The sequence below is a fragment of the Psychrobacter sp. NG254 genome (assembly GCF_015277735.1).
GTDB lineage: Bacteria > Pseudomonadota > Gammaproteobacteria > Pseudomonadales > Moraxellaceae > Psychrobacter.
The window spans coordinates 1-83,226 of the sequence record NZ_JADHDA010000009.1 but is presented as its reverse complement, the minus strand read 5'-3'; the positions used below and the strand labels follow the sequence as shown (position 1 = coordinate 83,226).

Annotated in this window: 71 protein-coding genes and 1 pseudogene; 45 read left to right on the top strand and 27 right to left on the bottom strand. The window is 44.1% G+C overall.

The window, feature by feature from the left end; all coding sequences use genetic code 11:
- On the top strand, positions 1-3,399 hold a 3,399-nt coding region (locus IP510_RS13540), incomplete at its 5' end, for an Ig-like domain-containing protein (protein ID WP_265087605.1).
- Between the two features lie 271 nt (positions 3,400-3,670).
- The gene (locus IP510_RS13535) at positions 3,671-4,318 is read left to right on the top strand and encodes a glutathione S-transferase (protein WP_194365349.1); all 648 of its coding nucleotides are present in this window, start codon (positions 3,671-3,673) and stop codon (positions 4,316-4,318) included.
- Positions 4,319-4,518: 200 nt separating this feature from the next.
- Here the strand turns inward: IP510_RS13535 and IP510_RS13530 are convergent, their stop codons facing one another.
- The 3 genes from IP510_RS13530 to IP510_RS13520 all read right to left on the bottom strand — a co-directional run bounded on the left by IP510_RS13530 (position 4,519) and on the right by IP510_RS13520 (position 8,169).
- A complete protein-coding gene (locus IP510_RS13530) occupies positions 4,519-5,364 on the bottom strand; it encodes an IclR family transcriptional regulator (protein WP_194365348.1) in 846 nt (281 codons plus the stop codon).
- 275 nt (positions 5,365-5,639) lie between these two features.
- On the bottom strand, positions 5,640-6,905 hold the full coding sequence (locus tag IP510_RS13525; RefSeq protein ID WP_194365347.1) for an MFS transporter: 1,266 nt from the start codon (positions 6,903-6,905) through the stop codon (positions 5,640-5,642).
- A gap of 109 nt (positions 6,906-7,014) precedes the next feature.
- A complete protein-coding gene (locus IP510_RS13520; RefSeq protein WP_194365346.1) occupies positions 7,015-8,169 on the bottom strand; it encodes an acyl-CoA dehydrogenase family protein in 1,155 nt (384 codons plus the stop codon).
- A 442-nt stretch (positions 8,170-8,611) separates the two neighbouring features.
- Between IP510_RS13520 and IP510_RS13515 the strand changes: the two genes are divergently transcribed.
- The 6 genes from IP510_RS13515 (at position 8,612) to IP510_RS13490 (ending at position 16,150) form a co-directional block, all read left to right on the top strand.
- A complete protein-coding gene (locus IP510_RS13515) occupies positions 8,612-9,388 on the top strand; it encodes an enoyl-CoA hydratase (RefSeq protein ID WP_194365345.1) in 777 nt (258 codons plus the stop codon).
- Between the two features lie 87 nt (positions 9,389-9,475).
- On the top strand, positions 9,476-11,083 hold the full coding sequence (locus IP510_RS13510; protein WP_194365344.1) for a 3-hydroxyacyl-CoA dehydrogenase: 1,608 nt from the start codon (positions 9,476-9,478) through the stop codon (positions 11,081-11,083).
- A gap of 81 nt (positions 11,084-11,164) precedes the next feature.
- Entirely contained in the window at positions 11,165-12,367 is a 1,203-nt protein-coding gene (locus IP510_RS13505; RefSeq protein ID WP_194365343.1) for a 3-oxoadipyl-CoA thiolase, read from the top strand.
- Between the two features lie 65 nt (positions 12,368-12,432).
- Positions 12,433-14,106 carry a fatty acid--CoA ligase gene (locus IP510_RS13500; protein WP_194365342.1) on the top strand — a complete coding sequence of 558 codons (1,674 nt, stop codon included), beginning with the start codon at positions 12,433-12,435 and terminating at the stop codon, positions 14,104-14,106.
- A gap of 108 nt (positions 14,107-14,214) precedes the next feature.
- Positions 14,215-14,691, top strand: a complete 477-nt coding sequence (locus IP510_RS13495) for an acyl-CoA thioesterase (RefSeq protein WP_194365341.1) — start codon at positions 14,215-14,217, stop codon at positions 14,689-14,691.
- A gap of 427 nt (positions 14,692-15,118) precedes the next feature.
- Positions 15,119-16,150: a porin gene (locus IP510_RS13490; RefSeq protein ID WP_194365340.1), complete on the top strand. Its 1,032-nt coding sequence runs from the start codon at positions 15,119-15,121 to the stop codon at positions 16,148-16,150.
- Positions 16,151-16,249: 99 nt separating this feature from the next.
- Here the strand turns inward: IP510_RS13490 and IP510_RS13485 are convergent, their stop codons facing one another.
- On the bottom strand, positions 16,250-17,146 hold the full coding sequence (locus IP510_RS13485; protein WP_194365339.1) for a LysR family transcriptional regulator: 897 nt from the start codon (positions 17,144-17,146) through the stop codon (positions 16,250-16,252).
- Positions 17,147-17,296: 150 nt separating this feature from the next.
- Between IP510_RS13485 and IP510_RS13480 the strand changes: the two genes are divergently transcribed.
- From IP510_RS13480 to IP510_RS13415, 14 genes are all read left to right on the top strand, one after another.
- Positions 17,297-17,686, top strand: coding sequence for a RidA family protein (locus IP510_RS13480; RefSeq protein ID WP_045445827.1), 390 nt, complete (start codon positions 17,297-17,299; stop codon positions 17,684-17,686).
- A 59-nt stretch (positions 17,687-17,745) separates the two neighbouring features.
- Entirely contained in the window at positions 17,746-19,221 is a 1,476-nt protein-coding gene (locus IP510_RS13475) for an aldehyde dehydrogenase family protein (RefSeq protein WP_194365338.1), read from the top strand.
- A gap of 106 nt (positions 19,222-19,327) precedes the next feature.
- A complete protein-coding gene (locus IP510_RS13470) occupies positions 19,328-20,317 on the top strand; it encodes a membrane dipeptidase (RefSeq protein WP_194365337.1) in 990 nt (329 codons plus the stop codon).
- 202 nt (positions 20,318-20,519) lie between these two features.
- Positions 20,520-22,208, top strand: a complete 1,689-nt coding sequence (locus tag IP510_RS13465) for a BCCT family transporter (RefSeq protein ID WP_194365336.1) — start codon at positions 20,520-20,522, stop codon at positions 22,206-22,208.
- 134 nt (positions 22,209-22,342) lie between these two features.
- Positions 22,343-24,070, top strand: coding sequence for a hypothetical protein (locus IP510_RS13460; RefSeq protein ID WP_194365335.1), 1,728 nt, complete (start codon positions 22,343-22,345; stop codon positions 24,068-24,070).
- Positions 24,067-24,792: a DUF3726 domain-containing protein gene (locus IP510_RS13455; protein ID WP_194365334.1), complete on the top strand. Its 726-nt coding sequence runs from the start codon at positions 24,067-24,069 to the stop codon at positions 24,790-24,792. The genes IP510_RS13460 and IP510_RS13455 overlap by 4 nt, the downstream gene beginning before the upstream one ends.
- A gap of 473 nt (positions 24,793-25,265) precedes the next feature.
- Positions 25,266-26,057 carry a putative hydro-lyase gene (locus IP510_RS13450; RefSeq protein ID WP_194365333.1) on the top strand — a complete coding sequence of 264 codons (792 nt, stop codon included), beginning with the start codon at positions 25,266-25,268 and terminating at the stop codon, positions 26,055-26,057.
- A 158-nt stretch (positions 26,058-26,215) separates the two neighbouring features.
- The gene (accB, locus tag IP510_RS13445) at positions 26,216-26,746 is read left to right on the top strand and encodes an acetyl-CoA carboxylase biotin carboxyl carrier protein (protein WP_194365332.1); all 531 of its coding nucleotides are present in this window, start codon (positions 26,216-26,218) and stop codon (positions 26,744-26,746) included.
- Positions 26,747-26,825: 79 nt separating this feature from the next.
- Entirely contained in the window at positions 26,826-28,172 is a 1,347-nt protein-coding gene (gene accC, locus IP510_RS13440; protein WP_194365331.1) for an acetyl-CoA carboxylase biotin carboxylase subunit, read from the top strand.
- 204 nt (positions 28,173-28,376) lie between these two features.
- The gene (pxpB, locus tag IP510_RS13435) at positions 28,377-29,030 is read left to right on the top strand and encodes a 5-oxoprolinase subunit PxpB (protein ID WP_194365330.1); all 654 of its coding nucleotides are present in this window, start codon (positions 28,377-28,379) and stop codon (positions 29,028-29,030) included.
- Between the two features lie 52 nt (positions 29,031-29,082).
- On the top strand, positions 29,083-30,006 hold the full coding sequence (locus tag IP510_RS13430) for a biotin-dependent carboxyltransferase family protein (protein ID WP_194365329.1): 924 nt from the start codon (positions 29,083-29,085) through the stop codon (positions 30,004-30,006).
- On the top strand, positions 29,996-30,733 hold the full coding sequence (gene pxpA, locus IP510_RS13425) for a 5-oxoprolinase subunit PxpA (RefSeq protein ID WP_194365328.1): 738 nt from the start codon (positions 29,996-29,998) through the stop codon (positions 30,731-30,733). Before IP510_RS13430 ends, pxpA begins: the two co-directional genes overlap by 11 nt.
- A 39-nt stretch (positions 30,734-30,772) precedes the next feature.
- Positions 30,773-31,960 (top strand): NRAMP family divalent metal transporter, encoded by a 1,188-nt coding sequence (locus tag IP510_RS13420; RefSeq protein WP_110923445.1) that lies wholly within the window; start codon positions 30,773-30,775, stop codon positions 31,958-31,960.
- Between the two features lie 23 nt (positions 31,961-31,983).
- On the top strand, positions 31,984-32,409 hold the full coding sequence (locus IP510_RS13415; RefSeq protein ID WP_194365327.1) for an acetyl-CoA carboxylase biotin carboxyl carrier protein: 426 nt from the start codon (positions 31,984-31,986) through the stop codon (positions 32,407-32,409).
- Positions 32,410-32,584: 175 nt separating this feature from the next.
- On the opposite strand, the gene IP510_RS13410 is transcribed toward IP510_RS13415, so the two are convergent.
- Positions 32,585-33,601: a bile acid:sodium symporter family protein gene (locus IP510_RS13410; protein ID WP_194365326.1), complete on the bottom strand. Its 1,017-nt coding sequence runs from the start codon at positions 33,599-33,601 to the stop codon at positions 32,585-32,587.
- A 368-nt stretch (positions 33,602-33,969) separates the two neighbouring features.
- Here IP510_RS13410 and IP510_RS13405 point away from each other — a divergent pair, with 368 nt between their 5' ends.
- The 8 genes from IP510_RS13405 to IP510_RS13370 all read left to right on the top strand — a co-directional run bounded on the left by IP510_RS13405 (position 33,970) and on the right by IP510_RS13370 (position 42,142).
- Positions 33,970-34,440, top strand: coding sequence for a MarR family winged helix-turn-helix transcriptional regulator (locus IP510_RS13405; protein ID WP_194365325.1), 471 nt, complete (start codon positions 33,970-33,972; stop codon positions 34,438-34,440).
- Between the two features lie 77 nt (positions 34,441-34,517).
- Positions 34,518-35,051 carry a hypothetical protein gene (locus IP510_RS13400; RefSeq protein WP_194365324.1) on the top strand — a complete coding sequence of 178 codons (534 nt, stop codon included), beginning with the start codon at positions 34,518-34,520 and terminating at the stop codon, positions 35,049-35,051.
- A 207-nt stretch (positions 35,052-35,258) separates the two neighbouring features.
- On the top strand, positions 35,259-36,482 hold the full coding sequence (locus IP510_RS13395) for a YHYH protein (protein ID WP_227669787.1): 1,224 nt from the start codon (positions 35,259-35,261) through the stop codon (positions 36,480-36,482).
- 210 nt (positions 36,483-36,692) lie between these two features.
- On the top strand, positions 36,693-37,709 hold the full coding sequence (locus tag IP510_RS13390; RefSeq protein ID WP_194365322.1) for a YHYH protein: 1,017 nt from the start codon (positions 36,693-36,695) through the stop codon (positions 37,707-37,709).
- Positions 37,696-38,550: a hypothetical protein gene (locus tag IP510_RS13385; RefSeq protein WP_194365321.1), complete on the top strand. Its 855-nt coding sequence runs from the start codon at positions 37,696-37,698 to the stop codon at positions 38,548-38,550. The genes IP510_RS13390 and IP510_RS13385 overlap by 14 nt, the downstream gene beginning before the upstream one ends.
- A 173-nt stretch (positions 38,551-38,723) precedes the next feature.
- The gene (locus IP510_RS13380; protein ID WP_265087604.1) at positions 38,724-38,873 is read left to right on the top strand and encodes a hypothetical protein; all 150 of its coding nucleotides are present in this window, start codon (positions 38,724-38,726) and stop codon (positions 38,871-38,873) included.
- 297 nt (positions 38,874-39,170) lie between these two features.
- A complete protein-coding gene (locus IP510_RS13375; protein WP_227669786.1) occupies positions 39,171-40,208 on the top strand; it encodes a hypothetical protein in 1,038 nt (345 codons plus the stop codon).
- Positions 40,209-40,603: 395 nt separating this feature from the next.
- Positions 40,604-42,142, top strand: coding sequence for a phosphatase PAP2/dual specificity phosphatase family protein (locus IP510_RS13370; protein ID WP_194365320.1), 1,539 nt, complete (start codon positions 40,604-40,606; stop codon positions 42,140-42,142).
- Between the two features lie 97 nt (positions 42,143-42,239).
- Here IP510_RS13370 and IP510_RS13365 read toward each other — a convergent pair whose 3' ends face one another.
- Positions 42,240-42,545 carry a hypothetical protein gene (locus IP510_RS13365; protein WP_194365319.1) on the bottom strand — a complete coding sequence of 102 codons (306 nt, stop codon included), beginning with the start codon at positions 42,543-42,545 and terminating at the stop codon, positions 42,240-42,242.
- Between the two features lie 511 nt (positions 42,546-43,056).
- Positions 43,057-44,052 (bottom strand): phosphatase PAP2 family protein, encoded by a 996-nt coding sequence (locus IP510_RS13360; protein WP_194365318.1) that lies wholly within the window; start codon positions 44,050-44,052, stop codon positions 43,057-43,059.
- A gap of 465 nt (positions 44,053-44,517) precedes the next feature.
- On the opposite strand from IP510_RS13360, the gene ampC reads away from it, so the two are divergent.
- Positions 44,518-45,738, top strand: coding sequence for a class C beta-lactamase (gene ampC / locus IP510_RS13355; RefSeq protein ID WP_194365317.1), 1,221 nt, complete (start codon positions 44,518-44,520; stop codon positions 45,736-45,738).
- Positions 45,739-45,933: 195 nt separating this feature from the next.
- The gene (locus IP510_RS13350; RefSeq protein ID WP_194365316.1) at positions 45,934-47,070 is read left to right on the top strand and encodes a M14-type cytosolic carboxypeptidase; all 1,137 of its coding nucleotides are present in this window, start codon (positions 45,934-45,936) and stop codon (positions 47,068-47,070) included.
- 174 nt (positions 47,071-47,244) lie between these two features.
- On the opposite strand, the gene IP510_RS13345 is transcribed toward IP510_RS13350, so the two are convergent.
- From IP510_RS13345 to IP510_RS13335, 3 genes are all read right to left on the bottom strand, one after another.
- Positions 47,245-47,406, bottom strand: coding sequence for an oxygen-insensitive NAD(P)H nitroreductase (locus IP510_RS13345; RefSeq protein WP_227669785.1), 162 nt, complete (start codon positions 47,404-47,406; stop codon positions 47,245-47,247).
- Positions 47,407-47,504: 98 nt separating this feature from the next.
- Positions 47,505-48,575 carry a zinc-binding alcohol dehydrogenase family protein gene (locus tag IP510_RS13340; protein WP_194365315.1) on the bottom strand — a complete coding sequence of 357 codons (1,071 nt, stop codon included), beginning with the start codon at positions 48,573-48,575 and terminating at the stop codon, positions 47,505-47,507.
- A 42-nt stretch (positions 48,576-48,617) separates the two neighbouring features.
- Positions 48,618-49,517: an SDR family NAD(P)-dependent oxidoreductase gene (locus tag IP510_RS13335; RefSeq protein WP_194365314.1), complete on the bottom strand. Its 900-nt coding sequence runs from the start codon at positions 49,515-49,517 to the stop codon at positions 48,618-48,620.
- A gap of 324 nt (positions 49,518-49,841) precedes the next feature.
- Here IP510_RS13335 and IP510_RS13330 point away from each other — a divergent pair, with 324 nt between their 5' ends.
- On the top strand, positions 49,842-50,756 hold the full coding sequence (locus IP510_RS13330; protein ID WP_194365313.1) for a LysR family transcriptional regulator: 915 nt from the start codon (positions 49,842-49,844) through the stop codon (positions 50,754-50,756).
- 618 nt (positions 50,757-51,374) lie between these two features.
- Here IP510_RS13330 and IP510_RS13325 read toward each other — a convergent pair.
- The gene (locus IP510_RS13325; protein ID WP_194365312.1) at positions 51,375-53,540 is read right to left on the bottom strand and encodes a heavy metal translocating P-type ATPase; all 2,166 of its coding nucleotides are present in this window, start codon (positions 53,538-53,540) and stop codon (positions 51,375-51,377) included.
- A gap of 199 nt (positions 53,541-53,739) precedes the next feature.
- Here IP510_RS13325 and cadR point away from each other — a divergent pair, with 199 nt between their 5' ends.
- Both cadR and IP510_RS13315 read left to right on the top strand, forming a co-directional pair.
- Entirely contained in the window at positions 53,740-54,153 is a 414-nt protein-coding gene (cadR, locus tag IP510_RS13320) for a Cd(II)/Pb(II)-responsive transcriptional regulator (protein WP_227669783.1), read from the top strand.
- Between the two features lie 495 nt (positions 54,154-54,648).
- Entirely contained in the window at positions 54,649-54,951 is a 303-nt protein-coding gene (locus tag IP510_RS13315; protein WP_194365311.1) for a putative quinol monooxygenase, read from the top strand.
- Positions 54,952-55,150: 199 nt separating this feature from the next.
- On the opposite strand, the gene IP510_RS13310 is transcribed toward IP510_RS13315, so the two are convergent.
- On the bottom strand, positions 55,151-56,053 hold the full coding sequence (locus tag IP510_RS13310; RefSeq protein WP_227669788.1) for a LysR family transcriptional regulator: 903 nt from the start codon (positions 56,051-56,053) through the stop codon (positions 55,151-55,153).
- A gap of 191 nt (positions 56,054-56,244) precedes the next feature.
- On the opposite strand from IP510_RS13310, the gene IP510_RS13305 reads away from it, so the two are divergent.
- The 3 genes from IP510_RS13305 to IP510_RS13295 all read left to right on the top strand — a co-directional run bounded on the left by IP510_RS13305 (position 56,245) and on the right by IP510_RS13295 (position 58,572).
- Positions 56,245-56,994, top strand: a complete 750-nt coding sequence (locus tag IP510_RS13305) for an outer membrane protein (protein ID WP_194365309.1) — start codon at positions 56,245-56,247, stop codon at positions 56,992-56,994.
- A gap of 110 nt (positions 56,995-57,104) precedes the next feature.
- Entirely contained in the window at positions 57,105-57,542 is a 438-nt protein-coding gene (locus tag IP510_RS13300; RefSeq protein ID WP_227669780.1) for an antibiotic biosynthesis monooxygenase family protein, read from the top strand.
- Between the two features lie 154 nt (positions 57,543-57,696).
- Positions 57,697-58,572 carry an NAD(P)H-binding protein gene (locus tag IP510_RS13295; RefSeq protein WP_265087603.1) on the top strand — a complete coding sequence of 292 codons (876 nt, stop codon included), beginning with the start codon at positions 57,697-57,699 and terminating at the stop codon, positions 58,570-58,572.
- 90 nt (positions 58,573-58,662) lie between these two features.
- On the opposite strand, the gene IP510_RS13290 is transcribed toward IP510_RS13295, so the two are convergent.
- A complete protein-coding gene (locus tag IP510_RS13290) occupies positions 58,663-59,583 on the bottom strand; it encodes a LysR family transcriptional regulator (protein WP_194365307.1) in 921 nt (306 codons plus the stop codon).
- Between the two features lie 196 nt (positions 59,584-59,779).
- Between IP510_RS13290 and IP510_RS13285 the strand changes: the two genes are divergently transcribed.
- Positions 59,780-60,232, top strand: a complete 453-nt coding sequence (locus IP510_RS13285) for a DoxX family protein (RefSeq protein WP_194365306.1) — start codon at positions 59,780-59,782, stop codon at positions 60,230-60,232.
- Between the two features lie 26 nt (positions 60,233-60,258).
- Positions 60,259-60,918, top strand: coding sequence for a DODA-type extradiol aromatic ring-opening family dioxygenase (locus IP510_RS13280; RefSeq protein ID WP_265087602.1), 660 nt, complete (start codon positions 60,259-60,261; stop codon positions 60,916-60,918).
- A gap of 325 nt (positions 60,919-61,243) precedes the next feature.
- Here the strand turns inward: IP510_RS13280 and IP510_RS13275 are convergent, their stop codons facing one another.
- Positions 61,244-62,149: a LysR family transcriptional regulator gene (locus tag IP510_RS13275; RefSeq protein ID WP_194365305.1), complete on the bottom strand. Its 906-nt coding sequence runs from the start codon at positions 62,147-62,149 to the stop codon at positions 61,244-61,246.
- A 252-nt stretch (positions 62,150-62,401) separates the two neighbouring features.
- Between IP510_RS13275 and IP510_RS13270 the strand changes: the two genes are divergently transcribed.
- Together IP510_RS13270 and dld are read left to right on the top strand one after the other, a co-directional pair.
- A complete protein-coding gene (locus tag IP510_RS13270; RefSeq protein WP_194365304.1) occupies positions 62,402-64,105 on the top strand; it encodes an L-lactate permease in 1,704 nt (567 codons plus the stop codon).
- Positions 64,106-64,140: 35 nt separating this feature from the next.
- Positions 64,141-65,892: a D-lactate dehydrogenase gene (gene dld, locus IP510_RS13265; RefSeq protein WP_194365303.1), complete on the top strand. Its 1,752-nt coding sequence runs from the start codon at positions 64,141-64,143 to the stop codon at positions 65,890-65,892.
- Positions 65,893-66,147: 255 nt separating this feature from the next.
- Here dld and IP510_RS13260 read toward each other — a convergent pair whose 3' ends face one another.
- The 4 genes from IP510_RS13260 to IP510_RS13245 form a co-directional block, all read right to left on the bottom strand.
- On the bottom strand, positions 66,148-67,794 hold the full coding sequence (locus tag IP510_RS13260) for a BCCT family transporter (RefSeq protein ID WP_194365302.1): 1,647 nt from the start codon (positions 67,792-67,794) through the stop codon (positions 66,148-66,150).
- A gap of 160 nt (positions 67,795-67,954) precedes the next feature.
- Positions 67,955-70,462, bottom strand: a complete 2,508-nt coding sequence (locus IP510_RS13255) for a CoA transferase (RefSeq protein ID WP_194365301.1) — start codon at positions 70,460-70,462, stop codon at positions 67,955-67,957.
- A gap of 234 nt (positions 70,463-70,696) precedes the next feature.
- A complete protein-coding gene (locus IP510_RS13250; protein WP_194365300.1) occupies positions 70,697-72,187 on the bottom strand; it encodes a CoA-acylating methylmalonate-semialdehyde dehydrogenase in 1,491 nt (496 codons plus the stop codon).
- 68 nt (positions 72,188-72,255) lie between these two features.
- Entirely contained in the window at positions 72,256-73,437 is a 1,182-nt protein-coding gene (locus IP510_RS13245) for an iron-containing alcohol dehydrogenase (protein ID WP_194365299.1), read from the bottom strand.
- A 241-nt stretch (positions 73,438-73,678) separates the two neighbouring features.
- Here IP510_RS13245 and IP510_RS13240 point away from each other — a divergent pair, with 241 nt between their 5' ends.
- The gene (locus IP510_RS13240; RefSeq protein ID WP_194365298.1) at positions 73,679-74,449 is read left to right on the top strand and encodes an IclR family transcriptional regulator; all 771 of its coding nucleotides are present in this window, start codon (positions 73,679-73,681) and stop codon (positions 74,447-74,449) included.
- A gap of 389 nt (positions 74,450-74,838) precedes the next feature.
- Here the strand turns inward: IP510_RS13240 and nfsB are convergent, their stop codons facing one another.
- Together nfsB and IP510_RS13230 are read right to left on the bottom strand one after the other, a co-directional pair.
- Positions 74,839-75,495, bottom strand: coding sequence for an oxygen-insensitive NAD(P)H nitroreductase (gene nfsB / locus IP510_RS13235; RefSeq protein ID WP_194365297.1), 657 nt, complete (start codon positions 75,493-75,495; stop codon positions 74,839-74,841).
- 268 nt (positions 75,496-75,763) lie between these two features.
- Positions 75,764-76,738, bottom strand: a complete 975-nt coding sequence (locus tag IP510_RS13230) for a hypothetical protein (RefSeq protein WP_265087601.1) — start codon at positions 76,736-76,738, stop codon at positions 75,764-75,766.
- Positions 76,739-76,952: 214 nt separating this feature from the next.
- Between IP510_RS13230 and IP510_RS13225 the strand changes: the two genes are divergently transcribed.
- Complete coding sequence (locus IP510_RS13225) at positions 76,953-77,867, top strand: LysR family transcriptional regulator (RefSeq protein ID WP_194365296.1); 915 nt, start codon at positions 76,953-76,955, stop codon at positions 77,865-77,867.
- An 82-nt stretch (positions 77,868-77,949) separates the two neighbouring features.
- Here the strand turns inward: IP510_RS13225 and IP510_RS13220 are convergent, their stop codons facing one another.
- The 7 genes from IP510_RS13220 to IP510_RS13190 all read right to left on the bottom strand — a co-directional run bounded on the left by IP510_RS13220 (position 77,950) and on the right by IP510_RS13190 (position 83,067).
- The gene (locus tag IP510_RS13220) at positions 77,950-78,999 is read right to left on the bottom strand and encodes a dipeptidase (RefSeq protein ID WP_194365295.1); all 1,050 of its coding nucleotides are present in this window, start codon (positions 78,997-78,999) and stop codon (positions 77,950-77,952) included.
- Positions 78,996-80,168 carry a pyrroloquinoline quinone biosynthesis protein PqqE gene (gene pqqE / locus IP510_RS13215; protein WP_194365294.1) on the bottom strand — a complete coding sequence of 391 codons (1,173 nt, stop codon included), beginning with the start codon at positions 80,166-80,168 and terminating at the stop codon, positions 78,996-78,998. The genes IP510_RS13220 and pqqE overlap by 4 nt, the downstream gene beginning before the upstream one ends.
- Entirely contained in the window at positions 80,165-80,461 is a 297-nt protein-coding gene (gene pqqD, locus IP510_RS13210) for a pyrroloquinoline quinone biosynthesis peptide chaperone PqqD (RefSeq protein WP_057760106.1), read from the bottom strand. Before pqqD ends, pqqE begins: the two co-directional genes overlap by 4 nt.
- The gene (pqqC, locus tag IP510_RS13205) at positions 80,458-81,216 is read right to left on the bottom strand and encodes a pyrroloquinoline-quinone synthase PqqC (RefSeq protein WP_102078380.1); all 759 of its coding nucleotides are present in this window, start codon (positions 81,214-81,216) and stop codon (positions 80,458-80,460) included. Before pqqC ends, pqqD begins: the two co-directional genes overlap by 4 nt.
- A 42-nt stretch (positions 81,217-81,258) precedes the next feature.
- A complete protein-coding gene (pqqB, locus tag IP510_RS13200; RefSeq protein WP_194365293.1) occupies positions 81,259-82,170 on the bottom strand; it encodes a pyrroloquinoline quinone biosynthesis protein PqqB in 912 nt (303 codons plus the stop codon).
- A 71-nt stretch (positions 82,171-82,241) separates the two neighbouring features.
- Positions 82,242-82,316: a pyrroloquinoline quinone precursor peptide PqqA gene (gene pqqA / locus IP510_RS13195; RefSeq protein ID WP_075107140.1), complete on the bottom strand. Its 75-nt coding sequence runs from the start codon at positions 82,314-82,316 to the stop codon at positions 82,242-82,244.
- Between the two features lie 268 nt (positions 82,317-82,584).
- Positions 82,585-83,067, bottom strand: a complete 483-nt coding sequence (locus IP510_RS13190) for a nitrilase-related carbon-nitrogen hydrolase (protein ID WP_320154201.1) — start codon at positions 83,065-83,067, stop codon at positions 82,585-82,587.
- Between the two features lie 94 nt (positions 83,068-83,161).
- On the opposite strand from IP510_RS13190, the pseudogene IP510_RS13935 reads away from it, so the two are divergent.
- Positions 83,162-83,226: pseudogene (locus tag IP510_RS13935) on the top strand (transposase); the annotation flags it as partial.

Sequence of the window (83,226 nt, the reverse complement as noted above, 5' to 3'; positions counted from 1 at the left end):
GCGCCAGTGGCCGTGAATGATGCAAAATCAGGTGCTTCCGGCGCCACGGTTGACGTTGCCGTAGTGGGTAACGACACCGACCCTGAAAATGACATCGACCCAACCAGCGTCCTCATCACCCAAGCGCCAGTCGGCAGCACCATTGCCGCTGACGGCAAATCGGTCGTGGTCGATGGCGAAGGCACGTGGACGGTCAATCCAGCGACTGGCAACATCAGCTTTGCCCCAGAAGCCGGTTTTACCGCAGACCCAACCCCGATCAGCTACACCGTAAAAGACATCAATGGTTTGGTATCAAATGCCGCCACCGTCACCATCGATTATCCACAAACCGCGCCAGTGGCCGTGAATGACGAAAAGTTAGACCAAGTGTTTGGTTCTAATGTGACTCTTGAGGTATTAAGTAACGACACCGACCCTGAAAATGACATCGACCCAACCAGCGTCCTCATCACCGTGTCACCAGCAGGCGGCACCATTGCCGCTGACGGCAAATCGGTTGTGGTATCAGGCGAAGGCACATGGAGCATCAATGAGAACACAGGTGCCATTACGTTTGATCCAGAAAACGGATTTGTAGGTAACCCAACACCAATCAGCTACACCGTAAAAGACATCAATGGTTTGGTATCAAATGCCGCCACCGTCACCATTGACTACGAACAGCCGACTAGAATTGAAGTGACGCCACCAGGCCGAGTTTCTGAAGAAGGGTTGGTTGGAGGAAACCTAGACGATAATCCAGATTCATTTGATACTACTGATTCAGCAACGGATACAGAAGGTAACTGGGTTCGAGTAACTGATACGGATACGAATCTTGACAATGCAATAGTGAAGTTTGTATTGCCAGCTACTGATAACGGTATTACCAGTCAGGGTAATGATGTTGTTTTCCGGATTGATTCGGCTACAGGTAATATCGTTGGTGAGTATGAATATACAGACAGCAATAACATTACCCAAACTCAAACCGTACTGACTATAGGTTTTAATGGCAGTAAAGAAACAATCACTGATGGTTATCAGTTTGGCTACGATGTCACATTGAGTGCGCCAGTGGATCATACGGCAGGTGATAATGTTGAGGGTATACTGTCGGTCGACTTTGGTATTGAGGTGTTTGAAAATGCCACTGCTACTGAGTCATTAGTTAAGTCTGATGAGTTGCTGGCCATTATCGAAGATGACTCTCCTGTACCTCAGGCGTTGGTTTGGAACATCGATGTTCAACAAGAAACCATTACCGTTACTAACTTACAAACAGGCTTTACTAATTCATTGTTTACCGATCCGTCACGTGCTGTCACAGTTGCAGATCCTTCGTATTTAATTGCTGGCAGTCTTAATACCGCAGCTGGAAGTAGTGGCGATACCATTCCATTGCGTAACTATGGTGGTACGGTTGGTATATTATCCGCTGAATTAGATGCCACCTATACAGCAGCAGATGGCCTCCCTTACGTAGATACGCTAGACGAAGCCATTTATTGGGGTAGACCGGCTGATGCAACGACATCTCCTGCAGGATATACCACTTACGAAAATACTATCTACCAAGGTACGACGGGTCAACAGATTAAGTTTGGGAACGATATTGACTTAGGTGATTTCTCTCATATTAACTTTGGTGTGTTTGGAGATGGTGGTACGTTACTGGAGACCGAGCTAGATATTAATTTCAACGTTACTGTCAATGGTAACCCTCAGACAGTCGCTGTTGAGTACGAGATGCAGCATAATGAAACACCTAACAACTTAACGGCTGCTTCTTATGGACTAGACTCTGCAACTTATAGTGATGAATTTGTCCAAAGTGACTTTATTGTTATACCTAATGCATCTCGAATCATAGACATTGCAGGTCAGCAGTATCGCCTTGACATAACATTAGTCAATAAAGATCCTGACTTTACTATTGATTCTGATAAAAACAAAGCGTTTTTGAAAGTGTATCAGGATAATGATGGCTTCGATAATAATGGTGACGGGCTAGTTGATCAGTCAATGTATTCGGTTGTTGGTAAAGCAATTAATGGGTTCGCCAATCGAAACTCAAATAGTATAAATTATTATGATTTAAATAATAATAATATTTTAGGTGATGAAGGAGATGCACAACTCGTACTAAATTTAGATTCAGGCTATAGATATACCGTTATTGGTAACACTGGTGTTGCTTACATTGATGCTGATAAAAATGGTAGATCAGATGGTATTGACTTTGACGGCGATAACATCAATGACGCTGTTCTAGATGCTGCTGGTAATCTCGACTATGTTGTCTTTAGTACAAATGGTAGACGCGCTGAAGATACCGATAGTGACGGTATTATTGATAAATATGACAGCAATGGTGATAACATCGTTGATACTGGCTTTTCTTTAACTGAGTACGATTCAACTTTGGATGAAGACACTACCTTTGTGGTCAACAGTGTAGAAGGTGGAGAGAATACCTATGATGTGATAGGTAAGCTGACTCCTTTAAACGCAGTGCCTGTACTAGATAACAACGTCGTTATCGAAGGAAAGGTATCCGTTGGTGGGGATGCTATTGATTATCTCACCTCAACCAGCGCAGGTATTGTTTGGTCGGGTGTTTCCACGACAGACAGTGATGCAACCATAACGATAGTTGATACAGATGGCGATTCCACGAATTATGAGTTCCAGACCGATTATGGGTCGTTTATTGGCTATGCTGATGGCAGTTATAAGTTCAAGACAGTAGACAACATTGCTGATATCGTAAGAGCTGGTGTAGATGATGTTGATGTATTTAAATTTGAATTTACAGATTCTGACGGTGATACAGCAAACTCAACTGTTACTCTCAATTACAATGAATACGCAACACCGCAAAGCCCAGACTCAATAAATGATATTCCATCACGCACTACTGATGATAATGATTACTTAGTAGGTACGAACCAAGTTGAGACATTGAGTGGCGGCAAAGGCGATGATACGTTAATCGGCTTGAGCGGCGCAGATACTTTGTTAGGCGGCGATGGTAGTGACATTATCATATTTGATAGAAATGATGCTCGAATCGATGGTGGCGAAAACTCAGATGGTAGTCGAGATAATGATACCCTAGCGATTACTGATACGACTGCCGTGTCTAGTATCGATTTGAGTAACGTTACTAATTTTGAAACGATCAATATGGTTAATGACACTGCGCAAACGCTTAACTTAGGGCTGAGTGATGTTATTAGTATGACGGATAGTAGTAATCAGCTGTTCATTAAAGGTGATAGCCTCGATACCGTCAACATATCTGGTATGACCAAGTCAGCTACTTCTGATCAGGCCGGTTATGATCTGTATCAAGACAGCGGTAATACGGCGAGTCTATACATTCAAACTGTTATAGATGACAATATTATCTAATATTATGGAATAGACAGTAAAAAAGCGCTCCCAAAAGGGGGCGCTTTTTGATATAGGTAGGAAGGGGTATGGCAGTTACACAGAATCTGGGATGGTCTCGGTCATACTGACGCAGCTGAAAGTCCCAAGGGCTCAGAATGAAGGAGCGTAATCATGCGTATTCACAAATCGTTCTACCTTTACTATAAAATAAACCAACATATATAAACCCATCAAATATGAAATTAGCAAAACGAACGTTGTTGATTCCAACCAACTATGGAGCATGATGATGTCCTCTGTACCTCATTGCTTATATTCTTTTCGCCGCTGTCCCTATGCCATGCGCGCTCGTCTGGGACTCGTGTTTGCCAAGATGCCAGTGGCGCTGAGAGAGATTACATTAAAGAACAAACCAGAGCAGATGCTAGTGATTAGCCCGAAAGGGACAGTGCCGGTCCTACAAACCTCAGATGGCACAGTGATTGAAGAGAGTTTCGATATTATGATGTGGGCACTTGAGCACAACGATCCGCACACACTACTTGATGCCGATGTTTTGCATCAGGCCAACGCTTTGATAAAAAAGAATGACAATGAGTTTAAACAGTGGCTCGATCGCTATAAGTACGCTGATCGTCATTTAGACATGACTCAGACAGAGTATCGACAGCGAGGCGAAGTGTTTTTGCAGGAGTTAGAAACGTTATTGACGCAGAATACATATCTATTAGGGAATAGTATCACCATTGCTGATATTGGTATCATGCCATTTGTTCGCCAATTTGCACACGTGGATCGTGATGTTTTTTATGATTTGCCTTATCCAAAGCTGCAGCTATGGCTACAAAACTGGCTAGAGCATCCCTCGTTTGTGCAAGTGATGACTAAGTTCCAACCATGGCAGGAAGGCAATGAGGTGGTGATTTTTCCTTCTTAATATGCTGGTTACTCTATCAGCATTTGAGAGCAGAGATGCCTCTATGCTGATAAGCTTCTATAGTCGGTTTAATACAATGTAGAGACAAGCAAGGCAAGTGAAAATACTATAAATAGCAGGCTGAGCGAATCTGACGATGTATCTGATTTATGTGGAATTGACCATAAACAATAGGCGACCGCTATAATTGATATTACCTGCTAGCTGATATACAGCTTGCTCTCTAGCATATTTTTCATATGCAATAGGCGCGGGGCAATGTCTTCTTCAAGTTTGGTACGGCTAAGCACAAAGCTGGGCGCACCGCAGTTAAAGGTGAGCAAGCCTTCGGTAGGGTGCATCAGAGCAATGGCAACCGCATTGACGTCCTTTTGCCACTCACTTATCGAAAAACAGTAGCCATAATCCTCATAGTCTTGGAACGCTTTATCCAATCCCCGTCTAATCTTTATCCAGTCATCTTTGTATTTGGTACGAATGGCATTGAGGATAAATTCTTGCTCAGCAGGGGGCATGCTTGCCAAACAGGCTCTGCCCATCGAGCTTAGATGAATTGGTAAATAGGAGCCGATATTGCGCTGCATGGTGGTGGTGCCAGCGCCCTGTACGACATTCAGATAGACCATCATCAGCCGATCACGAGTCGCCATTGCAACCGCACTATTGGCATAATCTGCCAATTCTTCCATATAGGGCGTTGCGAGATTGTTTATCGAGATATTGGTCATCATGGTATAGCCAAAACCCAGCACACCAGTAGACAACTGATACTTACTGCTATTGGTTGATTGTTTTAGATAGCCCAACTTCACCAACGTATAGGTCAGACGCGTAATCGTGCCTTTAGGCAGACCTGTCAGCTGACTCAAGTCTTGGTTGCCCAAATAGGGCCGCTGCGGTGTAAAACAACGAAGCAGCTCAAGCCCGCGAGCCAATGCAGTGACAAATTGTCTGTCGTTTTTGTCTTTCATCTCTGCAATTGGCTCTAACAGTTCGATATGCATCTCACTGCTAGCGTCTTCGTCAGTCAGGGTATCATTAGTCATAGGTCGTCTATTATCCCCAATTAAGTTGGTACGAGTATCATAAAGTGTCGTTGCTGAGTTTTTCTACTCAGTATGGTTGCTAATTATCGCGACTCAATGCTGCCATCAAGAATGCTCTATAAGACGGTAGCAGTGTGCCATCACGCACTGTTAGGCGCTTATTACTTTTGCCTTATTATATCAATTTACCTCTAAACTTTCAGTATTGCCATGATGTGTTCAGCATTGAATATAACTCGATATCTCTTATATGATGAATATCAAGCAGGACAAGGCTAAGCCTCTTGCGGATCATACTGTTTTTCTTTGATAAACAGCGTTGGAATCAGACCGCATAAGAAATAAGCACCTGCCATAAGTAGCAAGCCTGCACCGATAGAATTGTGCATGGCCATGTAGCCAATGGCGACAGGCGCAATCACAGAGCCCAGTCGTCCAATATTGAAGGCACCGCCAATCGCAGTGCCTCTAATGGCAGTCGGGAAGCTTTCGGTTAAGTAGGTGGCGTTGATGGCATAAGGGATGCCATATAAGAAACCGAAGGTAATCATCAACCAACCGATGTTTTCTGGCGTGTGCATATATACCAAGATGGGAATGAATAGTGCTGTACCCATCGTACCAAAGGCAAATACTATTTTGCGTCCAATTCTATCAGCGACAAGCCCCGCCACGACCTTAGCGAACATCATGGTCAGGTAAGTACCCGCCATATATAGCGCCATCTCTTTAAACTTAATACCCAGTTCAGTCTCTAAATAAGACGGCAGCCAGTTACTCACACCAAAATACCCAAACAATAAAAGCCCTGAGCTCATCGACCATAAGATAAACATGATGCGATGCTTTGGGTTTTCAAAGATGGCTTTATAAGCATTTTCTGCTTTTTGATTCGGATCTTTTGCGCCGCTGAGTTTAAGCGCACGTGATTCTTTCCAAGACTGGGGTTCGGGCACCAAAAAATACATTGAGGCGGCTAGAATGAGGGGTAAAAATGTCAACAGATAAAGAGTGCGCCAGCCATAACTGGGAATAATCCAAGCCGAAATGCTGGTGATAACTAAAGACCCTAGCGTAAACCCAGTCATCAGTGCAGCCAGTACGGTGGTTCGGTGCTGGGTCGGCACCATCTCAGACATCAGCGTGTTGGTGGCAATGTACAAACTGCCAAGACCCAAACAAGCGACCACTCGAAGGGCTATAAACTGCTCATAACTCTGTACAAACCCACTAAATCCAGACAACACCGAAAACATAGCCGTCGCAATCACAATCACCCGTACGCGACCAAATCGATCACAGGCCCAGCCACCAAAAAATCCACCAATGGCCATACCAAATAATGACCAGCTACCCAAGGCACCCGCTTGTACGTTGGTCAAACCAAACTCTAACTTGAGACTTGACAGCGTAAAGGCAAGAATACCGATGTCAGCCCCATCACACAATAGAACCAGAAAACAGCACACGAAGGCCAATTTCCAAGGTTGATTGCGTACCAAGATGGCCTCTGGGTTTGACGTTATAGTGACACTTTTCACAATGTATATCCTTATCGTTGTGAATATGAGAAATTAATCTAATAAGAGGGGAGAGACGGCATCTGCATCCTAGCAAATACCGTGATACACGTTGACGGTTAAGAGATGTTTACTCGCTGACTTCTTTAATCATATTGCGGGCGATAATGACTTGCTGGATTTGGGTCGTGCCTTCATACAAACGATATAAGCGGACATCACGGTAGAAACGCTCAATACCGTAGTCTGCGATATAACCGGCACCGCCATGAATTTGCACGGCTCTGTCAGCCACACGGCCACACATCTCAGTGGCAAACATTTTGGCGCATGAGGATTCTGTGACCACATCTTTGCCTTCATCACGCAGACGTGAGGCATCGAGTACCATCGATTTGGCGGCATAGATTTCCGCTTTTGAGTCTGCAAGCATGCCTTGAATGAGCTGAAAACTGGCAATCGGTTGACCGAACTGCTTACGCTCGACGGCATACTTTAGAGCATCATCCAGCATGCGAGTGGCAGCCCCTGTACTTGCTGCCGCAATATGTAATCGACCTTTATCAAGGACTTTCATCGCGGTTTTAAAGCCCACCCCTTCGACGCCGCCAATCAATGCATCTGCAGGTACGACACAATTATCAAAGATGACATCACAGGTATGCGCGCCTTTTTGCCCCATTTTTTTATCGATTTTACCCAAGGTGATACCTGGGGTGTCGCTCTCCACGATAAACGCTGAAATACCACCAGAACGTTTGTTTTGTGGGTCGGTGCGCGCCATGACAGTAAAAATTCCTGCTTGCGGTGCATTGGTAATATAGCGTTTGGTGCCATTGATAATATAAGTGTCACCGTCTTTGATCGCTGTGGTTCTTAGAGAGGCCGCATCTGAGCCAGATTCAGGTTCTGTCAAACAAAACGAGCCAATAATTTCACCACTGGCAAGCCTTGGGAGGTATTTTTGTTTTTGTGCCTCGGTGCCATCAATGACCAGACCTGATGAGCCAATACCGTTATTGGTACCGATTAAGGAACGAAAAGCGGGAGAGGTACGCCCCAACTCAAATGCCAATGTGACTTCTTCTTCCATGGTCACACCAAGCCCACCATAGGCTTCAGGAATGGTTAATCCAAATAGCCCCAAGTCACGCATCTGCTGAATGATATCTTCTGGTAGGCGATCGTTCTCTGCTACCCAGTGCTCCATAGGCACTAGCTGATCGTTTACAAACTGACGGATGGTCTGAGTGATGTGGTCGAGGGTCTCTTTATCTCTAATCATGTGAATCTTCCTTGTTTGATGAATATCCAATATGGATCGTAGCGTTATGACGCTTATAACTTGCAAATAGGACTGTTTTATATTTGGCTGTTCCAAATTCGACTGTTTGAAGTAGTCGTTCAAAGCAACTGTCTAAAGGAGCCGTTTAAAATAACTTTTTAAAGAAAGCAAATGCCCTTGGAGAAACAGCATAATCGATGAATTGTAAAATTACAATACTTTTGGTTTAAAAAACCGCATTGCGGTATTTTTATAAGTTAATAGGCTTTTATTATCGATAATAATTTTAATTTAAGGGTTTTTTATACTTCACAAATGAAAATAAACAGTATATATTGGTTTTTGATATCGCTATGCGGTATTTAATTCATAAATTCACATACATAAAATGTTTTCAAAAGATTTCCATACTTATCGAAAAGAGATGTCTAAGGGAGTGATCATGGAAGAGCAACTCGTTATTTGTGAGCAACAAGGAGCTGGCGTCAGTGTTATCACACTCAATCGGCCTAACGTTCGTAACGCTTTGAATGCTGAGCTACGCCAGCAGCTGGCAGACCTATTCATTCAACTTAATGATGACCCAGACACTAGAGCCATTGTGCTGACAGGCGGTGATAAGGTATTTGCTGCTGGTGCCGATATCAATGCGTTCTTGACTGCCAAAACAGCCGATATGTATCTGCGCCATAGTGAGCGTTATTGGGACGCTATCAGCAACTGCCAAAAACCTATTATCGCCGCAGTCAATGGTTATGCGCTGGGCGGTGGCTGTGAGCTGGCTATGCATGCAGACATCATTATCGCGGGTAAATCAGCCAAGTTTGGACAACCAGAGATCAAAATAGGATTGATGCCAGGAGCCGGGGGCACACAGCGACTGTTTCGCGCGATTGGTAAGCACAAGGCCATGAAGATGGTGCTGACTGGCGACATGATCAGTGCTGATGAGGCCGATCAAATGGGCCTAGTGTCTGAAGTGGTTGAGGACACGGTGACTATCACGCGCGCTATCGAGATTGCCGCGCAATTGGCAGCTTACTCTCCCATTGCATTGGCACAAATCAAAGAGGTATCAATGCTGGGTGCGGATATGCCTTTGCAGGGTGCATTGGCGTTGGAGCGTAAGGCATTTCAGATGTTGTTTGATACCGATGACCAAAAAGAGGGTGCTCGCGCCTTTTTGGAAAAACGTAGCCCTGTCTATAAAGGCTGCTAAATGATTGGCATGTGTTTGATCATGCTCTATCTAATCAATCACTATCTAACCAATCAATACTTCCTTAATACAGAATAGAGAATCATTATGACCGTGAACACAATCGCCATTATTGGCACCGGGATTATGGGTATGGGTATTGCCCAAATCGCCGCGCAAGCAGGTATTACCGTGCTTTTATTTGATGCAAAAGCAGGCGCTGCTGAGCAAGGCCGTCAATCTTTACAAGTCATGCTTGAAAAGCTAACCGCCAAAGGCAAGTTTACCGATACGCAGCTTGCTAGTACGCTACAAAATCTGGTCGTCGTCTCTGAACTGTCCGAAATTAAACAAGCAGATGTGGTCATCGAAGCCATCATTGAAGATTTGGCCATTAAAAAGCAGCTGTTTAAACAGTTAGAGAAGATCGTCACTACCGAGACAATTTTGGCAACGAATACTTCTTCTTTATCAGTGACGGCAATCGCTGCTGACTGTAATTACCCAGAGCGAATCGCAGGGTTTCACTTTTTTAACCCAGTGCCGTTGATGAAAATTGTAGAGGTGATCCCTGGTATCTCAACTCACTCTGCAACCACACAAGTACTTAACGATTTGGCTATACGCATGGGGCACTTGGGTGTGGTGGCAAAAGACACACCGGGCTTTATCGTCAATCATGCAGGACGCGCGTATGGGACAGAGTCATTAAAAATAGTGGGTGAAGGGGTTGCCAATTTTGAGGAGATTGACCGTATCTTGCGTGACGGGGCAGGTTTTCGTATGGGGCCATTTGAGCTAATGGATCTCACAGGAATTGATGTGTCACATCCAGTCATGGAGTCTATTTATCACCAGTACTATCAAGAACCGCGCTATCGTCCGCATCCATTGACCCATCAAATGCTTACTGGCAAAAAACTGGGTCGTAAAGTTGGTGAAGGCTTTTATCACTATACAGAAAATAAAAAACAAGACGGCCAAAAATCTATCACCAATACCGTGCCACCACATGTCAAATCAGTATCTGAAACTGCCATCACCTCAGTGTGGGTAGGTGCAGATATGGCGGATGACAAAACCCAGCTGGTCGATTATCTAAATGCACATGGCGTCACTATCGATAACAATGAGCAGCCCGCAGCGGACAGTTTAGTATTGTTAGCGACTTATGGCGAGGACACGACGAATGCGGCTATCCGGTATCAGGTTGACCCCGCTCAAACCGTAGCCATCGATATGTTAACTGATTTATCAAAACACCGTACCTTAATGCCAAGCATGGTGACGCAGGCTAAATTTGTGGCGCAGGCTTATGCGTTGTTTGCTAAAGCTTCAGAGCATCAGGCGACTGAAAATCACGCTACTAAAAACGAAGTAGAAAAGCAGACAGGCACGATGGCCACATTGATTGGTGAAAGCACAGGGTTTGTGGCGCAGCGTGTGGTTGCTATGGTGATCAATTTGGGCTGTGATATTGCCATGCAAGGCATTGCGACGCCTGAAGATATTGATAATGCTGTCAAGCTTGGGTTAGGTTACCCATCTGGCCCCATCTCTTGGGGCGATAAGTTAAGCGCTAAGCGTATTCTGCTTATTCTGACACGCATTTATAAGTTGACAGGTGACCCGCGTTATCGCCCAAGCCCATGGCTACAGCGCCGTGCGACACTTGATATCTCACTTCTTACGCAGCAAACCAATTGCTCGCTTTAATACTTGAGTCATTTGAGCAGACTGTCATACAGACTTCAAAAACAATTTAAAAAGTAATAAATTTAAATACAAGGAATCGTTATGTTAAACGCCTATATTTATGATGGATTAAGAAGCCCATTCGGTCGATACGTTGGGGCACTTGCCACCGTACGTCCTGATGATTTAATCGCCACGGTGATCAAGGCATTAGTCGACAAACACCAGTTGCCAATCGATATTTTTGATGAAGTACTGCTAGGCAGCGCAAACCAAGCAGGCGAAGATTCTCGCAACATCGCCCGTAATGCGGCGTTGCTGGCAGGGTTAGACGTTACAACGCCTGGTCAAACTATCAACCGTCTATGTGCATCAGGGCTATCGACTGTGGTCGATGCTGCTCGCAGTATTACCTGTAACGAAGGAGACATCATACTAGCAGGCGGTGTCGAATCAATGACGCGCGCACCATTTGTCTTTGCCAAGACTGCACAGCCTTTTAGCCGTGATTTCAAAGTGTTTGATACGACCATCGGTAGTCGATTCCCCAATCCGCTCATTGCAGAGCAGTTTGGTAGTGATAGCATGCCGCAAACTGGTGATAATGTCGCGCACAAATACGGTATCACTCGTGAAGAGGCGGATCAGTTTGCCGCAGCATCGCAAGCGAAGTACCAAGCAGCCAAACAAGCAGGGTTTTTTGACGATGAAATAACACCTATCATTGTCCCACAAGGTAAAAAACAACCAGATAAAACCGTCACAGAGGACGAGCATCCTCGTGCCAGCTCAACGGTTGACGCATTGAAAAACCTCAAGCCCTTAAATAAAGACGGTGTGGTCACGGCAGGCAATGCATCTGGCATTAACGATGGTGCAGCAGCGTTAATCATCGGCTCAAAACAAGCAGAAGAAAAGCTAGGGTTTAAGCCAATTGCCAAGATCTTATCATCGGGTGCGATGGGTGTTGAGCCAAATATCATGGGTATGGGACCTGTCGAAGCCATTAAACTGGCGCTAAAAAGGGCTGATTTAACCCTAGATGATATGTCCGTCATTGAGATTAATGAAGCGTTTGCCTCACAAGTGCTCGGCTGTTTAAAAGGACTGAATATCGAGTTTGATGATAAGCGTGTCAATCCCAATGGTGGTGCCATCGCTGTCGGGCATCCGCTTGGCGCATCAGGTGCCAGAATTGCCTTGAGCACGGCGCGCGAACTACAACGTACCGGCGGTAAATATGCTGTGGTCAGTCTATGTATTGGCATTGGGCAAGGGCTTGCCATGGTGATAGAGCGAGTCTGATTCTTATTAGTATTCCTCGCCACATCACTGACTACCAAGGACGATTTATTATCAAGGACGACAACATGACGACCATACTCAACCAACACGAAAACTATCAACAGGCAGAAGGCGCTTATGACTTTCCTTTGATCATCAAGCAGCTACTCAACCGTGCCAAGATTGCCTCTACCAACCAAACCATCAGTTATGCCGATAAAGTCACTTATACCTACGCTGAGTTTTTTAAGCGCATCAATCGCCTAGCCAATGTGCTAAAAAACATGGGTCTACAAGCAGGTGATGTAGTGGCTGTGATGGATTGGGACAGTCATCGTTACCTTGAGGCGTACTTTGCAGTGCCGATGTCTGGCATGATTTTGCAAACGGTCAATGTGCGCCTATCTGAAGATAAAGTGCTTTATACCGTCAACCATGCTGCGCCAAAAGCACTGATATTAAATGCCGAATTTGCGCCAATGGTCAAAGACTACCGTGATGATGCGCCTTCTATTGAGCATGTGATGTGGGCTGATGATGCAGAAGGTGATAAAGCCGAGCTGCCAGACTATGTCGATGGCGAATATGAGTCACTGTTGGCAGCCGCTAGTGACGAGTTTGACTTTCCAGATTTTGATGAAAACACTATTGCTACGACATTCTATACCAGTGGTACGACAGGCGACCCGAAAGGGGTTTTCTTTACCCATCGACAGATCGTACTACAGACGATGGCAAGCACTTTGGCATCTGCACTCAACGCAGAAGGTCAAGGCGCGCGCTATAACGATGTCTATATGCCAATGACGCCACTATTTCATGTTCATGCATGGTGCTGGCCATATGGTGCAACCATGATAGGTCTCAAGCAGGTCTATCCGGGACGATATCTCGCGCCAAAATTGGTTGATTTGATTGAGGAGCACAAGGTCACACTGTCGCATGGTGTCCCTGCAATATTACAAATGCTACTCAAAGAAATGGACGAACGCGGACGCAAATTTGATGGTCTTAAACTTCTTCTAGGTGGCTCAAAGCTAAACGAAGGCTTGGCCAAAGCAGCTATAGAATGTGGCATAGAGTTTATGTCAGGGTTTGGAATGTCAGAGTCCTGCCCTGTGCTGTCCCGCGCGGTATTCGATGACAAAACAGCATCTATGGCGCTGGAGGATAATCTCAATTATCGTTGTCTGTCAGGTTCGCCCATTATGTTGGTGTCGATGGAAATCTGGGATGAAAACGGCAAGCCACAACCAATGGATGGCAAATCAACGGGTGAGCTTGTGATACGAGCGCCGTGGCTAACACAGAGCTATTTTAAAAACCCAGAGGCAGGTAATACGCTGTGGAAAGGTGGCTGGATGCACACCCAAGACATCGCTTGCATGACTGCTGATGGTACGCTAAGCATCACAGACAGGCTCAAAGATGTTATCAAGTCTGGCGGCGAATGGGTCTCGTCGCTCGAAGTAGAAACGATTTTGTCCTTTCACCCGAGTGTCGCTGATATTGCCGTGATTGGTGTGCCAGATGAGCAATGGGGCGAGCGTCCTTTGGCATTGATTGTGCTAAAACCAGACTATATCGACACAAAAATGGAAGATATCTTGGCGTTGGGTCATCAAGCAGTAGAGAGAGGCCATCTGCCAAAGTATGGCGTACCAAGTGAGATTAGGTTTTTGTCAGATATGCCAAAGACCAGCGTTGGCAAACTCGACAAAAAAAGAATGCGTTTGATGTATGCAGAGCAATCACTTTAATCAGGACATAGTGATTTGAGTCAGTGTAACAATTACTATTGCCGCTGATTGCTGTCGAAGCTAGTTGCTTTTGCTATAACCAATGGATTATCAATAAAAGAGAACACTATGGAAGCGGTCGCTATATTCCCAGAAATAAAAGAAGCGCTCAGCACAGATGAGAGCCATCCATTACATGACTTTGCAGTGGTTTACTCTCAGCAAGTTGAGTGGGGTGACATGGATACCTTTGGTCATGTCAATAACGTTGTCTATTATGAGTATGCCCAAAATGCTCGTATCTATTACAACCGAAAATTGAACTTATTCAATGAACAGACTTCTTCGGTGATGGCAGCCTCATCATGCCAATATCTCAAGTCAGTAACGTATCCTGACCAGCTGTGGATTGGGGTGAAAGTCAAAAAGATCGGTAACTCAAGCTTAGTTCATGAGTATACCTACTATAGCACTGTACAAAAGCAAATCGTTGCCATCGGTGAGTCAGTTTTGGTCTATCTGGATAAACTGAGTGGACAGAAAAAGCCTATCGGTGAGTTGCAAAAATCGGCCATTGCCGCGCTAGAGAATATTAGCCAAGACTGATAACACTCAAGCATTCAGTTAATCAATTTTAGAGTATCAAAGAGGTGGCCTTTATAGGACAAAGACCACGGAGTAAGTACGAGCAAAAAACAGAGGGTCGAATGCTTAAAGGACCGTTTGTTTAAAAGACAATTTTTTAAAGTAATTATTAGGGCGTGTCCTCAATTCAATCGATAGTTACCTAAATGGGTTAAAAATGGCTAAATCTTGCCAAATGGCGTCAAATAGCTGACTAATATCTCGATATTATCTGCGCTATTTTCCTTATTTGACTGCGATTTATCTCATTTTTATCACCATTTTTAAAATGAGGACACGCCCTAGGAGAGAAGCTTACTAATAGGGAGCAAAAAGGTACTGAGATTTATAAAAATATAGCCATTGTGATTGATACGGATATCAAAACAAAACACGGAGTGTATGGATAATGCTTTATATAAAAAGACTGTCGTTAGGTGTGGCGATTTTGGCAAGTGCTGCCTCCGCGCAAGCGATAGAGATTGTGACCAAGGGCGATACTAAGTTGAGTATAGGTGGTTATATCAAGGCAGAAGGGCTGTTTAACAGTCCAGACGATGGTGAGTCGGAGTTCAAAGGCAATCTGCTTCAGTCTCGTATCAATGTTAAAACTACCAAAACTGTTGAAGATAAAAAGCTGACTGGGTTTATTGAAGGCGATTTTTATGGTGACTATGCCACAGGCGGCTCAAACCTGCGCTTACGTCATGCTTATATTCAGCTGGATGATTTGACGGTCGGTAAGACTTGGAATGGGCAGTTCTTAGCAGTCGCGCCGCTATTAACGGAGCAAATAGATTTTTGGGGTACGGGTGTGGGGACGATATCCGGCGGCGGCTCTTATATTCGGCCAGATTTGACCTTGCATTATACTCATAAAGGATTTCGATTCAGCGCCCAGGAGCCTGCCTATGATAACGCTAACCTGCCTGATCTGGTCGTGAGTTATAAAGACAGTCTGTCTAACTTTGACTACAATGTAGCGATCACTGCTCGTGACGTCAAAAACGGAGAGGACTCAGATATGGGTGTGGGTGTCTCGTTGGCGGGCAAGCTCAAGGTAGGCGATGATTCCTTACATGCAAACGTATACAGCGGTGAAGGGATGGGTGCTTATTCAGCGATATGTGTGGGTGGGCCTTTGGGCAGGACGGGCGGGGTAGATTGCGATGCGGAAGATGGAAAGCTGATATCGCAAACTGGTTATAGCGTAGGATATAAGCATCAATTTACCCAGAAGCTGCGAGGTAACTTGCGTTATGGTGAGGTAAATGTAGACGATGCGGCAGACACTTCTGCCACTGTAAAAAGCGCGAACCTTATCTATGAGTATCTACCAGATCTAGATGTTGGTATTGAATGGCGAGAACAAAATAAAACCACACTCCCATGGATGCCAGCAGGTCAACAAATCGAAGTCATGGCCAAATATACTTTTTAGAGCATATTGAATTTCTGCCATAAAATAAGAAAACGGCTGGTGAATATCAAAATATTCACCAGCCGTTTTCTTATTTGGAAGTCCTCTTATTTTGATCACTTATAGCCAGTAATGCTCTTGCACATACGTCACACACAGATCATAAAACGCTTGAGCGGGCGGGGAGATCGACTTGTCAGCGAGTTTAAAGATACCGATCTGTCGGTTCAAAGACGGGTCAACTAAATTTATCCAAACTAGTTCCGGCTCATTCGCAGGGAAGGCAAGCTTGGGTAAAGTAGTGATACCTAGATCATTACGCAATAAAGAAAACAGCGATGTAATGTTTTCTACCGTGTACCTTGCCCTACGATTGAGCGCCTCAGCTGGCGTGTTTTCGAGCAATCTGCAAGTGCCATTATAGATAAAAGGCTGGGTCATGAGTTGTTGCCAGCTTAGCCCTTGCGACTGATTTAACTCGTTGTTCAGCGCATTGGCTTTAAGACAAACCACGCCAATGGGATCTGATATGAGTAGCGTAAAATCTATATTCGTTTGATCAATACTGGTGCAATTGCCCAATGCTAAATCAATTTCTCCGGCTAACAATCGATTGGCCACACCGACAGAGTTATCATCTATCAGTACAATCTCAATATCAGGATATTTTTTTGAGTATTCGACCAATACACTGGGCAGTAACTTGGTCACTAATGATGGCACGCTTGCAATTCTTATTTTACCTTTGTCGCCAGCTGCGGATGCTTTTAAATCGTCTTCAAATGCTTGATATATATTTATAAATTGCTTGATTTTTGGTAAACAGGTTTCACCAAATGGCGTCAATATGGCCTTATTTCCTGCTTCAAACAAACGTTGACCGAGTATTTTTTCCAACTCCTTTATCGAGGCAGACAATGCCGCTTGCGAGCGATTGGCGCGATCCGCCGCCGCCCGAAATCCGCCTTCCTCTACCACAAATAAAAAATGACGCAGTTGCTGTAGCTTCATATCCATACCATCCAAGGCTATTTTTCAATGATTTATCTAAACGATAGATTAAATCTATCATATTTCAAATTTAATTAGTTAGATTTATCGTCTCTATGTGGGTAGGATACGTCTATAGCAATTGCTGCCCAATCATTGATCAAAGGATATGACGACATGACGACTCATTCAACCAAACAAGCCATCAAAACCTCACTTTATGCGTCTAAAGCCCCTTTAGAGTGGGCAATCACCAGCAATGGTACGTTGTACACTGCGCAGATTCCTATCGATGAAAATGGCGATGTGGTTGCAGGTGGTATCGAAGCGCAAACTCGCCAAACGTTAGACAATCTCAAGCACACACTAGAATGTGCCAATGTTGGCATGGATTCGGTATTACAGGTCATGATTTATGTGACCGATCGCGACTATTTAAAAACGGTCAACCAAGTCTATGCTGAATACTTTGAAGCACCCTACCCAAATCGGGCAGCGCTCGTGATAGCCGGATTGGCTCGTGAAGAGATGCTAGTTGAGTTGGTCGTATATGCCGCTGTGCCCTAAATTTTGAATGTACTCTAGTCAATAAATCAAATAGTTAATACTTTATCAAGGAAGCTCTTATGTCAGCTCACACCGCCCAACAGATATTACAGCAAGACCCAACCAAATCACTTTATATCAATGGTGAATGGCAGGCAGGCGTAAATACCGTTGCCAATATTAACCCATCTGATATCACTGACACTATCGGTGAGTTCGCCCAAGCCAGTAGCGATCAAGTCAAAGATGCCATCGCGGCGGCGCGTCAAGCCCAGCCAAAGTGGGAAGCGACTCCTTTAGAAAAAAAGCAGTCTATCCTACAAGCGATTGGCGATGAAATGATTGCTCGCTGTGATGAGCTAGGTACGCTGTTGTCTCTTGAAGAAGGTAAGCCGTTTGCGGAAGGTCGCGGTGAGATTTATCGTGCAGGCCAGTTCTTCCATTACTATGCCGCTGAAGTGCTGCGTCAAATGGGTGATAGCGCTGATTCAGTGCGTCCTGGTGTTAAGGTCGAAGTTACCCGCGAAGCAGTCGGTGTGGTTGCCATTATCTCACCTTGGAATTTTCCAACTGCCACTGCTGTATGGAAAATCGCGCCAGCATTAGCATTTGGTAACACTGTCATTTGGAAGCCTGCAAATTTAACGCCAGCCAGCGCAGTGGCATTGGCTGAAATTATTCACCGTCAAGGCATGCCAGAAGGTACATTTAACTTATTGTTGGGTGGCGGCTCGTCAGTCGGTGATACGCTCATCAATTCTACAGACATCGACGCCGTTAGCTTTACAGGTTCTGTACCAACAGGTCGAAAAGTTGCGGCTGCTACTGCACCAAACTTTATCCGTTGTCAGCTTGAGATGGGCAGCAAAAACGCCTTGGTTATCGCTGACGATGCCGATTTGCAAGTCGCTATCGATGCGGCAGTGGCTGGTGCGTTTGGCGGTTCGGGTCAGAAATGTACGGCTTCTTCACGTCTTATTGTGATGGACGGTATTCATGATGCGTTTGTAGACGGTGTGATTGCCAAAATGAAAACCCTAAAAGTTGGCCATGCGCTTGAAAACGGCATATTTATGGGGCCTGTCGTCGATGATAAGCAACTGGCATCAAATATGGACTGGATCGAAAAAGCCAAGCAATCTGGTGCCAATTTAGCGTTTGGCGGTGAGCGTTTAGAGATGCCGCATGACGGCTACTATATGTCGCCCACGTTGTTTACGGAGACGGATAACAGCTGGGATATCAACCAAGAGGAAGTGTTTGCCCCGCTGGCGTGTGTCTTGCGTGTCAAAAACCTAGAAGAAGCGATTGCCATGACCAATGATACGCGCTTTGGTCTGACGGGCGGCATCATCACCCAAAGCTTGCGCAGCAGTGCGATGTTCAAAGAGCAAGTACAAGCAGGCTGTGTCATGGTCAATCTAGCGACTGCAGGTACGGATTATCACGTGCCATTTGGTGGCCGTAAACAGTCAAGCTTTGGTCCGCGTGAGCAAGGTCAATATGCTAAAGAGTTCTATACCATCGTCAAGACCGCTTATCAAAAAGCGTACTAGAACTATCTTAACAAGAATGCTCGCCGCTATCGAAGCGACACGGTGTGAAAAAGCACTTAATAGCCAATGATAGCGGCTACTGATAAAAGTATTAAAAGGAATTGATATGTACCAAGACCATATCGTCATTGACGGATTACAGTATAGCCATTGGGATCGTGACTACTTTAAGATGCTGCAAGCCAGTGGTATCAATGCGGTACATGCCACCTTGGTCTATCACGAAGACGCTCGCCAGACCATGACCCGTTTTAGCGAGTGGCACACACGCTTTGAGCAAAACTCAGATCTTATCTTGCCCGTGTACTCAGTGGCTGATATTAAAACGGCAAAAGAGCAGGGCAAAGTGGGCATCTTCTTTGGCGCACAAAACTGCTCACCAATCGATGACGAAATTGGTCTGATTAGCGTGATGCGGCGTTTAGGTCTATTGATTATGCAGCTGACTTACAACAACCAGAGCTTACTAGCGACAGGTTGTTATGAGCAGAATGACAGTGGCATCACCCGTTTTGGCCAGCAAGTCATCGCTGAAATGAACCGTGTCGGTATGATTATTGACATGTCACACAGTGCTGAGCGCTCAACGCTTGAGGCGATAGAAGTGTCATCGCGTCCGATATGTATCAGCCATGCCAATCCGACCACGGCTCATGAGGCCTTGCGTAATAAATCGGATACGGTCATCAGTGCCTTGACTCAAGCAGGCGGGTTGTTAGGGTTTAGTTTATATCCGTTCCATTTGCCAAATGGCAGCGCATGTACGCTTGATGACTTTTGCACCATGATTGCCAATTGCGCTGATAAATATGGCGTCGAGCATTTAGCGATTGGTAGTGATCTATGTCTCAATCAACCGCAAGCAGTGCTTGAATGGATGCGTAATGGACGTTGGTCAAAAGCCATGGACTATGGTGAAGGCAATGCCAATAATTCAGGCTGGCCAGACACCTTGCCATGGTTCGCTGGCAAGGACGGTATGGAAAACATCTATAACGGTTTGCTCAAGCATGGTTTTAATGAGATTGACGCTGGAAAAGTCATCGGTCAAAACTGGTTTGATTTTTTAGAGCAAGGCTTAGAGCCTTTGGCTTAACCAGCTATTTAAAAAAGTCATTTCATTTCATTCAACGGTTGCTCGAAATCGCTATAAAGCGACAGACATTTTATAGCGCATATCCATTTGAAGTAGGTAATTTTAAATTAGATCGTATGTATATTGAGGTCGTTTGATCACACCCTTATTACTACCACTCTGATCTAAAATGCAACGTTAGCATAGTATATGGAGCCACATTATGGCCGATTTAAAGGGATTTAATCAAGATGAGCAAGGACGCTCGGCTCCTGTTAATCAAGGAGCAAATGACACCAAGGCCGTCGCTATTTCTACCGACACATTAGGCCTTAAAAATCCTGCGTTTTGGTACAGTGGCGGATTCATTGTAGCCTTTGTTTTGATGGCTATTTTTGCAGAAGCACGCTTAGCAAAGATAGTCGAAGTGGGCTTTTCGTGGTCCGTCAAAATATTTGGGCCTTTTTGGCAAATATTGCTACTAGCGACCTTTGTCATTGCTTTGGCTGTCGGTGCTGGTCGTACGGGGCGTGTGATACTGGGCAATTTACCTGTTCCTGAGATAGACAGTTTCAAATGGATGGCTATTCTTTTCTGCACACTACTGGCCGGTGGCGGGGTTTTTTGGGCTGCCGCCGAGCCAATCGCGCATTTCGCTTCAGCACCTCCTTTATACGGTGAGTCAGCCGATCTACAGCAACGCGCTTTTAATGCTTTGTCTCAATCATTTATGCATTGGGGGTTTTTGGCGTGGGCGATTGTAGGTAGTTTGACCGCAATTGTGATTATGCATTTGCATTATGACAAAGGCTTACCGTTGAAGCCTCGTACGCTTCTTTATCCTATGTTTGGTGAGCGTGTACTCACCGGCCAAACGGGTGCAATCATCGATGCTTGCTGTATCGTGGCAGTGGCTGCCGGTACTATCGGTCCTATTGGTTTCTTGGGCTTGCAGACCAGCTATGCGCTGAATGAATTGTTCGGTATTCCCGATACGTTCACGACTCAGCTAATCATCATTGTCTTTGCCATCGTACTCTATACGTTGTCTGCGATCAGTGGTCTGACTCGTGGTATGCAGCTACTCAGCCGCTTTAACGTCATTTTGGCTTTTGCGCTGATGGTCTTTATTTTGATATTTGGACCGACCAATTTTATTGTCAACGGCTACATTCAGGGTGTGGGTACGATGATTGACAACTTCGTTCCAATGGCGACCTTTCGCGGTGATGAAGGTTGGCTGAGCTGGTGGACGGTATTCTTTTGGGGTTGGTTCTTGGGCTATGGTCCGATGATGGCGATATTTATCGCTCGCATCTCACGTGGTCGCACTATTCGTCAGCTGATTACGACAGTCTGTATTATTGCACCGCTTGTCACCTGCTTTTGGTTCACCGTCGTCGGGGGCTCTGGCTTAGCGTTTGAGATTGCCAATCCAGGAAGTGTCAGTAGCGCCTTTGAAGGCTTTAACTTACCCGGTGCATTATTAGCTGTTACGCAGCAATTACCCTTTCCTTTAATTACCTCGATATTGTTTCTGATTCTGACCACCGTCTTCATCGTTACGACGGGCGATTCGATGACCTATACCATCAGTGTCGTCATCAGTGGCGAACGCGAGCCAAACGCCATGATTCGTACCTTTTGGGGCATCATGATGGGGGTGACAGCGATTGTTTTAATATCTCTTGGTTCTGGCGGCGTGACAGCATTGCAGTCCTTTATCGTCATTACGGCAGTGCCAGTCTCTTTTGTATTATTGCCTTCATTATGGAATGGACCACAGATTGCTCAGAAAATGGCACGAGAGCAAGATTTGTATCGCCCTAATCAGGTAGAGGTGAGACATAAAATCAGTGAAGCCGAAAACGCTCAAACGTCTAAAGAAAGCATGACGCAAAAAACTGATTAAGGTTCTAGATCACTAAACGGTAAATATGAGACAGCCATTACATGCGCCGCTAATTTCATATTTACCAATAGACACCCTCATTGAGATTATTAACGAAGCTGCTGGCTCAGTATATTAGGTAAGGTAGTGACATTATGAATATGGTTTATGCAAATGATAAAAGTATCGACGTCAAATCGCCTTTACTTAGTACAGGTTTCCGTACTCGTGATGTGATTATGGATGCCCAAAGACTGGGCGCCATGCATCAAACCCGCGTTAGCTTTGTGCGTACGTTATTGCGTAAGATTGATAGAGAAAAATGGACGCTCAGCACTCATTTGTGGGATTTGGATGAGCAAGGCTATGGCAAGGTTATCTATCGTCTACATACCCCAGAGCATCTGTATCATTTGGTGGTGTTCTGCAACGAGCTGGCTGATGACGAGCGTAATGATAGAGTGATTGCCCAAAAATGGGATGTGACCTTTGGGCTGGTATTTGGTGAGATAAGCGAAGAGTTACTGAGTAATCTACAAGCCAACGTACCGCTACAAGAAGCTGGTCGCAACTCCAACATGATGATGGTGCTGGCACGAGCAAACAAGAGCGTCCGAGTCTTTGATCATATCGTCAGCTCCCTTGCGGCTGGCAAGCAGCCTGAGATTGATGTACTCGCACAAGTGGGCTACATCCTGCGTACCACGGCGGTCTATGGCAATGGTAAGTTCGGTATTTATGATTTTAAACCGTTAGATCATAGCGAGGACTTTAATCAGTCGTTCCGAGCGCAGATGTGTGCTGTCTATCTGCTGCGCGAGTTTAGCTTAGATTGGGTCGATTATTTGGCAAAGCAAAAAGGTGGCAGCAACGCAGTCAAACTGCATCCAGAGATTAAGCGTTATTTGGGTATTGGTAATGCTACCGGTCTGGGTATGGCGCCGTATTTAATCAATCATCCATGCGTCGTTGACCAATGGCTGACCACCCGTGAGGAAGCGTTGCAAGCAACATCGGTTTGCCAGATTGAGCCCAAAGAAACCGCATATTTTGCCAGTCTAATCAAGCGTGCTATCCAACATTTTAACGAGATTGTCACCATCAATGAGCAGCAAATCAAACGTAATGAAACGGTTGTTAGGGAGTTAATTGTTTTACAAAACAACTTGATGACAACCATTAATAATCATGCGACATGGGCGGATTTTTTACAGGCACATGACCATTTGAGCTTTGAGAGCCAAGAAGTCATCATTTCTTGCTTAATAGAGCTGTATCCTGAACGTGTCGATGCACTGCTCGACAGCGTCAATGCTGATGAAGCCTTATCGTTACCAAAAGGCAAAGTCATTCAGGATATAATTGACGTCTTAGAGCAGCATTATCGCTGGGCCATTGATATTGATTTTACTCAGCCTGAGAATAGCCATTGGTTTTGGTATCGTTCTATCGATAAGGAAGAGCCACGTATGGGTATACGTGGTCAGGAGCTGGGTGCTGATCGTGAGCTGTCCTTGGATATCGCTCGCCAAACCAATCATTTATATTTGGCTTTAAAACAAGCCAATTCGCAGCAGCTAATATCCGAGTTTATCTTGAATAAGCCCAAATATCGCTCAATTGCGCGCCGCGTCTGGACAATGGGCCATAAGCAGCTAGGTGATATTCAGATGAATGTCTTACACAAAGACGCATTACCCATGCATCTATTACGGTGTAAATTATCGATGTTTGGGGCAACCAAGTTTGATCCCAGATCCGATCGCTGGGTCAGGATTACCTTGTTTCAAGGCGCGCCATTATTTGCAGAAGTAGGTAGTGATGAATGGTTGTTTCCTTTATTGCCTGATGTATCAATAGAGCAAGGAGGCTCTGACTTATGATGGTATCGCACAATGAAATCGTCACGATGGTATACAAAGCTTTTACTGGGCTGCACCGAGAGGTGGGGGAAGCTGATGTGATAGCCACTATGGTCGCGGAGTTACAGATGGCAGGATTGGATGGTATCAAACATTTTAATAATGCCACTCCATATATCTTGAACGAGATTGATACGCCAATCGATATCGTTCATCAAGAAGAAGGCGCTATCCGTTTAGATCTGCATGGTAGTAGCTTAGCCTGTCATTTGCCGACTATCATTGACTATGCGCTTGAAAAAATGGGCGACTCAGCGCATTTTTATATTTATTTGCAGAACTGTCATAATCGCTGGTTGGCCTATAGCGAGCTGGTAGGGCTGGCAAGTAAAGGTTTTGCTTGTTTGGCTAAATGGGACAATGGCTCTGTGCCCAAACATACATTATTTACGTTAAATAAAGACTTTGTCTATCCTGACCTTTACTTTTTTGACAAGCCGCAAGCCAACTATAATACCAATGATATGGTCATTGAAATTGCCACGCAAAACTTTGATATCGAATCAGACATCCAGCATTTCGATCGTAAAATATCGACAGATGCATTGTTTGAAACGCATCAGCGCGCATGGAAAGAAGGCATCTATGTCGATGATACGCAGTGGAACACACTCAAAAAAACAGCCGCTGCTATATTGGTAGAAAACAGCGAAGAATCGAGTCGCGGTGCGGGCGGGGTATAGAGTATAAAGCCCAACCATCTTGAAAGGTTTAAAAATTTTATTCATACTTTCAATTAAACAAAGCGGCTAGCTCATTAGCTGCTTTTCGCATTACAGGTATACAACTCAACAGCTGCTCTAAAAATTTTCTTGCTATGGGGAAATAATTTAACAGTAATCTCTTATTGTTACTTGCCCAAATAAGTAGCGTCAATAAATGCCAATAAAAGACACTTGTTGGTCAATACTTATAAAAATAAATGAACATATGCCTACATTTTCAACCAACCCTTCCTTGTCTATTCTCACTTATGTATCGCATGCGTTTATTTACAACACTTATGTCTTGTCATTTTAAAAATGTTCTGCTAGGTTACATAACGATAATATAGTTATCTATATATAAAATACTGTTACAAAGCGCCAACTTCATACAGGTTTTATTAGATGATTTTTTATCTGCCAGAAATGTCAAAACGTAAGAGGTTGTAATCATGTTAGATTTAGCAAATATGACGCCACAAGAGGTTAGAGCACTAATTGGTAAGAACGAAATCAACAAGCCGACTTCTGGCATGTGCAAAGGTCACATACAAGCAAACCTAGTCATAGTACCCAAGAAATTGGCCTATGATTTTTTATTGTTTGCACAAAGAAACCCAAAATCCTGCCCTATTTTAGACGTAACAGATGTTGGTAGTTCGGAACCACGGCTGATGGCGAAGGGCGCAGACTTAAAGTCTGATGTGCCAAAGTATCGAATATACGAGTTCGGCGAGCTAGTAGCTGAGGTGTCAGACCTAACAGACTATTGGAGAGAGGACTTGGTCTGCTTTCTTTTAGGATGTAGCTTTTCCTTTGAGTCTGCCATGCTCAATGCGTCTATTCCTGTCAGACACATCGAAGACAATCACAATGTGCCGATGTATATCACGAATATAGAAACTGAGCCTGCAGGACAGTTTTATGGAAAAATGGTGGTCAGCATGCGACCAATACCTTATCCATTAATCACCAGAGCCGTACAAGCCACCTCTCGGTTTCCGCAAGTACATGGCGCGCCTATCCATATTGGAGACCCTAGTGTCATCGGTATCACAGACATCCATTCTCCCGATTTTGGTGATGCATCACTCATAAAGGAAGGTGAAGTGCCTGTGTTTTGGGCTTGTGGCGTGACGCCTCAAAGCATCGCAATGACCAGCAAACCTGAACTGATGATAACGCACGCGCCGGGGCATATGTTTATCTGCGACCCAAAAGATGAAGACTTGGCAGTTCTATAATGTTGGATGACAACGCTATTTTGAAACGCCATTTTAAAATGTAATGGCATCCAATCTTGTTTGTCCACAAAGCTCTCGGTAAATAAAAACGTATCGCATCGCACAGATTTTTATAAAAAATAATTATTCACTTTTACTCTAATGGAATAGCTAATAATATGAATATTAACTTTACAGATCTAGAAAAGCTGATCAAAATCGCAGAAAGCGCTGACATACAATCATTAGAAGTAACCGATGGTGATGCACGTATCTCTATCATTTGTCAGGCTAATGGCAATGAAAGCAGCAATCATATTGGTAATACTCGTCACTCAAAAACTGCTCATTCAGAATCACGTACAGTAACCTCCCACAATAACATTCCTAATAATACCAGTGCAGACAACAGCTCTATGGATGAAACGGTGACTACTGAGGTCGCCAATTCATCTGTTTCTTCATCTTCATCCCAAGTATTGGCGCCTATGCTCGGCACTTTCTATCTTCGCTCTGAGCCGACAGCTGAGGCGTTCTTTAAGGTGGGTGATCAGGTAGTAGCAGGGCAGACCCTATGTATCATTGAAGCCATGAAAATGATGCATGAAGTAAAAGCAGAAGCTGACGGTACGATTCAAGAGATTCTGATCGAGGAAGGTGATGTCGTAGAATATGCACAGCCTTTATTTATTATAGCGCCAGACAGTTAAAGTCACTCAATAGCCACTCAATATTGTATAGACGCTGCACAAACACTGTATTTGACACTATATTTTTAAGGGAATAAACATGTTCACAAAAATCTTAATTGCCAATCGTGGCGAGATTGCGCTACGTATTATTCGAGCTTGTAAGCAGCTGGGTATTAAATCCGTCATTGCCCATTCTGAATCAGACAAAGACTCGTTACCCGTACGCCTAGCCGATGAAAAAATCTGTATCGGGCCTGCCAATGCCACACACAGCTACCTCAATCAAAGAGCGCTGGTTTCTGCTGCAAAAATCACCAACGCGCAAGCCATCCATCCAGGCTATGGCTTTTTGTCTGAAAACGCAGACTTTGCGGCCTTGATTGAAGACTCAGGTCTCACGTTTATTGGCCCAACGGCTGACAATATCAGAAACATGGGCGACAAGGTTGAAGCCAAAAAACAAATGACAATGGCTGGCGTGCCCTGTGTACCTGGATCGAATGGCGCATTGCCTGCTGATTCAGAGCAAGTTATCAAGATTGCCAGTGAGGTCGGTTATCCAGTCATTATCAAAGCAGCAAGCGGCGGCGGCGGGCGTGGGATGCGTGTGGTCGAAAAAGAAGCTGATTTACTCTCTGCTATCTCTATGACGCAAACAGAAGCCAAAGCCAACTTTGGTAGCGCCATTGTTTATCTTGAAAAATACCTACAAGCACCTCGTCATATCGAAGTGCAAGTCATGTCTGACACTCACGGCAATGCTATTTATTTAGGTGAGCGTGATTGCTCTATGCAGCGTCGTCATCAAAAAGTCATTGAAGAAGCGCCAGCACCCGGTATCACCGAAGAGCAGCGTCAGAAAATAGGCCAAGCCTGTGTCACAGCTTGTGAGCAAATGCAGTATAGAGGCGCAGGCACGTTTGAGTTTTTATATGAAAACGGCGAGTTCTTCTTTATCGAGATGAACACCCGTGTGCAAGTCGAGCACACCATCACTGAGATGGTGACGGGCGTGGATATTGTACAGGAGCAAATAAGAGTGGCTGCAGGGCTTCCATTGGCATACAAACAAAGTGATATCGCCATTACCGGACACGCTTTTGAGTGCCGTATCAATGCTGAAAACGCGCGGACATTTTTGCCAAATGCTGGGCGCATAGACTACTGCCACATGCCAGCAGGGTTTGGTATCAGAGTGGATAGCCATGCTGAGTCGAACTACACTGTGCCGCCATCTTATGACAGCTTAATTGCCAAGATATGTGTACAAGATCGTTCAAGAGAAAAAGCGATAGAAAAAATGCGTGCGGCCTTATCGGAGGCGCAAATTACGGGCATTGATACCAATATTGGTCTGCATCAGCGACTTTTTGAAGATGAGGTGTTTTGTGACGGTCAAATGAGCATTCATTATCTGGAACAGTGGATACAAGACAATATATAAATCAGTTCTTGCCCGCAAAAGCGAAAAACAAATCTGACATTAGCGTCAGAAGCGTCAGAATCAAGATGTAGTCGGTTCACTATAATTTGGATACCAGGAAGGCGAGTGAAAGTACTACAAGTCGTAGACTAAGCAAGCCTGACACCGTATCCAATTTATAGAAGATTTGACTATAGTAGATAAAAAATAATGGAGTACGTGCTAATGGAACTACAATGGCAACTATGCAGTGAAACCAATCTCGCGTTGTTTTTCCCTAAACCAACCACCTTAGAAAAACAACAAAAATGCTGGGCTTTATCAGACAGTATCCAGAAAATGCCAGAAGTCATCGAAGTGGTAATTGGCATGAATACGCTCAGTGTGTTCATCGTGCCATTAACGTGGGCTGAGCTGAATACTGTTAAAGATAAGCTATCAGACCTGCTCAATGATATCCCTTCAAAAACCATCCATGGCAAGCACGTCGAGATACCAGTGCATTACGGCGGTAAGTATGGCCCCGATCTAGCGGCCATGGCGAATGACCTAAACCTCTCAGTTGAAGCCGTTGTTGAGCTACATACCAAAGCCACTTATACCGTTTACTTTATCGGTTTTCAACCGGGATTTCCTTATCTTGGCGGCTTGTCTGAGTCGCTGTATTTCCCAAGGCATGCCATCCCTAGAACTCAAGTGCCGGCAGGCTCAGTGGGTATCGGCGGCGAGCAGACAGGGGTGTACCCTTTTGAGTCTCCAGGCGGTTGGCAGTTACTCGGCCAGACGGATACTGCTTTATTTGATTTAACCAAGACCTCTCCGACGTTGCTTAACGCAGGTGATACTTTGACATTTAAAGCGATTGATATTCATCAATAAGCGATAAATAAAAGATGCATGAATCAAAAAGACAAATAAACAGGTGGTATCAATGAAAGTTTTAACCGCAAGTGCCCTTGCCAGTATTCAAGATTCGGGACGACTGGGTTACCGCAGTATGGGCGTGGGTAGAAATGGTGTAATGGACAGCTGGGCGCTACAAGCTGGCAATGCTTTGATGAAAAACGAAGACAACGAACCCGCTATTGAAATAGCGCTCGGTGAGCTAACTATACAGTTTGAAGAAAGCGTCAGCTTTTGCTTAACAGGCGCTTTATACGAGGCTTATCTAGACGACAAGCGTGTTCCTTGCTATTGGCGTATCAATGCAACAGCTGGGCAGACGCTCAAACTTTTGCGCCCGCTACAAGGTATGTATACCTATCTATGTGTGCATGGCGGCTTTGATATCGAGCCAGTATTACAGTCGGTCAGCACCAATCTCAAAGCAGGATTTGGCGGCTTTGAAGGCAGATACTTAAAAGCCGATGACAGCTTAACGGTAAAAACCGAATCAAGTCTGCCTGTCATTGGGGTGGCTCGACTTGCCCCAACCGAGGTTATTCGAGTGATAAAAAGCAGTGAGTATGATTGCTTCACTGAGTCGTCTAAACAGGCGTTTGAAAATCAGCCTTGGAAACTACAAAGCAGTAGCAACCGTATGGGTTACCGCTTAGAAGGATCTACAGCGCTTGAATTTAGCAAGCCAGTAGAAATGAGCTCACATGGCGTTGATATTGGTATGATTCAGGTGCCACCACAAGGGCAACCGATTATTTTGATGGCGGATGGGCAAACAACGGGTGGCTACCCTAAAATTGCAACTGTGATTCAAGCAGACATAGGTCTGATGGCACAGATTAGATTTGGCAAAACCTGTCAGTTCGTCGTTGTGTCGTTAGAGCAGGCGCTGCATGAACAACAGAAAAGACAACATTACATCGATCAAATAAAGGAGTATGCCAATGAAAATTGATTTAAATGCTGATGTGGCTGAAGGCTGCGGGCAAGACGATAAGTTATTGACGATAGTCAGCTCAGCCAATGTCTGCTGCGGCTTGCACGCTGGTTCTTACAGCGAGATGCTAGCCACGTTGCAATTGGCAAAAGCAAACAACGTGAGCGTAGGCGCACATCCTGGTCTAAACGATAGAGAAAACTTTGGCCGTATTCATCAGCCATTAAGTGAAGCCGATTATCGTGCTTTATTGGTGTATCAGCTGGGCGCAACCAAAGCACTTTGTGACTTAGTCGGTGTGACTTTGGACTATGTCAAACCGCATGGTGCGTTGTACAACCAAGCCGCCATTGATGAAGATTTATCAGATATTTTGGTGAGCGAAATCAAACGCTTTGATCCAAGTCTAAAGGTCATGGGTTTGTCCGGCGGCTATTTGGTCAAGTCAGCTAAGAAACAGGGTCTAGAGGCGATATCAGAAGTGTTCGCCGATAGAAACTATGAAAAAGACGGCTCATTGGTCTCTCGTAGCAAAGACAACGCCCTGATAACCGACACAGACGATGCGGTTAAGCATGTGTTGCAGATGATTACTGAAGGGACAGTCACCAGTGTTTGTGGTCAGACCGTACCAGTAGAAGCGCAAAGCATCTGCCTACATGGGGATGGTGAGCACGCTATTTTGTTTGCGCAAGAGATAAAGAAACAACTAGAGCTCAAAGGTATCACTATATCTGCCCACTAATCATTTGATTAAATAATCCCATATAGCACAAGGATGTTTATGAGCACTATAAAAAAACACAATACCGCCATTTTAGGCGCGGCCTTCCTGATGGCTACATCAGCAGTAGGGCCAGGGTTTTTGACCCAAACGGCCACATTCACCGAAAGCCTAATGGCAAGTTTCGGCTTTGTTATCTTAATATCTATTGTTATGGACATCGGCGTCCAGCTTAACGTTTGGCGAGTAGTCGCAGTCTCCAAAAAACGTGCACAGGAAATCGCCAACTTGGTGTTTCCTGGTGTCGGTTACTTGCTCGCGTTCTTAATCATTGCGGGTGGTCTGGCTTTTAATATTGGTAATATTGGCGGTGCCGGACTTGGCATGCAGTCCATGTTTAATATGTCGCCCATCACAGGCGCCCTGATCAGTGGTGTAATTGCCGTAGCGATATTTTTAGGCCGAGAAACGGGGCCTATGATGGATAAGTTCGCTCAGTTAATGGGCTTCATCCTGATTGTATTGGTCATTTATGTGGTCTTTAAATCTGATCCGCCATTAGCAGAAGCCGTCAGCAAAACCATCATGCCTGACAAAATTGATGCAGTCGCTATCGTGACGCTAGTCGGCGGTACGGTTGGCGGTTATATTACTTTCTCAGGTGCGCATCGCTTATTAGAAGCAGGCGTCAGCGGAGAAGAGAATTTAAAATCAGTGACCAGAAGCTCGGTCTCTGGTATTTTGATTGCCTCTGTTATTCGCGTATTTTTATTCCTTGCAGTATTAGGTGTGGTGTCTCAAGGCTTTGCTTTAGACCCTGCCAACCCAGCCATGTCGCCGTTTCAGTACATTTTAGGAAATGCGGGTAAAGTTATTTTTGGTATGGTGATTTGGGCGGCTTCTGTGACCTCGGTGATTGGTGCTGCTTATACCTCTGTGTCTTTTATGACCAACTTCCATCCATTCATTGAAAAGCACAAACGCTACTTCATTATTGGTTTCATCGTGATCTCGACAATGGTGTTTGCCACTATCGGTAAACCGGCCCAAGTACTGGTATTGGTCGGTACGTTAAATGGTTTGGTATTGCCTATTGCTATGGTCATTATCCTGATTGCCGCCTACAGAAAAAATATCGTTGGCAATTATAAGCATCCAATTTGGATTGCGGTATTTGGTTGGTTAATCGCCATCGTGATGAGCATCCTAAGTGTCATGACCATTGCTAAATATCTGGGCATGAGTTAAAAAATTAAGATAAGGAATATATTATGGATATAGAGCAAATAGAACGTGTGGTCAAACTGGTTGAAAGCAGTCAGCTGCACGAAGTCACGATTGCAGACAATGGGCAGTCTATTACGGTGGTTAATAATCTAGGTGCGCAGAATAATGTGAGCGCTAATCCTATAGAGGCCACGCCTACTAATGAGACCGAGCAGACTGGTAGTGATGTCTTGCAAGTAGGTGCCACTTACGTAGGGCAGGTCTACTTAAGTGAAGACGATGCAACAGACAATTTGGTCAAAGAAGGCGACCACATTCAAAAAGGTCAAACCATTTGCTTCATTGATGAATTGACCCGTTTGCAGCCAGTAATTAGTAATAAAGAAGGTGTTGTCACGGCTGTCTTGGTTGAAAGTGGCCAAAACATTGAGTACGGACAGCCGATTTTCGAGATAAGAGCCACGTCTTAGTATTGGATAAACAACCCGTTTTTATAACATTATCCAAAATCAATATTGAATACAGCAAGAGGGCTAGCGTTATATGACGCCAGCCCTCTTTTTTACTGCTGTTATTATTAAGCTGTTTCTAATAATATCATCGCAAATAACACATATAGTGCAATGGTCGAATACCAAATACAGCTTAATTATTTTTGATTGGTTTACCAAGGTCTAGGATTTCTTCCGCATCGATAGTAGTGGGAGATTCTGCTTGTTTGCGCTTATCCCACCAAGCAAAGAGGTTTGCCAATACAGAGCCAGATACAGAATGCCAGATACAAGCCACGGCTGCCGCAATGGCAGACTCTGCATTACCAGGGAAAAACTTGGTACTTAAACCTGTTGCCAAGCCTGCATTTTGCACACCAACCTCAATAGATATGGTACGTTTTTTGGCTTTATTCATACCAAATAATGCACCTGAGTAGTAGCCCAATACGTAACCGACGATATTGTGTACCGCAATAGCTAACACGACGACCAATCCTGATTGTAAAAACTGACTGCCAAATACGGCTGCAACGCCGCCTACAATCGCGGCAAAAGCCAATACAGCAACGCCTGGCATAATGGCACGCACATCATTAAACCAATGCTTATTTTGAAATAGGATGTTTAACATAGAACCGATAGCGACTGGTAACAACGTCACTAGAAGCATAAAGCGAAACATGCCCCAACCATCCATTTCGACTGATTGACCCACCAAATAATTCAACCACAGCGGCGTCATCAAAGGTGCAATGACGGTTGAGACAGTGGTCATACCTACTGAAAATGCCACATCACCTTTAGCCAGATAGCTCATGATATTAGAAGACACGCCGCCCGGACAAGTGCCGACTAAAACCAAACCTAGTGTTAAGCCAGGTGAGAGATCAAAAAGACGGGCCACGCCAATTGCCAATAGCGGCATGACGGTATATTGAATGATAGAACCAATAAAAATATCTAGTGGGCGCTTGGCCAATACTTTGTAATCTTCTTTACCTAATGTCATGCCCATAGCAAGCATGATAATCCCTAATACAATGACCTGAGTGTCACCTGTCACCCAAGAAAAAGTTGCGGGTTCTATAAAAGTTACCGCCGCCGCCAAAACAATAACCAATGCAGTAAACCGACTTAACTGCTGACTTATCATCCCTAAAAACTGCATTTCTCAAATCCTTCTAAGGCTAAAAATAGTCAAGTATAAGTTCAAAATCATTATATTTCCAACAGGTTCGGGGTATTTTTAGCCAACAATAAGTTGCTATTATGACAACTTTAGATGTTTTTCCCTTTTTGATACAGAGGGGGTTATTTGGTAAAAATTACGGATAGCTGACCATATCGTTACCTTTCTTTAAATTCCACAATTTTAGATACCGTTATAATTCCTTATGATTTAGTTTATGTAATCTACATAACACTTTATTTATGAAGCATATGTATAAAGTGCTATGCAGATTAACGTCATTCTTTGCAATAGTGTTATTTAGTTAGTATACTAACAATTAATATACTAACTAAATACTATCTAATATGCCTAATCAACCTTATCAGTTTCACTTTTTTTTGCATTGTGGTCATCTCATCGAAGAGCGTCTGCGTACCAAACTGACCCCTTTGGAGGTCATGCCGCGTCAAGCACGCGTGTTAGATGCGCTCGGAAGAATGGGGCAAGCATCACAAGTGCAGTTGGCTGACGAGTTTGGATTGTCTGCCGCAAGCATGAGTACGATGACCGCACGCTTATTGACAGCGGGTTTAATCGAAAGACGCGTCGATGAGCATGAGCTGCGCAGTAACGTCCTCAAGCTCTCCAAGCACGGGAAAGGTTTATTAACGCAGATTTATGAGGTTTGGCGCGAAGTAGATCAAGAAATATATGAGGCGATAGGGTCTGAAAATGCGACGCAACTTGCAAGGATTACTCATGAGCTACGCAATGCGTTTGGTGGTTTTACACCAGGTGAGAATAGCTCGAATTCAGAAGAACAAACGCATAGTTAGTTAAGTTCAACACGCCCTAGTATTTTTATAAGAGATTTTTCACCCATTCAGTCTAACCAGCTATCAGGAACTTTACGATGTCGACTTCTATTCAATCACTTGTTTGGTCAAAAAGTATTATCAAACACCTATCTTTACTGACGTTATTAACCACGTCTTCTTACGCCTTTGCGCTCGATGTAAATTTTGTGGACAGTAAATGGGATGGTAAGACCATTCCTGAAGGACAACAGTGCCAAAAATTTGATGGGGTCAATCCAGGTACGCCCAAGCTGAGCGTATCTGATATTCCAGCAGGGTCAGACAGTGTAGTGTTGGTATACAGTGACCGCGATTCAAAAAAGATGAACAATGGCGGGCATGGCATTATGAATTACACTCTACCAAAAGGCGCAACTGCGGTTAAGTTACCGATTGTGGCTGGACACAGTTATGAGATGCCAAAAGGGTTTGAAATAATTGCAGAACATCGCGGTGCTGGCTGGGACAAAGAGGGAGCCTATATGCCACCTTGTTCTGGTGGTAGTGGCCATGAATATTACGTCACGGTTCAAACCTATAAAGGCAATACGGTCACTGCTGAAACCGTGTTAGAGCTTGGCAAGTTTTAATCGGTAGCGTGGTATTCGTTATCAAAAACATGACTATTTTCACCTGCGAATCGACTAAAAAATAGTCAATGTTAGGGTTGTAAGTGTCAATGTCATTAGAGCCAGTGTCGTTAGCAACAATGTCATCAGTGCCACGGTCGAATACCAATGACAAGATTAAATTTTTCTTAATAATTTATGATAATTACTACTCGCAATAGAGGGTTTATGAAAACAAAGATACTTTACAATAGCATACTGATCAGTATGGCAGTAACGCTAACCGCTTGTAGTCAACTTGCTGAGCAGTATTCGACAGAAGCTGCTAACGAGACTAGTCAAACGCTATCAGTTTCAGAAGCTGATCGTATTGCTAATGGTGGTGTTGATATGTCACGCATCAGCCAAGATGCCCTTGTAAAGGCCCCTGAAACTGTAGACTGTACATTAGAAAACGGCGACGCTGCCAAGTGTGCAAAGATAGTGGTCAAGCATCAACCCGATAACTTAAAAATTGGGCCATTTTGCCCAGAGACGCTAGATGACAAAGGTGGTGTTTGGAACTGGGATGGCGAAAAATCAGAGCTCTATCGTATCGATGAAAAGTTTTTGACGATGTTGGAGACGCAGGGTTATCAATTCTATGACGCTGACGGCAAGGTGAATATCGTCGACGTGCGTACGACCCAGCCAACGGTCAGTAATGCCTGCTTGTCTGCCTCAGCTGACGAATCGGTCGAGATGACCATTTTATTGCCATTATCACCAGTCAAGTCTGACCAAGAAACCAGTCTAGGCACTGTGGCCAAAGTTGGATTGGCCCTTGATGGCGTGCCTATTTTTGCGGATGCGCCTTCAGTGCTACAAACAGGACACATGCCTGCGCTCGACACGTGCGGCGGCCATATTGATCCGGGTGGCTGGTACCACTGGCATGCCACCTCAACAGACATCAACTCAGTGTTCGAGCATGACCATGTCGATGCTAGTTGTGCCTTAGAGCAAAAGGCTGATGCCCTGTTCGCCTATGCTTTTGACGGTTATGCTATCTACGGTAGCGTGGACAGTAATGGCAAGATACCGACCGATCTGGATGCCTGCAACGGACACACCAGCGCCACACTTGAAAACCCTAAAGGTGGTTACCACTACCACGCATCGACGACGTTTCCGAATTTGCCAAGTTGCTTGAGCGGTGTAGTCGCTCAGGATAACTTTACGACCACTGCCAAACAAGGCATCGGTGCTGAAAATGGCACAGGAGCAGGAGGTCCAGGTCAGGCTGCGCCCCCAGGTTTTGATACGGCAGCGACAACACTTGGTGTTTCAGAAGCTGACTTGTTAAGCGCGATTATGAAAAATGGCGGCAGACAGCTCGACACTGCCGCTGCTGCCAAAGACCTCGGTGTGACCGAAGCGGCGTTGAAAGCTGCCTTACCCAACCAAGATTGATATCGACAATTTTTTCAGACTTGCTAAGCTTTTGCATGCGGGTCTCGTCTTATAAAACCTACAAGCTATACCAATAATTTGTGTGGCTTGTAAGTTGGGTGGAATTATAGTCATCTCCATTCTTTATCAGACTCATTAAAAATTCCTAATTGTTAACAATCAATTTATATATGGAATTAATCAATTATTCATATAAAGAGGACACTATTCATGCAACTTTCTACTGCCAAGTTTGGCTTAAGCTGCTTAGCATTGACACTAGCATCGGGCGCACTGTTCGCTTGTAGTAGCGAGGTGTCGAATACAAATGCAAGCGCCACGACCAGTGTGTCTAGCAAAAATGCAGATACCGTCATGCCTTCGGTACAACCGTCTTATTTTTTGAGTGATGGCTTGGTTGAGCCTATTAGTAAGGTGTCATGCTCATTGTCAGATGGCAGCACTAGTGAATGCTATAAAATCGTTACCGAAAATAAGCCAAGTGACGTTGGTATGGGGCCGTGGTGTCCGAGCAATATTTCAGACGATGCCTCAAAAGGTGGGATTTGGCTAGAAGGCGGCGAAGTCCATGATGTTGATGGCGAATTCGTTAAAAACTTAGCAGAGTTCTATGGCGACAGTAATTGGAATATGTATAACAAAACTACTGGAAAAATCATGAAAACCTCAACGCTTGAGGAGTGTGTGGCCGCAGCAGATCCTAGAGTTGGCCCAGAATTCCGTAATTATTGCGTTGAGTGCTTGCCAGAGTACGTAGAAGACTTGACCGATACTTTCTTTATTCCGGTCACACCAAAAGCCGCAGCCAGTATTACTGAGTTCGGTGGTCCAGGCCCTCAGGCTAGAGGCCCATCGGTGCGCGGTATTGCTTTTAATGGCGTACGTTTTGATGCGCCAGCACCTGTCAGTAATATCTTAGGCGCTTATACGCTTGCGCCATTTGACGACGCTGGTGGGCATATCAACTCTCATGAAGGTTACCACTATCATGCTGCTACTGGTCTAACGACTAAGATTGAACAAGACGACGGTCATGCACCAATGATTGGCTATGCACTTGATGGTTATGGTATATACGCCAATACCGATGCAGAGGGTAATGAATATACCGATCTGGATGAAGCTCGCGGGCATTATGATGACGTGAGAGGGTATCATTACCATGTGGACAAAGCAGGCAATAATAACTTCATCGACGGACTGCGTGGTGTGTATGCGGAAGACTAGTTTGTCATCAACGACGTTTGCGTGCTTGGCTGCATTTGGACTGAGTATCGCGAGCGTCAATGCGACTGCCCACAATCCCAATACCTCGACTTTTATACTGTCGAAAGCGGCTGATGGTAACTACTCTGTGCGCCTAGATGGTGCTTTAACTGGAGTAGAGGCGCAAATTAACGAAACGTACTCGCCGGATGCGTACAAAACGGCGGAGGAGTTTCAGCAGTTAGCCAATGAGCACTTTATTAAATCATTGACCTTATCTATCAATGACCAGCCCATTAAGGTAGTAAACCCTAATGTACAGCTGGGTCACGGCACGCAGTTCTCTGCCGAGGCGCAAGGTATTGGCGATACGGTTGAATCTATTGATTTGACCAATACGTTCTTTAAAGACTTGCATGGCAACCGAATGACGGTCGTATTGCTGTCTGACCAATTTCCAAAGACGCAATATACGCTTAGTGATAGCAATCAGCATCAGCTAAGTCTAAAGTTGGTTGATGGTAAATGGCAACAAAATAACAGCGATGCACTGCCGATGACAAATGATGCTCAGCCGCACACTCATCATGAAAGTGGTCAAGAGGGACACTCTCATGATGAAGGCAGCCATGACGAAGATGGCCATGATGCAGATTCCCATGACGTAGATAATCATTCGCATGAATCTGCTGATGATCTAGCACTAGATAGTGTTTTAGATGATGATAAAATAAAATTAGCAAGCACGCCGACATTGGCTGCAGCAGACAAGAGCTTGTTTGGTTCTGTTTATGTGTTAGGCATTGGTGCTGTGATAGCATTGCTAATAGGTGCAAGGTGGTTTTTTAAGAAAAAACAGTAAGAGCATGAATCGTTATATAGTCAGCGAACTACTAAACCGCTACGGTGTTACCCTCCCTAGAGGTACGATATGTACAATCTGCGGTCGGCTGCCTTGTAGCTGTTTTAAACTTCTTTGACTATAGCTGATAAGCTCTGTTGACTGATTACAGGTCTATCATTTGTCTTTGAGTAATGATATCACCCAGCGCTGCAACGCATCTTCATGATAACGTGGGTATGATGCCAGGTTTTGAGCCAGTACCAAGGGCGCTAGTGGGCAAAGCGTTCGAGCGTTCAGTAGATGGTTTTATTACTGGTGAAGTGATTGTTGTTGACGCTTAATTGCCGTTGATCAAACAGGCTTTAAATAAGATCTCATGTTGAGGGCTTATCAGATAATTACTTTACCCAAAAGTCAGCTTACTAATAAGCTGACTTTTTTGTTTTCTGCTACCGCCTTTGTTCAGATCGAGGATGCGCCCTAGCCATGTTAAACAAACCCACTGTATGTATAGATATTTAAAATATTTCGCTTAAGTTCATACTTATTAGCTTTTATATAATATAATATTAGAAAATATTTAAACTTAATAGTGTTTATCACATTCAATGCAGGCATCATATGAATAGGATGGAAAAATGAAACTTACTTCGTTAAAAATAGGCCTGACTATCGCTACGATGGCAGCGATGGCTTATACGCTGAGCGCTTGTAGTAATGACAAAACGGCTACCGTAAGCAATAACTCTGAACTGCCATCAACGAGTACCTACAAGGGAACGGCTTCTGTCTCACAGGGCAAGGCGAGTATCGATGTACCCTCACTGTACGACTGTAAAAAGGGTAGAAACGCACCCGTTGGTCATATCGAGAGTGCCGATGGTAAGACTTGGACCGTGCCAGCAGAGGTTAGTTTTACGGATAGCAAATTTCCATTTGCTGGTGACCTAAACAATCCTTGCACTGGCGTGAGTTATTCGTCAGCCCAAGAAGCACGTGAGGCCTTGGATACTTCTGACATTATCGAGATTGACGCGGATGGTGAAGTAGTGACTGCATATGTTTTTGCAGATAACTATTTTGAGATGTATATTAATGGCGTTCCAGTAGGCAAAGACACTGTTCCTTTCACTCAGTTCAACTCAAACATTCTGCAATTTAAGGTGAAGCAGCCCTTTACCGTGGCGATGAAACTGGTCGATTGGGAAGAAAATAGCGGCATCGGCTCAGAAGACAATCAAGGTCATGCCTATCATCCGGGTGATGGCGGCATGGTTGCAGTATTTAAAGATGCTAATGATAAAATCATCGCCAAAACGGATGACAGCTGGAAAGCACAAACTTTCTATAGTGCACCAATTCGTGACCTTAGCTGTGCGACAGAGCAGGGCGCATTACGTCTAACCTCAGAATGCTCAACTGAGGGACTTGAGGAAGGCTCGCTGGACTACGCCCTACATTGGGAGCTGCCTAAAAATTGGTACGCTCAAGATTTTGACGATAGTGCTTGGCCGAAGGCAACACTATTTACCAATGATGAAATTGGAGTAAATAATAAGTCGGCCTATACTGACTTTTCAGATATATTCGATGACGTAGATGATGATGCACGTTTTATCTGGTCAACCAATGTTATTTTGGATAATGAAGTGCTTGTGCGCCATACTGTCAATTAATCTTAACCGATCTGTATAGCCGTTCCACTATAAAAGTATGACAGCGTTAACCTTGCTTGAAGCATCACATATACATCTATAATCGGTTGCCTTGTACTACTTTTAAATTGAATCGACTATATGTAGCAGTAGTAGCAATAAAAAACCAGCCTATAGAGGTTGGTTTTTTTGTCTTCGTTATATCTTATAAAAAGTGATTTGTTATACTTTATATAATTTAATCCATCAATTACGCCTCAGCGACTATTAACCTTTTAGCATATTTCAAGGCTATTTAATTGAACACTGTGTCTACACATCTTTTGTCTACGACTCGTGTGCCATCGAAATCAACACGTTTTAGACATCTATGTCTTGCGTTATCCATATTTTATCTGCTTTATAATGTGACGACTTTGTACAGTGTTTCATTATATGAGGTAGCGCCTTCGAGCATTCATAATTTGGCCACGCCGTTCGATAGCGCAATACCTTTCATTCCAGCTATGATTGTTCCTTATAGCTGGTCGTTGATTTTATTTGTTGTCAGCTTTTTTTTAGTACGGACATCCACGCAATTATCCTTATTGAGCTATCGCCTAATCTTAGCGACCATCTTTGCCTGTTTGATCTTCTATTTTTATCCTGCTCGTTTCTCATTCAATCGGCTGCCACCTAATGATTGGACGCAGTTCGGCTATCAGTTTTTACAGTTGGTGGACAAGCCATTTAATCAATTGCCATCTTTGCATGTCAGTTATGCCATTTTGCTTGGGGTGTCGTTGTGGGATGTAGTAGCGTCTAAAAAACAGTGGATTTCAGTCACTTATCGACTGTTGCTTACTGGTATATGTACATTGATAGCACTTTCAACGGTGTTGACGTATCAACATCATTTGCTAGACATGCTAGGCGGGGCAGTATTGGCCGTTTTGGTGCTTATGCTCTCGAACAGAATCCGTAACGCACTGGTCATCAAGTATCTGGCAGTGGGTAGTATCGGGTTTTTGTTGATAGCGATAGGAGGGTTTTACTTTGCCAATATGAGTATGAGAGTGTCTGAAGTTGTAGAAAACTTAGCCATTATTATTGCTGCATACTGGCTGATCAGTTTTACAATGTTGGCCTGTGCTTATCAACAGGCCAAACCATTACGGGATATGCATTGGTTTCAAAAGTCCAATAGTGGACGACTCACCTTATATACTTGGATGAGGTTTGCGCCCATCATTATTATTTATAATGGTATGTCACTTTTTGGCCAGTGGTATTTTAAAGTTACCTCGCGAGGACAAATACATCTGCTCATACCATATGCGATTAATAACAGGGTCAAAGTTGTGGCTTCCCCTCGATTGAGGCAGGCTGATTTGCATAGCCACTTAGCATATTGGCTGTTTGGCTGCACTTCATTAGAGCGGTCAAGTTTGGCAGAAAAGTTGCCGCCCTCAGTTCATTATCAGATTATCGTCATTGATTTAGCCGCTGAGATATCTAGCCACGTTGATCATCTCGAAGTAGCTGCTAAAAATATGACGAGTACGCCTGTCCATTATTTGTATCTACCTTTATTAGACTTACAGCCATTAAGTGATGTATTGCTCAAAGATTATATTGACCTATTTAAGCGAATTGATGCTTTGACACAATCAGCTGAAACGCGAGCGATAACCGCTAATAATGAGAGTCGGGTAAAGGGTAGGCAGTTAAAAGATGGTCAGGCAAAGGATAGCCTCACCACGCTTATCAATTTCCATTGCGTGATGGGACTATCGCGTAGCATCGGTGTGCAGGTTTTATATTTATTATATTGTGGTACGCTAACCATTCATAGCTATCAATCGTGGATCGAGCAGCACTATCCACATGCGCACCTGACAGATACTTATCTGCCACAGTCATTGGTAGAAGCGGTGGCCAATTATAAATCTATCGAATATCTAACAACTCTTTAATGCATGTTGATATCAGTAGGTCTGCGCCTGCTAGCCTTAGTTTATCTACTATAGTGAAATCCATATAAACTATTTGCGAGTATCAGGCTCGCTTAGCCTACTTTGCTTTAACTAGGACCACTTTTTGTGCTGGATGTTTGTCTTTTGCGATTACCACTTGCTTGGCCTTAGGTTTCGCTTTAGCAACGACGACTTGCTTGGCTTTGGGTTTCGCTTTAACGACCACAACTTGCTTAGTTTGCTGTTTTGCTTTTTGCTTAGCCTCTATAGCATTTTTTTGTTTTTGCGTTAAATGATGCGTGTCTGGTTGAGGAGCCGCATTTGCTGTACCAATCGCGGCAAAACAAGTAGATACAGCAATTAGTGAGCTGATGGCGATATTTTTCAAGTTAAAGTTTTTCATAGTAAAGTCCTTTAGTGTCATTATAAGTAAGAGTATTTGGTGATTGAAGATAGATTAATAGAACGTCGCTCTATTGAATAAGTAAATAATAATAGATTGCGGTGTTACGTACTTTTATGAAAGTTAAAGAAAGGTGACTTTTTCTAGCAGATACTTAACCATCACCGCCATCGTGAGGGTTTTGTGCTAACGGCTGGCAAGCTAGCAATACTCTAGAGAAGATACTTACTCAAAATCATCAATTCATCTATCCGATAGAGGCTTAATACATTCTGGGAAGCTTATTAGTTGCGATATTAATCGACTGTATTATCCATGGATTGTGATACGAATAACGTATGCTGTGATGGTAATAGGCAATAAGGTAACTGACTGACCGTACGCTATCTAATACGTATTCGGATTATCATCTAGAGGTGACTCAGACAGAGTCCCGATAACGAGGCAAGTTTTAGAAGAGTACTAACTGATGGTACTTAATATACAGCTTTCATTATCCCAGCCTACATTGCTACCCAAGCAGCGGAAACTGATAAATAGTGGCGTATACAAAGGTCGTGATCAGTACCGCAACGATGCTGCACCACACCATATACCGCTGAGGCGCTGACCATGCGATGCGCCAATTTATTTTGCCCTGTGCAGTCAGCCATTCCATCATACTAATGGCAATCGTCAGCCATAATGTCCCCACCAAAAACCCACCCATCACATCGCTCAGATAATGCTCATTTAGCACAATTCTGCTCAGGCCAATCAGTAGGCACAATAAAATAGTGAGCGATAATATCCGCACTTGGCGGACAAAGTGCGTGCTAAAACGAATCGCTATATAAGCGAAGAACCCATACAGCGCAATGCTGACGGTGGCATGACCGCTGGGAAAAGAGTAAGTGTGCTCCATCAGCAAAATGTCTATCGGTCGTGCCCGATGAAAGGCCATTTTGCTCAAAAACGTAAAGGCGGTACTGCCGATGGTTGAGATCAGCAGACCGACCAAAACATATGGCTGACGCACGACCGCGCAGAGGATAGCCGTCAGTAGAATGATTAAGCAGGTAATCGGCGTAGAGCCTAAGCTGGTGATAAAAATAAATGCAGGTACGATGCTTGAGTCTTGTAGCACGCTCATATGCTGCGACACAAATAGATCGGTGGTGACGATAGAATCAGCGTTCACCACATCCTCGACCAAGCCTGCAAACAACGCCAAAATATATATATTCAAGAGTGTCAAAACGCTGAGTATCAAGCCAGAAAAGTGACCACGGGAAAAGCGCTGTGCTATAAAGCCAAATAGCGCTGGGTATTTATGCTGTAGGCGTACCATCAGTGGCAGGCGTGCAATATGTCCGCGCAGCCAAAGCTCACCACGAGAAATCAAACCCAATAGGCGCTTGCCATAGCGAATCAGCAAATGCTGTATCAGCCATAATAACGACATCATTAAAATAAGCACCATGCCCAAACTGATTAGCTGAGGGTATTGTTCAATGAGAGCAATCATGGATAGCTTATTCCTTTTATCGTGTCTAATACTGCACTGAATAGTATGCTTATCACCGCGCTTAGTACAGTGATTGAAGAGATACAGCGATCGAAGATATAGGTGATTTATTCGACAGCGCCTAGTACAGCCAATTGGCTGATACTGTTAGTCAAGTCTATATAAATCCGCTACATCGTCATCCTCGCTAAGCATAATAATGTATAACTTGCACTCGGTTTTCTTGTATCGAAATTATATTGAACTGACTATATCAAACCTTGCTGTGACTACTGTCTTAATTTTTACAGTATGTCGTTATTTGAGAGTTTTGCGCCATTTATTACTGTTTTTGCGGAAGCTTTTATAAGACATTAGGTCTAAAAACATAAAGTATAAAAAACAGCATGATAAATGACTATCAAAGCTGTTACCTTTAGCAATCATCTCTTCTGTAATCAAATAGACGGCATCAATAAATAACTCATGAACCTATTTACATTAAAACTGACGGCTCAAAAACCCTCTACTCAAAAATCCCTCATTAGCCTAGCGTTTAGCGTACTGATGACGACATTACTGATATCTGAAACTGCACAAGCGGCAAGCGCTAATGATCGCTTAGAACAGGAAGTTGATAAACAAGCCAAGCAGTTAATGGCGCAATATCAGATCCCCGGTATGGCCTTTGGGATTATCGTAGATGGCCAGTCACACTTTTATAATTATGGCTTATCTAACAAGCAGCGCAACCAGCCTGTGTCAGAGAACACAATCTTTGAGCTGGGTTCTGTGAGTAAGACCTTTGCTGCCACGTTGGCCAGTTATTCGGAATTAAATGGCACCTTATCACTCGATGATACGGCGGACAAATACATTCCCTATCTAAAAAATAGTACCATCGGCAGTACAAAACTCATCAGCTTGGGTACTTATAGCGCAGGTGGGTTACCGTTACAGGTGCCTGAAGAAATTGAAAATAATAAAGAGCTGTTGCGATATTATAAATCTTGGCAACCCAAATTTTCTGTCGACTCAACCCGCTTATATTCCAATACCAGTATCGGACTGTTTGGTTATATCTCTGCCTTAAGTATGCACGGTGACTATACCAAGCTCATAGAAAACACAGTGCTGCCATCACTCAAGATGACAAATACCTTTGTCGATGTCCCTGCGGACAAAATGGAGAATTATGCTTTTGGTTATAACTCGGCAGGCGAGCCAATCAGGGTCAATCCTGGAATACTTGATGCAGAAGCTTACGGCATCAAATCAACCAGTGCCGATATGACACGCTTCATGGCGGCGAATATGGGGCTGGTAACGGTAGACAGTCAGATGCAGCAAGCACTTGAGAACAATAGAAAGGGCTACTATCGAACCAAGCATTTTACGCAAGGGCTGGCTTGGGAGATGTATCCATTACCGACGACATTAGAACGGCTTGTTGAGGGTAATTCCACAGAAACTATCTTACAACCTCAGCAGATACAAGTGAATGAACCGCCCACCCCTGTGTTAGATGATGTGTGGGTCAACAAAACAGGGGCAACCAATGGCTTTGGCGCTTACATCGCTTATATCCCTACTAAAAGAACAGGCATTGTTATTTTGGCAAATAAAAACTATCCCAATACAGAACGGGTTAAGGTTGCATATACGATTTTAGACCGTGCGCTAAATGGTAGGGCGTTAAGCAAGTGATGTATAGCTATTAAGCCATTGCTCATGTGTCCTAAAGCAATGCTAATAGGCGGTTAAGTATCGTTATAGCAGACAAAGAATCAGATAGGTATGAATGCTTGGACGGTTTTTAAGGTTATTTGTTACCGTCTCTATCCTGTGTATTGGGAATCATTTATGCTCAGCATGGCTTATCAACAATAATAAGGAACAACAATGCGTATCACTGCCAACTTCGACGCAGGCAATATTGACGTCATTAATGTAGAAGATAAAAATAATATCCAATTGGCCATTCGTCCAGACGTCGGCGGCGAGTTTTTTCAATGGTTTAACTTTCGCCTATCAGGTCAGATTGGAGAGCAGTATATTCTCAATATCATGAATGCAGGGGAGGCATCCTACCTTGAAGGGTGGGAGAATTACCAAGCAGTTGCGTCTTATGACCGTCAGGAATGGTTCCGTGTGCCAACCTCTTATACAGATGGAACGTTAACCATAGCGGTTGAATTAGAATGTGACACCATCCAAATTGCGTATTTTGCTCCGTACAGTTATGAGCGTCACCAAGATCTGCTTGCGGCTGTACAGACCCATCCGCTCGTTACTTTAGAGCATTTAGGCGAAACGCTTGATAAGCGTGATTTAACCTTGGTTAAAATCGGTGATGATAGCAATAGTGATGTGAGTAAACGCAATATTTGGATCACGGCGCGTCAGCACCCAGGTGAGACGATGGCTGAATGGTTGGTCGAGGGTTTGTTATATGCCTTATTGGACAGCGATAATGCCACGGCTAAATCTTTACTGGACAAAGCGAATATTTATATCGTGCCCAATATGAATCCTGACGGTAGCGTGCGCGGGCATTTGCGTACTAATGCAGTAGGGACTAATCTAAACCGTGAATGGGAAAGCCCAAGCTTAGAGAAAAGCCCTGAAGTATTTCATGTGATTCGTAAAATGAAAGAAACCGGCGTTGATCTCTTTTATGATGTGCATGGTGACGAGGCATTGCCGTATGTGTTTTTGGCGGGATCACAAGGCACCCCAAGCTATAACGACAAATTGGCCACACTGCGAGATAGGTTTTCCGAGGTGTTAAAGCTGGCCAGTGCCGACTTTCAGTCTGAGGTAGGTTATGAGATAGATGCACCAAACACGGCCAATATGACAGTCGCAACGAACTGGGTGGCGGAGTATTTTGACTGCCTTGCCAATACCTTGGAGATGCCGTTCAAAGACAATGACAATCTGCCCGATGACGAGATGGGTTGGTCGCCAGAGCGTTCTATTAAATTAGGTGAGGCATCATTAGTGGCAATGCTTGCCGTTGTAGATGATTTGCGTTAATAAAAGCGTTAGCGGAAAGTCAGCTTATTTTAAGTCTTAAAAACCAAATGATGATGCAGCTATGATGTTTTAGCTAAAGCCACTAAAAAAGGGTTGTTCTGTCAAAATGTTGGCAGAACAACCCTTTAATCATTATGCATAAGCGGCAGTAATGATTTGCATGAGCAACAGCTCCTAAGCTTTAGCAAAAATAACCTCTTCGCTCAAGCGTGACTTGGATATTTTTGAATTAAAGTCATCCTCATGACGGTAGTCAAATGAGATGACGGCCATCGTAGAATAGCCTTTGCTACGCAGGTCAAACTCGTCATCAATTGCTTTTAAAACTATAGTCAAAGAAGTCTAAAACAGCTACAAGGCAGCCGACCGCAGATTGTACATATAGTACCTCTAGGGAGGGTAACACCGTAGCGGTTTAGTAGTTCGCTATGGTATCAATATTTAACAGACCAGCCTTCGAGTACGATTTTACCGTGAGCTTCTCTGTTCTCTAGCATTTGATGAGCGCGGCGTAAGTTACTAGCAGTAATAGCACCCAGCTCATGAGCCACCGTGGTTTTTAGCTTGCCGGCATCAATCATGGTGGCCACTTGATTTAACAAGCGATGCTGCTCAATCATATCAGGTGTAGTAAACATCGAGCGGGCAAACATAAATTCCCAATGTAGGCTCAAGCTTTTTAGTTTCAATGCGTTGGCATCTAGGGTTTTAGGGTCATCAATGAGCCCCAATTTGCCTTGAGGCTTTAGGCATTTGATGATTTCAGCGTAATGCTCTTCGGTGTTGTTAAGGCTCACCACGTAATCCACTTCAGTAATGCCTGTATTTTTTAGCTCGTCTGACAATGGATTGTGATGATTAATCACGTAATCTGCGCCTAGCGTTTTTAACCACTTGACGCTCTCATCTCGTGAGGCAGTACCAATAATGACGGCCTGCGTTCTGGTTTTTAGCAACTGAGTCATGATTGAACCTACGCCACCTGCTGCACCAACCACTAAAATAGTCGGACGGCTTTCAGTCGTTTTTGTATCATCAGAATTTTCGCTAGAGGCAACAGGCACTTGCAAACGATCAAACAACATCTCCCATGCTGTTATCGTCGTCAAGGGTAGGGCAGCAGCTTCAGAGAATGACAGTGATTCTGGCATACGTCCTACAATACGCTCATCAACCAATTGGTACTCGGCATTGCTGCCTGAGCGGGTCAAATCACCAGCGTAATAGACGCGGTCGCCTATTGAAAACAAGCTAACATCCTCGCCAACGGCAGTGACCACACCCGCAGCAGTGACCACACCCGCAGCATCCCAACCAATAACGGCAAACTCACCCTCTGCTGCAGGTCTTGCTTCACGGATTTTGTAATCGACAGGGTTGACCGAAATGGCTTTTACTTCGACCAAGACGTCACGGCCTGATGCCACTGGTGTGTCTATCGTGATGTCTTGTAGCGCCATCTCATTATCGATGGATAAGTTGTCTTGATAGCCGATTGCTTTCATAGTCGTAGTCCTAAATGTTTGTTTGTGGGTATGGAATAAAAATTATAGTGTGGGCGTCAATATCTGTTGGGTGTGTTGCATGAGCTTGGCAATGGCTGTTTTATTCAGGGCATCGCTATGAGGTGTGCCAAACTCGCCTCTCTCATCACCATGCTCACCGTCTTTAATATCATTATCGAAATACTGGCCAGTTTGATGGGCAAACTTATCGTCCACTGCCAAGGCGACCAAAATATTGGCCCCTTTATCTGCTGGAGACCAGTGCTGTCCGTAAGCATCATTTGCCATGCGGGTGTTGAGTAATGAGCCGGGGTTGACGGCGATCACGTTGATGTTATCGCTTGCTACCTGATCAGCCAGTGCCATACTCCACATGGTCAATGCCAGTTTACTTTGCGCATAGGCATCTTGATCAGGCAGTTTTTTGTGCCCAGTCATGGCTTGTGGTGATACGACTTGCTGCGCTGCCGAGCTTAAATTGATAATACGGGCAGGCATGCCATCGCTAAGTGTGTCGTTAGATTCTTTGACCGCTGATGCACTCATTAACGGTAGTAACGCTTGGGTTAATAGGTAAGGGGCAAAGTAATTCACCACAAAGCGCACGTCGAACCCTGTCTCGGTTTGGGTGTTTGCTACTTTGAACACGCCCGCATTATTAATTAGTACATCTAAATGTATTCCTGCAGCTGTAAACTTACTTATCACCGCGTTGGCCATCTCTTTAACATCAGCCAATAGAGCAAAGTCAGCCACAAAACCTTCAATAGTTACTTGCTGATTGGCTTGGGTTGCAGCGATTTTGACTTCTGCAATCACATCGGCAAGCTTATTGGTATCTCTACCATGCAGATAGATATTGTGACCCAGTTGTGCGAGTTTTATAGCGGCTAATTTACCAATACCATCGGTACTGCCTGTGATTAAAATAGTCTTTTGCATTTGTTGTCCTTATATATTTTAAGAATTCTTATTCATCTGCTGTTCTTAATGATGATTCATAGTAATGCGTTTGATTAACATTAAACAGTAGCCATCAGCGAAAACACTTTCAATATATTTTTGAAAGTCTGTATATAGTATGCTTAGCTGCTTGTTTTGTTGGGCAATCACAAATAGTCTTTGTTAGGGCTATGATCGAATACCAAACACGGACTAATATAAAAAAACAGTTTCAATAATTTTTATATAATGATAAATGCATTAGTGTCAGCAACTCGTTGTTATCGCTAATTCAATTACAGCTAAGCTAACTAAGGCGACACGATGAAAAATTTGCAGGATTTACGTATTTTTATTGAAACTGCTCGTTTAGGTAGCTTGTCTGCCTGTGCGCGCCACTTAGATCTATCGCCAGCGGTGGTGAGTGCAGCCGTAAAAAGATTGGAAGCTGAAATCGAAACGGTATTGTTTGTTCGTTCAACTCGCCGGCTACGTTTGACCACTAAAGGTGAGCAATATTTAAAGCATTGCCGAGATGCCGTGGCTATTTTAGACAACGCTTATGCAGGATTGCATGACAATGATGCTGAGTTGACCGGTACGATTCGGTTATCTGCATCGTCAGATTTGGGGCGAAATTTGGTGTTGCCATGGTTGGATGATTTTATGCAGATTCACCCCAAAGTGACGGTACAGCTGCATATGTCAGACAGCTATGTGGATTTATACGGTCAGCAGATTGATTTGGCGTTACGCTATGGCGCGCCCAAAGATTCATCGCTCGTGGCACTGCCCATTGTGTTGAATAATCGTCCGATACTATGTGCTTCAAAGGCGTATTTGGACAAAGTTGATAATGATATTGGCTTGCCAAAAATCCCTGAAGACTTAACTCAGCATAATTGCCTGTGTTTGGGACATGATGAAAAATATTTAAGTGAGTGGACTTTTGAAAAAGAGGGCAAGACCAAACGTGTGGCAGTGGCTGGCAACCGGCGAAGTAAAGATGGCGATGTGGTACGGCGCTGGGCCGTGGCAGGTCAGGGTATTGCCCTGAAGTCACAGTTAGATATAGCTGCAGATTTAAAAGCAGGGCGATTGGTTGAAGTAGCGTTGGACGGCTGGCAAGTGGCCAACTATCCGCTATATTTGATTTGCCCAGAACGGCGCTTGATAGATCCGCTGTTTAATGCGGTTAAAGAATATTTGATTGAGCGGGTAGAGGGAGTGTTGGCGTAGGTTTTAGTCAACGCAACCAATGACCAAAGACCAAAGACCAATGGAGATTAATTGCTTTCTTCGAAAACAATCAATTGTATTCCCAAATATTAACATTCAATATGAATACTCTTTAGTTTAGAGCTTAATAGAATTAGGCAGTTCATAAAGGCATACTCTATTAGATCGCTTTAGTCATCTAAAGATCGACATTATAAGCTGTACTGCAATGTTGGCAGAGTTAAATCATTTGGGTAAAATTGATGAAGTATACATAGTCAAGATAAGTGGCATTTACCCTGAAGGTGCTTTATTTTGAACTGATGAACCACTTGTACTTATTGCAAGTGTAGAGCCACAGTATTTGGCGGAAGAATACATTTCCAAGGTATATCGGATATAGCCAAGCTCGACCATACCCGATATATTCTTAGGACTATTTAGGGCGTGTCCTCATTTTAAAAATGGTAATAAAAATGAGATAAATTACAGTCAAACAAGGAAAATAGCGCAGATAATATCGAGATATTAGTCAGCTATTTGACACCGTTTGGCAAGATTTAGCCATTTTTAACCCATTTAGATAACTATCGATTGAATTGAGGACACGCCCTAGTTATTTTTAGAGCAAGTTACCAATTAACTAGCTCCTTTAAAGCGCAGTAAGCGTAATGCATTCAACGTGACCAATACGGTCGCACCAGTATCAGCCAATACAGCGATCCATAGCCCAGTGATACCCAGTACAGTAGTGATCAAAAATACGGACTTTAGACCAAGCGCAAACATCACATTTTGATGAATGTTGGACATGGTGGCACGTGATAGGGCAATGAGATGAGCAACGTCCGTGACGCGACTTTTTAATAGGGCGATATCGGCTGTCTCGATGGCGACATCCGTACCGCCGCCCATGGCGATGCCCACATCTGCGGTTGCTAGTGCTGGCGCATCGTTGATACCATCACCAATCATCGCTACTTTGCTATTACCTTTCATCTCATTCAACAAGCGTAGCTTATCTTCGGGCAACAGCTCAGCTTCCCATTCTATCTCTAAATGACTAGCAAGTGCCTGAGCGGTCAGACGGTTGTCACCTGTAAGCATCACAGAGCGCACACCCATCGCTTTGAGCTGTGCCACTCCTGCCTGAGCATCATCTCGTAACTCGTCTCGTAGCGCTACCAACCCAAGCACTTCACGGCTCTGCTCATCGAACAGAACGGAGACCGTCTTACCCTCGTTTTGTAGTGCTTCAATTTGTGCATTTTGTTCTAGTGATATCGATGTTTCAGTGGCAGCATAAACCGGTGATCCGATGGCTAGAGGACGATCAGCTACCGTCGCATGTACTGCTTTTCCAGCAGTGGTATAAGCCTTGGAAGCTACTGGTATAGAAATATTAGTAGCTTTGGCATGATCAATGATCGCTTTTGCCAGTGGATGACTAGAGGCAGACTCGACACTGGCAAACAGCGCCAACACCTCACTTTGACTTTCAGATTCTATATGCTCTTGTACTATGTGCCCCTGTGCAAAGGCAATAACGTCGGTGACGCGAGGCTTGCCTTCAGTTAACGTACCCGTCTTGTCAAAAGCCACGACATTCACGCGACCAATAGTTTCTAAAGCACTACCGCCTTTGATGAGTAAACCGCGACGGGTACCGACAGCCAACCCTGACGCGATGGCGGCCGGAGTAGATAGGACAAGTGCACAAGGACAGGCAATTAACAATAGTGCAAAACCTCGATATAACCAAGTTGCCCATTCCCCTCCCATTACTAGCGGCGGTATGATAATAACCAGAGTGGCTATCGCCATCACTGCTGGGGTGTAGTAGCGACTAAATTTTTCAATAAAGCGGGCAGTAGGGGCTTTAGAGGCTTGCGCTTGCTCTACCAGAGTAATAATGCGCGCAATGGTGTTGTCGGCCGCGGTCTTTTCTACGCGGACTTGCAGCGCTCCTTCCATATTGATGGATCCTGCGAATACTGCATCGCCTATCGCTTTGGCAACGGGTATGGATTCGCCAGTGATGGGTGAATCATCAAGACTAGAGCTACCTTGAACAATGACACCATCAGCAGACACCTTATCACCAGGTCGTACCAAGACCAAATCATTGACCTGCAATGAGACTGCAAGAACGTCACGCTGTCCACCTTGTGCATCAAGTAAAATCGCAGTCTTTGGAACCAATGACGCCAATGCTCTGATACCAGCACGGGCACGATCAGCCGCCACGCTCTCTAGTAACTCGCCAACTGAAAACAAGAAGACAACTGCCGCAGCTTCTTCAGCTTCACCAATGATAAGCGCACCAATTGCCGCGATAGACATCAGCATTTCAATTGAAAACGGGGTGCCTGTCATTGCCAAGGTCATAGATTTTCGGGCAAAGGGAAAAACGCCCACAATAACGGCAATAGCGAATGCCCACATTCCATAATCAGGAAAAATTAGTGCTAACGCGTAGGCGACGCTCATCAGGATACCGAGACCAACCACTTGCTTGCCTTTTCGGGTTTGCCACCAACGCTGTTGCTGCGTATCTAATGGATTGTCACCAATGCCGTCTGCTGCGATTGCTTGATCAGTAGTGGCAGATATACCAAAACCAAGGCGCTTGATGGTCTTTTCGACATCACTGAACTGAGTCTCTGAATCAGAGGCCAATGTTAGCTCTAACTTTTCAGTCGCAAAATTAAGCTGTATGTCAGAGACACCGGGCATACGTGCTAATGCAGTTTCAATCTTTCTGACGCAACTGGCACAGTCCATACCTTCAATACGATATTGCATAATAATTCGTCCTACTATAAGCGTTCTTTTGATAACGCTATTGTGAACCCTCTAGTGGCTTCAGAGTCAAGGCCGTTTTTAGGTAACTGTACAAACTTGATTTTCTCAGTGCTAAACCTTATAGTTACTTTAATGTTTCGGGTTTTGAAATGACTTTGAGATAACTTCAAGAAAACTGTGAGATAACTTTGGAATAACGATGCTAATAAAAATTGGAGAGCTCGCTAAGTGCACTGGTGCCACCGTGGAGACCATTCGCTATTACGAAAAAGAAAAACTATTACCAGAGCCTTCTCGTAGTGAGGGGAATTATCGCTTATATCGTGAAAGCCATATTGAACGTCTACAGTTTATCCTGCACTGTCGCACACTCGATATGACGTTGGATGAAGTACGAACCTTACTGCAGTATTGGGAGGAACCTAACAGAGACTGCGGCGATGTCGATACCTTATTAGATGAACATATTCGCGCGGTGGAAGTGCGTATAGAGGAATTAAAGCAGTTAAAGCAGCATCTAAATGTTTTGCGGCAGAAATGCGTCAGTAGGGCGCCCGCGAAGTCATGCGGCATATTAAATGCGCTTGCCGACAACTCCTGCCATAGTCAGTAGTACGGATAACAGTTGTTAATGCTACAGCCATTCCACTATAAAAGTATTACAGCGTTAACCTCGCTTGAAGTATTACATATACATCTACACTCGGTTGCCTTGTACTACTTTTAAATTGAATCGACTATAGTGATATCGCCAAATAGCTATGTGGATTTATATAGGAAATATATTGATTGATCCGCTGTTTAATGCTGTTAGAGAATACTTGATTGAACGGGCAGAGGCAGTATTGACGTACAGCGTTTGTTGCTACGACTTATCAAAACTGAGTTATCAATACTTAGTCATGAATACTTAGATATTTTCAAAAAAATGTTTAAGGTGTTTCGGGCTTTAACCACTGTTTGAATCACAACATTTTTATTACAATGGATTGAATGACGAGGTATATAGTCAACCATACGTAGCGTGATGACAGACAATCAATACGCTATGAAAGGGCTAAATGAGTGTATTTTAAATAAGTATAATATTCAAACATAGGATGCAATTATGAACACGCAAGCAAACAAACCATTGACCGTTGTTGCCACTATTAAAGCCAAACCTGAGCATGCCGAGCAGATAAAATCTGAGCTGCTTAAGCTCACAGCCGCATCGCAAACTGATCAAGGCTGTATTCAGTATACCTTGCATCAAGACAATGCCAACCCTAATGGCTTTATATTTTATGAGATTTGGGAAAATAACGAAGCTTTGCAGCAGCATGTACAAAGCTCGCATTTTCAACACTATGCCAAAGTGTCAGAAGGCATGGTTGATGAGTTTGTCATCACTGAGATGACTTCGCTCTAGACAGCATTAGATCGAAGTTTGTAGAGACTCACGGAGATAAAGGTAGATAATTGAAAAAACCTCTCAAGCGAAATATATCATCGTTTGAGAGGTTTTTTTGTATTTAAGCGCTATTGATGCGCCATTAAGCATCTGGTTAAGTACTGAGCTAAAGATGCCTATCACTGACCCATGCACTCTAGTTGGCCTTCTCTAACAATCACTGTCTAAAAGCATTGGTGCAAGCCATCACTTGCTCTCTGAACCATTTGTGCTTTGGATCATTTTGATATTTTTTATGCCATAGCATACGCATGGTCATAGGCGTAGGTTGATGCGGCAAAGCCACACTGTCTAAGTGCGCAAACCATAGCGCATTCAATTTGCTTGGCGCAATCGCCATCAATTTCGATCCTTCAACGAACATGGCAACAGTCGCAAAGCTATGGGTGCGTATGACTGTTTTATCATCTATCGCATGAATAATACTTTTGTGTGTTTGGCTAGCGGATTCACCTTTGGTAAAACTCAGCCCTACATAGCGGGCATCATCAAAATCTTGCTGGGTCAATGGAGGTGAGCGATATGCAGGGTCGTAATAGCACCTTGCCACATCATCAAACAAACGCACGCTCATGATGTCATTGTGGTCGGGTGCAAATGGTGAAAACACCACATCGATATCGTTTTGACGAAGTTGCTGAATCTCAGGCTTGCTAGAGGGTAATATGTTTAAGCGAAACGACGCCACTTGCGCTGCAATCAGTTGCGACAACTGCGGCAAAAACACGCCGACTTGGTAGTCATTTGCCAATACCGTGTAATCAAAATGCGCCAGTGCTGGTTCAAACGCTTGCTGTTCAGTCAATTCATTAAGCCGTAATAGTAGCGGTTTAATTTCTTTGTACAGATACTCACTACGCTGGGTCGGCTTAACGCTTCTACCGGAGCGCACAAACAGTTCATCATCAAATATTTGCCTCAGCTTTTGTAAGCTATGACTGATGGTGGATTGTGTCAGCTCAAGCTGCTCGGCCGTTTTTGTCACTGTGCCGACCTCATGTAAAGTAGTAAATATTAGCAAATGCTGACCACTTAGTGACAAATAATCGAAATCTTTCATAATTAGTATGGGTAATACCCTGTTTTTATGCATGAGTTTTTAGCATAAAGTAGTCGTCATGCTATGGCAATGGTTAATTTTTGAATATGTACTCAGTCTTATAGATTCATTCTGTTACTTATATTTAAAAGTTTTAACATCGTTAGCTCACGCTACTTAGCACCTACTACTCATCGTATAAAGGAACTCTGATGACAACGCTAGTCAATCTAAACCGAGTAAAAACACGCTCTATCTTTACCCTGTTATGTGCATTTGCAGTGCCTTCTATTGCAATGGCAAATGTATCAGATCATCTCTATGGCACTGCCCAACTGGGCTATAGCGTGGCTGATAGCGACTCACAAGCATACGGCAATAATATCGCCAATGATAAAGACTTTCCAAGCTCGTTTGACGCAGACGATAGCATGGTTGGCGGTATTGGCCTTGGGTATGCTTTTAATCAAAACCTACGTATAGAGGGTCGCTTAGCAAAACGAGAATTTGATATTAATGACACTAGATATGGGACGGGTGCCCGTGAAGGAGAGCAATACCTGCTAGATGGTGAGATGCAAAGCGTGACCATGACTGTTGAAGGATTCTATGATTTTCCAATGAACGCATCACTGACGCCCTATGTAAAAGCAGGTATTGGACTCTCAAGTAATGAGTATGATGCTCGGTTAGGTGGTACGGGTGTCGCAGGTTTTGATGTGTATGATGGAAAAGCTGATGGCTATTATGACAATTATACTGATGGCGATTCAAACGAGTTTTCGTGGAATGTTGGGGCAGGTGCCAGTTATGCCTTAACACCAAGTACTCGTCTATATGGTGAGTATCAATACATCAACTTTGGTGACGTGCAAACAGGACAAGACAGTTTCAGCGATGGGTTTAAGGTTGATAATGCATCAGCTCACGAAATCAACTTAGGCTTACGCTATCAGTTTTAATATTTTTGTAGTGTGCAACATCCACCGTATGCAGCGTTGATAGCATACCTCACTTGCTACCCAATCATACTTTACAGTATCGCTTTATCACTCAATTAAAGGACAATCTCATGACATTTATTCATCAAACCAAGTTACTGACGATCGCTGTTATTGGCGCTCTGGCGCTCACTGCGTGTAATAACATAAAACCTGCTCATCAAGCTCAGCACCATGACATTCATCATAGCGGGGCTGCCACTGAGTCAACTGCCAAAGTGATTGAGATTGCATCGTTCACGCTGAAACCAAACGTATCATATACTGACTTCGCCAAGTTAGACCACACTGTCGAAGTCGACCATGTGGCAAAGCAAAAGGGCTTTGTCTCTCGTGAGTCAGCAATGGGCAAAAACGGCGAATGGATGGTGGTGGTGCATTGGGCGAGTTTGGCAGATGCGGATGCATCAATGGAAAGCTTTACTAAAACCCCTATTGCTGCCGAGTTTATGGGCAGTTTGGATCTAGACACGATGAAAATGAACCGTTATACAATAGTGGGTAAATAGATTTTCATTGCTTCGTATGGCCAGTAAACACTCAGTACATTGGGTTGCTTTACTTCAAGGCTAGCAACGGGCCACTTCATCACTATCATTATTATTGCTGAATTTAGGAGGGGTCTATTCAACAGACCCCAATCACTCGTATTAAGGAATCATGATGGAAATAGCAGTTACAGCAGCGAACGGAAAGTTGGGGTCCGCCATTATTGAGTCTTTGATAAAGACGCATCCAGCAAACAATATCATTGCGCTGGCACGTAGCCCTATCAAAGCCCAGTTTCTGACCGAGCAATATGGTGTGGAGGTCAGAGCAGGCGATTATGATGACGCCCGACAGCTTGAGGCATCATTACAGGGTGTGGATGCGGTTTTATTGGTGTCTAGTATGGATGAGCCTGACAAGCGTATCGGGCAACACCGTAATGTGATTGCGTCTGCAAAGAAAAGCGGCGTGACAAAAATAGTGTATACCAGTATCCAAGGGTCTAGTACCCAAGCAGCATTTGCCCCCATTGTACAAAGCAATTGGCAGACTGAGCAGGATATAAAAGACAGCGGGCTTAACTGGGTTATAGGGCGTAATGGCATCTATATCGAGCCTGATGTGGACTATATTGACAGCTATAAAGCGCAGGGAGCCATTGTCAATTGTGCAGGCGAGGGCAGATGTGGTTATACCACTCACAAAGAATTGGCCGTTGCATATGGTCAAATGCTTACCGAAGCCAAGCATCATGCCAGCATTTACAACCTAAATGGCAACCCTATTACCCAGCAACAGCTCACGCAGTATTTAAACCAAGCCTTTGATACGGCGCTGACCTATCGCAGTATGACTGTAGACGCGTATAGGCAAGACCGGATCAACGAGTTAGGCCGGTTTATGGGTACAGTTGTTGCGGGCATTTATGAGCAGATATCGATAGGGGCGATGGATAACAACAGTGATTTTGCCAAAGCAGCGGGTCGTGAACATATTGGCTGGGCTGATTACTTTGACCAGCTTAAAAACGCAAAACTAACAGACCAGTAAATGACTGTGTGCAAACGATATTAACCATGTGTGTGTTTTGGCAACGTCCTGCATACTGTAAAGCCATTGTTATGTATCGTATAAAACACATCAGTGGGTTGTGGTTATATATTTATCCCAATAGGGCGGCGTGCCATAGTAGCCTTCCATAAAATCAATAAAACACCTCACCTTATGAGTCAGCAGCTTTCTATGGGCATAAACAGCATATAAGCCAATAGAGTTGGGTTCATGTTCAGGGAGAACGATGACCAACTTGCCAGCATTTAGGGCATGGCTGGCAATAAAAGTCGGTTGCAACACCAAGCCTGCCCCTTCAATGGCGGCCTCTACCAGTACGTCGCCGTTGTTACTACGAAAAACACTGCTCTCCTTGAGCTGTTTTGCCTTTAGATATTTAAAGATTTGTCCTTTGGTGTCTACATTCATATAACTGTAATGCAGATAGCGATGCATCTCTAAATCCTCCAGTCGCTCGGGTGTCCCGTGAATTTTTAGATAGTCAGGCGATGCGCATAACACCACTCGAATGGGTGCAATTTTTTTAGCAATCAGCGATGAGCTTTTAAGCTGTCCAATACGCAGTGCAATGTCAAACCCCTCTTCAACAATATCTACTTTTCGGTCGCTCAGCTGTAGATCAACAGTGACGGAAGGGTAGCGTGCCTGAAAGTCAGTGATTAACTTGGCCATGTGCTTTAAAGCAAAAGAGACGGGTGCGCTGATACGCAAGACACCCTTAGGAAGCTGTTGTAAGCCGCCCAGTTGTGACTCCATATCATCAATACTTAATAAAACCTGCTGGGCATGACCAAAGTAATGGCTACCCGCTTCTGTCAGACTTACTTTACGAGTGGTACGGTTTAACAGACGTATATTAAGCTGCTCTTCCAATTTAGAGACATACTTACTGACCAATTGTGGTGACAGGTTTAAGGTGTTTGCCGCATTACTAAAGCTGCCGTCGATCACCACCGCCACAAAGGCACGCATTGCATCGATTCTGTCCATTTTATTGACCCGTTTTTATTGATTCGTTGTTTTATTGATTATGCATCAGTATTTTACTATTAACATGATTATAAACGCTGTGTTGTTAATCATTCAATATTAGCTATCTTACTCTTTCGTTATGTTGATAGTAAAGTATGGTTATTCCAACAGATTAAATATCCCTTTTAAAATAAACATTATGGAGTCATTAAACATGAAAACCTCAATCGTTAATAAAGTTCTAACATCTAAAGCAGGAACGGCCGCATTAATACTTCGTGTGCCAGTAGGTTTGATTTTGGCCGCACATGGCGCGCAAAAGTTGTTTGGTTGGTTTGGTGGTAATGGCTTGGCAGGAACGGCGCAATGGCTAAGCAGCATCGGCATGGAACCCGGTTTGCTCATGGCCATATTGGCAGGCGGCGCTGAGTTCTTTGGTGGTCTTGCTTTGGTACTAGGGCTACTCACACGACCTGCTGCGCTCGTCGCTGCATTCACCATGCTCGTCGCTATTTTCTCGGTTCATATCGGTAATGGACTGTTTGCTGATAACGGCGGTTATGAGTATGCGTTGGTGTTGATGGTGGCTTTGATTGCTTTGGCGATACAAGGCGGTGGCTCTTTTAGTATGGATAAAGCATTGTCAGAAAGGTTCGATCGCGTTTAACAGTTATACATAAAGGAGTGACGCTCATGAACACTAAGTCAGAAACAGGCAAGCAGCCGGTATTTTTTATACCTCATGGTGCAGGGCCTTGCTTTTTTATGGACTGGAAACCCACTGATACTTGGGATTTAATGGCTGATTTTTTAACCGGACTCCCAAGTCGATTGCCGCAGCGGCCCAAAGCTATTTTGGTGGTCAGCGCCCATTGGCAAACATCAGATTTTGGTATTACCGCTGGCACGCACCCTGAATTGATTTATGATTATTATGGGTTCCCTGAGCATACTTATCAGCTTACGTACCCCGCCGTTGGTGCGCCGATATTGGCTAGACAAATTGGTCAGTTACTCACTGATGCAGGATTAAACAATCATCAGGATGCGTCAAGAGGCTTTGATCATGGCATGTTTATCCCGCTAAAGCTGATGTTTCCTGACGCAGATATTCCGGTGGTGCAACTGTCGCTACGCAGTGATTTGGACCCTAAAGCACATTTAGCAGTAGGCGCCGCAATTGCTTCATTACGTGATGAAGGCGTATTGATTGTATGCAGCGGCATGAGCTTTCATAATATGCGCGGCTATGGCGATTCAAACTTTACGGGCCCGTCAGAAGTGTTTGATGAATGGCTGACTGAAGCGGTTGCAGATAATACTGATAATCGATGGACGGCGCTTAGTGACTGATCGCAAGCGCCTCATGCTCTTGATTCTCATATGTTAGGGGCAGAGGAGCATCTACTACCTCTTATGGTTGCCGTTGGCGCGGCAGAAACAGATCGAGGAAAAAAAATATATTCTCAGCAAGTTATGAACACTCAAATTTCAGCGTTTCAGTTTGGCTGATAAACAGAAGTTACTTGAGTCCTTCAGACATAATATAGTCGAACCACTCTTAAAGTGTTACGGCGTTAGACTCTCTTAGCCTACTACTGTAGTACTTGCGTTCGTCTGCCTTGTATCATTTTTAACATTGATTGACTATAGCACGCATGAAAAACAGGCTTATTACTTAGCAGTAATAAGCCTGTTTTTCATGTAATGACTCTTGTAAATGGGCAATCAGCAGTTTCAGTTTTTGATCAGGCTGCCTCGCTTTAGGGTACACCGCATACATGCCTAGTTTTTTTCGGGTAAAACGTTGCAAAATCTGCGTGAGCGTATTGTGCTGCATTTCTTCGTACACTAGTGCTTGTGGCAAAAAAGCAATCCCTAAACCGTTCAGCGTGGCGCGTTTAATCGCATCAAGGTGGTTGCTATGAAACTGCCCATGCACCGTGAGCAGTTGCTCTGTGCCGTCTATATATAGTGGCCATACGTCGTTAGTCGCATTATCAAACTTATAGACCAAACACTCATGATTCTGTAATTGTTCAGGGGTTTGAGGCGTACCATGTTGCTTTAAGTAGTCCGGTGTCGCACATATCACCCACTGGCTATCTATTAAACGCTTTGCTATGAGTGATGAGTCTTCAAGCTCTGCGGTTCTTATGGCGAGATCAAAGCCTTCTTCTATTAAATCAACCAACCGATTGGTGATTTGCAAATCCACCGATATTTGAGAGTATTTTTTACAAAATTTGGCAATCGAGTCACTCAATATCAAATTAGCAGATACCACTGGTAGAGTGATACGTATGTTGCCTTTCATGTCCTCACCGTAACCGGTTATGGCATTTTCGGCTTCTTGAAAAGCGATTTTGGCAATTTTAGCTTTGTTATACAGCGTTCTACCCGCGTCGGTTAAGCTTAGTTTTCTGGTAGTTCTATAAAGCAGCTGAGCATTGACATTCTCTTCTAGCCTTGCAATACGTTTGCTGACGACTGAATTTGTTAAAGACAGCTTTTCAGCGACCCTAGAAAATGAACCTTCATCAACCACTTGAACGAATAAAACCATATCATCAGCTTTGACCATACTTGTGCTCCAACTGGGGTAATGTGTTTTCTATTATACCAAAAAAGGAAAATAACATTGTCTTTTGAGACAATATATCAATGGATTGACAAGGCGTAGAATACTTTAGGGAATTTTGAATATTTAGTCGATACACTAATGACCAATCACTGTGTATGACGGTTTAAAAGGTTCTAATCACCATTAAGTCATAAGCAGGAAGATTTAACTGGTGGTATTCAAGGAAGATTACGCAATCAAAAGGACATGATTTTGAATCAAACAATATATGGACTCTTGGCACTATTGCCAATCGTTCTCTGTGGTATTTTGCTTATTGGCTTACAGTGGTCAGCCAAAAAAACCATGCCAATTATTTTAGCCGTTACTGCTGGTCTAGCGCTTTTTATCTGGGATATGACGCTTAATCGCGTGTCCTCATCGATCATTCAAGGAATAGTCATTACCGTCTCAGTATTGTGGATCGTCTTTGGTGCCATTTTCTTACTGAATACGTTAAAACACACTGGTGCCATCGCCGTTATCCGTGCTGGGTTTACCAATGTATCACCAGATAGACGTGTTCAAGCCATTATTATTGCATGGTGCTTTGGGACATTCCTTGAGGGTGCCGCTGGTTTCGGTACTCCTGCCGCTATTGCCGCACCTTTACTGGTAGCGATAGGATTTCCAGCACTGGGTGCCGTGCTAATGGGAATGATGATACAAAGTACGCCTGTATCATTTGGTGCGGTCGGTACGCCTATCGTTATTGGGGTAAATAAAGGATTGGATACAGCGGCCATTAGCGCTCAACTGGCACAAGAAGGACTAGAGTGGGCTGACTTTTTACAACTGATTACCAGTCAGGTTGCCATGATTCATGGTGTCATTGGTACGTTCATGCCACTTTTTATGGTGATGATGCTTACTCGTTTCTTTGGGAAAAACAAAAGCTGGAAAGAAGGTTTCGCGATTTGGCCATTTGCTATATTCGCAGGCTTGGCATTTACGATTCCTTATACCCTAACAGGTGTCTTTTTAGGGCCAGAGTTTCCGTCATTGGTCGGTGGTTTGGTCAGTGTCGCCATTGTGATTAACGCGGCAAAACGTGGTTTTTTAGTGCCAAAAACCACATGGGATTTTGAGCCGCAAAGGAACTGGCCAAGCGAATGGATGGGTAAGTTAATAGTCAGTAAAGATGATTTGACGCCGAGTTTAGATGGCAAGAAAATGTCTACTGTCATGGCCTGGTTCCCTTATTTGCTGGTTGCCCTTTTACTGGTTTGTTCAAGAGTGTTTGAGGGATTTAAATCTTTTCTCAATAGTGCGACGCTAGACTTTACCTCATTATTAGGCGAGGCAGATATCAGTGCCAGCTTTAGTCCTTTATACTTACCAGGTGGCTTGTTATTAATCAGCGCCTTGGTTGCTGCAGCTTTTCAAACTAAAAAATCAAGCAGTGCACTAAACAGTGCATTCAAAGAGTCGGGAAAGACTGTATTAGGGGCTGGATTCGTCCTTATTTTCACGATTCCAATGGTTAGGATTTTCATCAATTCAGGCATAAACTTATCAGATGTGGCAAGTATGCCAGTCGCCAGTGCAGAGTTGTTTGCGGGTACTTTTGGCAGTGCTTTTCCATTGATTAGTGCAACCATTGGGGCATTAGGTGCCTTTATCGCCGGCTCTAATACCGTATCTAACATGATGTTCAGTCAGTTTCAATTTGAAGCCGCCATGAGTTTACATATTTCACCTTCTTTAGTCATCGCAGCTCAAGCAGTTGGTGCTGCAGCCGGTAATATGATTGCGATACATAACGTGGTGGCTGCATCAGCAACGGTGGGTCTACTCGGTATGGAGGGCGCCACACTTAGGCGTACTATTTTACCTACCCTCTATTATGTGCTGTTCTGTGGCATCATCGTCATGGCTGCCATTTACCTCTTTGGTTTTCAAGGGCCTTTAGCATAATGAGTGACACACAATCACAAGTTAAGGAGCGTCATATGGCTTCATCAAACCTTTTCTCATCAAATATAACGTATTCGGACACACTCCCTCCTGATCTAGTGTTAGACAAGCTAACGCATTTACTGGGAGCTAGTAATGTACAGGCTGATCCAGAGAAAAACGAACACTATAGAATGGGGTGGCGCTCTGGTGGCGGCAATGCTTTGGCTGTTTTGTTTCCGCAAACTCTGCTGGAGATTTGGCGCAGCTTAGAAGTGTGTGTGGAAGGCGACTGCATTATCATCATGCAAGCAGCAAAAACAGGACTGACTGAAGGCTCAACCCCGAGCGGTAATGACTACGATAGACCAGTTGTTGTGATTAACACGCTTGCCATGAACCAGTTGTATTTGGTGAATGACAACGAGCAAGTGATTAGCTTGCCTGGGGCAACATTACACCAGTTGCAAAGTCAGCTTAATACCGTAAATAGGGCGCCTCACTCCGTCATCGGGTCCTCGACATTGGGTGCATCTATTATTGGTGGTATTTCTAACAACTCCGGCGGTGCGCTGGTTAAAAGAGGCCCTGCCTATACCGAGCTTGCACTGTTTGCCCAAATAAACCAACACGGTCAGCTAGTATTGGTTAATCATCTAGACGTAGAATTGGGCGACACTCCAGAAGAAATACTCACTAACTTACAAACAGGTAATTTTGCTAAAAGAGAATTACCTAACACTGGCAAGCTCGCATCTGACAAAGAGTACATCGCTAGAGTAAAAGATGTTGATGCAAGCACGCCAAGCCGCTTTAATGCGGATAAGCGAAGACTGTATGAAGCCAGTGGCTGCGCTGGCAAGCTTGCTGTGTTTGCAGTACGTCTTGACACTTATCCAATAGCGGCAAAAGAGAAAACTTTTTATATAGGCACCAACAGTGTGAGTGAGCTTGCACAGCTCAGAAGGCAGATACTATCAAACTTCGAAAATATTCCTGAAGTTGGTGAATATATGCATCGTGATATATTTGATGTATCTGCTAAGTATGGCAAGGACACGTTCCTGAGTATTAAGCATCTTGGGACAAATGCCTTACCTAGATTGTTTTCTATCAAGGGTGCTATGGACGCAAAGTTCCATAAATGGTCATGGATACCAAAATATTTCACTGACAAGGTTATGCAGTTCATCGCCAATATATTTCCACAGCATTTACCCAAGCGCATGATGGAGTACCGTAATCAGTACGAGCATCACCTCATCATAAAAATGAGTGATGAAGGTATAGCCGAGGCTCAGGATTTTTTGAAGACGTTTTTTGATGCTTCAGACACAGGTAACTATTTTGAATGTAGCCAGGAAGAGTCAGAAAGCGCGCTTTTAAATCGTTTCGCCGCAGCTGGTGCCGCATTACGCTATGAAGTCATGCATGAAAAAGAAGTCGGAGATATATTGGCATTAGATATTGCCATACCACGTAATGAATTAGAATGGCTTGAAACCCTACCTGAAGAAATTGAACAACATTTGGAAAAGAAACTCTATTACGGACACTTCTTTTGTTATGTGTTTCATCAAGATTATATTTTGAAGAAGGGCAGTGATGCACACCTTGTCAAAAAGATGATGTTAGAGTTGCTGAGCGCCCGTGGGGCCAAATATCCTGCTGAGCATAATGTCGGGCATCTATACGAAGCAGAACCTGATCTGCAAAACTTCTATAAAAGTCTAGACCCAACCAACACCTTTAATCCAGGTATTGGAAAGATGTCGAAAACCAAACGTAATTGCTCGTGTTGTTTATAGGCCACTAAATGTATTCATGTGCTAATTGATGACATGCCCTAAGGGCTTGATCGGAGAATACCTGCCTAAAGGCTGTAGCTTTAGACAGGTATTTGATATTGGAATACAAACGATTGAATATAAATCTTACAACACACCAAGCGTGCTCAATTGGCTTTTAGCGGACGCTAATCGAGCACTCTGTCATTTAGCGTTGCGCTTGCTGTATCTTCTTGGTGCGTGTAATTAGCATGTTCCTAAGTATGTATATCTATGTTAGGGTTCGTCGACCGGTTTTACCGTCTCTAGCCTAGCCGGACTGGTATCATAAAGAATGGCTTTGACCAGCGATATTCCCATGAGTACCATCACAAAACTAAAGGGCAGGGCACCAATAACCATCGCCGTTTTAATCGCCCCCAGTCCTCCGCTTATCAGCAGTACGCCAACAACCAATGCTAGTATTACGCCCCAAAAGATAATATGTGGGCGGCCTTTTGGACCCTCGTTACCACCTGAATTGATGGTATTGATAACTAAAATTGCCGAATCTAACGTCGTGACTAAGTAGGTCAATAGTAAGACTAGAACTAAAATTGCCATTACCCAAGCAAAACTTGGGGACAACATCACATCAAGCATGGCAAGCAGTTGAGATTCTTGGCCAACGCTTGAGATGGCATCAGTGCCACCTAGTGTTAAGTCAATCGCGGTTCCGCCCACCATTGAAAACCAAATAAAACACATCAGAGCAGGTAGGATGACGGTGCCGAATAGATAAGCACGGATACTACGGCCACGTGAAATGCGAGCAAAGAAAACACCAACAAAAGGACCAAAAGCAATCCACCATGCCCAATAAAACACAGACCAGTCTTTTTGCCATGTGGCAAGAGTGTCACCGACTACCGTACCATCTGGTTGCCAAACCGTAAATAGCAGCTCAGGAAGTGCGACGACATAGTCAAACACACCTAAGAAGAAAGATTGTAAACCAAAGAAGGTCGAACCGAATATTAAGAAAAAGGCAAACAGAACAAGACTCAATCCCATGTTGATGTTAGAGAGCCATTTCACCCCTTTACCTAGCCCAGAAAGCGCAGATAGGGTTGCTATACCAACGATAACGACCAGTGCAACGATAATGGCTGCCGTTGACGATGTGCCATCGGCATTCATCAACCATTCGCCCAAACCAACGCGGTACATACTAGAAACGAATTGCTCAACCCCAAACCCTAATGTTTGGGCCACGCCCAAGATAGTTGCAATAACGGCAACGATGTCAATGGTATTACCGAGCTTACCTGATAGTTTTTGGCCGAATAATGGCGCAAGACCCGAGCGAATAGTTAGCGGTAGTTTACGTCGAAACGAAAAATAGGCCATCGATAATCCGACTAAGGAATAACAAATCCATGCGCTGAATCCCCAATGTAGAAAGGCCCATTTATAGGCATAGCGTACATTGTCGGCACCAGAGGCTGTTGCCAAACCTTGGATGACTTCAGGGTTATTGGCAAAGTGATACATCGGCTCTGCGGTCGCAAAAGTCAACATACCAACACCGATACCTGCGCCGAAAATCATCGAAAACCATGAAAAGTTGGAGAACTCAGGTTTATCCCCTGTGTCCCCTAAAATCAATCTCCCATAGCGCGGCACAACGGCCAGAATCAACGCTAAAATTAAGAAAAAGGCGACACATAAGATATACCATGTCGAAAAGTGATTGAGTAAGAAGGTATTGAGCGACCCTAAGATAGTCGTTGAATTATCAGGAAAGATGACAGCCCAAACAATGAGCAGACCCAGTAAGATTTTAGCGGTAATCGTAACGTCTTTATTAAACCCTTCATAAAAGCCTTTTGTGGCTACTTTAATCGGCAATTTGGTTAAAGGTTTTCTGCTGCTGTTTTTCATATCTAATCCTTTAGATGGTTTTTTTCTTGTTTAAATGAGCATCAAGCTGCACTGTCCTTTGAGCAGCTTAATTCCTATCATTTAGGGTGTGTCATCAGCCAGATACCAACCAACTTGCATCATGGTTAGCAGGGTACTCCAACTGATGACACTGCCTCATTTAACTTGGTAAAAACTCTTGACTCCAACTATCACTCAAATCACCACTGGCAATACTGGCATCAATGTCTGTCTCGCTATAGCCAAGTTCTAGCATGATCTGACGGGTGGATTGTCCAAATTTTTCAGGTCGAGGCAGTGCGTACACGATGCTGTTCGATGGACGAATAGCATAGGGATCTAGCTGCGTCACTATATGGCCACTTGGATGATCTTCATAAATTGAAAACGAATAACTACCATTGTCAGTACCTGGTGTGCCATCTGCTGTGCGGCTGTATTCAGCACGTAATGCATTGATATCGGCACAGACGACAGCCGCAATATCGGCAGCTTGCAGACGTTCAACCCAGTCATGAGCAGGCGCTTTTTGAAAGGTATTAGATAAGAATGCTGCACGTTCACTTTTGTTTAGCTCACTGAAACCTTCTAAGCCCTCGACGTTTTCGAAGTTTTTTACATCGACTTCATATGCGTTTAATAACAAGTAGTTCCCTGAAGAGGTATAGTAAAAGCGCGTCAACTCATCATGGCCATTGGTCTCACGACCTGAGGGCTCATTGAATAACCCACGTTTTTCAAAGTCATAACAGTAAGGGATCTGTAGCAAGGCACTATTGGCAACCAATGAGGTACGGCCACGTCCAATACGGCCTGTACGATATTTTTGATAGAGCGCCACACCAATACTCATGGCACCGCCAAAGCCGCACATGACATCAATAGTACCAACGTGTGCATGTTCTTCAGGGGTGTCCATCGCACCGCCGCAACGCAACATGATGCCGGTAGATGCTTGTACCACATCGTCATAGCCTATGAAGTCACTACTCGGACCCTTACGGACACCACTAAAACAATCAAGCTTACAGAATATAGCGTCAGGATTTAAGGCTTTTAAGCCTTCAGTATCCAAGCCCATTTTTTTGATTTGTGTGTCTGTTGCATTCCAAACAATAACGTCAACGGAACGAACCAACTTCTCGAACACTTCTCGTCCTGTGCCTTTGCTAATATCAGCAAGTATGGAGCGTTTGCCGACCATTTGAGACATACCATAAATGACAGTATTCCAGCTGTCGTATAATGGAGAAGCAGAATCAAGCTTAATAACTTCTGCACCAAAACGCGCCAAATAACAGGCCGAATGCGGGCCTGCAATGACGTTGCAAAGATCAAGTACTTTAATACCGTCTAACCAACCGCTTTTTTCATCGACATTATTGATTGAAGGCAACTTGGTTTTGATTGCCTTTAATTTTTTCAATGCACCCTCAAAGTCGATAGGCTGCGGTGCTTTCGGTTGTAACATCAACTCGCCACATTCTTCTAACCACACAATTGGTCCTGGCTGAATCATCTTGCCATAAGTGGGGTCATCAACTTCAATCATGAGTCCTGTTGTTTCTGCATGATCATCATGGATCCACTCTTGTAGCCAACGCTGCGGTGCACCAGGTATGCCGCGTTTCCCAAAAATCTTCTGCCACTCTTTTGACGTACGTAATAAAAACGCCACTTTCATTTTTTCGGCAATACGATCTGCCCAATGTTTTGGCATGGGATAAACCCCAAGCGATGTATCAGATGTCCACTGACTAGAAGGCAAATAAGTGTCTTCCTCCTCAGTCAATCCTTCCTCAAGTAATTCGTCGTATAACCCGAGTACTTGCAAACAACGCTTGGCGTGATGTTTATGGCTAGGGCATACCACGTAAAACATACGGCCATCTTTACACATGTAACTGCGGTAAAAAGGATCTAGCAGTTCTTGCAACGCTTCGTAGTCCATATTCATGGGAATACCTTCAACGCGGCGACGTTGAATCTCAACTTCGCGTTGGGTCAAATAGCGTTCAGGTAGGTTTTCGATATCTATTGAGTTGTAACAAAGGCCTTCCATCACAGCCGCAGCAAGTGGAACTTCGATAGCATCGCCAAGTCCTGTGTTTTCACGTGCTTGTAGTGCAAAAACAACGGAAGAACCTGCCAGCATGGCGCCATAAGCAGAGGGTAGTGGTAGGGGTGAGAACGATGGGTTAATGCCCATGAGCACACGGTTTAAACCCATGTCAGTAAACACGCCCGAGCTCGCTGCTACAATGCTTTCATAGGCACGTAACTCACGGCGATTTTCGTCATTCGATGCAAATCCAGGGATTGACAGCGTGATCAGCTGTGGCCGCTCTTTTCGTAGCGCGACCAGATCTAATCCCATTTCTGCCATTTTTCCAGGGCGAAAGCCTTCGATAACGATGTCACTTTCTAAAATTAATTGCCTAGCTTGCGCCAAGCCTTCATCCGTCTTAAGATCGAGTGTTAACATCAATTTATTGCGATTCAATACCGCATTGGCTGGACTGTGCCACCTTGGGCCTGATGGTGGGTCTATATGAACCACGGTTGCGCCTAAGTCGCCAAGCATCATACCGACAGCGGGACCGGCAATATATTGACCAAAATCGATGACTTTGACACCCAGTAATGGCAATTCAAAAGCTTCTCGCATAGTTATCTATCCTTAGAATTTTATGGTACGACTATGAAAAATTAGAATTCAGTCAGAGCACTTGCCGGTCGTCCACTAATGGAGAGAGTCAGAAGCAAGCAGCATTTTTTGAATACAAATGACTGCTTTTAAGCGCACTGATTATGCAGTGCGCTTAAAAGGTAAGGGCTTTATAATGTAGCGCCTTTATACTGTAGTGTTCTTAAAGGCTAGCGCCTTGACAAGGCGGTGCTATTAAGTTGGCATAGAGAACTGTTTTTCTTCTCTCAATGCCGCACTAGGCCAGCGCTGCGTAATGGTCTTACGACGAGTGAAGAATCTTACGCCGTCTGGTCCGTACATGGCCAAGTCACCAAATAATGAACGCTTCCAGCCACCAAAGCTTTGAGACGCGACAGGTACGGGTAGTGGAATATTGACACCAACCATACCGACTTGAATGTTGTCAATAAAGTAACGCGCCGCTTCTCCATCTCTCGTATAAATACAGGTGCCGTTACCATATTCGTGATCGTTTATGAGTTGCACTGCCTCGGCCATGGTCTGTACACGCATCACCTGTAACACGGGACCGAAAATTTCTGCCTCGTAGCTGTGCATCTCTTTTGTGACATGATCAATCAGAGTAGGACCTACGAAAAATCCATTTTCATTGCCTTCTGGTGCAGCATCAGAGCCATCGATGATGAGCTCTGCACCTTGCTCGGCAGCACTTTTGATGTAATCTAAAATCTTAGATTTGTGTGCCGCTGTAATGACAGGGCCAAAGTCGTTGCTTTTATCTGAATGAAGCCCCAGTTTTAGCTCTTTAATAGCAGGCTGTAGAGCCGCAATCATCTTGTCAGCCGTTTCATCACCGACGGCAACAGCAACAGATAGCGCCATACAACGCTCGCCTGATGAACCAAAAGCAGCACCCAATAGTGAGGTTACGACGTTGTCTAGGTCCGCATCTGGCATGACAATCGCGTGGTTTTTTGCACCGCCTAATGCTTGGCAACGTTTACCTTGTGCAGCGGCTGTGGTATAGATGTATTCAGCGATAGGGGTCGAGCCGACAAAGCTAACGGCTTTAACATCTGGGTGATGCAAAATAGCATCAACGGCTTCTTTGCCACCATTTACGACGTTGATGACACCATCTGGTAGGCCCGCTTGCTGTAAAAGCTGTGCGATGAAAAGTGTGGAACTTGGGTCACGCTCAGACGGTTTTAGTACAAAGGTATTACCGCACACGATGGCCATCGGGAACATCCACAGTGGCACCATCACAGGGAAGTTAAACGGTGTGATACCTGCAACCACGCCTAGTGGATGAAACTCACTCCAAGAGTCTATATCAGTACTCACATTGCGGCTGTGCTCGCCTTTGAGCAGCTCAGGTGCGCCGCATGCATATTCGACGTTTTCAATACCGCGCTGTAGCTCGCCTGCCGCATCATGTACGATTTTTCCGTGCTCTTCGCCAACCAGTCTGCAAATTTCATCTGCATTTTGCTCTAACAATTCTTTGAATTTGAACATGACGCGCGCGCGTTTTAGTGGCGAGGTTTTGCTCCATGCTGGAAAAGCCGCTTTAGCCGCAGCGACTGCTTCGCCGATTGTTTTTTCACCACCCAAAGCGACTTGCTTGCTGACTTCACCGGTTGATGGGTTGTAAACATCTTGAGTTTGGCTGTCATTATTTGACAGGCTGCCATTAATAAAATGTCCGATTGTTTGCATAGGTTTAATTCCTTTAAACATGTGAATAATTAATAGGTTAATAGTAAATGAGGGATTTTTTAACTGACTTAACTCTCAGCAACAGTGTTGTCAGCCCATAGCAAGGTATAGAGTTGAACCATCTCTTCTAGCGTAGGTATTCGAGGGTTGTTATTGGGTGAACCTGATGCAAATGCTTGTTCGCACATTGTGTTTATTAGTGCATCAAAATCTGCTTTTTGCACACCGAACTGTGCCAATGTGGGCACGTGAAGCTCATCATTTAAGCTTTTTAGATACTTGACCAAACTGACGTTGGCCTGATCATCTGTCTCGCTGTGGTCCGCTATTCCTAAGGCACGCGCGCAGTCTGCATAACGGTCAGGCGCACTAGAGATGCCGAACTCTGTAATAGTTGGCAATAGCATCGCGTTTGATAGGCCATGCGGCACATGAAAAAAGGCACCGATTGGACGACTCATGCCATGTACCAGCGCAACCGAAGAATTACAGAACGCAATACCTGCTAAGGTAGAGCCCAGCATCATTGCTTCACGGGCGGTTTCATCTTTGCCGTCGTGATAAGCGGTTTGGATATTGGGTCCAATTAAGCGTAAGGCGGCGAGCGCCTGTTGGTCGCTATAGGCATTACGTTTAGGGCTGATATACGCTTCGATAGCATGGGTCATCGCATCGATACCCGTATCTGCGGTAGTACGAGGCGGTACGCTGAGCGTGAGGCTATAGTCGATAATGGCTGCGACGGGCATAAATCCCATACCCACGCACAACAGCTTTTCGTTATTAGCCTCATCGGTAATGATGGTAAAGCGTGTCACTTCTGATCCTGTGCCTGCCGTCGTCGGTATGGCAATAATAGGCAAACCGGCTTCATCAACTTGACGAGGAAACTTATAATCACGAATCACGCCGCCAAATTTTCCTAGAATAGCAATGGCCTTTGCACTATCGATAGGGCTTCCGCCACCTAAGGCAATCAGACCATCGTAATCTTGCGCTTTTACTTGAAACACGCCAGCCTCAATAGAGCTTTCAGTAGGCTCTGGCACCGTCTCTGAAAACACATCGGCATTGATTTGTGCTGCTTTCAAAATGGCTTGTATGTTATCGACATAGCCGAGTTTAACCATCATCTCGTCAGTGATAATAAGGGGTTTTTTCACCCCTAAGCTGGCCAATATTACTGGCAGCTTTTGGCAGGCATCGCGTCCGATTTCCATCGTTCTTGGGAGCAGGATACTGTGTGACATAGTGACTCATCCTTGAATTAATGACTTCAGATATGAGCGTAGTAGGCAGCTCAATCGTCGCACGAACTATTCACAGAAGTGGATAGCGCTTAGATATAAAATTCACATAACGATAAATATATTATCGATATGTGAAAGGTAACAGAATGTTTTTGTAATAGCAAGACGCAAAAGCGTAAATTTTATCGTTATAATAAATAAATTTATTTGCTGCGAGTCAGCCAGAGGTTTAAACCAAACAATGAGTAATACTAAAAAGAAGGGCTCAAGCGTTGAGCGTGTCTTACAGATAGTAGAGGTGCTGGCCAGCTCGCAAAGACCAATGAGTGTCAGCGATTTAGCAGAAACATTAGATGTGCCAGTGCCGAGTATGTATCGGCTACTGGATCAATTGCAGGGTCTGGGGTTTGTGCAGTTAGATTTGCCAGGGAAGGTAACCTGTGGAAAACGCACCTATAAGCTTGCCATGAACTTATTGCAAAACAGTGACTTTAAAAATGAAAGGCTAGCGATACTGAACGAGCTGTCAACGCAAATAGGGGAGACGGTGGGTATTTCGATTTTACAAGACTTAGATGTGGTTTATATCGATCGCGTTATGTCGGATTGGCCATTACAAATATTTCTGCCTTCGGGCACGCATGTGCCTGTTTGGGCCAGTGCCAGTGGTAAATTATTGTTATCGCAGCTATCGGATGAGAAACGTACACGCATCGTTGAGAAAATGTCGTTACACGCATTAACGACCAAAACTCAGACCGATAAAAAGCAACTGATGCAAACGATTACTGCAACACGTGAGACGGGAGTAGGCGTGGATAATGAGGAGTTTATTCCAGGCATGGTCGCGTGTGCGGTCATGATTCCTAATGGGGATCAACAGGCATTTGCGACGGTGTTTACCCATGGGCCGACCGTGAGAAAAAGTCTAGAGGAGCTGCTCAGCTATGTGCCTCTTATGCAAGAGGCGGCAAATGAGCTGTCTGTTATTTTCAATCAAAACCATGAATAGATGAGTGTGAGCAAAATAGAGTAATGAGCTATCGGTAGCGGTCTACTATAAGTACCAGTTAGCACTAAATTGGCGCTAGAACTGATAACATTAGCTAATAAAAGTATAGAATTAAAAAAGGTTGCTAGGACTATATAATATAATGCTAACAACTTTTTTGCCGCTACTATAGTCAATCCTCTATAAATTGGGTACGGTGTCAGTCTCGTTCAGTCTACTACTTGTAGTACTTTCACTCGGCTTCCTTGTATCCAAATTATATTGAACCGACTATATCAATTCATTCTAAAATTATACTTATTAGCCGTTTGATAGTACTTGGTTTATAGGTAGTCAATGCGATGAAAAACGTATTGGCTTATAAAGTTTACGCTTACTTTTGCCAATGACTAAGCCTTAATAAAAATAGTCTCTTCACTCAAGCGTGATTTAGGTATTTTGGCATTAAAGTCTTCATCGCTGCGGTAGCCAAACGATACCACTGCCACAGCAGAATATCCTTTGCTACGTAAGTCGAACTCCGTATCAAGCGCCTGTAAATCAACCCCTTCCATAGGGACGGTGTCAATACCCAAAAGCGCACTGCCCAATAGTACCCCGCCCATGTTGAGATATACCTGTTTGGCAAGCCAATGTGGCTCATCTTTGGTATCGAAGCGATGCATATCTAAGAACAATTGGCGACCTTGATGCATCTGTGCTTTGAATTCTGGCTGAGCATATCGACCATCTTGATCTTCTTTTTCTAACACCGCCTGCATGTATTCATCGTCGGCATGGATGCGAGTACAGAAAACCACCACGTGTGAGGCATCTAGGACTTTAGGTGTATTAAAATGAAAGGCACCTTGCGTGCTTTTGGCAATGCGCGCTTTGCCTGCGTCATCATCTGCAATGACAAAGCTCCATGGTTGAATATTGGTGCTTGATGGACTCATTTGTAGCATGTCTTTGATCTGCTCAAAATCTTCAGCAGATATCTTTTTATTGGCATCAAATACTTTGGTGCTGTAACGCCAGTTTAGTGCTTCATTAATGGTTTTCATGATTGTCCTTAAGTAAAGTAAGTTTCAGTTTTTTAGTCAGCTGGTAATACAAACGGATTTAACAAACGTTGCTACTCAACCCTTATCGTTCATCGTTAAGTTAACTGATTAGCCCGTCCTAGCGATGGCTCATAATAGTAAAGTTCATACATTAGAACCACTAGCTACAAGAGAAAACACTTTCAATATTATTTTGAGAATATGGCGTTTTTGATCTATCTAAAGGTTATTTATCAATTGATAAATCCATTAAACGCATAAACTGATCTTAAAAGGGGGCGAAATTATCAGGCTGACTGTGCGTAGCAGTCCAACGTTGATTGGCATCAATATGACTATTAAGCCCAACTCCTCGTGGTACTTGCATATTATCGCCATACAGCCAAAGCACCATATTGGTACGTTTGCCACTGGTGATTGGATGTGCGGCGTGAGGCACTGAGCCTCTATGAATAATCGCCATGCCAGGTTTAAAGATGGCACGTTTGGTTTGCCCTAAATGGCGATCGACAAAATCAACTTCTGATCCAGTAAAGTCTTCGCCTGGCAAATTTAGGTTAATATTCATAGTCACCGCTGAAGCATCAGTATGAAGTTGTAGCGATGTGTCGCCTGTCGGCTGGTATTGAATCGAGAACCCAAAGGTCTGAGTGTCATAGCCATAAACATTGGCAAATAACAACCGAGCGATAGGCCGCATATATTGATTCATGACTTTATGATAAAACGCCTGAAAATTAGGGGTGGCCAGATAGCCTAGCGAGCGCGCATCTAGCATGGCCCCATTACTGTTCAATGCGATACCATAAGGAGGACGTATTGGAATATTAGCGTCTGCGATTGCTTGCAAATAACGGCGCAACGTTGATAGTTGTGCTGGGTCAAAGAGTTGCCCCTGATATACGTCAGGTAGTATCTCTTGCCATAAATTTTTAACAGCCATCTCTGTAGAAGGAGCGTGCCATGCTTGCGTCACTGCCTCACGTAGAGTTGGATCAAATAATGAATCATCAAGTACAGGCAAGTCATGCTCAGTGGTTTCCCATTCTGCCCATGCATGCTCTAGTAGCTGGCTGTTTTGATGCCAAAAATGCTCTACCGATGGTGCACGTCTAAGCATGTCTGATTTTGAAGGTAGTGGTAAGTTGCGTGCTTGTTGTAGTGCACTCTGTTGATTATCTCCATCATGGTGGCTATGGTGTTGAGTATCCTGTGTGCTCGTAGGCCGTATTATAGTATCCATCATGTATCTCCAAATGTGTGAGTAAACCTTATAGGCGCATGCTACTATGATTAATTATTTTGATAATCAGCAAGTTTGGAGAAACAGTTTCAAAAAAATTTATATAATGATGAGGCTAGCAGTAACAACAACAACAACAACAACAACAACAACAACAACAACAGCAAGCGATGGCGATTGATAAGTTAAACGTTAATTGAACGAAGGCAGGACGATGAAAAATTTGCAGGATTTACGTATTTTTATTGAGACCGCTCGCTTAGGTAGCCTATCTGCCTGTGCTCGGCACTTAGATCTGTCGCCTGCAGTTGTGAGTGCAGCGGTCAAGCGATTAGAAGCCGAAATTGAGACGGTATTGTTTGTTCGCTCTACTCGTAGGCTGCGTCTAACTAGCAAGGGTGAACAATATTTAAAGCATTGCCGAGATGCGGTGGCTATTTTGGACAATGCTTATGCAGGACTGCATGACAATGATGCTGAGCTGACGGGTACAATTCGGCTGTCGGCATCATCAGATTTGGGTCGAAACTTAATTTTGCCTTGGTTAGACGATTTTATAGACATTCACCCAAAAGTGACGGTGCAGCTACATATGTCAGACAGCTATGTGGACTTGTACGGTCAGCAGATTGATTTGGCACTACGTTACGGCGCACCCAAAGATTCATCACTGGTCGCATTACCCATAGTGTTGAATAATCGCCCTATACTGTGTGCGTCAAAGGAGTATTTGAGCAAAATTGATAAGGATATCGGTATCCCAAAAATGCCGGAAGATTTATCGCAGCATAATTGCTTACGTTTGGGGCATGATGAAAAATATTTGAGCGAGTGGACTTTTGAGAAAGCGGGAAAGACTAAACGTGTGGCAGTGGATGGCAATCGCAGAAGTAAAGACGGTGACGTTGTACGCCGCTGGGCAGTGACGGGTAAAGGCATCGCATTAAAGTCTCAGTTAGATATCGCCGGCGATTTAAAGGTAGGGAGACTGGTTGAGGTAGAGTTGGACGGCTGGCAAGTGGCCAACTATCCACTATATTTGATTTGCCCAGAACGGCGCTTAATCGATCCATTGTTTAATGCGGTCAAAGAATACTTGATTGAACGGGTAGAGCAGGTATTAAGGTAAAACGAAAACTGATGGTTACCCTGTTTAATCATATGAGCAAAACAGCAGTCCCTATACGGTGATTGCTTGATGGATATTGTAATTATTGCCATACCTTATCAAGTACCGTAAACCAGTTTTTTGACGTTAGCTTTCCAATAAGTTGATTTGAGAAGTTACGTTGTTGCATCCGCTCAATCAGCATAGAGATTTGACTGATATCAGATAACTCATCAGGTAGTAGGCAACCATCGAAATCAGAGCCAAACCCAACGTGATCTTCGCCTAGATGGTCGATCAGATAATCAAGATGGTCGACAATCACATCAATTGATGTTTGCGTATTACGTTGCCCATCTGCACGAAGAAACGCCACATCGAAATTCACCCCAACCAAACCATCACTTTGTTTAATAGCAGCCAGCTGCTGATCAGTTAAGTTCCGTGCTTGCTGACAGAGAGTATGTGCGTTTGAATGTGTCGCAACAATAGGCTGGCAGGCAATTTCTAACGTATCCCAAAAAGCGCGTTCATTCATATGCGACACATCTATCAGCATATGCTTTTCACTGCACTTAAGAATGAGGTCTTTGCCTTGAGTCGTGAGCCCAGCTCCCGTATCTGGAGAATGCGGAAAAGACGCATTTAAGCCATCACCGAAGAGGCTCTTTCTATTCCATAGTGGGCCAATGCTTCTGAGTCCTGCCTCATAAAACACATCCAGCAGTTCAGGCTCAATAGCCAAAAACTCAGCACCTTCTAAATGTAATACAATGCCCAGTTGCTTATTCTGCTGACAGGCTTGAATTTGTTCTAACGAGGTGCAAATCTGAATCTGACCGTCAGATCTTGCCTCTAGTTGCTGGGCTAGTTTCAATTGCGCACAGCAGATATCGACGATTTCTTGCGGAGTAAAATCTGAATGTGATGGGTCGGCTAGTTTGTCAGGATGGTTGTTTTTCACATAAGCGTAGGGCGGCAGGAAAATAGAAAACAAGCCTCCCATCCAGTTCGCTTGTCGACAGCGTTGTAAATCCAAATGTCCCGGTAACGTGCCATAACTAAAGTCATGTACCGGATCGGCAGCTGAACTTAGCCAAAGGCGAGTCAACAGATCATTATGTCCATCAAATATCACAGGCTGGGTATTCATATTTCACCTGTTACCATACGAGTAGGAATCAATTTGTCTTTATTCAGCTGTTTGTTACTCAGTGATTTAGAATTCTTTGGATTGCGAAAGCGTAGTTCTTCAAAAGGTACAGGCGTCTCGCTGTTGATACGTGCCTCCTCAATCAGGTAGTGATAAGGCGATTTGCCACACACAGGATCAGCATTTTTGGCATCCCCAGTTAGCATAAATGCTTGGCAACGACAGCCGCCATAATCGCGCTCTTTATCTGGGCAGCTTTGACAGATGTCGGGCATCCAGTCATCACCGCGAAACTGATTGAAACTGGCAGATTCATACCAAATATCTGACAGTGGTATATGTCGTACATTAGGAAACTGTATTGGCATTTGTCTGGCAGCATGGCAAGGTAGGGCTGTACCGTCTGGTGCCACTGTTAAGAAAATCTTGCCCCAGCCATCCATACAGGGCTTTGGACGTTCTTCATAATAATCAGGCACCACAAAAATAAGTTTGCATTTGATACCACGTTCTTCAATCTGCTTACGGTATTCATTGGTAATGCGTTCAGCTCGGACCACTTGCGCTTTGGTTGGTAGTAAACCCTCTATGTTTTCAAATGCCCAACCATAAAACTGACAAATAGCCAGCTCGACCGTATCGGCTTCCAGCTCTAAGCAGAGATCAATAATCTGGTCAATCTGATCGATGTTTTGCCGATGAATCACAAAGTTAAGTACCATCGGGTAATCGTACTGTTTGACCAGACGTGACATCTCATACTTTTGTTCAAAGGCATGCTTTGAACCTGCCAAGGCATTGTTGACCGTTGGATCACTGGCTTGAAAGCTAATTTGAATATGCTGAAGGCCAGCTTCTTTTAAACGTGCAATCCTAGCCTCAGTAAGCCCCATACCTGACGTGATCAAGTTGGTATAAAAGCCTTGATTGTGCGCATAAGCGACCAGTTCTTCTAGGTCTTGACGAACCAGGGGTTCACCGCCAGAAAAGCCAAGCTGCACCGCACCCATTTGCCGCGCCTGATCAAAGACATCAAACCATTCTTGCGTCGTTAGCTCTTCTTTATACTGAGCATAGTCAATAGGGTTTGAGCAATAAGGGCATTGTAAGGGGCAGCGATAGGTCAGCTCAGCAAGCAGCCATAGCGGTAGCCCGACTGATGCAGTCATACTAAATCAATCCAATGTTCACGCTGGGCGACCAGCATATATTCAATGATGTCTTGCTCGATTTCGGGAATATCGCCAAACATAGCTTGCACCTTTTGAATAATATCAGCAATGGACGCTTGACCATCAATATGTTGCCCAATGATGCTGGCACTGTCATTGAGCTTAATCATACCTTCAGGGTAGAGTAAGACATAGGCGTTTTGCGCTGGTTCAAACTGAAAGCGATAGCCATGACGCCATACCGGTACGATGGATTGATCCAACTCAGGTAAACTAGCAGGTATACTCATTTGAACAATCCTTTATGCCAGACATTGTCAGTGGTAACGCTTTGATAAGGGGCTTGATTATGCACATAAGCCAAGCTCAATGCATCCAGAATCGTCCATAAGATATCGAGCTTAAACTGTAGGATCTCAAGCATACGCTCTTGTTGCTCGGCTGTTTTGAACGAGTCAAGTGTGATGGTCAGACCATGTTCAACATCGCGGCGAGCTTGACTCAAGCGTGAGCGGAAATAGGTATAGCCTTGTTCTTTTATCCAAGGATAATGCTTGGGCCAAGACTCTAAACGCGACTGGTGAATCTGCGGAGCAAATAGCTCAGTCAGTGAGCTACTAGCGGCTTCTCGCCATGAGGTACGCCGCGCAAAATTCACATAAGCATCGACGGCAAAACGCACACCCGGTAGCACTAGCTCTTCAGAAATCACTTGCTCACGAGTCAAACCAACTGCCTCTGCCAGACCCAACCATGCTTCACGACCGCCGCCGTCAGGATACACACCATCTTGATCAATCATGCGTTGAATCCATTCTTGACGCACGCGTTGATCAGGACAGTTTGCCATAATGGCTGCGTCTTTCAATGGAATGTTGATCTGATAATAAAAACGGTTGGCAACCCACGCTTGGATCTGCTGCTGGGTCGCTTTGCCTTCATGCATCATGATATGAAAGGGATGGTAAATATGATAATACTGACCCTTAGCCATAATCGCTTGTTCAAATGCTTCTGGGCTTAGCGCTGTGTTTTCTTCTTGCATTGTTCTCACCTTACGATTGCTATCTTTGCCTTACCATTTGTATTAAAGCTCAATCTGCATCCCATCAAATGCTACTTCAACATCATGTTGTTTTAATGTCGCAGCCTGTTCAGATTGTTCATTCAATATCGGATTGGTGTTATTGATATGGATCAGCACCTTACGAGCGTTATCGAGCTGATCTAGATAATGCAACGAGCCATCTTCACCACTAATATGTAAATGCCCCATGTCTTGGCCGGTTTTTGTACCGACACCGCACTCTTGCATCTCATTGTCAGTCCATAGCGTACCGTCAATCATTACGCAATCAGAGCTTTTCATGATCTGCATAACGTCATCATCAATTTTGCCCAAACCTGGCGCATAAAAGAGTTGTTTTTGTGTTTTTAAATCTTTCACGATTAGGGCAATATTATCGCCATCATGCGGATCATTACGGTGCGGGGAGTAGGGCGGTGCTGAGCTTCTAATCACCAGAGGCGTCAGCTCTAAATTGCTGTAGCCGTCAATTTGAAAGCTCTGTTTTGGATTGATTTGATTATATTGTAGACCCCCATTCCAGTGCTTTAACATATTAAACAGTGGAAAACCTGTACTGAGGTCTTGATGCACCATGTCCGTACACCAAACAGGCATTGGACAGCCTTCACGTAGGGTCAACAGGCCGGTCGTATGGTCAAGTTGACTGTCCATCAACACCACATCTGTGATACCTGTGTCTCTTAAGTTACGTGCTGGTTGAGCTGCCTTAAATTCAAATAACTGTTGGCGAATATCAGGGGACGCATTGAATAAGATCCAATCTATACCATTTTCTGATATGGCGATTGAGGATTGGGTACGGGTTTTTGCCTGAATCGTGCCTTGACGCACACCGTGGCAGTTATCGCAATTGCAATTCCACTGCGGAAAACCACCACCAGCAGCTGAGCCTAAAACGTGAATATACATAAATCAATATTTCCAAAAAAATAAAAGCCCTAGTCATCTAGGGCTTTTAATGGGTTTAGTGCTCGTAAATTTTAACGAGCTTCGAAATACATCGTGATTTCGAAACCAATACGGATGTCTTGAAAAGCTGGTTTAGTCCACTGCATGGGATTGCTCCTGAATGAATATTATTGGTACATCAGTAAGATGAATGAAAGTAATTATCAATGGTAGTATAAGCTGACCCCTGCTGTCAATTTCTTAGATGTTAACAAGGTACTAACGTATGAGGTGCTAGCAAATCATTGATTCATACCTGTGTTCACTACCGTATTGATGAACTTCAGCAATGCCCATTTGTGAATGTTCAACACGCCACTACAATAAATTCTCTCATCTTGCCACTCAATTTAATCATTAAACTCTATGGTTGAATCAAGCTAAGTCTACATAGTGATAGTTTTTCTGAGAGTGTTTTATGTCTGTTAAATCGATGTCCACTACTGCTATTTCTTGTGTCGAACCAAGTTTTTTTATAATGCTTCCTGTAGGAGAGACGACCAGACTCTCTCCTACAAACTCACCGCCATGACCGACGCCCACACCGTTGCAGGTAATCACAAAACATTGGTTTTCAATGGCACGCGCTTGAGTCAATACATAATGGACATTCGCATAGGGAGACATGTTACCGTTTGGCATAAAAATAATTTTTGCGCCTTTTTTTGCCAGTGCTCTAGAACCTTCTGGAAACTCTAGCTCAAAACAAATCTGAGCACCGCAAATTACATTATCAATTTCAACGACGGAAAACTCATCTCCGCTGGTAAACACGCCAACATCATCAAGCCAAAGTTTTGACTTTCGGTGCTTATGAATTATTTCGCCGTTTTTTATCAAATAGCGCCGTAAAACCACGTCACTTCTAGGGCGTGGATATCAGGCGTCAGCAGTTGTCGCATAGCGGTTAATGTCTATTGATTTTGATATAACACACAACCATACTTAACTCATGAAAACACTCAAACTACGCATCAAAGACAAACACGCCAATCAGCTAAATATATTGGCTGGTGC

Bases quoted from the DNA above. Each gene is read 5' to 3' on its own strand.
- IP510_RS13420 (WP_110923445.1), top strand. From the start codon at position 30,773: ATGAGCACTATAAAAAAACACAATACCGCCATTTTAGGCGCGGCCTTC.
- IP510_RS13280 (WP_265087602.1), top strand. From the start codon at position 60,259: ATGAACACTAAGTCAGAAACAGGCAAGCAGCCGGTATTTTTTATACCT.
- IP510_RS13250 (WP_194365300.1), bottom strand. From the start codon at position 72,187: ATGCAAACAATCGGACATTTTATTAATGGCAGCCTGTCAAATAATGAC.
- nfsB (WP_194365297.1), bottom strand. From the start codon at position 75,495: ATGAAAACCATTAATGAAGCACTAAACTGGCGTTACAGCACCAAAGTA.
- IP510_RS13375 (WP_227669786.1), top strand. From the start codon at position 39,171: ATGAAACTTACTTCGTTAAAAATAGGCCTGACTATCGCTACGATGGCA.
- IP510_RS13505 (WP_194365343.1), top strand. From the start codon at position 11,165: ATGTTAAACGCCTATATTTATGATGGATTAAGAAGCCCATTCGGTCGA.
- IP510_RS13240 (WP_194365298.1), top strand. From the start codon at position 73,679: ATGAGTAATACTAAAAAGAAGGGCTCAAGCGTTGAGCGTGTCTTACAG.
- IP510_RS13430 (WP_194365329.1), top strand. From the start codon at position 29,083: ATGAAAGTTTTAACCGCAAGTGCCCTTGCCAGTATTCAAGATTCGGGA.
- IP510_RS13290 (WP_194365307.1), bottom strand. From the start codon at position 59,583: ATGGACAGAATCGATGCAATGCGTGCCTTTGTGGCGGTGGTGATCGAC.
- IP510_RS13365 (WP_194365319.1), bottom strand. From the start codon at position 42,545: ATGAAAAACTTTAACTTGAAAAATATCGCCATCAGCTCACTAATTGCT.
- IP510_RS13330 (WP_194365313.1), top strand. From the start codon at position 49,842: ATGAAAAATTTGCAGGATTTACGTATTTTTATTGAAACTGCTCGTTTA.
- IP510_RS13350 (WP_194365316.1), top strand. From the start codon at position 45,934: ATGCGTATCACTGCCAACTTCGACGCAGGCAATATTGACGTCATTAAT.
- IP510_RS13405 (WP_194365325.1), top strand. From the start codon at position 33,970: ATGCCTAATCAACCTTATCAGTTTCACTTTTTTTTGCATTGTGGTCAT.
- IP510_RS13335 (WP_194365314.1), bottom strand. From the start codon at position 49,517: ATGCAAAAGACTATTTTAATCACAGGCAGTACCGATGGTATTGGTAAA.
- IP510_RS13225 (WP_194365296.1), top strand. From the start codon at position 76,953: ATGAAAAATTTGCAGGATTTACGTATTTTTATTGAGACCGCTCGCTTA.
- IP510_RS13385 (WP_194365321.1), top strand. From the start codon at position 37,696: ATGCGGAAGACTAGTTTGTCATCAACGACGTTTGCGTGCTTGGCTGCA.
- IP510_RS13295 (WP_265087603.1), top strand. From the start codon at position 57,697: ATGGAAATAGCAGTTACAGCAGCGAACGGAAAGTTGGGGTCCGCCATT.
- IP510_RS13535 (WP_194365349.1), top strand. From the start codon at position 3,671: ATGTCCTCTGTACCTCATTGCTTATATTCTTTTCGCCGCTGTCCCTAT.
- IP510_RS13475 (WP_194365338.1), top strand. From the start codon at position 17,746: ATGTCAGCTCACACCGCCCAACAGATATTACAGCAAGACCCAACCAAA.
- ampC (WP_194365317.1), top strand. From the start codon at position 44,518: ATGAACCTATTTACATTAAAACTGACGGCTCAAAAACCCTCTACTCAA.
- IP510_RS13510 (WP_194365344.1), top strand. From the start codon at position 9,476: ATGACCGTGAACACAATCGCCATTATTGGCACCGGGATTATGGGTATG.
- IP510_RS13480 (WP_045445827.1), top strand. From the start codon at position 17,297: ATGACGACTCATTCAACCAAACAAGCCATCAAAACCTCACTTTATGCG.
- cadR (WP_227669783.1), top strand. From the start codon at position 53,740: ATGCTAATAAAAATTGGAGAGCTCGCTAAGTGCACTGGTGCCACCGTG.
- IP510_RS13495 (WP_194365341.1), top strand. From the start codon at position 14,215: ATGGAAGCGGTCGCTATATTCCCAGAAATAAAAGAAGCGCTCAGCACA.
- IP510_RS13285 (WP_194365306.1), top strand. From the start codon at position 59,780: ATGAAAACCTCAATCGTTAATAAAGTTCTAACATCTAAAGCAGGAACG.
- IP510_RS13245 (WP_194365299.1), bottom strand. From the start codon at position 73,437: ATGTCACACAGTATCCTGCTCCCAAGAACGATGGAAATCGGACGCGAT.
- pqqD (WP_057760106.1), bottom strand. From the start codon at position 80,461: ATGAGTATACCTGCTAGTTTACCTGAGTTGGATCAATCCATCGTACCG.
- IP510_RS13515 (WP_194365345.1), top strand. From the start codon at position 8,612: ATGGAAGAGCAACTCGTTATTTGTGAGCAACAAGGAGCTGGCGTCAGT.
- pqqE (WP_194365294.1), bottom strand. From the start codon at position 80,168: ATGACTGCATCAGTCGGGCTACCGCTATGGCTGCTTGCTGAGCTGACC.
- IP510_RS13500 (WP_194365342.1), top strand. From the start codon at position 12,433: ATGACGACCATACTCAACCAACACGAAAACTATCAACAGGCAGAAGGC.
- IP510_RS13275 (WP_194365305.1), bottom strand. From the start codon at position 62,149: ATGGTCAAAGCTGATGATATGGTTTTATTCGTTCAAGTGGTTGATGAA.
- IP510_RS13305 (WP_194365309.1), top strand. From the start codon at position 56,245: ATGACAACGCTAGTCAATCTAAACCGAGTAAAAACACGCTCTATCTTT.
- IP510_RS13395 (WP_227669787.1), top strand. From the start codon at position 35,259: ATGAAAACAAAGATACTTTACAATAGCATACTGATCAGTATGGCAGTA.
- pqqC (WP_102078380.1), bottom strand. From the start codon at position 81,216: ATGCAAGAAGAAAACACAGCGCTAAGCCCAGAAGCATTTGAACAAGCG.
- IP510_RS13310 (WP_227669788.1), bottom strand. From the start codon at position 56,053: ATGAAAGATTTCGATTATTTGTCACTAAGTGGTCAGCATTTGCTAATA.
- IP510_RS13340 (WP_194365315.1), bottom strand. From the start codon at position 48,575: ATGAAAGCAATCGGCTATCAAGACAACTTATCCATCGATAATGAGATG.
- IP510_RS13465 (WP_194365336.1), top strand. From the start codon at position 20,520: ATGGCCGATTTAAAGGGATTTAATCAAGATGAGCAAGGACGCTCGGCT.
- pqqB (WP_194365293.1), bottom strand. From the start codon at position 82,170: ATGTATATTCACGTTTTAGGCTCAGCTGCTGGTGGTGGTTTTCCGCAG.
- pxpA (WP_194365328.1), top strand. From the start codon at position 29,996: ATGAAAATTGATTTAAATGCTGATGTGGCTGAAGGCTGCGGGCAAGAC.
- IP510_RS13230 (WP_265087601.1), bottom strand. From the start codon at position 76,738: ATGGATACTATAATACGGCCTACGAGCACACAGGATACTCAACACCAT.
- IP510_RS13470 (WP_194365337.1), top strand. From the start codon at position 19,328: ATGTACCAAGACCATATCGTCATTGACGGATTACAGTATAGCCATTGG.
- IP510_RS13300 (WP_227669780.1), top strand. From the start codon at position 57,105: ATGACATTTATTCATCAAACCAAGTTACTGACGATCGCTGTTATTGGC.
- IP510_RS13400 (WP_194365324.1), top strand. From the start codon at position 34,518: ATGTCGACTTCTATTCAATCACTTGTTTGGTCAAAAAGTATTATCAAA.
- IP510_RS13255 (WP_194365301.1), bottom strand. From the start codon at position 70,462: ATGCGAGAAGCTTTTGAATTGCCATTACTGGGTGTCAAAGTCATCGAT.
- IP510_RS13315 (WP_194365311.1), top strand. From the start codon at position 54,649: ATGAACACGCAAGCAAACAAACCATTGACCGTTGTTGCCACTATTAAA.
- dld (WP_194365303.1), top strand. From the start codon at position 64,141: ATGGCTTCATCAAACCTTTTCTCATCAAATATAACGTATTCGGACACA.
- pxpB (WP_194365330.1), top strand. From the start codon at position 28,377: ATGGAACTACAATGGCAACTATGCAGTGAAACCAATCTCGCGTTGTTT.
- IP510_RS13260 (WP_194365302.1), bottom strand. From the start codon at position 67,794: ATGAAAAACAGCAGCAGAAAACCTTTAACCAAATTGCCGATTAAAGTA.
- accC (WP_194365331.1), top strand. From the start codon at position 26,826: ATGTTCACAAAAATCTTAATTGCCAATCGTGGCGAGATTGCGCTACGT.
- IP510_RS13455 (WP_194365334.1), top strand. From the start codon at position 24,067: ATGATGGTATCGCACAATGAAATCGTCACGATGGTATACAAAGCTTTT.
- IP510_RS13325 (WP_194365312.1), bottom strand. From the start codon at position 53,540: ATGCAATATCGTATTGAAGGTATGGACTGTGCCAGTTGCGTCAGAAAG.
- IP510_RS13390 (WP_194365322.1), top strand. From the start codon at position 36,693: ATGCAACTTTCTACTGCCAAGTTTGGCTTAAGCTGCTTAGCATTGACA.
- IP510_RS13220 (WP_194365295.1), bottom strand. From the start codon at position 78,999: ATGAATACCCAGCCTGTGATATTTGATGGACATAATGATCTGTTGACT.
- IP510_RS13360 (WP_194365318.1), bottom strand. From the start codon at position 44,052: ATGATTGCTCTCATTGAACAATACCCTCAGCTAATCAGTTTGGGCATG.
- accB (WP_194365332.1), top strand. From the start codon at position 26,216: ATGAATATTAACTTTACAGATCTAGAAAAGCTGATCAAAATCGCAGAA.
- IP510_RS13490 (WP_194365340.1), top strand. From the start codon at position 15,119: ATGCTTTATATAAAAAGACTGTCGTTAGGTGTGGCGATTTTGGCAAGT.
- IP510_RS13485 (WP_194365339.1), bottom strand. From the start codon at position 17,146: ATGGATATGAAGCTACAGCAACTGCGTCATTTTTTATTTGTGGTAGAG.
- IP510_RS13520 (WP_194365346.1), bottom strand. From the start codon at position 8,169: ATGATTAGAGATAAAGAGACCCTCGACCACATCACTCAGACCATCCGT.
- IP510_RS13415 (WP_194365327.1), top strand. From the start codon at position 31,984: ATGGATATAGAGCAAATAGAACGTGTGGTCAAACTGGTTGAAAGCAGT.
- IP510_RS13460 (WP_194365335.1), top strand. From the start codon at position 22,343: ATGAATATGGTTTATGCAAATGATAAAAGTATCGACGTCAAATCGCCT.
- IP510_RS13530 (WP_194365348.1), bottom strand. From the start codon at position 5,364: ATGACTAATGATACCCTGACTGACGAAGACGCTAGCAGTGAGATGCAT.
- IP510_RS13410 (WP_194365326.1), bottom strand. From the start codon at position 33,601: ATGCAGTTTTTAGGGATGATAAGTCAGCAGTTAAGTCGGTTTACTGCA.
- IP510_RS13380 (WP_265087604.1), top strand. From the start codon at position 38,724: ATGATATCACCCAGCGCTGCAACGCATCTTCATGATAACGTGGGTATG.
- IP510_RS13450 (WP_194365333.1), top strand. From the start codon at position 25,266: ATGTTAGATTTAGCAAATATGACGCCACAAGAGGTTAGAGCACTAATT.